Here is a 114229-nt window from a genome sequence, read left to right on the forward strand (position 1 = left end):
TGCCCTTGCCCACCTCATAATCAAGCCAGGCATCGAACACGGTGCGGCCCTGCACCTCGATGGTGTTGGCGGTGTCGGTATAGAAGGAGCTGACATATTGCAGGGAGCCGCTCACCGTCAGCGGAATCCGCTCGAACCGGTAGCTGGTGAGGAACATATAGGTCAGCTCCGGCACGTTCGGCGGCCGGTTGCCGGCCAGATTGGCCGAGGCGCTGTAGAGCTGCGTGAATTCCGCATTGATGTAGGAGACATTGGCCATCACCTTCCAACGGTCGGTGAGCGCCACGGCGATTTCCGCCTCCGCACCGCGCGAGCGCTGCGAGCCACCCTGTACGGTCAGGGCGGGGTTGAGCGGATCGCGGGTCAGGATGTTGTACTGCTCGATCTCATAGATCGACGCCGTCGTGACCACACGATTGTCCCACATGGCGGATTTGATGCCGGCCTCGACCGAGTTTCCATAGGACAATTCGAATTGGGAATTGGCGAGATTGCTCAGCAGCAGGCTGGAGATCGGCACCGTCGCCTGATTATACTGCGCATAGAGCGCCGTCTCGGGCAGGATATTATAGACCGTGCCGACACGCCAGGACACGCTGTCGTACGTATTGTCGAAGGTTGAGAGCCCGTTTGTGTTCAGATTGAAGATCTGGCGATCCAGCTGGATGTTCTCATAGCGGATGCCGCCCACCACCAGCCATTTGTCGGTGATGTTCACCGCATCCTCGGTGAAGACGGCCGCGGTGCCGACCTGGCTGTCATAATCCTGGCGGGTCGGGAAATTCGCCGCCGTATCCGCCGGGAAATAGCCGCGCGCCGGGAAATAGGGGCTGACCGGCGTGGTGTTCCCGAAGCGGCGCTGGGAATAGAAGGTGGTGTCGATATATTCGACCCCCGCCGCGAACCGGTGCCGCATGCCCCAGAGCTGGCCGTCATACAGGGCGGCGACGCGGTCGGACCACACGTTCTGATCGTGCGAGATATACGTGGTGCTGCGGTTCAGGAGGCCGGTCGCGGCATTATAGGTGAAGTCCTCTGAGTTCGCCCACACCCGGCTCGCGGTATAATAATTGAAATCGTTGCGGATGGTCCAGTCGTCGTTCAATTCATAATCGGTGCGGTTGCGCACCCACCAGGCGGTGGAACTCATTTCGCCATTATAGACATTGTAATTCTTGTTGCGCAGCGCCTCGTCAATGACGAGACCGCCGGGCGCCGAGACGATATTGGACGGGGAAAGCGCGGCCGACCGCGCGATCAGCGGCGCCCCCTGATAGGGGGTCTCGTAATCATCGTGGAAATAATCCACCGAGGTTGTGTTGGTGAGGCGGTCCGTGAGCTTCACCGTGGCGCCGAGGGTGAAGGCGCCCTGGGTCGAGCCCGTGTCGTCGATATAGCCGTTCGACTGCGAATAGATCCCGCTCGCGCGCAGCGCCAGGTTCGGGTTGACCACCACATTGTAATCGGCGCCGACCCGGTAGGTGTCGAAACTGCCGATGCTGCCGATGGCCTGGCCGAAATTGCGCTCGAAGGACGGCTGCTTGGTCACGAGATTGATGGAGCCGGCGAGCGCGCCATTGCCGGAAACCACCGAGGCGGGGCCCTTGAGGATCTCCACCCGGTCGAAGCTGAAGCTGTCGTAATTGCGCGAGACCAGCAGCGGATCGGGCACCTGCATCCCGTCCACGGAATAGCCCACGGCGCCGCGCGAGAAGCCGCGCATGGAGGTGACGCCCGGCTCTCCCGGCAAATTGCCGGCCATCACGCCCGGCACCGTATTATAGACCTCGGTGAGGGTGTTGAGGCCGCGTTCCTGCATCTCCTGCTGGGTCACGATGTCGATCGCCGCGGGGGTCTCGAACGGGGTGAGCCCGACCAGGCTGCCGGTCTCGTTCGGGATCTTAAGCTTCTGGATCTGCGGCAGGAGCAGGGAGCCGGCTCCGCCGTCCTGCACCGTGATTTCGGGAAGCTCGACGGCGTTCTGGGCGAGGGCGTTCTGGGCGAGCGCTGGCGTGGTCGCGAGCAGGAGAGCGGCGCAAAGCCGCTTTCCGCCGCGCGGTGCGGGGGGCTGAATCATGGTTGCACTTCAACGAATTGGGTTGCGCGGAGGGCGATCAGCGCATCACGGATCGAAAGACGCGCAGCTCCTCGGCGCCTTCGCAGGAAGACGCGGGGGAAGCGGCGCGCACGGGATCCGCGGGCGGACGATTAGTCCGCGCCGGGCGGCCCTCTGGCCGTTCGTTGATTGCGGGGGTAGCTCGACCTTGCGCCGGGATCGGGGGGCGGCACCGGTCCGGGCGCAACCACGAAGCCGACCGCCGACACCTCAGCGGCGGGCGGCGGCGTGATGAGCAGGCCGCCCAGCATGGGGCAGCTGCGGGTGCAGCAGTCGAAATGACCCGCCTGCGACGGATCGGGGGCCTCGTCAGGAGCGCCGTCGGGCGCACCCGAGGCGGAGCAGAAAATGCCTTGATGATCGGCCGAATCGGGCGCCGCCATCGCGCCCAGCGCGAACCCCGCCAGCACCATCTGCAAGACGAGCAGATAGGCGGCAAGAAGCGCGAAAGGCAGCTTCCAGGCCGGCGCGGAACGGCTCATGAGGCACATGGGGGCGACATCATGCCCCGGTTATAGGGCACGCGGCCCGCGCGTTCTCCCGGGAAGTACCGCTGCGGCAACATGTCCGTGGGCGAAGCCGCCCACGGACATCGAGAGATGCGCCTCAGACGGCTTCGTAAAGACGGCGCTCCAGCAGCATGGAGCCGCGCAGGCGGCTCAGCGCCTTGGCGGCGCCGAGCACCGCAAGGTCGGCCAAAGGCTCGATGATGATGACCAGCATGTAGGCGCCGCCGAAGGTGGAAATCGCCGCGACATTATCCGCCGCGAAGCCCTGGCCATACAGCGCCCAGAAGGCCACCCAGCCGACGATGCCCGCCTGATAGGTGGTGGAGAGCGCGAGCGCCTGGCGGTAGCGCAATTCCACATAAGGCGTGTTGGGCGCGATGATTTTCTGGGCCACGACCTGCAGGGCGAACAGCGGCACCAGCAGCGTCGTGACGTTCATGCCGAATTGCGGCAGGTCGAACGGTGCGAAGAAGATGCCCTGCACCAGCAGGCCGGCGGCAAGGCCGATGGCGGCCGGCGCCATGCCGAAGATCAGGAACAGGGTCGAGCCGAGGATCAGGTGAACCTCCGAGACCCCGACGGGATAATGCGGCAGCACCTCGAAGAAAGAGAACACGAGGGCGCTCGCGATCACGCTGCGCGACAGAAAGGAGAGGATGCCGCGCTCGCGGACAGCCTCATAGGCCAGCTTCACGGCATAGCCGCCGGCACCGGCTGCGGTGACGTAGCTGAGCCAGATTTTCCCACTATCCACGAGACCGGGTTCGATATGCATGACTGCTCCTCCGCCGTCTCACCCGACGGCCTGCGTTAGATCCGTGCGCCTGGCCGGTCTCCTGACTCGCGGGTCGCTGCATGCCTTCCGTCTTCCCGAAGCTCACCTTGAGGGGATCGCTTCAGTGACATCGTGGAAGGCCGCTCGCCGCTCACAGTCGCGGGGGCGGTCGGGGCTCAGGGCGTCATCGGCCCCTCCCCCGTTCCCATTTCACCTCCGGCATGTGCGTCATGCCGGAAGAACCATTCGCGCGTTCAGGAGCGGCCAACCTCCGCTTCATGTCAAGGTGGAGGCGCGGCCGGGCGCACGGATATGACGATTCTTTGTCGTGCGGAGGCGATGCAGGGGGGTACCGGCTGGCATTCAAGGCCCGCAGCCTTGCCCGGTGGGATCGTCCTGCAGTGATTGCGCCTCATGGACTTACGTTAGGGCAATTCATAAGGATCGCTGTTCTGTCGCGACCCGCCGCAGGACCCGCCGTGCGGTTGGGCGCGGCGCGCACGCGAGCGATTATTTGGTGAGGATCAGCTTGTTCTTGGAGGTCAGGGTGAGGGTATAGACCTGATCGCCATGAACGATGCGCACCGTGCGCACCGTGCGAAACAGATCGGCGCTGTCCAAGCCCCCGTCCACCATCGCGACGGTGCGCACCTGCATTTCGGGAGACGGCACGGGTCTCAGCTTGATGATGCCCATGGAAGGCGGCTCCTGTGCCGATATTCGGGCGAAGGGCAGGCGAAAAGCGCCGCGCCGCCCCGAGCGCACGGCCGAGGCCACCAACGCGAACCGCGAACGCGACAACGCCGCGTGCCGCCGGAGAGCTTGGCGCTTTTCACGACCGGCGGCTCACTTGCCGGACGGCATCTTCATATGGTCGTGCCCGCCATCGTCGCTGCCTTGGGCGGCGATGGATTCCACCTTGAACTGAACCGACACCGTGCCGGCCTTCTCGAAGGTCAGCGTGCCATTGACCATGGCGCCCTGCTTCAGGGGCTGCTTCAACCCCATGAGCATGAGGTGATAGGAGCCCGGCTTCAGCGCCACGGAGCCCTGCGCGGGAACGGCGATGCCGCCCGCCACCGGACGCATGGTCATCACCCCGTCCTTCATGGACATCTCGTGAATTTCCACCTTCTGCGCGACCTCGGCGGTGGCCGAGACGAGGCGGTCGGGCGTCGTGCCGCCGTTCTTCAGCACCAGATAGCCGGCACCGACGCTGGCGCCGGCGGGCGTCGCGCGGGTCCAGGGGTGATCGATCTCGATCGCGCCGGCCTTGAACTCGTGCGCCATCAGGGCCTGCGCGGAGAGGGTGAGCAGGAACATGGCGAAGGCCAGGGCCGCCAGGGCCTCTTCGAGATACATGCGGCGGCAGATGCGCGAGAACGCGCCGGGAAAACGGAGGGAATTCAACATGATTTAGCTCCACGATACGGCCTCCTCCAGGGGAGGACCGGATGTCACGATCGGCGGACATTTCCTGCGCGAAGGCAGGCGTCAGGCGATCGTGGGTGGAGCCCTGGCGCGGCTGGGGGACCGACGCTGGCCCGGCGCGGCGGAAACGTCCGCGCCGCGCATGAGGATCGATGCCGCATGGCGGACCGGCACGACAAACCCCTCCGCCGCCGGCGGCGGTGCGGCGGCCGGCCCGAACATGGGACAGCCCATGACGCAGCAGTCCAGCCCGTCATGATGGGAAGGGGTCCCGTCCCCGGTCTGGGACGCGTCCTCGGCCGGGGCACTGGAACAGAGGATGGCGAACGCATCCGGACCCTGGGCTGCCGACACCTGGGCTGCCACTTGGGCCGCCTGGGCGCCCGCGGCAAGCCCCACGGCCAGCATCTGGAGGACGAGCAGATAGGCCGCCGCGATGGCGGCCCAGGCTCTCCAGGATGTGCGCGGCTTGGCCAAGATCAAGATGTCTCGAAGGTTCGTCGGACCACAGTATGACATTGGCACGCCGACAACCGTAGACCAAAGTCGTGCGGCACGTCCTCGCAGGGACGCGCCGCTTAAGTTGGCGAAGACTCAGAAAGACACGGTCACCCGCGTATTGATGGAGCGGCCATAGCCGGCGACCGGATAGCCCCAGGCGGTCGAAGTGCCCATCATGCTGGAGACTTGGTAATTGACCAGGTTCGCGCCGCCGAGCGGCAGGTCGTACTGCGTATCGAGGATGTTATCGATGCCGAAATCGACCTTGAGCTGGCCCGCCGTATAGCTGGTGCGGAAGTTGAGCAGGGCATAGGCCGAGGTCTCCAGCTCGTTGTGCACCTGGCTGACATTGGTTTTCGCGCCCACGAGCTGGACTTCGACGCTCGAACTCCAATTGCCGAGGGTATGGTCCAGCGCCAGCGTCGCGTTGACCGGCATGATATGGTAGAGATTGACCCCGTCGGTGCGCTGTCCGCGCACGAAGTTCAGGCCGCCGCGAAAGGCGCCCTGGCCGTAGCTGCGATCGTCCCACAGCGCCAGCTTGCCATCGATGTTCACGCCGTAGAGCCAGGCGTCGTAATTGGCGAATTGCAGATAGACGAACGTGTTGTCGACGGTGAGATTGTTCGGCAAATTGGCGAGGCATCCCGGCAGGGCGCAGCGCTGCACGTCGATATAGTCCTGCACATAGCTGTAATAAGGCGAAACCCGCACCTGCCAGACCTTCTGCGCCGGATCGTGCCAATCCGCCGTGAAGCTTAAGGTGTGGGCCTTTTCCGGCACCAGATCGAGATTGCCCACATAGCCGTTGCCGTCGCCGAACCAGCCGATCATCTGCATGGCCATGCCGTTGGTGGACCAGGCATAGCGCTCGTACAGGTTCGGCGAGCGGGTCTTGCGGGACAGGCCGAGCTCATAAAGGCTGAAGGCGTTGGCCTCATAGCGCAGGATGGCGGAGCCATCGATGTTGAAGTCGGTGCGCGCGTGGCTCTGGGAATTGAAGGCGGCAGCGTTGGCGCCGTACATCATTTCATTGTAGCCCTGCACGTCGCCGGTGTTCATCCAGACGATATCGTTGCGCAGGCCGATGATGGTGGTCCATTGCGCGTCGAGATGGCGTTCCCATTCGCCGAAATAGCCGAAGCGCAGGCGCTGGCCGTTATTGATGTTCTCGAACGTGTTCGGCCCCATCATCATGGAATCTGCCACCGGCGGCCACCAATCGTCGAGATTGTTGTAATAAAGCTCGTTGCCGGCGCGCACGATATCGATCGGCGACGCGCCGATGGTGCCCTTCACCCGATAGCCGAGGTCGGTGCTGCGGGTGTCCATGGGCATGTCGCCGGTCTTGTCCGGCTGGATGAAGCCCATGGTGTGGCGGACGCGGTTGGCGAAGATCGAGGCTTCGAGCTTGCCCCAGTCGAACAGGCCTTCGTAATTGCCGTTGGCATAGATGCTCTTATTGTCGACCATGTCCATATATTGGTTCACATAGCCTTGGTACGGGATGAACTGCCCACCGATCTGGAAGGTGAACAGGCTTTGATTGACCTGCTTGGCGATGGTCAAGGCGTGGTTCTGGGTCTCATACATGGTCGACTTGATGACCGTGCCGTTGCCGGACGTATAATCGCTCGCCCGCGCCCAGCCGCCGGTATAGGTCACGCTGGTATCTTGGTTTGAAACGGTGCCGTTGAAGTCGGTGCCGTAGGAATTGCCGTTGCTGCGGTAGAAGCCGGACAGGCTGCCGGACACATTGAGCGCCTGGCCGGGCGTGAATTTCGGCGGGGCGAGCGTGACGTCCGCCTTCGCGCCCGTGTAATCGCCGCCGACGCTCACCGGCGCGGTGCCGGTATAGACCTTCACCGAGGAGATCATCGCCGGGTTCACATAGGACAGCGGCGGGTTCATCTCGTTCGGGCAGGCCGGGCTGAAGATCATGTTGTTGATGGCGACCTGCACCCGGTCGGCCCCCATGCCGTTGACGGCCGGCAGGCTGGACACGCCGCCCGCGCCCCAGGCCGCGCCGCCCGGAATGCGGGAGATGAGCGAACCGGAATCGCTGGTCCACAGCGTCGCATTCTGGGCTTCGGGGACGGAAATGAAGGCGGTGTCGGCTGGCGTATAGGGACCAAAGCCTTGCCCGCTGGCGACGGCGGCGGGGGTCGAGGGCCGAACCATGATGGTCGGCAGATCCTCAGCCGCCTGCGCCATCGCCGCGCCGATCGCGAACGGCGTGAGGCAGAGCGCCGCCAGCGAGGGACGAGCCAGGGCCGTCATTCGGCGCAGCGCTCGGGGAAGCGGGGTATTGGTTAGCGGTTTCATGGCGTTTCCAAAAATTCAGGTTGGGGCCGGCCACGGCACGCAGGGCGGCGCAACGCGCAAAGGCGCGCTGCCGCTCCGGGGGCTCGGCTAGATCGGAATGAGGAGATTCAACGCCAGCAGGGCCGGCGGCGCGTCAGGCCGCGATGGGCGGCCCGCGCGGCCGGTGCGCCAGGCGCACGCCGGACGAGGTGAGATCGCTGACCGCGCCGGGCTGGAACCGGAACAGAACCGCAAGCCGGGCGATGACGGGGGTCGCGGGCGGTGTCGGAAGGATCGCCAGATCCACACGGGAGAGGCAAAGCGGGCAGTGCACGAACGCCGTCGTGCGATCGTCCGCAGGTCCGTGCGGCTCCGCGGTGGAGGGATCGTTCTGGCAGATCTGGAACAGGCCGGGCGCGGTGCTCGACGCGCGGCTGGCAAATAAGGCGCTCGTCTGGAAGGCGCTCGTCAGGACGACCTGGAACACCAGCGCGTAGACAATCGCCCACGCCACGATGCGCGCGCCGCGCCACTGCCGCCCCAGCCGCTTGATCATCCCCGACTCCCCAGCCGGAGTATGCTGCCTGCCGAAAGGGAAATACAGGCCCAGGCGGTCGGCCATAATGTCCCAATCCAGGCCGCCTCGCGCGGCCCAACCTCGCCCGCGCAAGCCGGAGCGGGCGTTCGCGTCGAATCCTCTCGACATTTCCATATTTCTCGACATATCATATTAAATCGAGAGCGCGCCCAGCAGCGGAGCGCGAAGGTGGATGCGAACGAGGCCCGCTCGGTCCGGCCGGGACATGCTGACGGGATCGACGCCAGAAAGACGCCCCAGAAAGGCGCCACGGACTTCACCTTGAACCGGCAGGCCACGGCCTGAGGAGGCAATATGAGCGAGGATAAGATTTTCAACGTCCTGTTCCTGTGCACGGGAAATTCGGCACGCTCGATCATGGGCGAGTGCATCTTGAACCGGCTGGGAATAGGCCGGTTCAAGGCCTATTCGGCGGGCAGCCATCCCAGGGAGAGCGTGCACCCCGAGACCTTGAAGCTGCTGCGCGGCATGAATTTCGATGTCAGCGGGCTGCGCTCCAAGAGCTGGACCGAGTTCGCCCAGCCGGGCGCGCCGGAGCTGGATTTCGTCTTCACCGTCTGCGACGACGCCGCGCGGGAAGCCTGCCCGGTTTGGCCGGGCCAGCCGATGACCGCCCATTGGGGCATCCCCGATCCAGCCGCCGCCACGGGTTCACCCGCCGAAATCGCGCTGGCCTTCGCCGACACCTTCCGGATGCTCAACAACCGGATCTCGATCTTCACCGCCTTGCCGTTCCGCTCCCTCGACCGGCTCGCCCTGCAAAAAAAGCTCGACGCCATCGGCAAGTCTGCGAGCGCGGGTGCGTCCGCATCGGCCGCCTGAAACCCCATCCCCTCGCGGGGCGCCTGTGTTCGCAGGCGCCCAATGCCTCGGCGGCGCGGCTGGACAGAGGGCCGGCGGTTCCCGCCGCGCGGGGCCAGGCATGGGGAGGCAAAGGCATGCGTGGGGCGGGCTATGCATCGGTCATTGACGCATCGATGATCAATGTATATCGATCGCCCAATCCGGCCCCTCGTTGACTGGACCTTCGATGCCTGTCGCCGTCGCCAAGCCCGTCCCCGACTTCTTGAGCCGCGCCTATTGGAACGGCACCATCAAGATGAGCTTGTCCAAATTCTTCATCCTGAGCGTGCTGCACCACAAGCCGATGCACGGCTATGACGTCGCCCGCGCGGTGGAGCGCACCACGAACGGCTGCTGCTCGCCCACCGAAGGCACCATCTATCCCGTGCTGCGCGAGTTCGAGGAGGGCGGCTATCTCACCTCGGCGAGCGAAGTGGTCTGCGGCCGCGCGCGCAAGGTCTACACGCTCACCGACAAAGGGCGCGAGGCCTTCAAGGTGGCGGTCGAAGCCTGGATGGACGTCACGCGCTGCCTGATCGATTCCGAGCGGATGGTGAATGCCGACGCGCCGAAATCCGACTGCTGCCCATGAGCGAGCTGGTGGAAGGCGCGCCCGGCTTCACCCCGCTGAGCGGGCGCAGCCTGTTCATTACCGGGCTGGGCGTCGGCCAGATCTGCTCCTGGGGGTCGCTCTATTACAGCTTTCCCCTGATCGCCGAAGCCATGGGGCGGGATCTCGGCTGGACGAAGCCCGAAATCTATGGCGCGGCAACCCTGGGCCTGGTGCTCGCCGGCCTTGCCGCCTATCCGGTCGGCGCCGCGATCGATCGCGGCCATGGCCGCCTCGTCATGGGGCTGGGATCATTCCTGGCCGGATTGTGCCTGCTCGGCTGGTCGCGGGTGGAAACGCTCGGCGCCTTCTATCTCTTCGCCGCCGGGGTCGGCGTGCTGCAAGCGGCGACGCTCTACGAGCCCGCCTTCGCGGTGGTGGCCCGGCGCAGCGGAACGCGCGGGGCGCGGGCCGGCATCACCGCTTTGACATTATGGGGCGGCTTTGCCTCCACGGTGTTCATTCCGCTGGTGCAAATCCTGATGGACGCCTGCGGCTGGCGCGGCACGCTGATGGTGCTCGGCGCCATCAATCTTGTCCTGTGCGCCGGCCTCTATGGGCTGATCATCAATCCGCGGGCGGATTTCCCCCAGCGGGTCTCGACCAAGCGCCTCGCCTTTTCCGGTAGCACCGCCATTCGCGCGGTGGTGCGCCAGCCGACCTTCTGGGCTCTGGCCCTGGCCTTGACCGCTTATTACGGGACGTTCTCCGCCTTCACGTTTCACTTCTACCCGCTGCTGGTGGAGCGCGGCTTCGATACCGCAACCGTGGTCGCGGCGATGGCGATCATCGGCCCCGCGCAGGTGGCCGGGCGGATCGCCATCTGGGTGTTCGCGCCGCGCGCTTCGGTCCGGCTGATCGGCTGCTTTGTGGTGGTGGCCTTTCCGGCGGCGCTGATCGCGCTTCAGGCCCTGCCCCCGAGCTTCGCGCTCGTCGCCTTCGTCGCCGCGCTCTATGGCGGCGCCAACGGCATCATGACCATCGTGCGCGGGCTCGCCGTGCCGGAAATGCTGACGCCGGATTCCTATGGCGCCGTCAATGGCATACTGGCGGCGCCCGGCATGGTGGCGCGGGCGCTGGCGCCGGTGGGCGCGGCCGCGCTCTGGGCGTGGTCGGGCAACTATGATGCGGTCCTGATCGCCACCATCGCCGGCTCCCTGGTGCTGGTCGGCGGCTTCTGGGCCGCCGCCCTCCTCTCGCGGAAATCCCTTCCCGCCAGCCTTTGATCTCTTGGAACCGTGCCATGGCGCATGACTTGGACCTTGTATTTCCCGCGCTCGACGACGCCTATTTCGATGCACCCGACGTCGAAAGACTGGCCCTGCCCGGCGCGTCCACCCACCCGCCGCGCATCCTGCTGCTCTACGGCTCCCTGCGGGAGCGCTCCTACAGCCGGCTGCTCACCGAAGAGGCGGCGCGCCTGCTTACGCGCATGGGCGCGGAGACGCGGATCTTCGACCCCCGCGGCCTGCCGCAGCCCGACACGGTGCCGGTGGATCATCCCAAGGTCCAGGAACTGCGGACGCTCTCCACCTGGTCCGAAGGCCAAGTCTGGTGCAGCCCGGAGCGGCATGGAACCATCACCGGCATCTTCAAGAGCCAGATCGACTGGATTCCCCTGGAACTCGGCGCGGTTCGCCCGACCCAGGGCAAGACGCTGGCGGTGATGCAGGTCAGCGGCGGCTCGCAATCCTTCAACGCCGTGAACGCCCTGCGCGTGCTCGGGCGCTGGATGCGGATGGTGACGATCCCGAACCAATCCTCGGTCGCCAAGGCCTATCTGGAATTCGACGAGGCCGGCCGCATGAAGCCATCGCCTTATTATGACCGGGTGGTGGACGTCATGGAGGAATTGATGAAATTCACCCTGATGGCGCGCGACCGCGCGGACTATCTGGTGGACCGCTATTCCGAGCGCAAGCAACAGGCCGATGCGGCGCACAAGGCGCGCGCGGACGCGGCGACGGCGCCGGAGACCCGGTGAGTTCGGGTAGGCGCAGCGCGCCGTTCGCGGCGCAATAACAGGCGGCGCCGGTGCACGGCGCCGCCCTCGCTCATCGTCTTGCCGCGTTCAGCGGCCCCGCGTCAGGAGCCGGTCCATTGGGGGACCACCTTCGTGCGGGCGAGGAAATCGCGCACGCCGAGGCGGAAGTCGTCGCTGCCATAGACCTCTTCGATCAGGGCATCGACGTTCGGCAGATTGCCGAACATCATCTTGCGCAACGTCGCCTTGGTGGCGCGCGTGGTCAGCGGCGCATTCTCCGCCGCGCGGCGGCAGAGGCTTTCGATTTCCCCCTCCATCGCGTCCGGCTCGACCAGCCGCAGCAGGAAGCCGCTCGCGACCAGTTCCTGGGCGGAAATGATCTCGCCCAGCAGCACCATGCGCTTGGCCACGGCGACGCCGATCGCCCCGCCGATGCGCGCGACGCTCTGAGCGGAGAGGCAATTGCCCAGCGTGCGGCCGATGGGCGAGCCGAAGCGGGCGCTCGGCGTCGCGATGCGGAAATCGCAGCTCGACGCGATGTTGAGCCCGCCGCCCACCGCCCAGCCATCCACCACGGCGATGGTGGTGACGGGGATGGCATCGACGGCGCTCATGCATTCGTCGATGGTGTGCTCATAAGCCTGCCCATCGGCGCCGCTGGTGAATTTGGTGAAGCCGGAGATATCCGTTCCGGAGACGAACGCCTTGCCGCCCGCGCCGCGCAGCACCGCCACCCGGATCGCGGGATCCTCGGCGATCGCGCGCGCCGCATCGCGCAGATCCAGCCACATCTGGCTGGTCAGGGCGTTATGCGCCGACGGATTGTGAAACGTGATGCGGGCGACGTCGCCGGTCTTCTCAAACTTGATGCACGGGCTGCTCATCGCGCTCACTCCTGGTGTCGTTCGGGCCAAGCAGCCCCTTGCTGATGAGTTCTTGCCGGATTTCCTCCCCATGCTCGCCGAGCAGCGGCGGCGGCAGGCGCAATTCCTGGGGCGTTGCGCTGAGCTTCACCGGAAAGCCGAGCGCGCGGAACTCGCCTTCCACCGGGTGCGGCACCATCTGCACCATGTCGCGGGCGACCGCCTGCTCGCTGGCGAGCGCCTCGCCATAATCGAGAATGTCGGCCGTGGGCACGCCGGCGGCCAGCATGGCCTCGATCCATTCCGCGCGGGTGCGGGTGAGGAAGGTGGGCGCCAGCGCCTCGATCAGCACGATGCGGTTGGTGACGCGGGCCGCATTGGTCGAGAACCGCTCGTCCTGCTGCAATTCCTCCCGCCCGATCACCTTCAGGAAGGTGAGCCACAGGCCCTGGTTGGCGGCGCCGATGACGAACCAGCCGTCGGACGCCTGGACCGCCTGGTAGGGCGCGGACATGCGGTTCGCCGAGCCGATCGGGGTGGGCGACTTGCCGGTGCCCCAGAGTTCGGTGGTTTCCCAGATCGACAGGGCCAGCGCGGCCTCGAACAGGGAGGCGTCGATATATTGCCCCTCCCCCGAGGCCTGCCGGCCGATGACGGCGCTGAGGATGGCATAGGCCGAGAACAGGCCGGCACCGAGATCGGCCACCGCGATGGAATTCTTGGCCGGCTCCATGCCGGGGAATCCGTTCGAGCTCAGAACGCCAGTGACCGCCTGGGCGATCAGGTCGAAGCCGGGACGCTGGGACCAGGGGCCGGTCTGGCCGAAGCCGGAAATGCTCGCATAGACCAGCCGCGGATTGAGCGGCCGCAACGTGTCGTAATCCATGCCCAGGCGCGCCGCGACGCCGGGGCGGCCGTTTTCCACCAGCACGTCGGCGGTTTTCACCAGTGCGTACAAGACTTCCCGGTCAGCCGGCGACTTCAGGTCAAGCGTGATGCTGCGCTTGTTGCGGTTGAGCGCGAGAAAGCCAGGGCTGTCGGTGCCCTTCAGGCGAAAGCCCATGGAATGGCGCGTGGAATCGCCGGTGCCCGGCGGTTCGATCTTGATCACGTCCGCGCCCATGTCCGCCAGCAGCATGCAGCAGAACGGACCGGCCATGACCTGCGTAATGTCGAGCACACGTATGCCTGCAAGAGGCAGTGCCATCGTAAGTCCTCCCGTTGGTGTCTTTGTTCTTCGTTGCGCGGCCGGGGGCTGATGCCCCCAGGGCTTGGAACCGTCGATCTGCGTCAGGCGCGGCATTCACGGGCGCCGAGCATCCCGCCCGTGGCGGTCGCCCCTACGTCTGCCGTCGCCCTTAAAGGTAGTTTTCTATATCATATAGGATTTTAAGGGTCAGCAATTTTCCTGTCAAACCCCGGCTCGAAATCTTGCAGACAAGCGGAATTTTGGAGGCAACCGGATTCTTGGAGGAAAGCGGATCACACGGTGCGGCGCCGGCGGGTGCGCGGGGCGCGGGGCGGCTGCCCTTCCCCGCCCTGGGTGTCGCCGGGCGCGGCCCCGCGCTCCTGCTCCGCGAACGCCTGATCCATGCGCCGCCGCGAGGCATGCAAATGCGCGCGCATGGCCGCTTCCGCCGCCACCGGATCGCGGGCGAGCAGCGCCTCGATGATGGTTTCATGCTCCTTCACCGCCTCGGACGGCGCATTGGTCTTGAACAGAAAGCGGAAGATATGAAGGTGCACGTGCAGCCCCTCGATGGTCTCCGCAATGAACCTGTTGCCGCTCGCGGTGGCCACCAGATGGTGAAGCTTCGCGTCGCCCTCGGCGAACTGGGCATAGGCGAGCTCATCGCCGGTCTGCGCCAGCGACATCTCGCCGGAGAGCTTCGCCAGCGCGCGCAACGCGGTCTCGTCGCTCCGCTCGGCCGCGAAGGCCGCCGCCTGCGGCTCGATCAGAAGCCGCAGCTCGAACAGATCGGCGATTTCCTCGCGGGTGAGCAGGCTCGCGGCCCGGAACCCCACATTCGGGATCTTGTGCGCCAGCTTTTGCGCTTCCAGAAGCGTCAGCGCCTCGCGGATCGGGGTCTGCGAAATCTGCAATTTGCGCGCGAGCGCCTCGATCCCGATATGGGCGCCGGGCGCGATCTTCATCGTCACCAGCATCGACAGCAATTGCTCGTAGGCCAGCTCCACCAGCGACTGCGGATAAGCCGGGCGCGCGTCCTCCAGCGCGACGAGGCGCGCGAAGGAAGGCAATTCCTGATTGTTGGTGGTCATTGAGAATCAAACCCAGAACGCGTGATGCTATAAAATATATAATCTCGCCGCCCGAACCAAGCTGGCCACAAGGCGCACCCGCCCTCATGCATGGCCGATGGTCCGCGCGAGATCCGCACTTTCCCCGGCCAGGCCGAGCATGTGCGCCCACACCGCCGGCGCGACCGGAATATCCCGCCCCATCTGTGCGTTGCGGGTCTCGAACGCCCGGTCGCCCGGAATGCGGACCGGATGGTCCGCGTCCGACGGCATGGAGGTGCGCAGATCGTCGAGAAACTGGGAGACGAGCCCTGCCATATGCGCCGCCGGCTCCATCACGATGAAGACGTCGCCCTTGTTGCAGGGATGCGTGGAATCCAGCGTTCCCCGCACGTCGGGCCCGAGCGCGCAGGCCGCAAGGCTCGCCACCAGCACTTCGAAGGCGAGCCCCAGCCCATAGCCTTTCGCCCCGCCGAACGGGGCAATGGCGCCGGCCTTCGCCGCGGTGGCGTCGGTGGTGGGATCGCCGTGCGCATCGAGCGCCCAGCCGAGCGGGATCGGCTCTGCGCGCGCCGCATGATCATGGATCTTGCCCATGGCGACGATGCTGGTCGCCATGTCGAAGACGAACGGGTTCGGCTGCGCGGGCACGCCGATGGCGATGGGATTGGTGCCCAGCATGGCCTTGCGCCCGCCCCAGGGATGGACCAGCGCCTCGCTGATGGTCAGCGCGAGCAGCACCTGACCCTTGCGCGCGATCTTCTCGGCATACCAGGCCAGCATGCCCAGATGGTCGCATCGGCGGATCGCCGCCATGGCGATGCCGGTGTCCTTGGCGCGCGCGGCGATGGTGTCGAGCGCATTCAGCGCGACCACCGGGCCGAGCCCCTGCATGCCGTCCACCTCCAGCAGCGCCGCCCCGCGCCAGCGGCCCTCGCCCGTGGCGCGGGGATCGACCACGCCATTGGCGATGCGCTCCAGGATCCGCGACAGCCGCAGGAGACCGTGCGAGGGATAGCCGCGTAATTCCGCCTCCACCAGCAGGCTGAGCTGCTGTTCGGCATGGTCCGCCGGCACGCCGGCACGCCCGAGCGCCGCCAGTCCGATACGCTCGATCTCGCTTAAGGACGGCATGTGACCTCCCGATCTGTGCGCATCATCGCCATCGCGCCCGGTTCCGCCGGATGCCCACACCTGCGCATTCCCCCGCGCAGGGGCATCCGGCGGGGATGCGCGCTACCAGTTCACCGCGACATATTTGGCCTCGGTGAATTCGAGCAGGCCGTGATGGGCGCCCTCGCGGCCAAGCCCGCTCTGCTTGACGCCGCCGAACGGCGCCGCCGGATCGGAAACCAGCCCGCGATTGAGCGCCACCATGCCGTAATCGAGCCGCTCGGCTAGTTGCAGGCCGCGCTTCATATCGCCGGTATAGACATAGGCGGCGAGGCCATATTCGGTGTCGTTGGCCATGCGCACGGCATCCTCGACATCCTTGAACGGCACCACCGCCGCCACCGGGCCGAACACCTCCTCGCGCAGGATGGCGGCGTTTAGCGGCACATCGGCCAGAACCGAGGGCGGGTAGAAGAAGCCCGGGCCGGCGCCGGCGGCGCAGCCGAGGCGGACGCTCGCGCCCTTGCCGAGCGCGTCGCCGACGAGCATGTCGATCTTCTCGATCGCCGCCGGGTTGATCATCGCCCCGCATTGGGTGGTGGTGTCGGTGCCCGCGCCCAGCTTCAGCGCGGCCATGCGCTCCACCAGCTTGTCGACGAACGCCGGATAGATGCCTTCCTGCACATAGAAGCGGTTGGCGGCCGTGCAGGCCTCGCCGGCATTGCGCATCTTGGCGATCATCGCGCCGTCGAGCGCGGCTTCCAGGTCCGCATCGTCGAGCACCAGGAACGGGGCGTTGCCACCGAGCTCCATGGACGAATTGATGACGTTGTAGGACGCCTCGCGCAGCAGGATGCGGCCAACTTCGGTCGAGCCCGTGAACGAGAGCTTGCGCACGCGCGGATCACGCAGAATGGCGCTGCACAGCGGGCCGGGATCGGAGGTGTTGACGATATTCACCACACCGGCCGGCACACCGGCGCGGCGCAGGATCTCGCCCACGGCCAGCGCGGTCAGTGGGGTTTCCTCGGCCGGCTTGAGAATGCAGGTGCAGCCGGCCGCCAGGGCCGGCGCGATCTTGCGCGTGGCCATCGCGGCGGGGAAATTCCACGGCGTGATCAGCAGCGAAATGCCGATCGGCTGATATTGCACGAGGATGCGATTGCCGCCGGCCGGGGCGATGGAGATGTCGCCATTGATGCGCACCGCTTCCTCGGCGTACCAGCGAAAGAATTCGGCCGCATAGAGCACTTCCGAGCGCGCGTCGGGCAGCGCCTTGCCGTTTTCAAGCGAGATGATCTGGGCGAGGAAGTCCGCCTGCTCGACCATCGCCGCAAAGCAGCGTTGCAGGATCACCGCGCGCGCACGCGGTGGGGTCGCCGCCCAGGCCGCCGCAGCGCCCGCCGCCGCATCGACCGCAGCCATGCCGTCGGCGACGGTGGCATCGGCCACGCTGGCGAGCACGCCGCCGGTCGAGGGATTGAGGACCTCGATCTGCGCGCCGTTGGAACCGGCGACCCAGGCGTCGCCGATCAGCAGGCCGGTGGGAATGGCAAAACCGCCCTTACCTTCAAAGCCGGGCACGACATAGGTCGGCTCGGATGCGATCGGGCTGAGGCTCGCAGTGCTGGATGACATGGCAATAGATCCTGCTGGGTGTCAGAGATTGAGCAGCGCGGCGCGCTCGCCGCTGAACGCCGCTTCGGTGATGTGAAGCATTGCGGCCAGGTCGAGCGGGCGCGGGTTGTTCTTCACCAGCCGCTCGGCCTTCAGGGAGCCCGAGGCGACCTCGTGCTCATGGCCGCTCGCCAGTCCAAGGGCTGCGAGCGAGCGCGGGATGCCGATGGTCGCGAACAATTCGGCAACGGCGTCGATGAACGCCTGCGACAGCGCGTCGGTGCCCATCCCGGCATCGCCGAGGCCGATGGTGCGGGCAAGCTCCGCGAACGCCTCCGGGCAGGCGGAGCGATTATATTGCATGACGAACGGCAGCAGCGCGCCGACCCCGTCGCCATGGGCCGTGTGGGTGAGATTGCCCACCGGATATTGCAGCGCATGCGCGGCCGCCGTGCCGGCGGTGCCGAACGCGCATCCGGCCGCGAGCGAAGCGAGCATCAGGCCCTCGCGGGCCTCCATGTCGCTGCCGTTCGCATGGGCGCGCGCCAGATAGCGGAACACGTTCACCACCGCGAGCTTGGCGAAATGGTCGGACAAGAGGTTCTTGCCGATGAACACATGCCTTTCGGTCAGCTGGGGCTCCGGCGGCCGGGCCATGCTGGTGAACGCCTCCACCGCATGGGCGAGCGCATCGGCGCCGGAACAGGCGGTGAGGCCGGGCGGGCAGGTGAGGGTCAGTTCAGGATCGCACACCGCCATCTGGGGAATGATATAGGGACTGGCGACGCCGATCTTGGAGCCACGCGCCTTGTCGAGCACGACAGCCACCGGCGTCACCTCGGAGCCGGTGCCGGCGGTGGTGGGCAAAGCGATCAGCGGGACCACCGGGCCGGGGACCGCGAACTCGCCGTAATATTTGCTCACCTCTCCGCCGTGGGTGATGAGCACCGACACCACCTTGGCGAGATCCATGCAGCTGCCGCCGCCGATGCCGATCACGAGGTCGGGCCCGAAATCGCTGACCTTGGCCATGCAATCGGCGATGGATTCCAGCGGCAGGTCGGCGATGGTCTGGTCGTATACGCGGGTCTTAACGCCGGCGGCATGAAGATCCGCCAGGAGGCTGGCGAACTCTTCCGTCTGCGCCAGGCGGGCGTCGGTGCACACCAGGGCGCGGCTGCCGATCCGCGCTGCGGCCGTACCCATGACATGACGCTGGCCGCGCCCGAAGAGGATCGTTTGGGGGAGACGCAGGGCTCCGAACATGGCGCAATTCTCTCTCAATATGTGACGGCACCCGGCCGTCTCAAAGGGTGACAGGTCGCCTGGATCCAGGCCGTGAAATCAATGGTCGCAGCCCGCCCCGCCTAGGCGACGCCGCGCTTGCTCCCCGTGTTGAACACGGCGCCGAAGACGCGGGTGATGAGCGGAAGCAGCAGAAGGAAGATCCCGATCGTCATCATCGTGGCGACCAGCGGGGTCTCGAAGAAGACGCGCAGCGTTCCGCCCGAGGACAGCATGGATTGCCGGAACGCGTCTTCCGCCTTGTCGCCCAGCACCACCGCGAGCACGAAGGGCGCCAGCGGATAAGACAGCTTCTTGAAGACATAGCCGACAAGGCCGAACACCAGCGCCAGCCAGATGTCGAAGACATGGTTCGCCACCGTATAGGCGCCGATGACGCAGATGATCGCGATCAGCGGGCCGACCACGGAGAACGGCGCCCGCAGGATGAAGGCGAACAGCGGCACGGTCGCCAGCACCAGCACAACCGCGATCAGATTGCCCGCATACATGGAGGCGATCAGGCCCCAGACGAAATCCGGCTGGCTGGTGAACAGCATGGGCCCGGGGGAAAGACCCCAGATCATCAGCCCGCCCATCATCACCGCAGCGGTCGCGGAACCGGGAACGCCGAGCGCCAGCATGGGCAGCAAGGCGCACGAGCCGGCGGAATGATCGGCGGTTTCGGGCGAGATGATGCCCTCCGGCTCGCCCTTGCCGAAATTCCAGCCGCGCTTGGAAAACCGCCGCCCCAGCGCATAGCTCATGAACGAGGCCGCCGTGGGCCCGCCGGGTGTGATGCCCATCCAGCAGCCGATCAGCGCGCTGCGCAGGATGGTGACCCAATAACGCGGCATTTCGGCCAGCGTGCGGAAGATCTCGCGCAGGCTGAGCTTCGCCTTCACGCCCTCGAACTTGTAGCCCTCGTCGATGGTCACCAGCAATTCGCCGATGCCGAACAGGCCGATCACCACGATCAGGAACGAGATGCCGGCGGTCAGTTCATTGATGCCGAAGGTCAGGCGCCCCTCGCCCGAAATCGTGTCCATGCCGATGGTGCCGGCGGCAAGGCCGAGCATGATCGACACCAGCGTCTTGAACGGCGACCCGCCGGCCATGCCGATGAAGCTCGCGAAGGCGAGGAAATAGACTGCGAAATATTCCGGCGACCCGAACCGAAGCGCGAAATTCGCGACCCAGCCCGACATCAGGGTAATGACCAGGACGCCGATCAGCGCGCCGATGCCGGCGGAGGCGAACGCGAGCGTGAGCGCGCGCACCGCCTGTCCCTGCTTGGCCATGGGATGGCCGTCGAAAGTGGTCGCGACCGAGGACGGCTCGCCCGGAATATTGAACAGGATGGATGTTGTCGAACCGCCGAACAGCGCGCCCCAATACATGGAGGTCAGCAGGATGATCGCGGAAATAGGCTCCATGGTGAAGGTCAGCGGCATCAGCAGCGACACGCCATTGGGCGCGCCGAGGCCCGGCAGCACGCCGACCACCAAGCCGAGCAGCACGCCGAACACCATGATGAGAATATGCTGGGTCGTGAGGGCGATCGCGAACCCATCCATCAATTGGCCAAAATTGCCCATGGCTCGTTTCCTCTCTTCTTTATTTTTTTAATAAATGCCGAAGTATTCGAGGATCGGCCCTTTGAGCAGCGGGACCATGAACAGCTTTTCAAAGACGATGAAATTGACCGCGACCACGATGGCGGCGGTCAGCAGGCTGGTGCTGGTGCGGAACCCCGCAGCCACGCGCATGGCATAGAAAATGTAGAGCGCCATGCCGATATAGAGGCCGAGCCAGACAGAAATCGCGGCCATGGCGACGATCGGCAGAAAGAACGCCGCAACCGTGCGGAAACCGCGCGTATCCATGAACGGCTCGTCGTCGTCGACGATCTCCCCGCCCGTGGCACTCGCCGTCACGGGTGCGGCGGAGCGCTTCATCAGGGCCTGAACCATGGTTCCCACGCTGCCGAGCATGATGAGGCAGCCGATGCCGAAGGGAAAATACCCCGGCTCAGGGCCGCTGGAGTTCCACGCAATGCCGTTTTCGAGCGATCCGTAGCAAACCACCGCGCCGATGAGGCCGGTCGCTGCGGCGGTCACAACTTCCATGGCTTTCCAGGAGATCTTCATGTCAGGCAACTCCACGAGGAGGGGGCGCAAAGCCGGTCGGACGAGGGCTTCGCGCCCCTGCAATCGCTATTGTCCGGTGGCGACGAGCCAGCCGTTGGCCTTGTAGATCTCTGCGTAGGTCTTGATCTGCTGGTCCAGGAAGGTCTTGAAATCCTGTCCGACCAACATCTTGTTGATCTGAACATTACGCTCGACGTAAGCCTTGAACTCGGGCGTCTGGGTCACCTTCTTCATGAGGTCGGTGTAATAGGCGAGCGCCTCGGGCGGCACCTTCGCGCCCATCCACACGGTGCGCGGCTGGAGGAAGTCCTTCACGTCGATCCCCGCCTCGACGCAGGTCGGGATATCCGCCCAGCTCATCCCGTCCGCGACCACCGTCTTGTCGGCGAGGCGCGCGCTGGTGAACACGCAGAGCGGCTTCTGGTTGCCGGCCTTCCACTGTTCCAAGCTCTCGCTCGGATTGTTGGTATTGGCCTCGATATGGCCGCCGGCCACCTGGATCGCCGCTTCGCTGCCGCTCTTGTAGGGAATATAGGCAAGGTCGGTGCCGGTGGCGCGCTCGATGAGGGTTACGACCGTTTCGTCCGCATCCTTGGCCTTGGCGCCGGCGACCCGCACCTTGCCCGGATTGGCCTTGGCCTTGGCGATGAACTCCTGGGCGGTGTTCAGCCCCGAAGCCTTGGGATTGCTCCACAGGATGAAGACGTCGAACACCATCGAGGCGACCGGGGTGAGGTCGTTGAAGCTATAGTTCACCTTCGTGCCGAGCGGCAGAACGTAAGCATCCTGGGTGCCGAAATAAATCTTATAGGGGCTGTCGGGATTGTCTTTGGCGTAGTTGAACGCCTCCGAGCCGCTGCCGCCGCCCTTGTTCAGCACGAGGATCGGCGTGGTGAGCAAGGCATTCTTGGTGAGGGCGGCCTGAACCACGCGGGCGAAAATGTCGGTTCCGCCGCCGGGGCCGGCCGAGACCACGATCTCCACCGGGCGATCGGGCTTCCACTCGGCGCGCGCGGCGCCCGGAGCGGAAACACTTGCCGTCACGGCGATCGCCGCTGCCAAACCTAAGTAAGACGCTGTCTTTGTCATGGTATTCCTCCCATTTTATATTTGTCGGCGCAATTTTCGCAAAACGCTCTCCATCGGGAGGGCGTTTTAAAGTGGAGGGTGTCCCCTCGCTTTCCTCTGCATTCATCGCTGGCGGATGACGGGCTTCAGAGAGAAGATTCTTTCAGAATGACTTGATTGATTCTTGGGCGTTGCGGATCCGCGATCGAAAGCATCGCGAATGAAAGCGCAGGCGATCTCAAAATGTCCTTCTTGAGCGACCATCGGACCTGAGCAACCGGAGCCCGCGAGCGCAGACTTCGCCTGTCACGAAAATCCGGGCGCAGGCGGCGTCGGAATTTCGTAGATCCTATATTATCTATGATCATGCGCTTAAAAAGATCAAGCCCCTTTCGCCGCCCGCGCACCAAAAGGCACGGGACCGCGCGCGCGAAAGGCCGGCGCGGGCGGCTCTGGCGCGGGGAAAGACATCGCTCTCTCGGAAGGGAACCGGGCGGGAATGATCCCCCTTCAGGAGGCGGCCGGGCTTTCTGCGATCACACGCCCGTTGCCGGCGCCGCCTGGGAAAGATCGTGAATGCGCACCCCGGGGCAGACGTTGCGGGCGAGCTCGCACAGATGCCGGTGATGGGTGAGATAGATCACCTGCCCCACCTGCGCCATCTCGGCGAACAGGCGGAAGGCTTCCTCGGCACGGAAATCGTCGAAGGTCTCCATGATGTCGTCGGCCACGAACGGCACCGGGCTGCGCGCCTGTGCGAACTCGTGATAGCCGGCGACCCGCAGCGCGAGATAAAGCTGGAAGCGCGTGCCCTTCGAGAGCGCGTCGGCCGCCTTGGAGGCGCCGCCCGCCGCCTGCGCGATCAGCGTTTCGCCCTCCTTCGCCGGCTGGGTGGCAAGGCCGGCATAGGCGCCGCGGCTGATGGTGCGGAACGCCTCGGAGGCCCGCGCCATCATCGAGCTGCGGTGGCGCTCGCGATAGGCCCGCAGCGCCAGTTCGGTGGCGGTCGTCCCCGCGCGCAGGTGCAGGTATCGCATCGCCCCGTCCTCGATCTCCAGCAGGATGGTGCGCCGCCGGCCCTCGATCTCGGCGACCCGGGAATCGCCGCCGATCGCCTCCACCTGGTCGACGGCGGCGCTGCGGGCGGCAAAGAGCGTGTGGCAGCGCCGGTCGTGATCGTCGAAACGCGCCTTCAGCTCCAGCAATTCCGCGTCGAGGGCGGGCCGGTCTGCGGCGTCGAGCACCCGTTCCGCCTGCGCCATCTCGCCGAGACGCAGGGCATCGAGGACATCGCGCGCGGCCTCGTCCGCCTGCCTGCGCAATTCGGCCCGCCGCGCGATGTCGGACAGCTTTACGGCCACCTGCGCGAGCGTGGCGACGCCGAAGAGAGACGTCATCTGCGCCTTGCGCCGCGCATGGATGGCCTCGGCCTCGCCAAGCGCGCGCCCGCGCTCCCGCGCCTCTTCCAGCTGCACGAGCAATTTCGCGCGGCGGGACTGTTCGGCGGCGGCGTCCTGCACTTTTTCGGCGATCTTCTGGGCGAGGTCGAGCACCGGCAGGGTGCCGGCCTCAAGCGCAAGGGCGCCGCCAAGGGCGACCACGAGGGCACGCACCTCCTCGCGAAACTGCGCCTGGTCCTTCTCCATCTTCGCGATGCGGTCGCGAAAGCCCGCCTGTTTCTCCAGCGCCGGCCCAAGCTCGGCCACGGCGGCGAGGATCTCGCGCACGGACCCGAGCGCAGGCACATCCCCGCGCTCGCCCAGCCAGCAGGACCGACAGGCGGCACCCCAGGCGGCCGTCCAGGCCCGTTCCGCCTCCGCCGCCTGGGCGGCGAGACGCGCGCGCGCCGCCATTTCGCTGCGCCGCTCGTCCACGGCCGCTTGCAGCGCCCGGATGCCGGCGACCCGGTCCACTGCCTCCTGCGCCTGCGCCAGCAAGGTGTCGAGCCCGGCATCGGGCGCGGGAATATGGCCCGCCGCGCCGAGCGCGGCGGCAAGCCGGCGCTCCGCATCGGCGAAATCGGCACGCGCTTCGTCGAAATCCCGCGTGGCAGTGCGCAGGGCGGCATGGGCCTCGAGCGCCGAAGTGCGCCGCGCGAGCCAGAGTTCCAGATCCGGCAGGGTCATGGTTTCGGCAAGCGCAGGCGCCATTGCGCGAACCGCGTCCGAAACCGCGCCATCCTGCGCCTGCAAACGCGCGGCGGCCGCATCCCTGAGCGCGATCGCGCGCTTCAGCTCGGCCTCTGCCATTGCGAGCGCCTGCCGATTTTGATGCAGCTTCGCCAGATCCGACATATGGCCGAGCCGACTGGCGGCGACGATATCCTCGTGCCGCAGCAAGGCCTCGAAGGCATCGGCCGAGGCGGGCGCGAGGTCGCGCCGGTGCGCGGCCCAGGCCTGCTCGCGCGCACTGCGGAGCGCGGCCGCCTCCTGGTCCGTGACCACTCCGGTCAGGCCGGCGACGGCGGCGCACGCGGTCCCCAGCCGCAGGATTTCCCCCGTCAGGCGTTCGATGTCGTCGAGGTGGCGCGCAAGCGCCCGCTCGCTTTCGCCACGCGCCGTTTTCCACGCCTGGAGCGTCTCGGCGGATGGGCATCGCATGGCGATGAGATCGTCCGGGTCGCCGGACCAGGGGCTGAGCGCCCGCACCCGTTCGGACAGCAACGCCTTCGCCGCCTCGCAGGCACGTTCCGCCGGCCGCAGGCGCGCGCGGGGATCATGCGCGCGGACAGCGGCAAGGGCGGCCGCCAGATCCCGCATCGCCCGCTCGTCCCGTTCCCGCCCGGCCGAAGGCGCGGCATGCGCCGCGAAGCCCTGATCGGCCCCGGCCGTCTGGGCTTTCGCCTCCGCTTCCGCGAGGCGGCGTTGCGCCTCGGCCAGTTCGGCGGCGCTCCCGCGCGTCGCGGCATCGATGCCGGAGCGCGCCTCGATCAATTCGCGCAGACGGCCGACGCTCGCGGCCTTCAGGATCAGCCGCTGCGGCTCCCCCTCACCTTCGCGATCCATCCGGGCGAGAAGGAGGGCGACGGTCTGCTCGGCCCCCCGCATCTGCATGCGCCGCTCGGGAATGTCCTTCTCCGCCGTCACATGGCGCGCGCGCAGATCCGCGAGCCGCGCCACCCGGTCGGACAGGCCCAGCGCGACGGCGTCCACGACGATCCGGTCCGCCTCGGTCGCGAGCCGGTCGATCGCCTCGGCGGCGGCCTGAAGCTGGACCGCAAGTTCGATCTCTTCCTTTTGCAGCTCCGGCAGTTCCTCGCTCCAGGCGCGCGGCGCATCGGGCAGAGAGGCGAGCGGCGCGAGGCGGGCGCAACAGTCGCGCCAGGCGGAAAGCCGGGGCAAGGCGGCAAGCTGGCGCTGGATCTCCTCCATCCGGCCCTGGATTTGCGTGCGCTGCGCGATCGCGTCCTCATATTGCGCGAGCGCGCGGTCGCGCACTTCGGTGAGCCGCGCATGCTCGGAGGCCAGGGTGTCGATCTGCTCCCGATCACGCTTCAATTGCGCGAGGCGCGCCTTCAGTTCGGAAAGCGCGCCGCTGTGCGCATGATATTTATAGAAACGTTGCGCCTCGCCCTTAAGATCGAGCAGCCTGCGGCTCAAATCGGCCAGGCCCGCGCTGGCCGAGAACAGCAATTCGCCCAAATCGCCCTTGCTGGCGAGAATGCTTTCGCCGCCTTTTTCCAGCGTCTCGTCATCGAGCGAGAACATGGTCCGATAGGCATCGCGGTCGATGCCGCCGAGTTCGCCGCGAATGGTGCTTTCGGCGATCGGCCGGTCGTCGGCATCGAGCAGGCTGTTCTGCGCCCGCTTGATGCGCGTGAACATGCGCGTCGCGCCGCCAATCTCCAGCAGCCCGCCGATCCGCATGGTGGGGTAAGCATGAAGGAAGTTGAACGGGCTCTGCACACCGATCCCGAACAACAGATCGAGAAAGGCCGCGAGCGTGGTGGATTTTCCCGCCTCGTTCGGACCATAGATGATGTGAAGGTCCACCTGCCCTTCGCTGCGTGTGCCGAAATCAATGCTGCGGCCGGTGAATGTGCCGTAGCGCGTGAGATCGAGGCGTTGGAGGCGCATGGCTAGGCGTCCCCGCCCGCCGCATGGAGCCGCGCGAGCACGTCCTCGGCGCCCGCGTGCGCCAGGCGGGCGAGCACGGCCTTGAATGATGCCTCGTCCGAACCGAACACATCGCGGCATTCCGGCGGCAACTGCACCCGCACTTCCTCCGCGATCGCAAGCAGGTTGGCCTGGAACGCGTCGGAGCCAAGGATCTCGTCCTCGATCAGGCGTTGCAGATCGCGCAGCGGATCGGCGGACGATGCAGATCCCAGTGCCGGCGCCGCGCAGGCCACCTCCAGCTTTTCGACCCAGCACGCGCCGATGCTGGCGGCGCGGGCATCCGCCTCGGTCTTCAGCAGGTCGAGATCGCGCCGCATGCGCCAGGCCAGGGGCGTCGCCCCGGTCACCTCAACGCGAGCGACGAGATGTTCCGCGCCGACCGCGGACCGCTCGTCTTCCAGCGCGCGCGTCACCGCCGCGACCAGATCGCGCCAATCCTCGATCCCGCTGGCATCCACCGGCACGCGGGAAAATTGCGCGATGCTGGTGGCGCGCGCCTCGATGCGGATCGAAAGATCGTCGGCAATGGCGACGAGGGTGACCGATTTTGCCCCAGCTTCGTTGATGTCGCGCCCTTGCGGCATGCCCGGCATCACGATGGCGCACGCCCCCTCGACGACCGCGCGCTTGTGCACATGACCGAGCGCCCAATAGCGAAAGCCGGTGGCCTGGAGGTCCGCGAGGCTGCAGGGCGCGTAAGGATCATGGCCCGGCGCGCCGGCAAGGCTCGTGTGCAGGATGCCGATATTCACCGCGCCCTCCACCGGCGGGCGGTATCTGGCAAGCAGGCTTTCCGGCGCATGCGGCTGGGCGAAGCTGAGGCCATGGATCACCACCGGGAGTCCGGCGGGTGGGCGCCTCGGCGCCACAGCTTCCGCGCGGCCGGTGAAGACCTTCACCGTGTCCGGAAACACCAGCTCCTTGGTGATCCTGGACAGGGCGTCGTGATTTCCTCGAACGATGAACACCTCGATGCCCGCCGCGATCAGCCGCTGGATCTCCCCGCCGAGGAACCGGGCGGTCTTCATGGAGGTCTGGTCGCCGTCATAGAGATCGCCGGCGAGCACCAGCGCGTCCACCTGCTCCTCCAGGCACAGATCAATGATGCGGGTGAAGGCGCGCCGCGTGGCGGTGCCGATCAGCGCCGCAAGCTCGGGGTCGCGCAGGGCGAGCGAACGCAGCGGGGAATCGAGATGAATGTCTGCGGCATGGATGAAACGGAACGGCAACGCACTTCTTCCCGCCGGGCCTGGACCTGAGAGCCGATCTGGCCCTGAGTCTCCGGCGTGCCGCGCACGATCACAAGCGCTAAATCGGCGCCTCTCGCGATGTCCTCAGGAGAATTCGGGCCGCGTGCCGCCTGCCCGCGGGTAGGCGCGGCAAGGGGAGTGAAGACGCGACAGGTGAGGATGACGCCCATACCGCGCCGGGCGCAGTGGACCGCGATGCTGGCCCCGAGGCCGCGGCTGCCGCCGGTGATGATGACGATGCTTCATATGTGGTGCCCCCTCGGCTGGCTGACCAAGTGGTAGTCGCGGAGCCCACGCAGCCGCTCGAACGATCTTCCTCGAATCTTCCTTGTTTCTACCTTTTAGGTGATCGGCGTGCCCTGACTTCCGGCGGCACGCGCGGCGAGCATGGCCTCCGTCAGCGCTTCCAGCGAGACGGACTGAGGCCGGATGGTGGACAGATCCACGAGGCCGGCGCGGTCAGGGCACTGCCCGCGCGCGGCTCGGGAATAAAGCGTTCGACGAGTTCGACTTTTCCACCCAGCCTGTCGAACTGCCAGGCACGCATCACATTGGCCACGATCCGACCTCCCTGTTCGGCACGCAGCGGTGTTTCGCCGCCGACCCAGCTCGGCCCGGCAAGCGGATGTCCCTTCGGGACCTGGCTCGCGGCATTGTAGGTGAGCATCCAGTTCGGATAGCGCGACGCCTCGGCGCGGAAGCAGGCATGTCGCGGTCGTCGTTTGCCGATATCTTCCGGCGGCGGACCGGCCTGACGCCGATGGACTATGTGGCGCGTTGGCGCCTGTTCCGCATCCGCGCCGAGATCATGCAGACGGACCGGCCGATCGCGATCATCGCCGAGGAAAACGGGTGGCGCTGGCGCACCTCCTGCAGCCGGGCGTTCCAGGACCTCTTCGGCGTCTCGCCTCGGAAGGCAGAAGCCGGAGCGACCGGCCGGGCGACATGAGGTGCCCACCCGTGCCTCAGCACCCGGCGCATTCGTTCAGGTCGGCGATCTTACTTGCTCACCAGACCGAGCTGGATCAGGCTTTCGGCGGTGGCGATGATGGCCTCTTCAGGCGCACCCGGTTTCCAGCCGAGCAGGCGTCCGGCCTTTTCGCCCGAGGCGCTCATGTTGTAGCTGAGCATCGGCGCGATCCCCTTCAATGCCGGGTTCCGACGCGCGGCAATGCGCACCAGCCAGTTGGGCACCACCCACGTCGGCACCCTGTTCGCCGCATGGCCCATCCGCTGGCGCAGGATCTTTGCGACCTCGACCATCCAGAGGCTCTCCCCGGACGTCGCCAGGAAGCGCTCGCCATTGGCGGCGGGGTCGGTCATGGCGCGCAGGTGCAGATCCGCCACATCGCGGACGTCGACGAAGCAGGATTTGATCTTCGGGCAGCCGCGCTGCCCGTCCATCAGGTTCTTGATCAAGCGGATGGAGTGGGAAAAATCGGGACCGAGAGCCGGCCCGAGAACGGCGACCGGATTGATCGCCGCAAGTTCGAGCCCCCGCCCTTCCCGCGCCACGAAATCCCACGCCGCGCGTTCCGACAGCGTTTTCGACTTCTGATACGGCGCGACGTTACCCGTCAGGTCGCTCCAATCCGTCTCCTTGAAGGGCCGAGGATAATCTGGCTTGTGCCCGACGCCGATCGCGCCAAAGGCCGAGGTCAGCACCACCCGCTTGACCCCGGCGTCACGGGCGGCGCGCAGGATGCGGAGATTGCCGTCGACGGCGGGTTTGATCCAGTCCTGCTCGCGAGTCTGGTCCCCCGATGGCGTCGGGGAGGCGCCGTGCATGACATAGGTGCAGCCCGCAGCAGCCTCGGCCCAGCCTTCATCGGCGGTGAGATCGGCGGCCACGAACGACAGGCGACCACCGGGCTCGGCGCCGCCGGTCTTCAGGTTGCCACGCACTTCCGCTTCCCGCGACAGCGAGCGGACGGTCGTGCGCACGAAATAGCCGGCGTCCAGCAGGGCCATGATGCAGTACTGGGCGATGAAACCCGTGCCGCCGGTAACGACCACCGATTTGTCGTTCATGTCGATCTCCATCCGGTTCGGTCCGAAGGTCGGCCCATGTCCCGGCTGCCCTTCACGTCAAGCAGATCGATGTGATCACTCTGAAGCCGCCGCAGGCAGCCTTCGACCGCTTTGCGAACGGTATCGGGCCGGCTGTCGGTTTCGGCGCCGATCTGGCGTCCGTTCTCGAAGCGAAAGGCGATGTTGGGGGCGAGGACCACGCTGTCGCCTCGTCCGCCGGACCGTAGGACTGGCTCATACCCATGCACCCAAGCCCGATCGCGCCGACTTCCAGCCCCTGGCGGCCAAGGCGTCGTTTGCCCAATGTCATGAATGATCGTCTCCCGATGATCTGCCGCCTATGCGTGGGGCCGCCCTGCGCGATGAAAGCTCGGCAAGCTCCGCATCGGCGGCGCCGGATCGCTGGCTTGCTGGCTTGCTGGCTTGCTGGCTTGCTGGCTTGCTGGCTTGCTGGCTTGCTGCACCACATCTAGACCTCCGAAACTGGACTGTGAATGCTTGATCGTCCATATGACTTTCGCGATAGTACGAAAATGAGCACAGACCCCTTCTCCGACATCCTGAAGTTCACGAATGCCGAATCCCTGGTGACGGGCAGTTTCACGGCCGGTGGACCATGGGCGATCCGCTTCCCCGCGCCGGACAAGATCAAGTTCTTCGCGGTCGTGAAGGGGCATTGCTGGGTCAGCATCGAGGGAGAGGCCACGCCTGTTCATTTCGAAACCGGAGATGTGGGGCTTCTGGCGGCACGACGGTCTTTCGTTCTGGCCAGCGCTCCGGATGTCGAACCGATCGACGCGATGGAACTGTTTTCAGGGGCTGGCCGGTCGACCACGCAACTCGGTGATGGCCGGGACTTTGCGCATATCGGTGGGCATGTTCTGCTTGATCCGGTCAGCGGCCGGCTGCTGGCGGATGTCCTGCCGGCTTGGATTCATGTGCCGGCCGCATCCCGACAAGCAACAGCGTTTCGGTGGCTGCTCGATCAGCTTGTCGAGGAACGGGACGCCGCTTTGCCCGGCGCGCAGCTCGCATCGGCGCAGCTTGCGCAGCTGCTTTTCATCCAGATCTTGCGCGCCCATCTGCAAACGTCTGGTCTCATGCCGCCCAGTTGGCTGCGCGCCCTGGCGGACCCGCGCATCGCTCCGGCACTACGCCTGATGCACGGGGAGCCCGATCGTCCCTGGCATCTGGAAGAGCTTGCCAGAGCATGCGCCATGTCTCGAGCGAGCTTTGCCTTCCATTTCAGGACAGTCGCGGGCGTGGCCCCACTGACCTACCTCACCGAATGGCGCATGCGGCTTGCGGAGCGCGCGCTGCGGGATGAGGAAACTCCCGTGTCGGCGATCGCCAGATCGCTCGGCTATACGTCCGAAAGCGCGTTCAGCAATGCCTTCAAGCGCGTCACCGGTCAGTCACCCAGAACATTCCGAAGGGGCGCAGCAACAGCCTTCACCCGCGGGTGTTGATCGAAACGACCACCATTTCATCTGGTCGGATGACCAGCCAACCGGATGCGATCTTCGCGGTCGGTTTCCGTCGCTTTTGAAGCGGTGGCGAAGATTCGAGGGCAATCAGGCAACGCAATGTTCACGGCTCCTTCGGTCCCGGAGCGTGTGACCCGGCTCGAACGAGCCGCGTCGGATTCCTTCAAGAAGATGGTGCGGGTGGTCGGAATCGAACCGACACTCCTTTCGGAACCGGATTTTGAGTCCGGCGCGTCTACCAGTTCCACCACACCCGCATCAGGCGCTATCTATATCGGCTTGCGAGGCGCGCCAACAAAAAAAGCGCGGTTCTCCCGCCCGCAAGCGGCGTCACGGCCGTCAGCATCCAGAACGGTCGACTTTGGTCTCGCGAGAAGGCCGGCCCGCCGCGTCACAAGCCCTGCGGCCGGTGCACGCCGTGCCAGCCGGTGCCGAAGCTCAGGCTCTGGAGCGGCGAGCGGCTGACGAAATGGCTGGCGGCAACGCGCGGCTTCTCGTTGAGCGCTTCCAGGAAGGATTGCGCCCAGCTGTCGATGTCATTGCGCTTCAGCACCGCCATCATGCGGGCATGGCGTTCGAGCCGTTCGTCGAGCGGCATTTCCAGGGCGCGCCGCAGGGCGAGCGCCATGCCCTCGGTCTCATGCGGGTTCACCATCAGCGCGCCGCCGGACAGCTCCGCCGCCGCGCCTGCGAATTGCGAGAGCACCAGCACGCCGGGATCGTCCGGCTTCTGCGCGGCGACGAACTCCTTGGCGACCAGGTTCATGCCGTCGCGCAGCGGGGTGACGAGCGCGACGTCGGCCAGCCGGTAGAACCCCGCGAGCGCCGAGCGTGAATAGGTCTTGTTCACATAGCGCAGCGGCGTCCAGGAGACATCGCCATACAGCCCGTTGATCTGCCCGGCCTTGTGGGAGATGAAGCGATCCATCTCGATATATTCGGGCACCTCGGTGCGGCTCTTGGGCGTGATCTGCACCAGGGTCATCTTCTGATGCAGCTCGGGCGCGGTGCGCAGCAGATGTTCGTAGGCTTCCAGGCGATTGGGAATGCCCTTGGAATAATCGAGCCGATCCACCCCGAGGATCAGCTTCTTGCCGGTGAGGCTTTCGCCGAAACTCTTCACATAGGCGGTACGGCCAGCATGGCGGGCACGGCGGGCGAAAGCGTCGGTCTCGATGGCGACGGGAAAGGCGCCGATCTTCACGCGCCGGCCGGCGATATCATAGGCCGTGCCGTCGGATGTCGCCTGCCCGCCGCGGGTCTCCAGATAGCGGCCGAAATTGTCGCGGTCGCTTTCGGTCTGGAAGCCCACGAGATCATAATGCGCGAGCGAGCCGATGATCTCGCCGTGGCGTGGCAGCGTGGCCAGAAGTTCCGGCGGCGGCATGGGAATGTGCAGGAAGAAGCCGATGCGGTTCTTGTGACCGCGCTCGCGCAGATATTTCGCCAGCGGCATCATGTGGTAGTCGTGGATCCACACCACGTCGTCTTCCTGCAAGATCTTCGAGACGTGCTCGGCGAAATTGCGGTTGACACGAATGTAGCCGGAAAGATCTGCTCGCTGGAATTCGGCGAGATCGACGCGATAATGCAGGATCGGCCACAGCACCCGATTGGCGAAGCCGTTGTAATATTCCTGATAATCGTCGTCCTTCAGGTCCACCACTGCATATTTGATCTTGCCGCGGGTCGACACCACCGGACGATCGGACGGCGTGTCGGTGATGCGGCCGGACCAGCCAAACCAGATGCCGGAGCGATCTTTCAGCGCGGCATTGACGGCGACGGTGAGGCCTCCGGCGGCGGTCTTTCCGCCCTGCTGGGGAACGGCAACCCGATTCGATACGACGATGAGACGCGACACGGTCAATTCCTCCGTTCGATGGGGTTCGCCGCCAGGGTGGCGATGAGCGCACGCACGTCTGCCGGTTCCGACAGGACGGCATGGACACCGGGAAACCGGCGGCCGACGGAAACAGCGACACCGCCGAGGGCGGAAACGGCGGCGAATCCCGCCTGATCGGTCACGTCATCGCCCAGGAATACCGGGGTGCGGCCGGCAAACGCTGGCACCTTCATGAAGGCGCGAATGGCGAGCCCTTTGTCGTGGCCCGCCTGCTTCACCTCGAACACCATGCGCCCCGGCAGCACCACAAGGCGGCCGAAGCTTTGATCCACCAGGGTATGGAGCATGCCCTCCAGCACCGGGCCGATGGAGGGCGCCCCACGATAATGCATGGCGACGCTCGCACCCTTATCCTCGGCCATCACGCCGTCCAGGTCATCGGCGATCGTGCGCAATTGCTCCCGCAAATCATCCGGCAGCGGCTGTGCCGCCGAGGTAATCCCGGCATTTGGGGCGGGGCGCATCTGGGCCCCGTGAATTCCAGAGCAGGGCAGACGGAGCGGATCGAACACCCGGTCGAGCCCCTCGACGGATCGGCCACTTACGAGCGCCAGCGCGCCGGCCGCCCGATCCTGAAGCGCCGAAAGATTGTCCCGCAGCTCAGCCGGAACAATGATCGCATCAGGGTGGTCAGCAATGTCGACTAACGTCCCGTCAACATCGAAGAAAAAGGCACAAGTCAGAGGGTCTAGCCGCTCGATGAGCGCTTGCCCGAGCCCCACGTTGACGCCGCTGTTCGCGGCGCCAACCTTACCCACCTCTATCTCTTTTCCCTTGGAGGCTGGGCGCCGAGGCGGAGATGACGGAGAAAAACCCGATTCCAGGGTCGACATTGAAGCGTCCGTTCAGTGATTATCGCCATTGAAACGTCTCCGCTTGGCCTCAGGTTCCCCTAACATGCGACCAAAAAAGCGCCATGGTCAATTCTGAAGCGTGGCTGAAGCCCGATTTTGTAGATCAACCGCGACCTCGGCCGGAACCGTCCGCACTCGTGCGCGTTTTCTCCGTGAACTCATGGAGACTGTCTAATGTTCGGATATGGATCCCACTCATCCACCGCTGACATTTCCAAGCGGCTAGAGGCTCTGCGCAACGATATTACCCTGTTGGGCGAGGCCCTTGCGGGTGCTGCCGAAGAGAATACGCGGACACCGCGACACGAAGCCGGGCGCTATATTGGCAGCGCCGTCAAATCACTGGAGCGGGAGGCCGCCAGCCTCGCCGCTGACGGCCTCTCCCTGGCCCGCAAGGGGCGCCACGAGGCAGGGCGTCACATTGATGACGTCGTCGACCATGCTCATGATCTGGTGGCCCGCAAGCCCGGATCAATCCTGCTGGGCGCGGTGGTCGTGGGGTTGACCGTCGGGTACGTGCTGTATGCTATGACGGGTACGCCGTCGCGGCGGCGCTGAGGATTCCCTCGTTCGGCGGGTTGTCCGCCGGCCGCCGACGAGGGCAAAAAGAGTCAATCGGCCGGACGCATCCCGGCGCCCGCCGGCGACAAGGATATGTGGAGATGAAAATGAGGGCGGCTATCATCGTGTTCGCGGCGGCTTTGGCGCTCGGCGGCTGCAGTCAGTATTCGCAATCCGACCGCGCTGTCGGCGGTGGTCTGCTCGGCGCGGGCGCGGGCGCCCTGATCGGCGGCGCGGCCACCGGCACGGCCGGCGGCGCCGTGGTGGGCGGCGTGCTCGGGGGCGCCACCGGCGCCATCGTCGGCGCGGCCACCACCCCCAAGGCCTGCTGGGCGCGCGACGCCTATGGCAATTCCTATCGCGTCACCTGCCCCTGAGGCGTCCCGGACGCATCATTTGCCCCTGATCTTGGGGTAGCAAGCAATCAGGGCGCCCCTCACCGGGCGCCCTTTTATTTTTACCTTTTATTTTCCGCGAGGCCCGGCTTCGCATGGAACCTGAGCCGGGGTAGGATGTTGATGTCGTGTCGGCTTGGTGCCGACGCCTCCAAGTCATCTTCATTGGCGGGCCGATCTGCGGTCCGCCATTTTTTTAACTTCCGCGTACACGAAAACCCCGGCCGAAGCCGGGGTTCGCAAATCCAAGCCGGGCCGTCGGCCCGGCAAGCAGAGCCTGTCAGGGCACGCTCGGTCCGCCGCCACGCCGCATGAAGCCAACGACCGCGGAGATGAGAAACAGAACGATCGCCACATAGAAGATGATCTTCGCGATCTCGATGGCGGTGCCGGCGATGGCGCCGAAGCCGAGGACCGCGGCGACCAAGGCGACCACAAGAAACGTAATGGCCCAGCTGATCATGGCATTGCCTTTCGTGTTGCGCCCCGGCGGCGACGCGTCCTGTCGCGGTACGCTGCGGGGCAAATGAAGCCTTGCCCTGTCAACCGTCTCGCGCGGCCGCAGTTCCCGCCTCACGCCGGGCTTTGTAACGGAACGGAATATTTTGCACCGCCGCCCGATCCGCCGGAACAAACCCCTCGGCGCCGCGTTTGTTTGCGAATAGTGCATAGGCGGAGGAGAGCAGAATGCCCGGACCGCGACACGACCCGGCCGAAAAGACCATGCCTCAGGGCCTTTTGACGCCGCATGGATATGACCAGTGCGAATTCACGCCCGCCCAGGCGCCGCGTGATTATGCCCGCCCGCGCAAATCCCACGGCCCGGACGAGGAGCGCCGGCATCTGCGCGCGGTCTCGGCCGCCATCGGCGACGGAGAGACCCCCGGCAAAGCCCAGCGTCCGCTGGCCCCGCCGCTCTCCCCGGCGCCCAGCCCGCGCTGGGACAATGACAATGACAGCGGACCGGCAGACGGCGCCTCGCGGTTATATCGCGAATGACGCCCTCCATGGCCCGCCCGCATCCCTTTCCATACCGGCCCCTTGCAGGTACGGATACTGACATGGCAAAGCTTGGCTTGCTCTTGTGCAGTGCCCACCTGCCATTTGGCGAACCCACGTCATGCGCACTCTGCGTCCAGACCAAACCGTGACCATGCAGGACCAAAGAGAGGGAGGCGGTATGCGAGCCCCTCATCGCAGGGACATTTCCGCACGCCAGGATCTTCTGGGTAAGGAACTGCGCCAGCTGTTCGATGAATTCACCCAGGAAGACGTGCCCGACGATCTGCTGCGCCTCGCGCAGCAATTGCAGGGCGCGGTTCAGGCCCGATCCGACGGCGACGCGAACACCGACGCGACGCCGGCGGCTCCCGACGCGCCGAAGGAAAAAGACGAGGCGTAAACCCGCCCCGTCCCATTCGCACGCGACATCCCTTCCCCAAAGGAAGAGATGCCGCGTTTTTTGCTTTTCCGATCCGGTGTGATTTCCCCGCGTGCAAGCTGGGCCACCCCAGTTTTTGGAAGATTCAACCAGAGGCTTGGCAGCGGCGTGAGACACCGGGCCTGCGATCCGATCTGCGCAAATTGCGATCGACCCGAGACCCCGCCAGCCCCGATCCGGGGCTCTTTTTTTGCCCGATCCGCATCATTTTAGACATGCGCGCACCTTGCACGCGCGCACACGACCCGCGACACCCCACACACATGGCGGGCGCGCAGCACTGCGCCAGCCGGCACGGCGGAATGGCTGTGGCGGAAGAGGTAAGGAAGCTGGGCCGGCACGGGCGCGGGACGCCCGAGCGGCGGGCGGCGCGGTCCAGTCCGCCGGAAGACTCAGGTGTTGCTGCTGCTGGTGATGCGGGCGGCCGACATGGCGAGGGCGTCGCCTTCCACCACATCGGCGGTGTCTTCGGCGCCCATGAGGGTCAGCAGCTTGGCCCGGGCACGATTAACCCGGCTCTTGATGGTGCCGAGCGCACAGCCGCAGACATCGGCGGCCTCCTCATAGGACAGGCCCGCCGCGCCGACCAGCACCAGCGCTTCGCGCTGGTCCGCCGGCAGCAATTCCAGCGCTTCCTTGAGGCTGGTGAGCGTGACCGCCCATTCCTGGCCTGGACCCATGTTGGAATCCTGCTGGGCCAAGGTCGCCATGCCGTCATTCTCGCGCCGGCGCTTGCGAATCTCGGTGTAATAGGTGTTGCGCAGGATGGTGAAGAGCCAGGCCCGCAGATTGGTGCCCGGGTCGAACTTGTCGATGTTCGACAGCGCCTTTAGCAAGGTCTCCTGCACCAGATCGTCCGCCTCTGTGCGGTTCCGCGTCAAGGAGCGGGCGAAGGCGCGCAGGGCCGGAAGAAGTTCCAGGACCTGTGTTCGCAGGTCGAAAGCCACGGGGGCGGAAGTCTCGGTGTCAGCATCCATGGGGCTTCTGGTTTCCGCTTCCTTCGGATGACACATCGATGCGTCCACAATCATCCTCCCACCCGGACGACGCGCGCCCCGGTGAAAAGCGGCACGGCCGATCTCGGCGCCTTTCGGCGCAATTTCGAAACCGTGGCGATCGCGAAGCGTATCATCCCTTCCACCTCGACCTAACGCACGGAGCCGGCCGAAGTTCCCGAGATGCCGGCAAAATGCGCCGCAATCACAAAAAGAAACGGGGAAGCCAAGGCGGCTCCCCCGCGCAGGCAAACGAATTCCGCCGGTTCTCAGGACCGTCCGGAATGGGAGGCCTGGCCGCCTTTTTGGCCCGCCTGCGAAGCCAACGAACGATCGCGCGAGAAGCTACGATCCTCGTCCGCCACGCTCTGGCCGCCCTTACGCCCCGCGGCGGAGGCCAAAGCGCGATCCTGGGAAAAGCTGCGCTTTTCCGCAGGCACGCTTTCGCCGCCTTTCCGGGCGATGGCACGCTGCTTTTCGGCGTCCATCGCCGCAAAGCCACGGTTGGACGAGCCCTTTCCTTGAGCCTTCGTCATCTCCTCGCTCCTTAGCGTTGGGGGAATGAGCCCTTCCGAGACTCCTCTACACAACGAGCGGGAGCGGCAGAGGTTCCGACTAAAGACAAGGAACCCGTCCTTATCGGAGTGCCATGCGCGAAAAGGGTATCGTGCTACGTCGCCCGATGGATCTGGCGCGGCGGAAAGCGCACAACCACCCGCGCCCCGGTCAGGCTCTCCTCCGTCACGATGGAGCCGCCCATCTGCCGGGCGAAACCATAGGCAAGGTCCGCATTGCCCTCGGCCAGGCGATCGCCGAGCGGCTCGCCGATTTCGATGCGCAGTGCGATCAGCTCCGCTTCCTGCACGCAATGCAGCGCGATGCGCACCGGACCGCGCGCCTTGCTGACCGCCAGCGCCATGACGATTTCCGAAAGCATCAAGGCCAGCGGCACCGCAAGATCGGTGGACAAGGTGACGTCCTCGGCATCGACGATCACCATCACATTGCGGTCGGAGGAGCCCTCCAGCAGCGCGCTCAGCTCGCGCAGCAGCTCGCGCAGGCGCACTTCCGATCCCTCATTGGCCTCGAACAGAATGCGGTGCACGACGGCGAGCGTGTTCACACGCGTGCGCAATTGCTCGAACCGCCGCCGGTCCGGCCCCTGCGGGATGCCCGAGCCGTAGAGGCTGAGCAGGCTCACCACCACCTGGAGCGAATTTTTGATGCGATGATGGATCTCGCGCACCAGCGCGGTCTTTTCCGCCAGCGCCTCGCGCAGCTTGCCGTCGCGCTCGCGCACCGCCAGCGCCATGTCCTCGATGGCATTGCCGAGCACCCGGAATTCACTCGGCGCGTCCCCCATGCGCGAGGGACGGAACCCATAATGGCCTTGCGCGTACACCGCCGTCACCCGGCGCAGATACAGCAGCCATTGCAGCACGATGCGGTCGGTCGCGAGCCAGATGGCAACGATCGTGAACAGCACCATCACCACCGGCAGCACGAAGCTCACCGCCACATGCAAGGTGGTCCAGGCGAACAATTGGTCGGTGGGCTTGGCGAACGCGACCCTTAGCCCCTGACGGTCAAGCGGGGCGGTGGCGAAGGTCCAGGAGCGGCCGGCTTCGTCGGTTGCTTCCTCGAGCGAGCCGGAGGTCTGCACGGCGGCATTGTCGGCGAACAGGCGGCGCGAAATGTCCGGGGCGTTCGACACCAGTTCGGTGCCGTCGTCGTCCAACACCGCCGCGACACCGTCGCTAAGCGGCGTTTCGCGCTTCAGCAGATTGTCCAGCCAGCCCGCATCGATGGCGATCGAGATCGCGCCCTCGAACAGGCCAGTATCGCCATAAAGGGGAAGCGTGGCGGCAAGGATCTGCTGTCGGGTGATGGGGCTCAGCATCCGATGGCTGATCACGAACACCTTGGAGGCGAGCACCTCGCGCCACCATTCGAATTTCGACATATCCTGCCCGGGCGCCGCCAGGGCGGAGCACGCGACGCGCCCGTCCTTGCTGATCAGCGCGATGTTGGAGGCAAACGGCAAGCTCAAGGTGGCGCCGTACAAGGTGGGCGCGCATTCGCCGCCGGCGGCGCGCACGGCCTGCACATTCTTCAGCGCCTGAAGCACATTCTCGGCGGAAGCGAAGACATTTTGCTGGCTGCCGGCGCCCGCGATGGCGCCCTGGAGCAGCCGATGCTGCGCCTCTTCCCCCGCGCGGCGCAATTGCAGGACGCCCTGCAACATGCTCGCGGAGGCGATCGGCGTGATCGCCAGCAGGATCACCACCAGCAGCCCGCGCCGCACGCTGTCCAGCAAATGACGCGGCTGACCGACCGCAGAAGCGAAGATGGCCGCCCGTTCGCGATGACGCGCCCGAGCCGCCTCGCCTCTCACCCACCACATGCCTCGCTCCGCGGTTCGGTCTGTTCTGACCACCCCACCCGGCCGCTGCGCCAGGCCTGACCCTATTATTTTCACGGAACCGTTCGAGTTCGCCGGCACTGAAGCTCAAGGAGGCTGCATTGCCGACCAACCGCGTCTATAATGCGCACGAGCGCTAGAAAGTTCCTATCGCGCGGAACTTTTCCCGCACGGCCGCGTTATGAGGGACCTGTCCCGAGGCGAGAGAGCATGCCACAGCAACAGCTCATCAAGCAGCTTCCCTATCTGCGCCGCTATGCCCGCGCACTACTTGGCTCTCAGAAAGCCGGCGACGGCATCGTGCAGGCGACCCTGCAAGGTATTCTCAATTCGAGCGTACCGCTGGATCTTTCCGTCTCCCCCCGAGTCGCACTCTACCAGGCGTTCCACCATGTGTGGGCCCAGCGTCCGGCGGCCCAGGCGGCGGTATCGAGCCGCGCCGACCAGCGTTTGCAATTGCTGGATTCCTCCTCCCGCGTGGCGCTCCTGCTGACGGCGATGGAGGGATTTTCCTTCGCCGAGGCGGCCTCCATTCTCCAGATCTCGCTGGACGAGGTGGAGGCCCAGGTGGTCGCCGCGCAGCAGGAGATCGACGAGCAATTGGCCACCCGCGTCCTCATCATCGAGGACGAATGGGTGATCGCGCTCGACCTGAAGACCCTGGTGACCGAACTCGGGCATGAAGTGGTCGGCGTCGCGCCCACCCATTCCAAGGCGGTGGAACTGGCGCAGCAGAGCGATTTTGGGCTCGTGCTCGCCGACATCCAGCTGGCGGACGGCTCCTCCGGCATCGACGCGGTGACGGACATCCTCCAGACCTTCAATGTCCCGGTGATCTTCATCACCGCCTTCCCCGATCGCCTTCTGACCGGCGAGCGGCCGGAGCCGACCTATCTCATCACCAAGCCGTTCCTGAGCGAGACAGTGAAGGCGACCATCGCCCAGGCGCTGTTCTTCCACGAGGCGCGCAGCCTCGGGGCGGAAGCGCGCTCCGCCTGATGCGCTCCGCTTGGAGCCGAATCCGTCCATATGGAATCGCCTTGGGCGTTTCAATATGGGCGGATCGCGCTGTAGTGCTCTTGGTCCGGTGCGCGGAAGGGGATCACCCTCGCCCGCCGCCGGGATATCTGGAACTGGACAGCGGTCCCCGCGTTGTGTGCGCGAGCGGGTGAAGACCCGCCCGAAAGCTTCCACACAGCGGAGAAAAGAGCATGGTCGATCAGCCGGACGCAAACCCCGGAAAGCCCTTCGACGCCGGCGTGGAGCCGAGCCTCGCGGACCTGCGGCAGGATTTGGAGAAGCTGCGGGCTGATTTCGCGCAATTGGTGGACACCCTCGGCAAGACAGCCCGCCACAGCGTGCGCGGCGCGGCCGGGGAAGCGGAGGCTGCGGCCGACGAGGTGACCGATTGGGCGGAGGGGCAGATGAACACCCTGCGCGAGCGCATCGTCGCCCAGCCGCTCGCCGCCTGCGCCATCGCAGCGGGCGCCGGTGCCCTGCTCGGCCAGTTGCTGGTTCGGCGGTGAAGTCCATGGCGGCCCGCGCGCTGCTGATCTTCCTCGCCGTCGGCTTCCTGTGGATCGGCGCGGCATTCCTGGCCATCTGCCTCTATCAGGCGCTGAGTCAGCATTATGATCCGACGCTGGCGGCCCTCTTCACCGCCTTGGCGGGGTTCGTGGTGGCGGGCCTGTTCGCGGCCATCGCCACCGCCGGGCGCCGCAACCAGGGGATTGCGCCCCTGTCGCTGGGCGCGTTCGCCTCGGTGACACGCGTGGCGGAGCGCCATCCCATCGCCACCGTGGCGGTGGCGGCGCTGATCGGCGTGGGCCAGGCGGTGCTGTTCGGCCGACGCCGCTAAAGCATTTTCGAGCGAAGTGGACACCGGTTCGCCTGAAGAAAAAGCGCAAAGACAATAAGATAGAGCCTTTTGCAGCGAAGCGCGCCACAGGTTCGCGTGCGATTCACAATTTCGGCTTCGGCCTCGCGCGAATCAGGCCCCGGTCAATCCGGGGTCTTTTTTTGCCCGAAGCTCCGGCCGCGCGTCCGGCCCGCCGGCCCCTCTCCTGCCGGAGTCGTACCGGATGCAGCGGGTGCAATGCAAAAAAGGCCGCCAAGGCATCGGGCGGCGGAACCGGCGCTGCGTGCCGGCGTTTGAAAGGCTGAGCGGCGGACGTGGCGGAGGTTTTCACCCCTTCCCCTCCCCCCAGCTTCCGACATGGCCGCTGCTCGCCTCCCCATCGCCCGGCAAGACAGGCTCTTCAGGATGAAGGCGGCGCGCGCACCGGCGCTTAGTCGGTCCCCACAGAAAATCCCAGGGTTTCCAGGGCGCGACGCAAGGTGGAGGTGTCATAGGGCTTGCTCACCAGCGCGACCCCCGCGAAGGTGGTGAAAATGTCCCTCAATTCCCCAAGGCCGTACCCGCTTGCGACGATGATCGGCAGGTCCCCGACGCGGCCGCGCAGTTCCAGCACCAGCGCCTCACCCCGCATGTCGGGCAAGCCGAGGTCCACCACCGCCAGGGCATAGCCGCCCGGCCGGCCGTCGAGATGCGACAGCGCGGCGGCGGCCGAGGCAGCCTCGACCACCTCGAATCCCTCGTCGGCCAGGATCTGCCCGGCCACCATCGCGACGAACGGTTCGTCTTCCACCAGGAGGGCACAGCCCCGCGGCTGAGGCGTATGGGACACGTCTTACCCTTTCATCATTCGGGGCCGATTCCTCGCCCCGCCGCGCGGCCGCTTCGTGACGCGCGGCGGAACGATAGCACCTTCGTCGAAACGAAGGGATAGAGCCCGCCGGCGACGGCGCGCAGCCGCGAAAATTCCAAAAGAAAGGGGGTAGGTGCCGGTCGGCACCTACCCCCAATGTATCAGTCGCGGTCCGCGGATCAGCGCGCGGGCGGCGTCGTGGTCGCCGGAGCGCCGACCGTGCCGCCGCTGGAGGCCGAGGTCGGGGCGGTATATTCCTTGAACTCCGGCGCCGCCTTCAGCTCGTCCTTGGACTTGCGCAGCACCAGCGTGTCGCCATTGGTATTGCGCACCAGTTCAAGCGCATTGAACGGCACCGCGACATCCTTCTCGCCGACGCCGAGGAAGCCGCCGACGCCAATCACCGCGCCGACCACGGCGCCATTGCGATCCAGCAGCACGTCATTCACTTCGCCCAGGCTCTCGTCGCCCGAGCCGCGCACCTTGGTGCCGATCAGATTGCTCGCGAGCCATTGTTCCTGCTTCTGGCTCTCGATGAAGGCCGCGGAGCCGGCCGGCGCCGACGGCGTCGCGCTGGACGAAGACGAGGGCATGGTCGAAGTGGAGGGCGTGGTGGTCGACGGCGTGGTGGTGGAGGGCGTGGACGGCGCGGCGCTCGGCGGCGTCGCGGTCTGGGCGAAGGCCGGACCGGCAAGAAGCGCGGCCAGGGCGGTGACAGTGAGCATCTTCGTGTTCATGGCAAACTCCGTTCTCTAGCGCCGCGTTCAGCGCGGGATTACAGAGAAAGCAACGTCACCATGGCCGCTATGTTCCCCAGCAAACGCAAGTCAGCTTGCATCTGATATTCGCACCCGTCCGAAATATCATCTGATGATAGTTCAATCAGCCGCAGAACAACGGCAAAGCTTGAGACATCCAGGGCAACGATCACGCTTTATGCATTTTTCTACGAAAATTCCTCTAGGGAATAGGCTTACCGGGAATCGCCGCAGCACCAGATGGCATCGTCACGCGGCTGCCCACAGGCGGCAGCACGCGACAGCACCACGGGAACGTGTAGGAACAGCACGCCCTCGCCGCCTGTTGGTGTTTTGAAATCACAAGCGCGTAAGAACGGTGGACGTGGCGAGACATCGCTACGATATGCAACGCAGAACGAGGTCCACATGCGTTTCTTCATGATTGCGATCGCCGCCGTGCTGATGACCGCCCCCGCGGCGGCGCAGGTGCAGCGCGTGCAGCCCTACCAGACCCCGACCTTTCCCTATCCCGGCGTGCCGGGGCAGAACACGTCTCCCCCGGCGCCGCGCCAGCAGATGATCGCGCCTCCGCCCACCCCGCCGCGCCCCTCCACCGGCGATGCCGCAAACCGCATCCAGGGCACCACGCGCAAGCCCCTGCCGAACGTCAACGGCGAGTGACCGGAATGTCACAGCCGGGACTTTTTCCTTTTAGGACAACTCCTTCCGCCCCAGCGACTTGCACGGGCGCCTGACCCCGTGGCAACTGGATCAGAGCCACGGTCTGGGGGTCATATGTTCCGCGCGCTGTCCGACTTCATCTCCGAAATCACCGGCGGCCACCGCGACGCCAGCACCTTCGTCGAGAATGACTACCGCCTCGCCGCGGCGGTGCTGCTGGTGCATGTGATGTCGATCGACGGCGCCGTGACCGAGCAGGAACGCAACGTGCTCAAGACCGTTCTGGCGACACGATTCGACCTCGCCGACACCGAGACCGACGCACTCGTGGATCTCGCCATTGCGCGCGATGCGGAAGCGGTTGATCTTTATTCCTTTACCAGCATCCTGAACCGCGCCCTGGACGACCAAGGCCGCGAACGGGTGGTGGAGATGATGTTCGAAGTCGCTTATGCCGATGGTGCATTGTCCGAATTCGAGGATAATCTGGTCTGGCGCGCGGCCGAACTTCTGAATGTCAGCTCCCGCGAGCGGGTACGCATTCGCCGGGAAGTCCGAGACGACACGGAAACCGAAGGTGGACAAAGCACTTAACGAGGACAGCCCGGAGATCGACACCGGCCCGCAAGCCCTGGAATCAGGGCGGATGCTGGTTATTCTCCATCAGGCCCATTCGCGGCCCGGACGCATCGGCGAGCGGCTGGAGCAGCGCGGCTATGCGCTCGATATCCGCCGCCCCGCCCTCGGCGAGGCCCTGCCCGCGCATCTCGACGACCATGCCGGCGTGGTGGTGTTCGGCGGTCCCATGAGCGTCAACGATCCCCTGCCCTGGATGCGCGACGAAATCGATTTCGTCGGCAAGGCCATGGCCGCCGACACGCCGCTGCTCGGCATTTGTCTCGGGGCGCAGATCATGGCGGTGCAACTGGGCGCCAAGGTCTCGCACCATGCCGAAGGCATGAGCGAGATCGGCTATTATCCCCTCGTGCCCACCGCGCTCGGACGCGACCTGCTGCCCTGGCCGAGCCATGTCTATCACTGGCACTCGGAAGGGTTCGACCTGCCGCGCGGCAGCGAGCTGCTGGCCCAGGGCGAGACGTTTCCGAACCAGGCCTTTCGCCATGGACACAATGCCTTCGGCTTGCAGTTTCACCCGGAGGTCACGCAGGACATGATGTGCCGCTGGGCGACGCGCGGCGCGCATCACCTCACCAAGCCGGGCGCCCAGCCGGGCGAGGCGCATCTCGCCGGCTGGAGCCGCTATGATCCTGCCGTGTGCCACTGGCTGGACTGCTTCCTCGACAGCTGGCTCGGCCTGACCATGCCGGAGAAGAACCGGTAGCGCCCCCTGCGGCGGTAGCCCCACGCCCGGAATGCGCAAGGCTGCCGAGACCGCAATATGTCCCTAGGACCCTAAGTCTCTTGAACCCCCAAATTTCTACCCCTGCGCCCTTGCGTCCGGCGGAGCGATGGACAACGCTTCGCGCCACGTCGGCACGCGCCGCGGGAGATGGGGCTCGGGATGCAGGTTCGCGCCAGGCACGCGCCGGCGAAGGCGGCTGAAGGCGGCGCATGCGTGTCGGTCCGCGCCCGATCGGCCGAAGCACCCCCGGGACCAAGGCACGGCGGATCGCGCTCATGAGCGACAAAGGCAGCGCCTATCGACGCTCCATCCGCTCCGTGACCATTATCGGGCTGATCGGCGCCCTGCTCTCGGTCGCCATCGTCATGGCGGTGGGCATCGCAAGCTTCCGCGAATTCGCCACCGGCAACCATATGCGGGAGGATCTGCTCTATTCCACCGCCCTGCGCGCCCAATTGCAGCGCATCTATGAGAAATTGCTGACCGCGGAAGCCGGCGGCCTCGGCTATGTGGTCACCGGCCGCGATGAATTCCTCGCGCCCCTGGACCAGGTGCGCGCCGACATCCGCAAAGAGATCGACGCGCTCGCCCAATTGTCGGCCGAACGCCCGCAGCACGCCATCTCGCTCGGCGAACTGGCGCGTTATTCCGATCAGGAAATGCGGCTGCTCGCCGACATGGTGGAAACCCGCAATGCCGCCGGCGCCCTCGCCGCCTCCAATGTCATGGAGACCCGACGTGGCAAGGCGCTCATGGACCGGATCCGGGTGGTGGTGGAACAGGTGCGTAACGCCGAGGTGGAGGCGATCGAGCGCAAGACCTATGAAGTGCGCATCGCCGGGCAGCGCACCAAGCGCACGCTGCTCCTGCTGCTGGCGGCCGCCATCACCGTGGTGGGCGGGTCCAGCCTGGTGATGATCGCCCATCTGGTCGGGCGCCGCCGCGCCGAGCTGGCCCTGGCCGATACGCTGGCGCGCCACCGCGCCATCCTCGCCAGCGCCATGGATGCGATCGTGGTGATCACCAGCAAGGGCATCATCGAGACCGCGAATCCGGTGACGATCCGGATGTTCGGCTGGTCGCCGGAGGAATTGACGGGGCGCCATCTCGGGCTGCTGTTCGTGCTCGGCGAAGGGCGCAGCGAAGCCGACCTTCTCCACCGGCTGGAGAATTTCGCGCTCGAAGGGGGCCATGCCCAGGAACTGACCGGCCGGCGCAAGAACGGCACGACCTTTCCCATCGACGTGGCCGTGGGCCAGATGCGCGAGAGCGACGGCAATCGGCTGGTCGCGATCCTGCACGACGTCAGCGAGCGCAAGCGCGCGGAAATCATGAAGAATGATTTCGTCTCCACCGTCAGCCACGAATTGCGCACGCCCCTCACCTCCATCGCCGGCTCCCTCGGCCTGCTGGATGCGGGCGCGGCCGGGCCGCTCCCCGACGCTGCCAAGCGGCTGGTCGGCATCGCCCACCAGAACAGCCGCCGGCTGGTGCGGCTGATCAACGACATTCTCGATATCGAGAAGATGCAGTCCGCCTCAGTCGCCTTCGCCCGCGCGCCGGTTTCGGTGGCGCAGGTGGCGCGCGAGGCCATCGAGCAGAACACCGCCTATGCCGACGAGCACCGCGTGCGCCTCGCCCTCGACATCGAAGAGGGGGATTCCACGGTGGTCGGCGACCACGACCGCCTGATCCAGGTGCTGACCAATCTGATATCCAACGCGGTCAAATTCTCGCCCGTGGACGGCGTGGTCCGCCTCACGGTCAAGCGGCGCGGCGAGATCGTGCGCGCCTGCGTGCAGGACCATGGCGCCGGCATTCCCAAGGCGTTCCGCGCCAATATGTTCACCCGCTTCGCCCAGGCCGACAATTCGGACTCGCGCCAGCGCGGCGGCACCGGGCTCGGGCTCGCCATCGTGAAGGATATCGTCGAACGCCATGCGGGCCGCGTCTCGTTCGAGACCCATGAGGGGCTCGGGACGACCTTCATGGTCGACCTGCCCGCCCGGCTCCCGGTGCCGCCGCCCGAGGGCGGCCCCTCCGCCGCCCATGTCCTGCTGGTCAGCGGCGATGCCGAGCAGACGGACGCCATCACGGCCATGCTCAACGGCCACGGCATCGTGGTGGAATGCGCCGACACCGCCGCGAAAGCGGAGGGGCATGCCGCGCTGCAGCCCTATACGGTGATCCTGCTGGCGCTGCGGCTGCGCGATTCCGATGGCATCGCCCTGATCCGCTCCCTGCGCCGCTCCGAGCGCACGCGGACCACGCCCTTGATTCTGCTCTCGCGCAGCGGCACCGGCCCGGTGGTTGAGATCGCAGACTGGTTCGACATTCCCCCCGAGCGCGACCGCCTGATCGCCCTGGTTTCCCGTAGTGCCGTGCTGGCGCGCGCCGGCTGCGTGCTGCATCTCTCCCAGGGCAATGAATCACGCCGCGCCGTCGCCCATGCTCTGCGCGATCTGGTGGAAGTCATTCCCGCCGCCAGCCTGGACGATGCCAACGCCATCCTGGCGCAGCGCGATTGCCGCCTGGTGATTGTCGACATGTGGCCGTTCGATTTGTCGCTGGACCATCTGTCCTCGCTGTGCCGCTTCTGCTCCGAAAACCATCTGCCGCTTGCGATGCTCTCGCCGCGCACCCACGATCCGCTGATGGCGCGGCGACTGGACCAGATGTTCCAGGGCGAGACGGGCGCGCTGCCGGCCATGTTCGATGTCGTGATCGACCACGTCTCCGGCACCCCGGCCGGCAAAGGGGGACAAAGCGCGTGAGGCTGCATATCCTCTATGTGGACGATGAGCCCGACATCCGGGAAATCGTGACGCTCGCGCTCAGCCTGGACCCGCAGATCGGCGTCGATACGGCGCCTTCCGGGGCCGCCGCGCTCGCCCTCGCGGGCGAGAAATCCTTCGATCTCATCCTGCTGGACGTGATGATGCCGTCCATGGACGGGCCCACCACCCTAAGGCAGCTCCAGCAGCGACGGCTGGCGCCCCCCGCCGCCGTCGCCTTCGTGACCGCGCGCACCCAAGCCCATGAGATCGCCCATTTCATGACCCTGGGCGCCATCGGTGTGATCGCCAAGCCGTTTGACGCCATCCACCTGGCCCGGGACGTGCGCGCCCTCGTGCAGACGACCGCTGGCTGAAGCAATTTCAGCCCCGGCGCGCGGCGATTTTGCGTCTGAAATTGCAATGAGCCAAAGACTTGGCGTATGTACGGCGAACCGGGACCCGATGAACAAGCTCTGAGCCGCACCGCAGCGTCATCACAGGCAGCACGCTCCGGCACATTGATGCGTTGCAAAAAACAAGATGCGGTCGGGCGCATCCGGTTCTATTGTGCGCCCGTCGGCCGAGGCCAAGGTGGTTTACGTTACGGGCACCCAGCAACACTTACGGGGATGGACAGATGAACACACGCGCGCTTCCTCCCGGCGTCCGAGGCATTGGCTATTCCATCCGCGCCACGTCGCCCGACTTTGACGACCTTGGCCCGAAGCTTGACGAAGCTGAGCGGCTCGGTGTCGATTTCGTCGAACTGCCGATTTTCGCCTGGACCCTGATGGCCGACTGCCAGGTCCTTGAGGACCGGCTTGCCCGGCTGGTGGACGCCACCGCTGGACGGCCGTTCGGCTACACTGTCCATGGCCCGCTGGCGGTCAATCTGATGGAGAAGGGGCCGCGCCTTGCCCGCCACCAGGCCTTGTTGGATGCGGCGATTTCCGTCGCCGGGGCTCTGAAGGCGGTCAATCTGGTGCTGCATGCGGGCTGCGTTCGCGATCCCGAGGATCACATCCGCGTCGCCTATTCCCGCCAGCGCGAGGCGCTCGCGCAGGCCGGCGACCGGGCGGGCGAAGCCAATGTCACCTTGTGCGTGGAAAACGTCTTCCGCTTCGAGGCCATGCGGGAAACCGCGGTTCCCTCTCGCCTGGCCGAGGAAATCGACGCCATCGGCCATCCCTTCGTGCGGGCCACGCTGGACGTGAGCCATGCCTTCCTGCGCTGCACCGACGCCGGGCTCGACCTGCTCACCGAAGTCGCGATCCTCGCGCCCTTTGCCCGGCACGTGCATGTGCACGACAGCTACGGCCGGCCGCTGGAAAGCTGGACCATCGACGAGGCCGAGCGCCTCGCGCTCGGGGAAGGCGACCTGCATCTGCCGGTGGGCTGGGGCGCCATTCCCTGGGACGAGCTGGCCGCACGGTGCACCTTCGACGCCGGCGCCATCGTCAATCTGGAGCTGCATCGGCGCTATTGGAGCGAATTGCCGGCGCAGATCGACACCGTCCGCGCCTTGTCCCAGCGGTTCATCGCCACGGCGCCCACCGTCCTGGTCTGAGGCGGGCCAGGAAGCTTCATTGTGCCGCGCGCCGCAACGGCTTAGGTTCCCCCCAACAAGATGATCGGGGGAGACTCATGCCGGGCGCCATCGAACCAAGCACCATGATGCTCATGCGCCGCTACAGCCTGTTCGGGCTGATTTCCGGCCTCGCTCTGCTGAGCCTGATTTTATCCTTCACCTCGCATCCCGCGTGGCTGTTCGTCTTCTGCGTGCTGTTTCCGCTGGTGCTGGTGGGCGTATTCGACGTGATGCAGCCGCATCATTCGCTGCTGCGCAATTATCCCGTCATCGGCAGCGTGCGCTGGATCTTCGAGGCGCTGCGGCCCTATCTGCGGCAATATATCGTCGAGGACGATCTGGAGGGGCATCCCTACAATCGCAACGTACGCAGCCTCGTCTATGCCCGCGCCAAGGGCGAGGAGGATCGCCAGCCCTTCGGCACCGAGATCGACACTCAGGCCCCGCAATATGAATGGATGACCCATTCGCTGGCGCCGACTCCGGTGGCAAAAGAGCCGTTCCGCGTGCAGGTGGGCGGCAAGGAGTGCACCAAGCCTTATGCCGCCGCGACGCTGAACATCTCCGCCATGAGCTTCGGCTCGCTCGGCCACAATGCCATCGAGGCGCTCAATCTCGGCGCCAAGCGGGGCGGCTTCTATCACGACACCGGCGAGGGCGGGCTCTCGCCCTATCACCGCATCCACGGCGGCGACATCGTGTGGGAACTGGGCTCGGGTTATTTCGGCTGCCGCAACCGCGATGGCTCCTTCTGCCCCGAGCGATTCGCGGAGAAGGCCGCCGACCCGCAGGTGAAGATGGTGGAGATCAAGCTCTCCCAAGGCGCGAAGCCCGGCCATGGCGGCGTGCTGCCGGCCGCCAAGGTGACGCCGGAGATCGCCGAGATTCGCGGCATCCCGCTCGGCGAGGACTGCATCTCGCCCTCGCGCCATCCGGCTTTCTCCACCCCGGCGCAGATGATGGAATTCGTCGCCCAGCTGCGCGAGCTCTCCGGCGGCAAGCCGGTGGGCATCAAGCTGTGCGTCGGCCATCCGAGCGAGACCTTCGCCATCGTCAAGGCCATGCTGAAGACCGGCATCGCGCCCGATTTCGTGGTGGTGGACGGCTCGGAGGGCGGCACCGGCGCGGCGCCGCAGGAACTTGCGGACCATATGGGCATGCCGTTGCGCGAAGGGCTCATCCTCATGCGCAACGCTTTGGTGGGCACCGGATTGCGCGAGCATGTGCGGCTCGCCGCCGCCGGCAAGGTCACCTCCGGCTTCGGCATGGCGGCCAACATGGCGGTGGGCGCCGACTGGTGCAACGCCGCCCGCGCCTTCATGTTCTCGCTCGGCTGCGTCATGTCCATGCGCTGCCACACCGGCCAATGCCCCACCGGCATCACCACCAACGATCCCCACCTCCAGCGCGGCCTCGTGGTGGAGGAGAAGGCGCAACGCGTCGCGCGCTTCCAGCATCACACAGTGGAAGCGCTCGCCGATCTGGTCGCCGCCGCCGGGCTCCATCACCCGAACGAACTGCTGCCGCACCATATCTGGCACCGGGTCACCCCGGTCCAGGTGCAGCCGCTCGACCGGCTCTATCCCTTCCTCTCCACCGGCGTGCTCAACGAGGCCCCGGAAGACACGCCCTATGCCGCCGAATGGCGTGCGGCCGATGCTGACAGCTTCGCGCCCCGCGCCACCGTCGGACCGCGCCGCGCGGCCTGAGCGCCTTATCTCCCCGGCTTCGAAACGGATCGCGGCCGGAGACGCTGTCTCAGCGCGGATTTTCCTCCAGCGCCGGCAGGAGCGCGTCCTCCTCCTGGCGCTCCTTGGCGCCAGGATGCTCCTCGATGATCGGCCCCGGCGTACGGGCTTCCTCCAGGGCGGCACGACGCTTGGCGGCGGGCGCCGGGCGGCTCGGCTCCATCTCCCCTTGCGCCACGTGCAGCGCCGGCGCATTGCCCTTCTTGTCGACGCCCATATAGAGCGTGGTGTGTGGGAACGGGATTTCGATCCCGCGCGCGTCGAACGCCCCCTTGATGCGACGGTAGAATTCGCGCCGGACGTTCCATTGGCCGAGCGGGCGGGTCTTGAACCGGCCGCGCAGCCATACGCCCGAATCCTCCAGCGCCTCCACCCCGACCACCTCGAAGGGCGCGACGATGCTTTCCGCCAGCGGCCCCTTGGTCGCCATGTCCTCGGCGACCTCGGCCATCACGCCGAGCGCCTCGTCTATGCTCTCGCGATAGGCCACGCGCACGTCCACAACTGCATAGGCGAATTGCTTGGACATGTTTTTCACCGTCTGCACTTCGCTGAACGGCATGGAATGCACATTGCCGTCGAAGTCGCGCAGATGCAGCGTGCGGATGGTGATTTTCTCCACCAGCCCGCCATGCGTGCCGAGTTCCACCACATCCCCCACCGAGATGGTGTCTTCCATCAGGATGAACACGCCGGTGATCACGTCCTTCACCAGGGTCTGCGCGCCGAAACCGACGGCCAGGCCCAGCACGCCGGCGCCCGCCAGGAGCGGCGCGATGTTCACCCCGATCTCCGACAGGATGATCAGGCCGACGAGGGTCAGCAGGACGATCCGCAAGGCATTCTGCAAAAACGGCAGCAAGGTTTTCAGCCGGGTCGAGGCGGGGCGGCGGTTCGCCAGCCGCTCGGCGAACACGCTGCCCAATTCCCACACCACGAGGCCGGCCAGCATCACGATGGAGATGGACACCAGCCGTCCAAGCACCGCCTGCCCGCGCAGCGAACCTAGCCATTCGAACGGCTGGCCGCCCCAGATTTCCACCAGGACAAGCCCGACGAGCAGCGCCAGCAGAATTTGCCCCACCCGGCGCAGGAAGGGGAGATAGCGATTGGCGCGCGCCTCCAGCAAGGGAAACTGGACGCGGGTCTCCACCGAAAGCTTGAATATGGTGCCAAGCACCCGGCCGAGACCGAGATACACGAGCCGTGCCGCCACGACCACCAGGATGGAAAGCAGGCTGGCGCGGGCGAGATAAGCAAAGCCGCCGGGAATCTCCAGCACCCACACAGCATAGATCGCCGCCACATAAGCGATCGCCAGGAGGTGCCAGAAATCCGCCAGATGCCGGCGCAGGCGTCGGAAATTCGTGGGCTCCTCGCGCGTGCCCCGCAGGACCCGTGCCACCGGGACGCGCACCTGAAGCACGAACACGATGGCCATTCCGGCGATCAGCAGGCCCAACAGGTCGCTGAAGAACACGAAGGCGCTCTGCGAGAGGCCGAGAATCCACCCCGTCCGCACCAGGAAATACCCATAGACCGCCACCGTGGTGAACCGCCGCCACCAAAGATAGACATAAGTGGCGCCTTCATCATCCAAAGCGACAAGCCGCAGGGCGGGCGTCCTCGGCGCCAGCATCGCACGTCCGGCGGCATTGATGAGCCGCGCCATCACATTGGCATGCAGCACGCTCACCACCGCCAAGCGAACCACGAAGCCGACCTCCGCGAAACCAAGGATGCCAAAGGCCACCAAGGCGAACGCCGCAATCGGCAGCACATCGAGAATGGTCCGCACGACCAGCAGCAGCGCGCGCACCAGCCAGGAGCGGGATTGCCGTGCTTCCACCGCCCGTCGCGGCGCCGCGAGCAGGCGGATGGTGATCCATTCCGCCAGCAGGGCGCCAGCGAGGACACCGAGTACGGTCACTACCGTCCAGGCCAGGCGCTGCAGCGTGAAGGGATCGGTGAGCGTCTCGGCCACATAGTTCAATTGCTCGGGAATCTGCTCCATCTCGCCGATAACGGACAACACGCCGGTGGACAGGGAGGCGAGGGACTGGGTTGCCTGAGAAAGCCAGTCGGAGCGCACCGAGGCCTCCTCTCCGCCGGTCGGCGCGGACGGGACCGCACGCAGCAGGCCCCGCAGATTGGACAGGAATTGGTCGCGCTGCGTGGGATCGGACAAGGTGCGAAGCAGCGTTTCGGCATCCTGCCGCTCGCTTTCGGTGAGCATGGCACCGGGGGCAGCGGGAGCGCTCGCGGCAGAGGCGGAAGCAGCTCCAGGAGTCGAGGGGAGAAGTTGAGCGACAGCGGGAAGCGATGTCCCAGCCATGGCGCATAAGAACAAAAAAACAACCAGCGGAACGCAGCGCATCGCGCCCTTGCGCGCAAAAATCATCGGCAGTTCCTGTGCTTAGCGTGAAGCGGGCGAACGGCACCGCGCGCGCAGGCATCCGCTGCAAAACGGAAACAGGCTGAGCAGCAAACGCAGCGCCGGGCGCAAGGTTCCGCGCGACCTCGAAAAAGCAGGCGCGAACCCGGCCGTTCAGACGGGAGCGTCGCGGTGGCCGGAGGTGCGCGGCGCATGGTGCGGCACGACATCTTGCGGCATCCCTGGAATGCCACCATATGGAATGGCGTCGGGGTGCCTCATGGGGTCCCGATGGATGCGGCCCGGATAGGGCAACATCCGAACCGCAAAGTCGCTTGATGAGGACTTTGGCTTATGTCGCGGATCTCTTCATTGTCGAACCCCTTCCTTCTGGGTTTCGACGAGGTCGAGCGGGTGCTCGACCGGGTGACCAAGGGGGCCGAGGGTTATCCTCCCTACAATGTCGAGAGGATCGATTCGTCCACCGGCGCGCCGCTCCGGCTGCGTATCACGCTCGCCGTCGCGGGGTTTACCGTCGAACAGCTCGACGTCACCCTCGAGGAGAAGGAGCTGACCATTCGCGGCCGCCAGGTCGAGGATGGGGAAGACCGGATCTACCTGCACAGGGGGATCGCGGCCCGTCAGTTCCAGCGCACGTTCGTTCTGGCCGAGGGCATGAATGTGCTCGGCGCCGAATTGCGCAACGGACTTCTGTCCATCGATCTCGTCCGCCCGGAACCGACCCGGCAGGCCAAGCGCATCGACATCGTCGCCCGACCGTGAAGGAACGGAAGGGAAAGGTCGGCGTTGCGGAATGGAGAGGTTGAGAAAATGATTGAGAAGAGCATCACAGACACCAGCGCCATGCCCCTCAGCCCGGAAGCCCTTGCGGGCCTGGGCGGCGGCGAGATCGCCTATTTGCGCACCATCCGGTCGGAAGACGTGCCGCGCCTGTTCCCCCAGGCGCCGCAGATCGCGCCGGGGCTGACCCTGTTCACCCTGCACGCCGCCGATGGCACGCCCATCATGCTGACCGACAGCCGGGAAGCCGCGCTCGCCAATGCCAGCGAGCATGAACTGATCACGGTTTCGGTGCATTGAGCGAACAGAGCACGCCGCGCCTGCGGGCGCGGCGGCTCGCGAACTGGGCTCCGGTTCGCACCAGAACATGCTCGCGTGCCGGCTTCGGCGCTCCACGATCACAGCTTTGAGTGCACCCATAGCGCCGGGCGTGCCGCAGGTTCCAGTCGGTCTGCTGCATTTGGCGTGCGCGCGATGACCTGACGCGAAAACGCGCGAGGCGCCCGTTTCCGGCCGCCTCATCTTTTCCATACAACGAAAAGCGAACGCTTCAGGCCGCGTCGGACGCCGATGCGGCGGTGAGCAGCGTGTGAATCGAGCGGGCATCGCGCGAGGCCCGCAGCTTTTCGGCGATATCCGGGTCCCGCAGCATGCGCGCGACCCGGGCCAGCGCTTTCAGATGGTCCGCCCCCGCCGCCTCAGGCGCCAGGAGCAGGAACACCAGATCCACCGGCTCACCATCCAGGGCCTCGAAGTCGATCGGCTTTTCCAGGCGCGCGAAGGCGCCGAACAGCTTGTCGAGCTTCGGCAACTTTCCGTGCGGAATGGCGATGCCGCTGCCGACGCCGGTCGATCCGAGGCGCTCGCGTTGAAGCAGCGTCTCGAATATCTCCCGGGCATCGCGGTTGATGAGCACCGCGGCATGCTGAGCAAGCTCCTGGAGAGCCTGCTTCTTGCTGCTCGCCCTCAAGGACGGGAAAACCGCATCGGGGGCGAGAAGATCGGCGAGAGGCATAGGTTGAAAATCCCTGGCGACTGGCGGCCGGGGTGGGCTCCGAGAACGCGGGGGACGCTATTCCCAAGCCCAGCTGCCGGTCAATGGGTTTCCTCAAGGGCGAAGGCCGAGGGATCGATCCAGCCGACATGCCCGTCCGGCCTGCGGTAGACCACGCTCATCCGCCCGTGGTTGACATGGCGGAAGACAACCACGGATGCCCCGGTGATCTCAAGCTCAACCACCGCATCGCGCACCGAAAGGCTGCGCAGCTTGGTGACCTGCTCGGCGACGACGGTGGGGCTCCAGCCCTCGATTTCCTCGTCGGTCTCAATGTCGGGAGTGGACAGCACATAGCTCTGGGCGCTCAGATCGTCGCCCTTGAGATCGCCATTGCCATGCCCGTGCTTATCCTTGAGGCGCTGCTTGTAGCGGCGCAGCCGCTTCTCCACCTTGTCGACGGCGGCATCGGCGCAGGAATTCGCGTCATGCGCGTTTCCGTGGGCCTGAAGATTGACGCCGGAATCGAGGTGCAGCATGCACTCGGAGCGATATCCGGACCCATCGCGGGCAACGGTGACATGGCCAGACCAGCCGCCGTCGAAATATTTCCCGATCACCTCGGAAATCCGGTCCGACAAGCGGGTCCGGAGGGCCTCTCCGATGTCGATATTCTTACCCGAGACACGTAGAGCCATGCGATTTGATCCTCTTTGAGACCAGAGGCGAAGCGTTTCTCCACCCCTTGTCTCTGTTCTTGCAAACCGGCCGGCTTAACAGTGGTAGGAGCGCTTTAGCCAACTGTCAACGCTGCGCATAGCCTTGCCGGTTCCCCAGAGAAACGCGGATTCCGCTCCCGCCTCACGAACGGCCGACGCAAACCCTCGCCCGCCAACCTGTTTCGGCGCTTGCACCGCATCCACCAAACCCACAGCTATTTGCCGCCTCAGAGTCGAGAGCGACGGAGCGATAGCGGCAGGGCGGCGGGAAAGCCGAGTCGCAGCCCGGAAAACGAAACACCCCCGGCAGGGACTGCCGAGGGTGTGAAAGCGACGCGGTAGATAGAGGGCGGCGATCAGGCGATCGCGGTCTCGGACTTGCGCTCGTTGCGCTTGCGCTCGTTCGGATCGAGCCAGCGCTTGCGCAGGCGGATCGACTTCGGGGTGACTTCCACCAGTTCGTCGTCCTGGATCCAGGCCAGCGAACGCTCCAGCGTCATGCGGATCGGCGGGGTCAGGCGCACCGCCTCGTCCTTGGAGGTGGTGCGGATGTTGGTGAGCTTCTTGCCCTTCAGCACGTTCACTTCCAGGTCGTTATCCCGGTTGTGGATGCCCACCAGCATGCCCTGATACACCTTCCAGCCCGGCTCGATGATCATCGGGCCGCGATCTTCCAGGTTCCACAGGGCATAGGCCACCGCCTCGCCCGCTTCGTTGGAGATCAGAACGCCGTTGATGCGGCTCGGGATTTCGCCCTTGTGGGGCTCATAGGCCTTGAACAGGCGGTTCATGATGGCCGTGCCGCGCGTGTCGGTGAGCAGTTCCGACTGATAGCCGATGAGGCCGCGCGTGGGCGCATGGAACACCAGGCGCTGGCGATTGCCGCCCGAGGGCCGCATCTCGATCATCTCGGCGCGGCGCTCGGACATCTTCTGCACGACCGTGCCGGAATATTCCTCGTCCACGTCGATGACGACTTCTTCCACCGGCTCCAGCGTCTCGCCGTTCGGTCCCTGGTGGAACACGACGCGCGGACGCGACACGGCCAGCTCGAAGCCCTCGCGGCGCATGGTCTCGATCAGAATGGCGAGCTGCAATTCGCCACGGCCGGAGACGAAGAACGAATCCTTGTCGGCGGATTCCTCTATCTTCAGCGTGACGTTGCCCTCGGCCTCCTTGAACAGGCGGTCGCGGATCATGCGGCTCGTCACCTTGTCGCCTTCGGTGCCCGCCAGCGGCGAATCATTGACGATGAAGGACATGGTGACGGTGGGGGGATCGATCGGCTGCGCCTGGATCGGGGTTTCCACCGAGGGATCGCAGAAGGTGTCGGCCACCGAGCCCTTCACCAAGCCGGCGATGGAGACGATGTCGCCCGCCTCGCCCTGCTCGATCGGCTGGCGCTCGATGCCGCGGAAGGCGAGAATCTTGGAGACGCGGCCGGTTTCCACCAGATTGCCTTCGCGGTCGATGACCTTGATGGACTGGTTGGGCTTCACCGTGCCGGAGGAGATGCGCCCCGTGATGATGCGGCCGAGGAACGGGTTGGCTTCCAGCAGTGTGCCCAGCATGCGAAAAGGCGCGTCGTCCACATGGGCCGGCGGCACATGCTTCACGACCAGGTCGAACAACGGCCCGAGGCCCTCGTCCTTCGGGCCTTCCGGGGAATGGGCCATCCAGCCGTCGCGGCCGGAGCCGTAGAGGATCGGGAAGTCGAGCTGGTCGTCATTGGCGTCGAGCGCCGCGAACAGGTCGAACACCTCGTTGATGACTTCCTGCGGGCGACCGTCCGGCCGGTCCACCTTATTGATGGCGACGATCGGGCGAAGGCCGATCTTCAGCGCCTTGCCGACCACGAACTTGGTCTGCGGCATGGGCCCTTCGGCCGCGTCTACCAGCACGATGGCACCGTCCACCATCGAGAGGATGCGCTCCACCTCGCCGCCGAAATCGGCGTGGCCCGGGGTGTCCACGATATTGATGCGGATATCCTTCCAGACCACCGAGGTGGCCTTGGCGAGGATGGTGATGCCGCGCTCTTTTTCCAGATCGTTGGAATCCATGACGCGTTCGGCGACGCGCTGGTTGTCGCGGAATGAACCGGACTGCTGGAGCAGCTTGTCCACCAGCGTCGTCTTGCCGTGGTCGACGTGGGCGATGATGGCGATGTTGCGCAGCTTCATAAGATTCTCAAACACCAAAACGCGGGCCCGATACCTCGGACCCGCTCCCGCGAATTTCGCGGTGCAAAATACACATGCTCCCGGCTAAAGCAATCCGGGGCGGCGCGAAGAGCGTCCGGCGCTGCGTCAGCCGGCGCGCATCTGGAACGCGCGCAGGATCTGTTCCGGGGTCATCACCGTGCCGTCGGGCTTGCGCAGCCAGGCCAATTCCCGGTTCGCCGGCGCCTGCGTGGCCGCGAACGCGACCGCGTCCTCCACGGTTTCGAAGCCATAGGGTTCGGGCCAGCGGTCGGGTGCGTTCACCGAATGGGAGCTGGACCAATATTGAAGTTTCACGGGCTTTTCCGTGGCGTGCGTCGATGCGCTCATTGTCTGCCTCCAAAGCTCGCCCACAAGCGCGGCGCGCCTGCGGCCATCCTTTCGGCCCCACCTGCCTCTTCTCCCCATGGGGAGAAACGCTCCGCCGGCATCCGGGTTCCACCCCTTTGCACCCCCTTCGCGCGCCCCTTGCGCCCGGTTGCGGTTACGGCCAATGAGAAAGCGAAACGGGCCGGCGCGGCCCGGGGGCAGCGGGCGCGGCAAATGCCAGGCGAACTTTTGATCGGATTGTTCATCAGCCTGGTGAATGTCGCGCTTCAAGCGCTCGCGAGCGTGGCGCTGATCACCGCCATGCGGCGCCTGGCGCATGGGCGCAGCCTGAAGCGCCGCTATGTGATCCTACAGATAGGCATGGTGCTCACCGGCACCATGCTCACCGCCACCCATCTCGTCCAGGTCGGCGTCTGGGCGATCGCCTACGACCTGCTGGGCGCGGTCAAGGACGGCCGCGACGCCTATTATCTGGCATTCGTGAACTTCACCACGCTCGGCTATGGCGACATCCTGCCGACGCCGGAATGGCGGCTTCTCGGCCCGGTGACGGCGGCCAACGGCATGCTGATGTTCGGCTGGTCCACGGCGATCCTGTTCGCCGTGCTCACCCGCATCACCGACATGCTGGGTTTCCTGAAGGATCCGGTCAGCAAACACGCGCCAGCAAAGCCTGCGCCGCCGCCGGCGCACGGACCTTCGCCCCATTGATCATGTAGACGAACACATCGCGCGGGCCCTTGGCGGGTGCTTTGGCGGCGAGGGGCTTCAGATCCTTCGGCACCTTCCCTTCCGCCCAGCTCGCCGCCCGAGCCGCCCATTGGTCGAGGGCCTTGGGCTCATAGCCGGTCTCCACTTCCTCCCGCGCGTCCTGAAGGCGGGCATAGACGAAATCGGCCGTGATATCGGCAATGGCGGGATAGCCGGGCTTGTCGGCATAGATGATCGCCACCTTGTGCTTCGCCGCCAGCGCGACGAAATCCGCCGTGCAGAAGCTCTCGTGGCGCACCTCGACCGCATGGCGCAGCTTCACCCCGTCGACGCTCTCTGGAAGGAGGGCGAGGAAAGCGGCGAAATCCTCCGGGTCGAAGGCTTTTGTGGGCGCGAACTGCCAGTTGATGGGGCCGAGCTTCTCGCCCATCTCGGCGATGCCCCCGTCCACGAAGCGCGCGACGCTCTCGCCCGCCTCCGCCAGCACCCGGCGATGGGTACAGAAGCGCGTCGCCTTGAGCGCGAACACGAACCCCTCCGGCACCTGGTCCGCCCAGCTTTTATAGGTCTTGGGCGTCTGCCCGCGATAGAAGGTGCCATTGATCTCGATGGAGGTCACCGCCCGGCTGGCGAATTCCAATTCCTTGGCGTGCTTGAGCCCCTCGGGAAAAAACGTGCCCCGCCAAGGTTCGAAGGTCCATCCCCCGATGCCGACGCGAATGGCCATGGCGCGCTCCTTTCATTCAGATCAAGGGCAGGACGTTGGAATATTTCACCTGCTCCAGGGCGAAGGACGATTCGATGGAGGCGATGCCTTCGACCCGGGTCAGCTTCTGCTTCAGGAAGCGTTCATAGGATTCCAGATCGGCCACCACCACCCGCAAAAGGTAATCGCGCTGGCCGGTCATGAGGTAGCATTCCAGCACCTCGGGCCAATGGCGGATGGCGGCGGCGAAGGCATCGAGCGCGTCTTCGCGCTGGCGCTCCAGCTTGATCGAGACGAACACGCTCACCGGCAGGCCCACCGCCCGCTGGTCCAGCACCGCCACATAGCGCGTGATCAGCCCTTCTTCCTCCAGATGCCGCACGCGGCGCAGGCAGGGCGAGGAGGACAGCCCCACCCGCGCCGCGAGCTCGGCGATGGTGATGCGCCCATCCTCCTGGAGGGCGGACAGGATCTTGCGGTCGAGCAGGTCCATGAGGCGCATGTTTCGTGCGTAGGAGGAGAACGAAACGGCAGGATACGCTAAACATTGCTCCGCGCGAGCCTCAAATAGGCGATTTTCACCCCCCATCGAAGCGTAATCTTCACTCCTGGCACCGCCGGTGCGGCGGCCGAGGAGATGAGACCATGACCCAGGCCCGCGACGCGACAGACCTCGCCATCCTGGCCGAGCTGGAGCGCAAGGTGCTCTGGCTCGCCAGCTGGACCATCCATAACGCCAACCATCTGCGCCCGAGCGACGACGGGCTGAAGGTGGGCGGCCACCAGGCCTCCTCCGCCTCGCTCGCGACCATCCTCACGGCGCTCTATTTCCGCGTGCTGCGGCCGCAGGACCGCGTCGCGGTGAAGCCGCACGCGAGCCCGGTGTTCCACGCCATCCAATATCTGCTGGGCCACCAGACCCGCGAGAAGCTGGAGGCCTTCCGGGCATTCAAGGGCGCGCAATCCTATCCCTCGCGCACCAAGGACACGGACGACGTGGATTTCTCCACCGGCTCGGTCGGCCTCGGCGTCGCGCAGACGCTGTTCGCCTCGATCGCCCAGGATTACGTGCGCGCCCACGGTTTTGCCCCGGAGCGGCCGGAAGGCCGCATGATCGCTTTGGTCGGCGATGCCGAGCTGGACGAGGGCAATGTCTTCGAAGCCCTGCTGGAGGGCTGGAAGCACGATGTGCGCAACACCTGGTGGGTGGTGGATTACAACCGCCAGAGCCTGGACGCCGTGGTGCGCGAAGGGCTGTACGAGCGCTTCGTCGGCATTTTCGAAGCCATGGGCTGGCAGGTGGTGATCCTGAAATACGGCTCGCTCCAGCAGGCTGCCTTCGCCGAGGCCGGCGGCGCGGCGCTGAAGGCCTGGATCGACACCTGCCCGAACTCGGAATATTCCGCCCTCACCTTCCAGGGCGGCGCCTCCTGGCGCAAGCGCCTGATGGACGATCTCGGCGACCAGGGCGAGGTCTCTGCCCTCATCGCCCGCCGTTCGGATGCCGAGCTTTCAGCGCTGATGACTAATCTCGGCGGCCACGACCTGCCGAGCATCATCGCGGCCTTCGAGAGCATCGACCACGACAAGCCGGTCTGCTTCCTCTGCTATACGGTGAAGGGGTTCGGCCTGCCGCTCGCGGGGCACAAGGACAATCACGCCGGCCTCATGACCACCGCGCAGATGGACGTGCTGCGCGGCGCCATGAAGATCCGCGCCGGGCATGAATGGGACCTGTTCGAGGGGCTGGGGACGCCGCCGGCGACGCTCGATGCGTTCCTGAAGAAAGTCCCGTTCGCGCAGGAAGGCACCCGCCGCTTCACCGCGCCGGCCCTGCCGGTGCCGGCGCTCACCACGCCGCCCAATCCCACCCTCTCCACCCAGGCGGGCTTCGGGCTGATCCTGCAGGAGCTGGCGCGCGGCGACAGCGATCTGGCCGCGCGCATCGTCACCACTTCGCCGGATGTGACGGTCTCCACCAATCTTGGCCCGTGGGTGAACCGGCGCGGCCTGTTCGCCGAGCGCGAACTGTCCGACGTGTTCAAGCGCGAGCGCATTCCCTCCACCTTCAATTGGGAGTTCTCGCCCAAAGGCCAGCATCTGGAACTGGGCATCGCCGAGATGAACCTGTTCCTGGCGCTCTCCGCGCTCGGCCTCTCGCATTCCCTGTTCGGGGCGCGGCTGATCCCGATCGGGACTTTGTACGATCCCTTCATCTGCCGCGGGCTCGATGCGCTGAATTATGCCTGCTACCAGGACGCCCGCTTCATTCTGGTCGCCACCCCGTCGGGCGTGACGCTGGCGCCGGAAGGTGGGGCGCATCAATCCATCTCCACGCCGCTGATCGGCATGGCGCAGGACGGGCTGGTGGCGTTCGAGCCGTGCTTCGTGGACGAGCTGGCGGTCCTGATGGGCTTTGCCTTCGACTATGTGCAGCGCGACGGCACGGGCGGGGACGACGCGCGCAACGGGCTGAGCGACGAGGCCGGCGGCTCGGTCTATTTCCGCCTCTCCACCCGCCCGCTGGAGCAGCCCAAGCGCACCCTCACCGAAACCCAGAAGCGCCATATGGTCGACGGCGCCTATTGGCTGCGCGAGCCCGGCCCCAATTGCGACGTGGTGATCGCCGTGCAGGGCGCCGTGACACCGGAAGCCATCGAGGCCGTCGGCCTGATCGCCGAGGACCGGCGCGATGTGGGCCTGCTCGCCGTCACCTCCGCCGACCGGCTGAACGCGGGCTGGACGGCCGCCGCGCGGGCGCGGGAACGGGGCCTCGTGCACGCGCAGAGCCATGTGGAACGCCTGCTCGCCCCGCTGCCGCGCCATTGTGGGCTGGTGAGCGTGATCGACGGCCATCCCGCCACGCTCGGCTGGCTCGGCTCGGTGCACGGCCACCGCCAGCGGGCGCTGGGCGTGGAGCATTTCGGCCAGACCGGCACCATCGCCGATCTCTATCGCGCCCATGGCATCGACAGCGCGGCCATCGCGGCGGCGGCGCAGGCCGTCGCGCCCGGCCGGCCGCTGCGCCACCTCAAGGCGCTCGGCTGAAGGGCGTTCGGCTGAGCCGTGCTTCGTTCGAGATGCGCTGCCCGGCGTTGAAGGGGCGCGCTCAGGTCCGGGCGGCGTCCGGGCCTTCATAACGATCCAGCGCGGCCCGCAGGGAGACGATCTCGGCCTGAAGCCGGATCAGCTCCTCGATGCTCTTGCCGGTCGCCGCGAAGATGCAGCTCGGCACGTCCCTGGCCTCCGCCTGGAGCGCGCGGCCCTTTTCGGTGAGATGGATCCGCACCTGCCGTTCGTCCCGGGTATCGCGTTCCCGCCGCACATGGCCGGCGGCTTCCAGGCGCTTCAGGAGCGGCGTCAGGGTGCTCGATTCCAGGAACAGGCTTTCGCCGATCTGGCCCACCGTCTGGCCGTCCCGCTCCCAGAGCGCGACCATCACCAGATATTGCGGATAGGTGATTCCCAGCCGATCCAGGATCGGCTTGTAGACACGGTTGAACGCGTGCCCCGTGGAATAGACGGCGAAGCACAGGAAGTCGCCGAGCTTCAATTGTTCTTGGTCCATGACCGGTCCTCGCGGGCGCAATGCCCTTAAGGCATCGTCCACATCCATATTAAATCGCACGCGATATAATGGCAAGCGATGCTGAGCCGGCTGGATTTCGCGCCGCTTGACAGGGTTTTCCGATACTTGTACCAATCAGTACATTAAAGACCATTCGGTACAGGAACAGATCATGTCCGAGGCGCCCGAACCCCGTCCCCCCTTCCCGCCCTTCACTTTCGAGACCGCCGCCAAGAAGGCGCGCGGCGCCGAGGATGCCTGGAATTCCCAGGATCCGGTCCGCGTCTCGCTCGCCTATACGCCCGACAGCGTGTGGCGTAACCGGTCCGACTTCTTCGCCGGCCGTCCCGCGATCGTCGAATTCCTCACCCGCAAGTGGCAGAAGGAGCAGGACTACCGGCTCATCAAGGAATTGTGGGCGTTCCACGAGAACCGCATCGCCGTGCGCTTCCAGTACGAATGGCGCGATGCGGAAGACCAGTGGTATCGCGCCTACGGCAATGAGAATTGGGAGTTCGACGCGAACGGCCTCATGCGCTGGCGCCAGGCCAGCATCAATGATGTGAAGATCGCCGCCTCCGAGCGCAAATTCCTGTGGCCGCAGGGCCCCCGCCCGGCGGATTATCCCGGCCTCACCGAACTTGGATTGTAATGGCGAAGATCGTCCACGAGCGTGAGGATGTGTTGCCCGCCCTCGGAGAAGTGTTCCGCGAACACGGCTTCGAGGGCGCGAGCCTGGCCATCATCCAGGCCCGCACCGGGCTCGGCAAAGGCAGCCTCTATCACTTCTTCCCCGGCGGGAAGGAGGAGATGGCCAATGCCGTCCTCGCCCATGTCGACCGCTGGTTCGAGGACGAGGTCTATCGCCCCCTGCGCGAGGATGAGGACGCCGCCGCCGCCATCGCGCGGATGATCGCCGCCACCGATGCCTATTTCCGGTCCGGCCAGCGCGTGTGCGTGGTGGGCGCGTTCGCGCTCGGCGAGACCCGCGAGCGGTTCGCCTTCGCGGTGGGGGATTATTTCGCCCGCTGGCGCGAGGCGCTGCGCGACGCGCTGGTGCGCGCCGGACGCGCGCCGGACGCGGCCGCGGACCTTTCGGAAGATGCGGTGCTCTCCATCCAGGGGGCGCTGGTGCTGTCGCGCGCGGTGAACGATACCGCCGTCTTCACCCGCGCCCTCGCCCGGTTGAAGGCCCGCCTCGGCGTCTAAACATTTATGAGAGAACGCGTTATCCGACCGGCTTGCGACGCAAGCTGATCGGCGCGGGCGCTAGATCTGCCCCAGCGCAAGCGGCCGCGACGCTCTTGCCCGGAACGCGCGCCTGTTCCAGTGTGCCGCGATGTCGAGCATCGCGCCCCCCCTCCGCCATCTCCCCGCCACCACCGTCGCCGGCGTCCTGGAGCGGATCGCCGACCGCATCGGCGCGCGCTATGTGGTGCCCCCCGGCCCCGAGGCGGCGCCCTATCTGGTGGAGACGCGCGGCCTGTTCCAGGGCGAGGCGCCCGCCGTTCTGCGGCCCGGAACGGCGGAAGAGGTCGCCTTCTGCGTCGCCCAATGCGCCGAGGCCGGCCTACCTTTGGTTGCCCAGGGCGGTAATACCGGCGTGGTGGGCGGGCAGACGCCATTCGGCGAAATGCTGCTCTCGCTGAACCGCCTCGACCGCATCCGCGACATCGACCCGACCGATCAGACCGCCACGGTGGAAGCCGGCTGCACGCTCCACGCGGTGCAGGAAGCCGCGCGCGCAGCGGACTGCCTGTTCCCCCTCTCCATCGCCTCCGAAGGCACCTGCCGCATCGGCGGGAATCTTGCCACCAATGCCGGCGGGGTCGCGGTTCTGCGTTATGGGAACATGCGCGAATTGACGCTCGGCCTGGAAGTGGTGCTGCCGGACGGGCGGCTCTGGAACGGCCTCTCGCGCCTGCGCAAGGACAATACCGGCTACGATTTGCGCGATCTGTTCATCGGCTCGGAAGGCACGCTCGGCATCATCACCGCCGCGACGCTGCGCCTGTTCCCGCGCCCGCGCCAGCGCTCCACCGCCTTCATCGGCCTGCCGAGCGTGGAAGCCGCGCTCGCCCTGTTCCGCCGCATGCGCGCGCTCGCCAGCGACAGCCTGACGGGCTTCGAGCTTCTGTCCGATTATTGCATCGAGACCGTGCTGAAGCACATTCCCGGCACGGTGCGCCCGCTCGGCCTGCGCCATGCCTATTACGTGCTGGCAGAACTGACCTCTACCCGCCTGGTGGACGATCTCGCCGCGCTCGCCGAAGGGGTGCTCGAACAGGCGATGGAGGTCGGCGAGATCGAGGACGCCGTGATCGCCGCGAGCGAGGCGCAGGCGCAAGCGCTGTGGAAGCTGCGCGAAACCCTGCCCGAGGCGCAGAAATTCGAGGGCGGCTCCATCAAGCACGATGTCTCCGTGCCGGTGTCGCGGGTGCCGGATTTCTACACCGAGGCGAGCCGCCTGTGCGAAGCGCATATGCCGGGGGTGCGGGTGTGCGGCTTCGGCCACATGGGCGACGGGAACATCCATTTCAACCTGAGCCAGCCGGTGGGCATGGACAAGGCGGACTTCATCGCCGAATGGGAGGCGTTCAACCGCCTCGTCCACGATCTCGTCGCCGCGCTCGGCGGCTCGATCTCGGCCGAGCACGGCATCGGCCTGCTCAAGCGCGAGGAATTGCGCCTCTACAAGGATCCGGTGGCGCTGGAGATGATGGCCGCGGTAAAGCGCGCGCTCGATCCGGCCGGGCTGCTGAACCCCGGCAAGGTGCTCTTGCCCGGCGCCAACTGACGGCGCCGGCCCTCGACCGGCGCCTGGGAGACCCTCAGGCGGCGTGCGGGGCGCCCTTACCCTTCACGCCGACCACGGTGACGACGGCGAGCGCCAGCGGGATCGCGGCGGCCATGAACACCACATGGGTCAGATGGTGATCCAGCAGCAGGCCATAGACCAGCGGGCCGATCAGCGAGCCGATGTCATAGCCCGAATAGACCACGCCGAACACCTTGCCGGTCGAGCCGGACGCGGCGGCGCGGCGCACCAGCACGTCGCGCGAAGGCATGGTGACGCCCACCGACGCCCCGATCAGCGTCAGCAGCCCCACGGCGGCCGCCGGCCCATAGGCGAGGAAGCCGAGCAGCACGCACATCAGCGCCGCGACCGAGAGGCCGATCATCGCCACCACATGATGGCGCGTGATGCGGTCGGCGAGCCAGCCGCCGGCGGCGACACCCACCGCCTGGCCGATCTGATAGGCCGTGACGGCGAACGCGGCGATGGCGGCGGAGACGCCGAAGCCTTCCTGCAAGGCGGCGATGGAGAAGTTCTGCACCCCCACCAGCGACATGGCGGACAAGACGAAATAGAGGAAGGCAAGCAGCACCACCGGCGTCATCAATATGTGCATGAAGCTTGGGGCGGGGCCTCCGGCAGGGTCCGCGCGGCGCTCGGCATGGGAGGGGGTGCGCAGCACGGAACGGGTGCACATCAGGCCCACGGCGACGCACAGGCACGCCACCCCGAGGATGATCAGCGCGGCGCGCCAGCCATAGGCGATCGCCAGCCCGCCCGAGACGATGGGCGAAAGGGCAAAGCCGATATTGCCGAAGATCACATGGGCGGCGAACGCGCGTCCGAGCCGCTTGCCGCCCACCCGATGGCTGAGAATCGACAGGTCGGCCGGGTGATAGACGCTGTTGCCGAGCCCGGCCAGCATGGCGAGCGGCAGCATGGCGGCATAGCTCGGCGCGGCGCCGAGCGCGGCGATGGAGGCCGATTGCAGCACGATGCCGCACAGCAGCAGCCGGTCGGCGCCGAACCGGTCCACCAGCACGCCGGCGAGCACCTGGCCGGCACCGGAGAACAGATAGAAAATGGAGAGGATGAGCCCGAGCTCGGTGAACGACACGCCGAGATCGTCCCGCATCACCAGGAACAGCGGGGCAAGGGCGAGTTGAAGGATGTGGCTGACGAAATGCGCGGCGCCCACGGCGCCGATGGTCGCAACTTCGCCCCGGCTGATCCGGCCGGGTTCCAGGGTCGTATGCACGGCGTCTCTCCTCGGCCCGCTCTTGAAGGGCGGGCTCTTCTTCTTCCGGGCGCGAACGTCCGGTCAGTACACCGCGTGTGATCCGCTGCCGCCGAAATAGCGCAGCGTCAGGCAGGTGATGTCGTCGGCCTGCGGGGCGCCGCGCTCGAACGCATGGATCGAGGCGAGCACGCGCTCGGCCACCTCCGGCACGTGGCCGGTATTGACCCCCTGGGACAGCAGGCTTTCCAACCGGCCCTCGCCATAGGGCTCGTCGTCGACGTCGAACGCTTCCGTGACGCCGTCGGTGAACAGGAACAGGGTGTCGCCCGGCGCGAGCTGCATCTCGTGCTGAACATAGACGAAGCCCTCCAGCACCGCGACCGCCATGCCGGCCGTGCTCGGCAAGGTGGACAGCGCCCCGTCGCGGCTGATGCGGTAGGGCAAATTGTGCCCGGCGTTCACGAAGCTCAGCCGGCCGGTTTCCAGGTCCAGCACGCCGTAGAACAGGGTCACGAACAGCATCTGCTCGTTTTCCACCGCCAGCAGATCGTTGAGGCGGCGCACGCAGCCGGCCGGCGAGCGCTCGAACAGGGCGGTGGAGCGCAGCAGGGTGCGGGAAATGGCCATGAACAGCGCCGCCGGCACGCCCTTGCCGGAGACGTCCGCCACCACGAAGCCGAGGGTGGATTTGTCGATCAGGAAATAATCGTAGAAGTCGCCGCCCACCTCGCGCGCCGGGGTCATGCTGCCGTCCACGGTCACGCGCGGATCGGGCGAGAATTCCTTTGGCAGGATCGCGAGCTGGACCTGGCGGGCGATCTCCAGCTCCTGCTGGAGGCCGGCGAGCTTGGTCTTGGTGATCAGGGCTTCGCGCAATTCCACCACCATGGCGGAGAGGCGGGTGTATTGCTCCACGATGCGGCGGGAGAGATCGTGCAGCACGCGCGCCACACGGCGCAGCTCGTCGTCATTCTCCTGCTGCTCGCCGGATTGGAGCAGCGCCAACACCTCCTCGCGGTCGCTGGCGTCCAGCGCGTCGGCGAGGGCCTTCAACTCGCGCGAGATGACGGTTTCCTGGCGGCGGCGGACCCGGTCGCGCTGGCGCCGGCTTTCGGCGAGCGCCTGCACGTTTCCGCGCAGGCCGACCACTGCCTCGGCGATGCGGCCGATCTCGTCCTTGCCGGTGCGCTCCAGCGTCACCGAGGTATCGCCCCGCGATAGCGCCTGAAGCACGTCGATGGCATCCTCCAGCGGCCGGAAGGAATACCACAGGAAGCCGTTCACCCCGATCACGCCGATCAACAGAAGGAGAATTCCAAGCCCTATCGCCCAGCTGCGCAGCATGCTCGCAGCTGCCCAGGCGGCGGTGGTGTCCTTCAGCGAGACGAGGCCGCCGATCACACCGCCATTGATGTCTTCCACGGGCACGTTGACCACGGAATAGGTCAAGGGCGCGAGCTCGATCCGCTCGTACAGCGCCTGGCGCGGCGCGACCACGGGTGCCGCCCGCGCCCACAGCGCGGCATCTGTGGTGGCGGCGATCCGGTCGCGCAGGGTCAGCAGTGTCGCGGCCGATTGGGTGCTGGCGGAGAAGCGCTGCACCGCGGAGGAGACGTCGCGCCCGAGCACGACCACCGCCCGCCCTGCGTTCTGGAGGGTGATGACGCGCGTCGCCACCACCATCACCTGGTCGGCGGCGGTGGACCGCAGGCCGCCGATGCGTTCGCCGGCCTGGGCGCGGTCGAGGCTGCCGGCGTCGAGGATGTTGCGCCCGGCGGCGAGGCCGGCGGAAAACAGGATTTCGCGGTCGGCGGCCACCACTTCGAAACTGAGCGCCGAATCGGTACCGACGCCGAGATCCGACAGGGCCGCCAGGATGCCCGAGCGATCGTTCAGCGCCAATGCAAGCCGCACCGGGCTGGAATCGACGATGCGTCCGAGCCGCTGGTCGAGTTCGGCCACCTGCACCGTGACAATCTCGCGCCACAGGGCGGATTGGCCGGAAATGGCGATGTCCGAGGTGCGGGCTTCCTCCAGCCGGTCGCGCACGATGCTCGCGCCCCAGAAGGTGGCGATCAGGGTCAGGAAGCCCAGAGCGACGATCAGCGTGATTCGGGTGCGCAGAAGCATCAGGAGCCGCGCCCCACCTTGGCCGACGGCGTCGGCTTGCGCGGCATCGCCTCGCGGCGGATGCGCTCTACATCGGCCCGCAGCGCGCCTTCAAAATCCACCGCCAGCAACTCCTCGGCATAGGCCTGCAACGCAAGCCATTTGTCCGCCACCCGGTGGACGCCGGCGCTGGTAGCCCGATAGGCGCGGGCGATCGCGCCCTGCCCCAGGCGCGCCGCGCCGGGCCCGCTGTCGAGCTCGCCCTCGGCGTTGCGGGCGAGCGCATCGGCGAGCCGAATGCGGCTCGTGGCTAAGGCCGAGCCGGCGAAAAAGGCGCCGCACAGGCCGGCGACGATGCTGCACGCAACCACCGCGAGCGCGAGCGGCAGATACGACGCAGACAGGGCGGTGGAGAGGGTGGCGGGGGCGGTGGTCACGTCCACCTGCCCGACCTGGATGCTATCCACCTGGATCGGCACGGAAACCGTTTCGCCGCCGGGGCTGGGACCGATGGCGAAGCGCGCCTCGCGCCCGTCGGGGCCGCGCAGGACGATGCGCGAGATGCCCGGCGTCTGTGCCATGGTGGCCGAAAGATAGGCCTCGACGCCCGGAAGCAGTTTCAGCGGGATGCCGAAGCGGGCCGCCTTTTCGAATTGCAGCGCGAGGGCGCGGGCGACGGACAGGCCGATCACATTGGCATCGCGCCGCGCGGTCTCTTCCACCTTCTGGGTGAAGCCGTTGAACATCATCACCCCGGCGCCGCCGCCGAGGGCGAGGGTGAGCAGGAACACGAACAGGCCCACAATGAAGCGGTCGCGCACCTTGGATAGGCGTGGCGATTTAATGGGCATCGTCGAGCGCCCCCAATTGCGCCAATCCCCGCTCGATCCGCTGCTCGCTCTTGGTCCAGGTTTCCTTGGCCTGGGCCGCCAGCAGCTCCAGCCCCTGGCCGGAGGCGTCCACGCCGGCTTCGCCGCGCAGCACCCGCGCGGCGCGGTCGAAGCTGCGGGTGACGGCATAGACGAAGGCGAGGGTGGAAAGCACGGCCAGCACCACCGCCCCGGAGGCGAGGCTGGCGGAGCGTTTCAGCAAATCGAAATGCAGCGCGTCGCCGCGCGCCTGGCGGGATTTGTCCGAGACGATCACGGCGATGCCGCCGGCGAGGCCGAGGTCGTTCTCGAAGCGGGTTCCGAACACCGTCTCGCCGCGCGTGTCGGTCTGCCAGATGCCGTCGTCCTTAAGCTTCTCCGCCCAGATCTCGGTCACGCTCTCCCCCACCGACCCGCGGTCGGTGCTGTAGACTGATTTGCCGGCGGCATTGAAGATGTCGATGGCGAGCACGGACGAATCACTCGCCTTCTCGCGCTCAATCCGAGACTGGAGCGGCGAAATCTGGTCCAGCGCGAGTCCGATGGAAAGATTTGCCTCGGTCGTGCTGCGCAACGCACCGAGCAGGCGCGAAACACGGGCTTCCTCGATTTCCGCATTCACCCGTTCGCCGGCAAGGAAAGCTCCGGCGGCCACCGCCGCGATGGTCAGCAGCACCGAGAAAATCACAACCAATACAAGGCGGCTCACGAATGGCATGAAAAAATGCTTATACGCTGGAGACGGCGGACGTTAGCCGCCCCGGCCGCTTCAAACCAGACCTAAACTGCATCGGCGCTGAAAAAGCTTTGCGGCGAAGCCTCTTCCCTTCACCCGCCTGCCCTGACAGAGTGCAAGCGCTTCGCGGGATTGTACAAATGATCCGAACCACCCTGGGCCTTATCGCATTGTTCGCGATGATCGCCGCGGCCTGCGTCGCGTTCGGCGCGTATTTCTCCTACGTCACCCTGCAAAATGCGCATAGGAACGCCATCGAGGCGCGATTCAGCATCACCGCGGAGCGCATCGCCGCCACCGCGCAGTTCGCCGCCAGCCTCGGCATCGCTTTGCCGGCTCAAACCACCCTGTCCGAGCTGGTGGCGCGCGAAGCCCGGCTCGATCCGGCGGTGGAGTCCATCGACATCCTGGATGAGCGCGGGACGGTGCTGTTCAGCAGCCTGTCCACGCGCGTCGGCGCCCCGGCCGGCGCGCTACCGCACGCGGTCGGTCGGCGCATCGAGAACGATCTGGCGGCGGCCATCGGGCGGGTCGTGGTGCGCTATGATCCCGCGTCCATGGAGGCCGGGGCGCGGGCGCTGGCGGACGATCTTCGCACCATCGCCATTCCCACCCTGATCGGCGCCGCGCTGGCCACCATCGCCATCGGCATCCTGCTCGCGGCGGACCTGAAGCGCGCGGCGCGCCGCGCCGCCGAGCCGGAAAAATGGCCTCCCGCCGCCCGCACCGCGCTGGCCGCCGCCCAGGCCGCGCATGCGAGCGTCATCCAGGCCGGGATGACCGAAACCGGCCGCACCGCAACCGAAGCCGGCGCGACCGGCTCAACCACGGAGCCCGCCCGCTCATGATCGGCTTGCGTGCAGGCATCTCGCTCGCCATCGCGGTGATTCTCTGCGCCGCCCTGGCGGTGATCGGCTGGGCCGCCGGACGGGCCGCCGAGCGGACCATCGTGCCGGCGATTTCCGCCAAGGCGGACTCGGTCGGGCGCTCCGCCGCGGCACTGGTGGAAAACGCCGTGCAAGCGGGCATCCCGCTCGACCAGTTGGTGGGCGTGCGCGACTATTTCGACAGCCTGCGGGCGGCCAATGCGGAGCTGGCGCAGATCCGCATGATGACCACCTTCGGTGCGGTGCTCACCGAATCGGGCGCGCCGAACCTGCCGGCCGACACCCCCAAGGTCTATTCCGCCGTCACCGCGCGCAGTGGGGCGCCGCTCGCCACCATCGCCATCGCCATCGACACCAGCGTCATTTCCGCCCAGGTCAGCGCGGTGCTGGTGGATGTGGCCTTCATCGGCATCGTGTCGCTACTGGTGGCGCTCGAACTGGTGGCGCTGGTGGTCGGCACCAGCGGCGTCGAGGCGCTCGCCGCCCTGGAAGCGCGCATCCGGGCCCTCGCCGGTGGGCGCCTGTCCCAGCACGCCGGCGTGGACGTCGCCACACTGCCGCTCATCGCCCCCATCGATGCCCGCGTGGAGCAGGTGAACGCGGCCCACCGGCAGGTGCGCGCCACCGCCGAGGAGCAAGGCGACCCGCGCGCCCTCGCCGCCCTCGCCGAAGTGGAGACCCGCACCGGCCTCGGCTCCCTGCATCCGGGCGAAAATCACGCCGCAACCATCGTGCGGCCGGCGCTGTTCCTGTTCATGGTGGCGGAGGAGCTCACCCGGCCGTTCCTGCCGCGCCTGGTGCAGGGGCTGGTACCGACGAAGCTGCCGTTCAGCCTCGACTTCGCCATGAGCCTGCCCATCGTCGTGTTCATGGCCGGCGTCGCGCTATGCCAATTGCCGTTCGCCGTGGCCTCCGAACGCATGGGGCGGCGCTCCTCCTTCATGCTGGGCGCGCTGATTGCCGCGGTCGGCTATTGCGCCTCCGGCCTCACGGAAGATTATTGGCTGTTCCTCGGCACCCGCTTCCTGTCGGCCATCGGCTATGCCCTGGTGTTCGTATCCGCGCAGGGGCACGTGATCGACCATTCCCGGCCGAGCGAGCGCACCGCGGGCCTCGCGGTGTTCGTGAAAGCGATCATGGTGGCGGGCCTGTGCGGTCCACCCATCGGCGGCGTCATCGCCGACCGGCTGGGCGGGCAGACCGCCTTCCTGGTCTCGGCCGGCCTTGCGGTGGTCGCCCTGGTGGTCGCCTTCTTCTCCCTGCCGCGATCCGAGCCGCGCCGCGGCGGCGCCGGGGTCAGCGTGTCGGACCTGGCCGCCGCCCTCAAGGCGCCGCGCCTCGCGGCCCTGCTGTTCGGCTGCGCGCTACCGGCGAAATTCCTGCTGGTGGCGGTGTGCTTCTATCTGGTCCCGGTGGAATTGCAGCGCGAGGGCTATAGTGCCGCCGCGATCGGCCGGCTTCAGATGATCTATCCCATCCTGATGGTGGTGGCGGTGCCGGTGTTCGCCGCGCTAGCGGAGCGGATGAACGCGCGCTCCGGCTTCGTGATCGCCGGCGGGCTGGTGGCTGGCGGCGGCGCGCTGCTGCTGACGCTCGGCACCTCGCCGGCGCTGATCGCGCTGGTGCTGGCGCTGCTGGGCATTGGACAATCCATGTCCATCGCGCCGCAATCCGCCTTGGTGGCGGACAGCGCCCGCCACGTGTCCGGTGGAAGCTCCGCCGGCGTGCTCGGCCTGTTCCGCCTGATCGAGCGCTCGGGCAATGCGACGGGACCGGCGGCGGCGGGCCTGCTGCTGGCCGCCATCGGTTTTGCCGCGGCCACCGCCTCGATCGGCATAATGGTGGTGGCGGGAGCCCTCGCCTTCGCGCTATCTGGTCGCAACGCATCCGCCACCCCGACCGAGGCCGCCAGCCGGCCCGAGGTCTCACCGGAAGGAACCCCTCTGTGATGGACCGGCGCTCCGTTCTCTCCCTGGGCCTGGGTGCCGGCGCACTCGGCGTCATGGGCACGCCCGCGCCGGCCTTCGCGCAGGACCGCCCGTTCCGCATCCTGATGCTGACCTTTCGCGGCGATACCGACGTGGAACGCGGCTTCCGCTATTTCTTCGAGGCCGCCGGGGTGAAGGCGCAATTCCTCACCCGCGACGTGGAGCGCGACGCCACCAGGGTCAAGCCGATCCTCGCGGAGGTGCTGCCCACTTTCAAGCCGGACCTGATCTATACCTACGGCACGCCCAACACTTTGGCGGTCGCCGGCCCCTATGACGCGCCCGCCGCCGCGCCGTTCGTGCGCGACATTCCGGTGGTGTTCGCCCTGGTCGCCGCGCCGGTGCAGGTGAAGATCGCGCCCTCGGTCGCCTCCTCCGGCCGCAACGTGACCGGCGCCGTCCACGTGGTACCAACCGACGTGCAGATGCGCGCGATGCAGACCTACAAGTCGTTCTCCAAGGTGGGCGTGATCTATTCGCCGAACGAGAGCAATTCGCTCGTCATCGTGCGCGAGATGAAGGCGTTCTGCGACAGCGTGGGCGCGACCCTGGTGACCCAGCCGCTGACCATGAAAGGCACCCGCCCCACCGGCGACGGCGTGGAGGATTTCGTGCGCAACATGCGCGCCCAGGGCGTGGACTGGCTCTATCTGCCGCCCGACACCTTCCTCGCCACCATCTTCAACCGCATCGCCCCGGTGGCGATCGACGTGGGCCTGCCCACCTTCGGCTCCACGGAATTCTTCCTGCGCGAGGGCGAGGGGCTGGTCGGCTTGGTCAGCCGCTATTATTCGGTGGGACAGCTGGCGGCGTCGAAAGCGGTCGAAATCCTGGTGCAAAAGAAGGCGCCCAAGGATATTCCGATCGAAACGTTGAAGCGCTTCGCCTTGATCATCAATATGAATGTGGCGAAGAAGCTTGGCGTGTTCCCGCCCATTGTCATGCTGAACTATGCGGAAGTCCTCACATGATGGCCGGTGCATCGGCAATGGTGCCGCTGGACGACAGCCTGACCTGGCGCGAGCTGGGCCCGGGGGATCTCGACGAATTGGAGACGCTGCATCGCCTCGCGGTAGGCCCGGTGGTGCGGCCCGATATCGTCAAGCCGGAATCGCGGTCCTATTTCGCCAGCATCCTCGATGGGCGTGGCCGGGTGATCGGCGCCTACGACGGGCGGCTGATCGCCTATGGCATCCTCCAGCACGATCATTCCCCGGCGGACGACCCGCGGCGCGAACTGGGCCTGGTGCCAGGGGCGCCGGTGGGCCGGCTCGCCGGCGCATCCGTGGCGCCGGCGTTCCGGGGCCGTGGGCTCCAGCGCCTCACCATCAGCGCCCGCGTCGCAATCGCGCCGCCGGACATGGCGCTGTTCTCCACCGCTGCGCCGGTCAATACGCCGAGCTGGGCAAGCCTTCTGGCGGAAGGCTTTCCGATCCATGGCATCGTGCAGCGCTACGGTGGCTATCTGCGCTACATGATGGTCCGCGACGGCGCCACCTACGACCCGGCGCACGCCATGACGGTGGACCCGCTGAACCTGCCCCTTCAGGACGAATTATTCGCGAAGGGGTGGCGTGGGTTTGCCCGTTCGCGCCTCCCGTCGGGCGCCCCCGGCATCCTGTTCGCCCCGCCGCAGCCGAGACTTGCGTGATGTTCTGGCCCGCTCAGCTGGCGCCACCCGCCCCCCCTTTCCGGGAGCCGCCTGCCGGCGAACCATGAGCACGTCCCTCACCCCCCAGGCGCCGATTCGCGCATCGCTCACCATCGACGCAACCGTCGATGCGATCGCCGACGCCACGGAGTGGCTCGGGACCCTCGCGGAGGCCGAGGACTGGCCGATGGCGCTGAAGTTCGGCCTCGAGCTCAGCGTCGAGGAAGCACTGGCAAACGTGGTTTCCTATGCCTTCGAGGGCGTGGACGCCGCGCCCATGATCCGCCTGGACCTGCTGGAGCTGGACGGCGATCGCATCGGCGTGCGGATCGTCGACAATGGCATTCCCTTCGACCCCACCAATGTGGCCGAACCCGAGGTGCCAGAGAGCGTCGAGGACGCCAAGATCGGCGGCCACGGTGTGCAATTGATGCGGCACTTCCTGGAAAGCCTCACCTACCAGCGCCTCGGGAACGAGAACCATCTCATCCTGGTGACAAAGCCGAAGACAACCTGATCCATGCCTGAAATTCGTTTGGTCCCCTCATGCTGATCCTGGCCGGGCTTCTGGCTGGGCTGGGCCTCTTGTTCATCGGCCTCAAGCTGATGAGCGTTCATTTGCAGCAGGCCATGGGCCGGCGCGTGCGCACCATGCTGAAGGCGGCGACGCGCTCCTCCTTCTCCGGCTTCTTCTGCGGCGCCTTCGCGGGCGCGGCGGCGCAATCCAGCAATGCGGTCACGCTGATCGCCGGCAATCTGGTGCGCGGCGGCGTGTTCACCACGCGCGACGCTATCCCGGTGGTGGCGGGCGCGAATGTGGGCACCTCCGCCTTGGTGTTCATCGCCTCCATCGACATGCGCCTGGCGGTGCTGATGCTGATCGCGCTGGTGGGCATGACCTACCAGTTGCGCCTGGACCGGCGCCCGAACTGGCGCGACTGGATGGGCGTGACGCTCGGCCTCGCGCTGCTGTTCCTGGGATTGGATTTCATCAAGTCGGCGCCGAAGGGCATCGACATCACCCAGGCGGCCGACGCGCTGTCGAGCGGTATGACCCCGCTGCTCGGCCTGGCCATCGGCTTCGTCGCGGCGGTGATCACCCAGTCCGCTTCCACCGCCACCATCCTCGCGGTGGCGGCGACCAAGGCCCGGCTTCTGGGGCTGGAGGATTCCTTCTACCTGATCCTCGGCGCCAATTTCGGCTCGGGCATCGCCACCCTGGTGTCGGCCGGCGGCCTCGCGGGCATCGGCAAGCAATTGTGCTTCGTCCACATATTGGTGAAGGCGGTCGGCTGCGTGATCGTGTTCGCCGTCTGGCAAGGCGCAAATCTCGCCGGCTGGAACAGCGCGGCGCTCCTCTCCGATCTCGGCGGCGGCGAGCCCACCTTGTCGATCTCCCTGCTGTTCCTCGCGCTTCAGCTGAGCGGCGGCCTGGTCATCACCGGGCTGCGCGGGCTGACGGAGAAAATCTCCGTGGCGCTCAGCCCGGCCTCGGTGGAGGATCAGGTGTCCCGGCCGCACTTCATCCACGACGCGGCCATGGGCGATCCGTCCACCGCGCTCGATCTCGCGAGCCGGGAGACCGACCGGCTGGTGAGCCTGCTGCCGGACCTGCTGCCCGATCTCGACCAGAGTTCTGCCGGCGCCGCCAAGCAGCGCACGGTGCTCTGGCACGGTTCGAGCCTCATCGTCACGGCGACCAGCCAGTTCGTGGTGCGGGTGATCGAGCGGCGCGTGGGCCGGGAGGACCTGGACCTCGCGCTGCACCTTCAGGAACAGCTCGATCTCGTCAAATTCCTCCAGGACACGCTGCACGATTTCTCGTTGGTCGTGGAAGAGTTCAAGGAAGTGCCGCCGCTCGCCTTCAACCTGTCGGAAGCGCTGCGCACCATCGTGCTGTCGCTCGTGGATGCCCGCAGCGGCACGAACGAGGATTTCGACATCCTGATCGCCCTGACCTCCGACCGCAGCGACCTGCTGGATCGCATCCGCCGGGCGCTCGCCGGCTCCGCGCTCAATTCCGGGGAAGAGGCCCGCAAGCTGCTGCTCGCCACCAGTATGTTTGAACGCGCGGTCTGGCTGGTGCGGCGGCTCGCGGTGGCGTTGCGCCCGGATGCGAATGACGATAAGCCGGCAGTTGCACGTAACAAGGTGAACCTGGAAGAGGCTCATGCAGATTGAGCGCGAACAAGCCGGCGAAGACGTTCTGCTGAAGGTGGCCGGCCGTCTCGACACGCCGAACGCCAAGCCGTTCGAAGCAAGCCTGTTGGAGGTGGTGAACACCACCGGCGGCGGCATCGTGGTGGACCTCGCGGGGGTGGTCTATGTCTCGTCCTCGGGCCTGCGCGCCCTTCTGGTGGCGGGCAAGGCCATGCGCACCGCGAAGCGCAAGCTGTCGCTCAAGTCGCTTCAGCCGCAGATCCGCGAAGTGTTCGACATCTCCGGCTTCTCGACCCTGTTCGAGATCAGCTGAGTTCGAGATCCTCTGACCCACCGGCGGCCTCGGGTCGCCGGAAGTAACCCGCCGCCGCGCGGGCGACCGGAGCGGCCCCCGGGGGGGGGCCAGCACTCTCCTCCGTGGGTGTCTCCTCAGTGCGCGTCCTCGGTGTGGTTGCTGAGCCTGTCGGACAAGGCGAGCACCAGGCTGGAAAGCACGAACACCGCGTGGATGATGACCAGCCACATCAGCCAGGTGGTATCGGCGTTCTTGTCGAGGTTCATGAACGCCTTGAGCAGCGCGATGGCGGAAATCGCGACGATCGAGGCCAGCAGCTTCTGCTTGAGCCCGCTGAAATCCACCCGCGTCATCCATTCCGGCCAGTCCGGATGGCCGTTGGGATCAATCTTCGAGACGAAATTCTCATAGCCCGAGAAGATCACGATCAGCACCAGATTGCCGGTGAAGGTGAGATCCACCAGGGTCAGGATGCCGAGAATGGTGTCGGATTCGGTGGCCTCCATGGCGTGCATGATGAAATGCAGCAGCTCATGGCCGAACTTGAACAGCAGCACCAGCAGCGCGATCACGAGGCCGATGTAGAAGGGCGCCATCAGCCAGCGGCTGCGGAAGAGTATGCCCTCGATGCCCCGTTCCAGCATGGCCGCCCCCGTCCGGTCTGTGCGTTGCAGCATGCCTCGCATGCAACGGCGCCGAGGGCAAGCCTGCCGGACGGCGACGCCGCGTAACGGTGCGGGCGCTTGACGGTGCGCCCCCTGACGTAGCGACAGGGGGCCCCGCTCAGCCGCGGCGTGACGTCATGGCGCGGTAGGCTTCGATCACCTGGCTGTCGTCGGCCCGACCGAGGCCCTGGGCGGAGGCGGCGAGGAACAATTGCTGGGCGAGCGCGGCCAGCGGGGTGGGCGCCTTCGCGCCCCGCCCGGCCTCCAGCACGATGCCGAGATCCTTCACGAAAATATCCACGGCGCTGGTCACCTTGCCGTCGTCGGCCGCCATGCGGGGGCCGCGATTGTTGAGCATCCAGCTCGCCGCCGCGCTCTCGCCGAAGATTTCCAGCAATTGCGGCAAATCGAGCCCCGCCCGTTCGGCGAGCGAGAGCGCCTCGGCGGCGGTGGCGATATGCACGCCGCACAGAAGCTGGTTGATGGTCTTCACCATCGCCCCCTGCCCCGGCGTATCGCCGACCCGGAACAGCCGGCTGCCCATGGTGCGCAACACGCCTTCGGTGCGGGCATAGAGCGGGTCGGGCGCGCTGGCCATGACGGTCAGGCCCGCATTCTGTGCACCGACCACGCCGCCGGAAACCGGCGCATCCACCAGCCCGCGCTGGGAGAGGGCAAGGCGCGCCGCCATGGCTTCCACGCGCGGCGGAGAACAGGTGGAACACAGGATCACCGCCCCGTCGGCCGCCAGCGCATCCGCCGCGCCGGCCTCGAACAGCACCTGCTCGGCCTGGTCGGCATTCACCACCATGAGCACCAGCAGGTCGGCACCCTGCGCCGCATCGGCCGGAGAACTGGCCGCGCAGCCACCCGCGCCGGCAAAGGTGGAAAGCGAAGCCGCGTTCAGATCGAAGCCGGCCACCTCATGCCCGGCCGCCACCAGATGCTGGGCCATGGGCAAGCCCATGGCGCCCAGCCCGACAAAACCGATCCGCATGGTCTTATTCCTTCACCGCGCCGGTCATGGACGAGACGTAATAGTCCACGAAGAACGAATAGAGGATCACCACCGGCAGCGAGCCGATGAGCGCGCCGGCCATCAGCGCCCCCCATTCATAGACATCCGAACGCACAAGCTCCGTCAGCACGCCCACCGGCACCGTCTTGTTCTCGGACGATTGGATGAAGGTGAGCGCATAGATGAATTCGTTCCACGACAAGGTGAAGGAGAATATTCCGGCGGAAATCAGCCCCGGCACCGAGAGCGGCAGCAGCACCTTGGTCAGGATCTGCCAGCGCGAGGCGCCGTCCATCAGCGCACATTCCTCCAGCTCGTACGGGATGGAGCGGAAATAGCCCATCAGCAGCCAGGTGGAGAACGGGATCAGGAAGGTCGGATAGGTGAGGATCAGCGCCAGCTTGCTGTCATAGATGCCGAGATGGAACACCATCAGCGCCAGCGGGATGAACAGGATCGACGGCGGCACCAGATAGGCCATGAAGATGCCGAGCCCGACCCAGCGCGAGCCATGGAAGCGCATGCGCTCGATGGCATAGGCGGCGAACACCGAGGCCACCAGCGAGATCGCCGTCGCACACACCGACACCAGGATCGTGTTCCAGAGCCAGCCCGGATAGGAGGTCTCGAACAGCAGGTATTTGATGTGCTCGAGCGTCGGCTCCCACACCCAGAGCGGGGAGTAGTTGGTGTAGTCGGTGAGCTGCCAGTTCGGCTTGATGGCGGTCAGCGCCATCCAATAGAACGGGAACAGCAGCACGAACACGAACACCAGCAGCGGCAGAAACACGGTGATGAGGCGCTTCGGCAGGCTGTCGAGATAGCTCATGCCAGTGGAATTGTCGGTGACGCCCTGGTCGGTCATTGGGCTGCCCTTGAAACGTGAGGGGTCCGCAAAGCCCTCTCCCGCTGGCGGGGGAGGGTTGGGAGGGGGAATTCGCACGGGACGCCGTCGATGAGCCGGCCCGTGGCCGACCCCCTCCCCGACCCTCCCCCGCAGGCGGGAGAGGGGGTGCGCCGCGCTTGATGGGAGACGATCATCAATCCCCCCCGCCCTGCTGCCATTTGCGGCGCTGCAATCCGAAGAAGCTGAACAGGATGGCCGACAGCAGGAACGGGATCATCGCCACCGCGATCGCCGCGCCCTCGCCCAATTGCCCGCCGGGAATCGCCCGCTGGAAGGACAGCGTCGCCATGAGGTGGGTGGCGTTCAGCGGCCCGCCGCGCGTGAGCACATAGATCAGCTGGAAGTCGGTGAAGGTGAACAGCACCGAAAACGTCATCACCACGGCGATGATCGGCGAGAGCATGGGCAGCGTGATGTAGCGGAAGCGCTGCCAGCCGCTCGCCCCGTCCAGGGTCGCCGCCTCGTGCAGGGAGGCGGGGATGGTCTGGAGCCCGGCCAGCAGCGAGATGGCGACGAAGGGAATGCCGCGCCAGACATTGGCGGCGATCACCGACATGCGGGCATTGGTGGAATCGCCGAGGAAATTGATGTTGGTGGATATCAGCCCCATCTTCATCAGCGCCCAGGAGATGACCGAGAATTGCGCATCGAAGATCCACCAGAAGGCGATCGCCGAAAGCACGGTCGGCACCACCCAGGGCAGCAGCACGATGGCGCGGAAGAAGCTCTTGAACGGCAGGTTCTCGTTCAAAAGCAGCGCGAGCCACAGGCCGAGCGCGAACTTCAGGATCGAGGCGCCGACGGTGTAGATCAGCGTATTGAAGACCGAGAGCCAGAAGATGCTGTCGCCCCAGAGCGATTCATAATTCTCCAGGCCGATGAACACGCCGTCCCGGCCGATGCGGGTATCGGTGAAGCCAAGCCACACGCCAAGGCCCAGCGGGTAGGTCAGGAAGAAGATCAGAAACACCGCCGCCGGCAGCAGGAAGATCAGGCCGAGCACGTGCCGGCCCTGCCCGATGCCTGCCCACCAGGTCCGCAGATTGAAACCGGGCGCTGCGCGCGCCGTTGCCTCAGACATGAACTCGCTCTCCCTGAACCCGCTGATGCACCTGAGGTCGGCCCCGGAACCCGCCGCCCCGCAGGGCAGCCCTCGCCCACGGGGAAAGCCATCGCTCGCCGACGGCGCCGCTGCGCCCGGCCGGCCGAACCGGTCCTGCCGGCGGCTCAGCGCCGGCAGGACATGTTGAAGCGCAGATCACACGCGAGAGATCACCTGCTCGGAGATCGCCCGCAGGAGATCATCTGCGATAGATGCGGTTGGCGCGGGTTTCCGCGCGCTTGGCGGCTTCTTCCGGGGTGCGCTGGCCGGTGGCGGCTTCCGCCACCATGTCGACCACGATCCAGTCCGCCATGGCGGCGGCCGAGTGCGGGCCGAGCGGGCCGGCATAGCCATTCGGACGCAGCAGTTCGGAGGCCTTCGCATAGGGCGCGTGGTTGGGATCGGAGGTCCACACCGGATTGCTCGCGAACGCCTTGAGCGTCTGGCAGCAATAGGCGCTGGCGCCCTGGATCCAGGCGTTCATCTGCGGCGCGTCGAACATGAAGGCCATGTAGGCCTGGGCCGCCTGAGGGAACTTGGAATATTTGAAGATGCAGGCCGAGGTGGTCTGCGTCAGCTCCGCCACGCCGCCGGGACCGACCGGCATGTTGGTGGTCTTGATGTCCTTCGCCATGTCGGCGAGCTTGGGATCGTTCTTCGCCGCGTAATAGAGCGACACGCCGTTGGCGGTCACCGAAATCTCGCCCGCTATGAACGCGCGGTTGTTGTTGACGTCGAGCCAGCTCTCGGTGCCGGGAATGAAGGTCTTGTAGAGCTCGGCGACATATTTCAGCGCGGCGACGGTTTCGGGGCTGTTGATCACAACCTTGGACTGCTCGTCCACCATCTTGCCGCCGTGGCTCCACAGCACCCAATGGCAGAAATTATTGCCGTCGCCCACGCCGTGGCCGAGCGTGAAGCCCATCGGGTGGTTCTTCGCCTTCAAGGCCTTGGCGAGTTCAAGGAAGCCCTTGGTCTCATTGGGAAACTGTGAAAATCCGGCGTCCTTCACCCAGCTTTCGCGATAGCACACCGCATTGCCGATGGTGGCGAGCGGCAGGGCGATGAACTTTCCGTCCGCCTTCGCATAGGCCTCGTTGCCCGGATACCAGCCACCGAATTTCGCGCCGAGGGCGTTGGCGAGCGGGGTCACGTCGAGCAGCTTGTCGGGATATTGCTGGGCATCGTCGAACCAGACCCAGACGATGTCGGGGCCGGAGCCCACGTTCGCCGCCACCGCCGCCTTGGGCCGGATGTCCTCCCAGCTCTCCTTGTCGATGCGCACTTCGATGCCGGTCGCCTCGGTGAACTTCTTGGTATTGGCGAGCCAGGCTTCTTCCTCGCCCTTCACGAACGGCGACCAGCGCAGCACGCGCAAGGACGCGCCCGGCTCGGGCTTGAACTGGGGCATCGCGGCGCCCTGCGCGAAGGCGGGCACCGCGCCGAGGCCCGGCAGGGCCGCCGCGCCGGCAAGCCCGGCGCCGCCGAGCAAAACGTTACGTCTGGAAATGGTCATGGCGTTCCTCCATGGTGACTTATTTGGCGTTGTCACGTCCTGCCGGTCGCCTGGGTCTTGACCCTCTCGGTCTCGCCCTTTGGTTCTTGGCCCTTTGGTTCTTGGCCCTTTGGGCTTTAGCCCTTCGGTCTTTCGGCAGAATTCAGTCTGGCACGTCGCCGGCTCCGGCGCGCGCCTTTCGGGCCGTCGCGCTCACGCCTCCAGGCGTGCGCCGGTGGCTTCGTCGAACAGGTGCTGGAGGCCGGGCATCGGCGCGACATGGATGATTTCGCCTGGCGCGAACATCATCCGCTCGCGGAACAGCAGGGTCACTTCCTGCTCGCTCGCCTTATCGCTGCCGAGGCGGGCCACCACCAGCAATTCCGAGCCGGTGGGCTCCACCACCACCACCCGCACCGGCACACCCTGAGGATCGATGCGCACATGCTCGGGCCGCAGGCCATAGACCGCGCGGCGCCCGCTGGCCGAGCCGGGCACCCGCTCCAGGGGCAGAGCCACGCCGCTGTCGCTCACGAAGCGGGCGGTGCCGTTCACCTGGACCGTGCCCTTGATGAAATTCATCGCAGGCGAGCCGATGAAGCCGGCGACGAACTGGTTGGCGGGCTTGTCGTAAAGGTCGAGCGGCGCGCCGATCTGCTCCACCACGCCGTCATGCATCACCACGATCTTGTCGGCCATGGTCATGGCCTCGATCTGGTCGTGGGTGACATAGACCGTGGTGGTCTTCAGGCGCTGGTGCAATTCCTTGATCTCGGTGCGCATCTGCACGCGCAATTTGGCATCGAGATTGGACAGCGGCTCGTCGAACAGGAACACCTGCGGATCGCGCACGATGGCGCGGCCCATGGCGACGCGCTGGCGCTGGCCGCCGGACAATTGGCGCGGGAACCGGTCCAGCAGCTGGGAGAGGCCGAGAATCTCGGCGGCGCGGGCGACGCGGGTTTCAATTTCCGCCTTGGGCGCGCTCCGCAGCTTCAGCGAAAAGCCCATGTTCGCACCCACCGTCATGTGGGGATAGAGCGCGTAATTCTGGAACACCATGGCGATGTCGCGCTCCTTCGGCGGAACGTCGTTCACCACGCGATTGCCGATCAGGATTTCGCCGCCGGTGATGTTCTCCAGCCCCGCGATCATGCGCAGCAGCGTGGACTTCCCGCAGCCGGACGGTCCCACGAGAACGACGAATTCCCCGTCGCGAATATCCACATCGACCCCATGGATGACCGCCGTCGATCCATAGGCCTTCTTCACACCGCGAATATCGACGGTCGCCATCCCGTTCCGCTCCTTGAACATCCACCCGATGCGCGCTCTTCGTGGCTCCGCTGTGCGGAGACTGGCGCTTCAATTGGGCCGCCGTGCGGCAGCCGTGCCCCAGCTTCGGCCGGGTGCGCGGCGATCATGGTGCGGCGCTCATTTTCGATCAAGTGCTTTTTAAAACGATTGAACCAAAGCATAAGGCGGCTTATCCAGAAGCTTCCGATCCTTCGCCGCGCCCCGGTCGAGGCGCAGCCCGCCACCCGAACGCCGAGCACTCTCAATGACGGAAGATTCACGCCCCAAGCTGCTGCTGACCGGCCCCATCATGGATAATGTGGTGGAACGACAGCTGGCCGAGCACGCCGTCCTGCTGGGCCTGGATGATTTCGAGGGCGCCATCGCGGCGCACGGCGCGGAGATCCGCGGCATCGCCACCCGCGGCAAGCGCAAGGTGGATGACGCGCTCATGGCGCGCCTGCCGAAGCTGGAAATCATCGCCAATTTCGGCGTCGGCTACGATACGGTGGATGCCGCCGCCGCCGCCGCGCGCGGCATCGTGGTGAGCAATACGCCCGACGTTCTGAACGAGGAGGTCGCCGACCTCGCCCTCGGCCTGTTGCTGGCCACGGTGCGCGAAATTCCCCAGGCCGACCGCTTCACTCGCACCGGCGCCTGGAAAAACGGCGCGTTCCCGCTCGGCGCCACCTTGCGCGACCGCACGGTCGGCATCGTCGGCATGGGCCGCATCGGCAAGGCGATCGCCAAGCGGCTCGACGCCTTTGGCGTGCCGGTGGTCTATCACACCCGCCGCGCCCAGCCGGACGTCGGCTACACGCATTATCCCGAGCTGATCGCCATGGCGCGGGATGTGGACACCATGATCCTGATCCTGCCCGGCGGCCCCGCCACGCGCGGCCTCATCAATGCCGAGGTGCTGGCGGCGCTCGGGCCGAACGGCATCCTGATCAATGTGGCGCGCGGCACTGTGGTGGACGAGCCGGCCCTGGTGGAGGCGCTGGCCAGCAAGACCATCCTGGCTGCCGGCCTCGACGTGTTCGTCGACGAACCCCATGTGCCGGAAGCGCTGTTCGCGCTGGAGAATGTGGTGCTGCTGCCGCACGTCGGCTCCGCCACCCATTTCACCCGCACCGCCATGGGGCAATTGGTGGTGGATAATCTGCTGTCCTGGCTCGACGGCAAGGGCCCCGTGACGCCGGTCGCCGAGACCCCCTGGCCGCGCGCCTGAAACGCATCGCCACCTGATCGACCCGCGCTGTCAGGGCGCGGGTCGTCACATTCTGTTTTCGCCCCATATGCTTTAGCGTGACGCTTTCGTGGTGAGACGGAATCGGATCATGCGTCGCCTTCGCCTTGTCTGCGCCGTTGCGCTGATCGCCCCTGCCCTTGCGCATGCCCCTGCCCTTGCGCAAGCCCCTGCCCTTGCGCAAGCCCCCGCCTTCGCGCAGACGCCCGCCGCTGCCGCCGCGCAGGCACAGTCGCCGGCCCAGTTCGATAAGCTCGCCCAGGCCGGTGGCACAGGTTCGGCGTCGCAGAAGCCGGCCGCCAGACCCCAGGCGCCCACCAAGCCGGCGGCGGGTGGGAAATCCGATCCCGCCAAGGTCGACCCCGCGAAGGCCGATGCCGGCAAGGTCGATCCCGTATTACGCGCGCAGGCGGAACAGGCGGCCGGCGCGTTCGTGCTCAGCAGCGCTGACGACCAGCGCAAATGCCCGCTCACCCTGAAAACCGAATCCGCGGCCAACGGCTTCGCCCTGGTCTTCGATGCCGGCGCCTGCACCGGCATCGGCTTCATGCAGCAGGTGGTGGCCTGGACGCCCGATTCGTCCGGGGCGATCCGCCTGATGAACGCGCAGGGCCGGCTGGTGGTGGAGTTCGGCCAAGCGACAGCGGGCAATTACGAGGCGCTGCGGGAGGGCGACGGCGTCTATTTCCTCGCCAGCCCGGCGGCGAGCGCCGATGCGACGGCGGTGCGCGTGGAAGAAATGCTCGGCGATTGGGACCTGGCGCGTGTCGCCGGCACGCCGATCTGCCATGTGGTACTGCTGGAAGAGGCGGCCGCGAACGGCGGGCGCAAGCTGCTACTCGGCACGCCATGCGATCCCGCCATCACCCAGTTCGGTCCGGTGTCCTGGAGCATCGAGGGTGGCAATGTGCTGATGGCGTCCGGCTCCGGCGGCACGCCGCTGCGATTCGCACGGCAGGAAGATGGCGGCTGGGCCAAGGTGCCGGAGCGGGGCAGGCCCCTCTTCCTGTTGCGTCAGTAACACATCAAGACGCCATAAAATATTCACCGACGTGGTGTCGCCACAGTTCCGCCCAAGCGTGGCGCGAAGCGGTTTCATCTTTGCGTTGCACTTTTGCAACATCGAAATCCAGCATCCATGCGGCTTTGCCTAAAGCACAGGCAGGTTGTGCCTTAAATTTCTCATTGGAACGCCTGCAAAAATTTGGTCTCAATCTGTGCAGATATCCATTGGGGGTCACTTGATGAAGAAGATCGTTATTGCCGCAGCTGCCAGCATGCTGCTTTCGGGCGCCGCTTCCGCCGCCGACCTGAGCACCATGCCGGTGAAGGCCGTGGCCCCCGCGCCCGTCGCCCCCATGTGGGATCTGGCCTTCGGCGTGACCGGAACCTCCGATTATCTGTTCCGTGGTATCAGCCAGACGAACAACAACCCGGCGATCCAGGGCTTCGTCGAGCTGCAGATGTTCGACTGGGTCTATTTCAACGTGTGGGCGTCCAACCAGAACTGGGTTGAGAACTTCCTCTGGGACGGCAACAGCTCGCTTGAAGTCGACTTCGCCGGTGGCCTGCGCCACACCTGGGGCAACTTCAGCCTCGACGTCGGCGGCGCCTACTACACCTATCCCGGCAGCGGCAACAGCATCGACCCGACCACGCTGCTGAAGACCGGCCCCGGTTCGACCGACTATAATTATTGGGAAATCTACGCGAAGCCCACCTATGTGGTGGCGCCCTGGCTGACCGTCGGCCTGAACCTCTTCTGGTCCAGCGACTTCGCCTCCACCGGCACGGACGGCACCGCCCTGTCCGGCACCGTCAAGGTTCCCCTGCCGGCCTTCGGCCCGGGTGGCGACTTCGGCTGGTACCTGTCGGGTGAGTTCGGCCATCAGTGGCTCGACACCGCCGCCTACAGCTATTCGGTGACCAACTTCGCTGGCATCACCTACGACACCTCGATCCCCGGCTACAACTGGTGGAATGCCGGCATCGGCTTCACCTATAAGGCCGCCACGATTGACGTGCGCTATTCCGGCACCGACCTCAGCGGCAACGATTGCGCCTTCATCATCGGCAACAACAATGCCTGCGGTGATAAGATCGTCGCCAGCCTCTCCTTCGCGACCTCCTTCAACGCTCTGAAGTGATCGCAGGTCCCCCGTCCTCCGGACGGGGACCTCTTAAAGCGCCGCGCTCCACGCGGCGCTTTTTTTATGCCCGCCGCCATCCAGGCCGGCCCACTGCTGCATCGCACGCGAAACGCAAACCGTCGCAAGCGCAAACCCAGGCGTAAACCTGGGCGCAAGCCCGATTGCGGCGAAGGGGCGGCAATCGGCGGCCCCGCAGCAACGCCATTGCGCGAAACGCCGCCGCGCCGTACCGTTCTTGCGTCGGGTGGCAGCGATGCGCAATTTCCTCTGCTGGGCTTCGCCAAATGCAGGGGCGTTGATCTTGTGAGTTTGCCGCTTTTCTGTCATGTTCAGCGAGATAGGGCAGGGCTACTGCCCTATCAATAGCGTCTCAGCTGTCGGTCATCGCGAGCGTCTGTCCAGGACGCGCGCTTTTACGCGCGGAAGCGCGCCGATCAGCGAGGGTTGCAGTCTGCCGGCACGGCTCCGGCATCAGGGAGAGGGCAAAATCATGGATGCGACCGATCGCAGGGAAGGTTTGACCGGACGGGTGGCTCAGCGCGCCGCCGCCGTGAATGCCGGCGCGATTGTCGGTCGGCCCAAAGCTTTCGGCCTGTTCGATCCCGCCCAGGAGCGGGATGCCTGTGGCGTCGGCTTCATCGCCGATATCAAGGGCCGCAAGTCCCATCGCATCATCGAGGACGGCATCCAGATCCTGCTCAACCTGGAGCATCGCGGCGCCGTGGGCGCGGATCCGCGCGCGGGCGACGGCGCCGGCATGCTGGTGCAGATTCCCCATCGCTTCTTCGCCAAGGAAGCCGCGCGCCTCGGCTTCTCTTTGCCCGAGCCCGGCCATTATGCCGTCGGCCACATCTTCCTGCCCCGTGACGCGGAGGGCGAAGCGATCGTGCGCGCCGCGTTCGAGCGGCTGGTCGCCGAGGAGGGCCTGAGCCTGCTCGGCTGGCGCGACGTGCCCACCGACAATTCCTCGCTCGGCGAAAGCGTGCTGCCCACCGAGCCGCGCCATGTGCATATCTTCCTCGGCCGCGGCGAGAGCATCGCCGACGAGGACGCCTTCGAGCGCCGCCTGTTCGTGCTGCGCAAGATGATCTCCAACGTCATCTATGACGCCAAGGACCCGCGCACTGCCGGCTATTATCCGGTGTCCCTGTCGTGCCGCACCCTGGTCTACAAGGGCATGTTCCTGGCCGACCAGCTGGGCGCCTATTATCCCGACTTGCACGATCCCGATTTCGAGAGCGCGCTGGCGCTGGTGCATCAGCGCTTCTCCACCAACACCTTCCCGGCCTGGCCGCTGGCCCATCCCTATCGGATGGTCGCCCATAACGGCGAGATCAACACGCTGCGCGGCAATGTGAACTGGATGGCGGCGCGGCAGGCGTCGGTGGACACCGAATTGTTCGGCGCCGACATCTCCAAGCTGTGGCCGATCTCCTATGAAGGGCAGTCGGACACCGCCTGCTTCGACAATGCGCTCGAATTCCTGACCCAGGGCGGCTATTCGCTGCCCCACGCGGCCATGATGCTGGTGCCCGAGGCCTGGGCGGGCAATCCGCTCATGGATGAGGAGCGGCGCGCCTTCTACGAATATCACGCCGCCCTCATGGAGCCGTGGGACGGGCCGGCGGCCATCGTCGCCACCGACGGGCGCCAGATCATCGCCACCCTCGATCGCAACGGCCTGCGCCCGGCGCGCTACATGGTGACGAGCGACGATACCATCGTGCTCGCCTCGGAAATGGGCGTGCTCACCCTGCCGGAGGAGAAGATCGTCACCAAGTGGCGCCTCCAACCCGGCAAGATGCTGCTGGTGGACCTGGTGGAAGGCAGGCTCGTGCCCGACGAGGAGATCAAGACCTCGCTCGCCCGCGCCCATCCCTACAAGGAATGGCTGAAGCGCACCCAATTGGTGCTGGAGGACCTGCGCAAGGTCGAAGCGCGCGAGGTGCGCACCGACGTGTCGCTGCTCGATCGCCAGCAGGCGTTCGGCTACACCCAGGAAGACCTGAAGCTGCTCATGGCTCCCATGGCCGTGACCGGCCAGGAAGCGGTCGGCTCCATGGGCACGGATACGCCCATCTCGGTGCTCTCCAACAAGTCGAAGCTGCTGTATTCCTACTTCCAGCAGAATTTCGCCCAGGTGACCAACCCGCCCATCGACCCGATCCGCGAGGAACTGGTCATGAGCCTGGTCTCGTTCATCGGCCCGCGGCCGAACATCTTCGATCTCGAAGGCAATGCCCGCCGCAAGCGCCTGGAAGTGCGCCAGCCCATCCTCACCAATGAGGATCTGGAGAAGATCCGCTCCATCGGCTTCATGGAGGAGCGGTTCGACACCCGCACGCTCGACATCACTTATGCGACCGACAAGGGCGCGGCGGGCATGGAAGGCGCGCTGGAGCGCCTGTGCGAACGCGCCGAGGCGGCTGTCCACGGCGGTTACAATATCATCATCCTATCCGACCGCATGATCGGGCCGGACCGCATCCCGATCCCGTCCTTGCTGGCGACGGCGGCGGTGCATCATCATCTCATCCGCACCGGCCTGCGTACCTCGGTGGGGCTCGTGGTGGAGACCGGCGAAGCGCGCGAAGTGCACCATTTCGCCTGCCTCGCCGGCTATGGCGCGGAAGCGATCAACCCCTACCTCGCCTTCGAGACCCTGCTGGGCATGAAGGAAGACATTCCCGAGGAAGTGGACGAGACCGAGATCGTCAAGCGCTTCATCAAGTCGGTGGACAAGGGATTGCTGAAGGTGATGTCCAAGATGGGCATCTCCACCTATCAATCCTATTGCGGCGCGCAGATCTTCGACGCCGTCGGCCTCTCATCCGAGCTGGTGGCGAAGTATTTCTTCGGCACCGCCACCACCATCGAGGGCGTGGGCCTCTCCGAGGTGGCGGAAGAGACCGTGCGCCGGCACAAGCTCGCCTTCTCCGACGCGCCGGTCTACCGGCTCGCGCTCGACGTGGGCGGGGAATATGCCTATCGCATCCGCGGCGAGGAGCATGCTTGGTCGCCCGACAGCGTCGCCACCCTCCAGCATGCCGTGCGCGGCAATGCGCAGGATCATTACCGCGCCTTCGCCAAGATGATGAACGCGCCGGCGGACGGCCAGCCGCTTACCATCCGCTCGCTGTTCCGCCTGCGCGATGCGGGCGAGATCGGTAATGCGCCGGTGGACCTGGCCGATGTCGAGCCGGCGGCCGAGATCGTCAAGCGCTTCTCCACGGGCGCCATGTCGTTCGGCTCCATCTCGCGCGAGGCGCACACCACGCTCGCCATCGCCATGAACCGGATCGGCGGCAAGTCGAATACCGGCGAGGGCGGCGAGGAGGCGGAGCGCTACAAGCCTCTGCCCAACGGCGATTCCATGCGCTCGGCCATTAAGCAGGTGGCCTCGGGCCGGTTCGGCGTGACCACGGAATATCTGGTCAATTCCGACGTCATGCAGATCAAGGTCGCGCAGGGTGCCAAGCCCGGCGAGGGCGGCCAATTGCCCGGCCACAAGGTCGATGCGGTGATCGCCAAGGTGCGCCACTCCACCCCCGGCGTCGGCCTCATCTCGCCGCCGCCGCACCACGATATCTATTCCATCGAGGATCTGGCGCAGCTCATCTATGACCTGAAGAACGTCAATCCGGCGGCGGACGTCTCGGTGAAGTTGGTGTCGGAAGTGGGCGTGGGCACAGTCGCGGCGGGCGTCGCCAAGGCGCGCGCCGACCACATCACCATTTCCGGCTTCGAGGGCGGCACGGGCGCGTCCCCGCTCACCGCCATCAAGCACGCCGGCTCGCCGTGGGAGATCGGCCTTGCCGAGACCCAGCAGACCCTGGTGGCGAACCGGCTGCGCGGCCGCATCGTGTTGCAGGTGGACGGCGGGCTGCGCACCGGCCGCGATGCCGTCATCGGCGCGCTGCTGGGAGCCGACGAGTTCGGCTTCTCCACCGCGCCCCTGATCGCGGCGGGCTGCATCATGATGCGCAAGTGCCATCTGAACACCTGCCCGGTGGGCGTGGCGACCCAGGACCCGGTGCTGCGCAAGCGCTTCAAGGGCACGCCCGAGCACGTGATCAATTATTTCTTCTTCATCGCGGAGGAGATGCGCGAGATCATGGCGCAGCTCGGCTTCCGCTCGGTGGAAGAGATGGTGGGCCGGGTGGACGCCTTGGACCGCCAGCCGGCCATCGACCATTGGAAGGCGAACGGGCTCGACTTCTCCCGCATCTTCGCCCAGCCGAACATGCCGGCGGACGTCTCCATCCGCCACAACGAGCGCCAACACCACCCGATCGAGAAGGTGCTCGACCGCACCCTGATCGCCAAGGCCATGCCCGCGCTGGAGCGCGGCGAAAAGGTGGTGATCGACAGCCCGATCCGCAGCGTGGACCGCTCGGTGGGCGCCATGCTCTCGGGCGAGGTGGCCAAGCGCCATGGCGGCGCCGGCCTGCCGGACGACACCATCACGGTGAACCTCTCCGGCACCGCGGGCCAGGCGTTCGGCGCCTTCCTCATGACCGGCGTGACGGTGAACCTCGTGGGCGAAGCGAACGATTACGTAGGCAAGGGCCTCTCGGGCGGCCGCATCGTCGTGCGCCCGCCGGCCAATTCCATCATCGTCGCGGAGGAATCCATCATCGTCGGCAATACGGTGATGTACGGCGCCACCGATGGGGAATGCTATTTCCGCGGGGTCGCGGGCGAGCGCTTCGCGGTGCGCAATTCGGGGGCAGTCGCCGTCGTTGAAGGCACCGGCGACCATGGCTGCGAATATATGACCGGCGGCATCGTGGTGGTGATCGGCCAGACCGGGCGGAATTTCGCGGCCGGCATGTCCGGCGGCGTCGCCTATGTGCTGGACGAGGACAAGAGCTTCGCCAAGCGCTGCAACCTCTCCATGGTGGATATCGAGCCGGTGGAAGAAGAGGAAGACCTTCTGGAACGCCTGCACCATCATGGCGGCGATCTGGAGTTCAAGGGCCGCATCGACGTGCAGGGCGACATGTCCCGGCATGACGAGGAGCGCTTGCACCAGTTGATCGCCAAGCATCTGCACTATACCGGCTCCACCCGCGCCCAGACGATCCTGGATAATTGGGCCGATTACCGCAGCAAATTCGTGAAAGTCATGCCGGTGGAATATCGCCGTGCCTTGCGCGAGATGGAAAAGCGGCGCGGTCTTCAGGCGGCGGAATAAAGTTTCCGCACGTCCCGCCCCCCTTTCCCGCGTGCGGGGCAGGGGGGCGAGGGGGCGCGGAAGCAAGAAAGCTTCCGGCGGCCCTCAGCACGACATCCGCCGCAGCGCGGCGCCCCCACCCAACCCTCCCCCGCACGCGGGAGAGGGCTTTGGGGTCGCATGCCGCAAAAGCGGAGTCCTCAAGCTGGAACAATTCTTGTAATGGAGCTATCGGCGCCGGGCGCGCGACGCGGCTCCTGGAGGGGATCGAATGGGTAAGGTTACGGGGTTCCTGGAAATTGATCGGCGCGAGCAGAAGTATCAGCCCGCGTCCGACCGCATTCGCCATTTTCGCGAATTCACCTTGCCCCTGCCCGACCCCGAGGTGGCGAATCAGGCCGCCCGCTGCATGGATTGCGGCATTCCCTTCTGCCACGGTCCCACCGGCTGCCCGGTGCACAACCAAATCCCGGACTGGAACGACCTCGTCTATCAGGGCGATTGGGAGGAGGCGTCGCGCAACCTCCATTCCACCAATAATTTCCCCGAGTTCACCGGCCGCATCTGCCCCGCCCCGTGCGAGGAAGCCTGCACGCTGAACCTGGAAGACGTGCCGGTCACCATCAAGACGGTGGAACAGGCGATCGCCGACAAGGCGTGGAAGAACGGCTGGATCAGGCCCGAGCCGGCGCAGGCGAAGACCGGACGCTCGGTGGCCGTGGTCGGCTCCGGCCCGGCCGGCCTTGCCGCCGCCCAGCAGCTCGCCCGCGCGGGCCACGACGTGCATGTGTTCGAGCGCGAGCCCAAGGCCGGCGGCCTGCTGCGCTACGGCATCCCCGACTTCAAGATGGAGAAGGTGCACATCGACCGCCGCGTCGCCCAGATGGAGGCGGAAGGCGTCACATTCCATTATGGCGTCAATGTCGGCGTGACGAAGCCGGTTCAGGAATTGCTCGACAATTACGACGCAGTGCTGCTGGCCGGCGGTTCGGAAGCCCCGCGCGACCCGCGCCTGCCGGGCCAGGAATTCGAGGGCGTGCATTTCGCCATGCCCTATCTGGTGCAGCAGAATCGCCGCGTCGGTGGCGAGGATGTGGGCCGCGAGCATCCCCTGCTGGCTTCCGGCCGCCATGTGGTGGTGGTGGGCGGCGGCGATACCGCATCCGACTGCGTGGGCACGGCGTTCCGCCAGGGCGCGCTTTCGGTGTCCCAGCTGGACATCCGCCAGGTACCGCCCATGAAGGAGGACAAGCTGGCGGTGTGGCCCTATTGGCCCACCAAGTTCCGCACCTCCTCTTCCCAAGCGGAAGGCGCCGAGCGCGAGTTCGCCTGCGCAACGCTCGGCATCGAGGGCCGCAACGGCCGCGTCACCGGCGTGAAGTGCGTGCGCGTGGACGAGCGGCGCCAGCCCATCCCCGGCACGGAATTCGTGCTGCGCGCCGATCTGGTGTTCCTCGCCATCGGCTTCGCCGCGCCGCTGCACGAGGGCATGCTGGACCAGTCCGGCGTCACCTATGATAAGCGCGGCAATGTGGAAGCCGACGAGACCGCCTATCTCACCTCCGTGCCCAAGCTCTATGCGGCGGGCGACATGCGGCGTGGCCAGTCGCTGGTGGTGTGGGCGATCCGCGAGGGCCGTCAGGCTGCGCACGCCATCGACAAGGACCTGATGGGCGAAACCACCCTGCCCCGCTGAAACGCCACCACGCTGCGACAGCCCGACACGATCCAGGCGCCCGCCCACACCACTGTGGGCGCCCGGAACGGCTCGGATTGAGACATGGCGCGAGAGAGGCCGCGTTTGATCGCGCCGCAGGCGGCGGCCAATTGCGGCATCGCCGGCGAGCGCTTCAATCCCGGCAAGATTTGGAACAAATTACGAAAATGTGGCCGCGGAACCGATCAAATAGTTGACAGCATTCGACAGATCGCGCACCCTCTCACATCTTCGAGATCTTAAGTTAAACTAACGTATCTATTTACGATACGTAAGTCTTACGGCTCGAACCTAAAGCATGAGTGATTGTCATCGCCCGTGGCGGTTAAATCTCGGCATCCAAACCCATTGGAGATGCCGACATGCGCACCGTTTCGAAAAGCCTTCTTTCGCTGACACTCCTGGCTTCCCTCACCGTTGCGGCAACGCCATCCGCGTTTGCTGCCACCAAGCACAAGCCGGCTCAGACTCATGAGCGGTTGCTTCCTGCTGCGGCGCAGCCCGTAGCTCTGGCCAGCGCCCCGACCGCCTTCCCCTTCAATTGGACCGCGCCGACCCATGAGGATCCGGCCAAGGATCCCCATTGGGGTCCGGCCCACAATGCCAGCCCTGCTCTGTGGTGACCGGCGCCTGATAGCGCCCGTGCGAGCGGCCCACAACGCCGCTCGCACGGCCGGCACCGAACGAACGAGGGACCATTGCGGCCCCTCTTCACACGAGATAGGCGGCGACCACCAGGCCGATGACCACCACGGCGAGCAGCCCGAGGGTGACAAGGCCGAGGCGCTTCTCGATGAATTCACGGGCGGCCGGGCCGAAATAGCGCAGGAGCGCCGCCAGCAGAAAGAAGCGCGCGCCGCGGGTGATCAGCGACAACACCATGAACCAGAATAGATTATAATTGGCAAAGCCCGAGGTGATGGTGACGAGCTTGTAGGGGATGGGCGTGATCCCCTTCAGCAGGATCACCCAATGACCGTAATGAGCATAGGCTTCGCGAAAGCCCTCCACCTTCTGGCCGTAGCCATAGAGATTGATGAGGAATTGCCCCACGCTGTCATAGAGCAGCGCGCCGATGGCATAGCCCACCAGCCCGCCGGCGACCGATGACAGTGTGGCGATGAGCGCATAGGTCCAGGCCTTGTCCGGCCGGGCCAGGGTCATGGGCACCTGAAGCACATCCGGCGGAATGGGAAAGATGGAGCTTTCCGCGAACGAGACCACGCCCAAGGCCCAGGGCGCGGACGGGCGCGCGGAATAGGCGATCACCCAATCATAGAGTTTGCGAAGCATCGGGATTCTTTGCGGTGCGGGAGGCTCGGCCGGGTCTAGACGCGGCGGGCGCGCCTGTCCAGACGGGTGTGGACGGCAGACGTTGGTAGAGTTGCGTGCTGCGTTGCAGAAAGGTAGGAACCAGTCGCACGTCTGCGACATTAACCACCTTGAAATGCGGACGGTGGGCGCAGCCCTCCGGTGAGCCGGGTTTAACCAAATGGGAACCAGTGTGGCGGCACCGTGTCGCCAGCCGCGGTCCCTTTTGGGGACCAGAATTTAGTTATGAGATCCGTCATGCTGAAGCGCATTGCCGTCTTTGCCGTCCTCGTCCTCGGCTACGCCCTCACCGGTGTCGCGCTCAATGCCGGCGATTTCAGTCACACCGGCGCGCCGGTGGCCATGGCCGCCGAGTGAGCTTTTCCGCCGGGCCGATGCCCGGTGGACCACGCCCGTTCGCGGCAGGTGCGCGACCCCTGATTTCCCACCTATCCGCTTGAAACGTCTCGCGCTTCGATCAGAGATCGGCGTCGCTGAAGCCCTCCCCCCATCGCCGCATAAAAGAGAGGCCGGCCCGAAACCCGGACCGGCCCAAGATGCTCTGGAGGGAGGCGTATTCCGCCCGCGCGGGCGGGAAATGAATTGACGGGCCTCGGCGCCGGTGCCCCGCCCGGCCCTGGCCGCGACGAGGCCCGTCTTGCCCCAGGTGCGGGTTTGGGCGCGCGGTCCCAGGGCAATCCTTAAAGAATGCGAGCCGCCCCGCGAGCGGCCCGATTTGCGCCAAGGCTCAGTGCGCCACCGCCTTTGCGGAGGCGAGGTCGGCAGCGGTCAGGGGCGGGCAGGACAGATGCCCGCCGAGACCGGCGACGGCGGCGCGCTGGCGCACCAGGGCCAGCACCACGTCGAGGGTGGGGGTCGGCACATCCACCAGGCGCCCCATTTCCTGCACCACGGTCACCAGGGGGTCGATTTCCATCGGCCGGTCCCGCTCCAGATCCTGGAGCATGGAGGTCTTGTGCGCCCCCACGGCGCCGGCGCCATTGATGCGGCGCTCCACATCCACGCGGAAATTCACGCCGAGCCGATTGGCGATGGTCTGCGCCTCGATCATCATCGACCGGGCGACGGCGCGGGTATCGGGATCGGAGGCGATCACGTCCAGCGTCGCATGGGTCAGGGCGCTGATGGGATTGAAGCAGAGATTGCCCCACAGCTTGAGCCATAATTCGTCGCGGATATTGTCCAGCACCGGCGCGCGCAGGCCGGCCTTGCCCATCATCTCGCTGAGGCGCTCGACGCGGGCGCTCTTCTCGCCCGAAGGCTCGCCGATCGGGAATTTGTCGCCATAGACGTGCTGGATGACGCCAGGAGCGACCACCTCGGTCGCCGGATAGACGATACAGCCGATGGCCCGCTCGGGGCGCAGCACGTCCCACTGCTTTCCACCCGGATCGATGCTTTCCAGCGTGCGGCCTTCCAAGGCGCCGCCGGACTTGTAGAAATACCAATAGGGCACGCCGTTCACGGCGGTGACGACGCTGGTATCATTGCCCAGCAGCGGGCGCATGCGATCCACCACGCTCGGCACCGAATGGGCCTTGAGGGCGATGAAGACATAATCCTGCGGGCCGAGTTCGGCGGGATCGTCGGTGGCGCGCACCTTGGCGACACGCTCCTCGCCGTTGATGAGCAGCTTGACCCCGTTCTGCTGCATCGCCTCCAGATGCCCGCCCCGCGCCACGAGGCTGACATCGGCGCCGGCCAGCGACAGCTGCACGCCCAGATACCCGCCGATGGCCCCCGCCCCGTAAATGCAAACCTTCATGGCGTTGCCTCCCATGCCCCGAGCTTCCCGCTCGAATGCCGTATAATGTATACCAGAAAACCAGACGACCGGTGCCGTCGTCAAATCCTATTTCATGATATTCGTGAGAAATCTTTCCAGAATGTGGAAAATTGTCACAGCGGCTCGCCGCACCCCCGTTTCGCTGTAAGGTGCGCCCCGCTGGCTTCCGTCACGGAGCCATGAATTGGGCGAAACCACCCATGCCAGATACCGAGATCCTGCCCCGCCGCCGCGGCCGCCCCGCCTCCACCGCCCCGGACGCGGGCGGAGAAGTGCAGTCGCTGGATCGCGCGGTGGCCCTGCTGCGCGTGCTTGCGGACGCTGACGGGATGAGCCTGTCGGATATCGCCAAGAAGGCGGACCTGCCGGCTTCCACCGTGCATCGCCTGCTGGCGACCTTGCAGAAGCGCCAGCTGGTGAACCATGACCATGAGAACGGCCTATGGACGGTGGGCCTCGGCCTGTTCCGCATCGGCGCGGCGTACCTGCGCATCCGCAAGCTGCCGGATATCGGCCGCCCGGTGATCCGGCGCCTGCTGCACGAGACCGACGAGACGGTGAATCTCGCCATGTTCGACGGCAACGAACTGGTGGTGGTGGCCCAGGCCGAGGGTCATTCGGCGGTGCGCGCCTTCTTCCGGCTCGGCGCGCGCCTGCCGCTGCACGCCACGGCCGCGGGAAAATGCATCCTGGCGGTGGCGAGCCCGGCGTTCCGCGGCGCCTGCCTCGCCCAGATGCGCTATGAAGCCTTCACGGTGCGCACCCACCGCACCGAGCGTTCGCTGATGGACGATGTGGGTGCGATCGAGGCGCGCGGCTTCGCCATCGATGACGAGGAACATACCCTCGGCATGCGGGCGGTGGCGGCGCCCATCTTCAACGAATGGCGCGAACCCATTGGCGCTGTGTCGGTATCCGGCCCGGCTGTGCGCATGAGCGACGACCGCATCGCGCGCCTCGGCCCGCGCATCGCCTCCGCCGCCGAACAGATGACACGCCTGTATTCCGGCGCCGACGAAGTGCTGCCGCCGGAATTCGTCGCTTATCGCTGATGGCGGCGGCGCGCGACGTCTTTGAGCACATTCCGTTCGGACGGCATCGCCATTTGAACGGTAGAACGTTCTCTATTAGCGTTGTTGAGCCGCCATGCGGTCAAACGCTTCATCATGCCCGCGCCGACGAAACATTCGGCCGCCCACAGGCCCCGGCCCACACGCCCGTTTCGCTGCATTGCACACCGTTCAATTCAGGAAGATGCGGCGGAGAGCGGGCATTGCGCACCGCGCCTTCTGGCATATTGTATTATTTATTTTGATTTGAAGTATTCGGCGCACGATATGCCGGAGCGTCAATTTCATTTGCACGCCTTTGACATACAATATACTCTTCTCTCATCCGCTCCTAGCCAGAGCGGCAATAAAAGCAGCTACGTCAATACGTTAGGGAAGGTGATCCGCTTACTTAAGAAAGCGGACGATCGGGAGGAAAAACGAATGCGTTTGGCCCTAGCCAATTCCGTGAAGCAGTTTGCGGCCGTTCTGGCCGCTGCGGCAGCCTTGTCGCCCTTGCCCGCGCTTGCGTGGGAGCCCACGAAGAATGTGGAATTCATCGTTCCCGCCGGCACCGGCGGCGGCGCCGACCAGATGGCCCGCGTCATTCAGGGCATCATCCAGAAGAACAATCTGATGACCCAGTCGATGGTGGTCATCAACAAGTCCGGCGGCGCCGGCGCCGAAGGCTTCCTCGACATGAAGGGATCCGCCGGCAATCCGCATAAGATCATCATTTCTCTGTCCAACATCTTTACGACGCCGCTCGCCACCGGCGTGCCGTTCAAATGGGACGACCTGACGCCGGTTTCCATGCTGGCGCTCGACGAATTCGTCCTGTGGGTGAACGCCAAGGCGCCCTATTCCGACGTGAAGGGCTATCTCGAAGCCCTGAAGACCGCGGCCCCCGGCAGCGAATTCAAGATGGGCGGCACCGGCTCCAAGCAGGAAGACCAGATCATCACCGCCGCCATCGAGCAGAAGACCGGCGCCAAGTTCATCTACGTCCCGTACAAGGGCGGCGGAGACGTGGCGGCGCAGCTGGTCGGTGGGCACGTGACCTCTTCCGTCAACAATCCCATCGAGGCCGTCTCGCAATGGCGCGCCGGCGAGCTGAAGCCGATCTGCGTGTTCGATGACGTGCGCCTCGCCTATAAGACTCCGGTCACTGCCGACAAGTCCTGGGGCGATATCCCGACCTGCAAGGAAGGCGGGCTCGACATCGAATATTTGATGCTGCGCGGCATCTTCATGGCGCCCAAGGTCACCAAGGAACAGACCGATTATTATATCGATCTGTTCAAGCGCGTGCGCGCAACCAAGGACTGGGCCGACTTCATGGAGAAGGGCGCGTTCAACACCTCGGCCCTGACCGGTGAAGAGTATAAGGCCTGGCTCGGCAAGGCCGCCGATACACATCGCACGCTCATGGAGAAGGCGGGCTTCATCGCCAAGTGATGGACCGCCGGGGCGGCTGCGCCGTCCCGGCACCCATCTGCGGCGGTGATCTCCAAAGGGAGGTTGCAAGCATGTCATCGGATGTCGAAAAGACCCAGAAAACAGTCTCAAACCGCACGATGGAAATCGTCGTCGCGCTGATGTTCATGGCGCTGGCGGTGGTGGTGATGGCCGATAGCTGGCGCGTCGGCGCGCGCTGGGCGGCAGATGGCCCGCAGGCTGGCTATTTTCCCTTCTATATCGGCCTCATCATGTTCATCGCCAGCGTGGGCACGATGGTGCAGAACATCATCACGAAGACTCCCGACCTGACCAATTTCGTCGATCGCGAGCCCTTCATGCAGGTGCTGAAGGTTCTGGTGCCGACCATCGTCTATGCCGTCCTGATTACGCTCATCGGCATCTATGTTGCCTCGGTGATCTTCATCGCCTTCTTCATGTGGTGGCTCGGCAAGTACAAGCTGCCCATCATCCTCCCGGTCGCCATTGGCGTGCCGCTGGCCTTGTTCGTGATGTTCGAGGTCTGGTTCCTGGTGCCCCTGCCCAAGGGCCCGCTGGAAACAGCATTCGGCTATTGATCGCGGCCGCCCGCGCGCCGGGCGCCCGCCAATCCGCAGGTCCCGCGCCGTCCCGGCTCAGCCGCGACGCCGACCCGACCGCATCCGCCGCCAAAAACACAACACCCGCATGTCCAGGCAAGGGTTGCCGGGGCCGAGGGGAGGAATTCCGTGGAAGCGCTCACATCACTCATCGGAGGTTTTTCCGTCCTCGCCGATCCGATGAACATTGTCTACATGTTCGTCGGCATCGCGCTGGGCGTGCTGATCGGCGTGCTGCCGGGCCTCGGGGGCGCCAATGGCGTCGCCATCCTGCTGCCGCTGACATTCTCGATGACGCCGGTCTCGGCGATCATCATGCTCTCGTCGATTTATTGGGGGGCGCTGTTCGGCGGCGCCATCACGTCGATCCTGTTCAACATTCCAGGCGAACCCTGGTCCGTTGCGACAACCTTCGATGGCCATCCCATGGCCCAGAAGGGCAAGGCGGGCGAAGCGCTGACCGGGGCCTTCACCGGCTCCTTCATCGGCGCCTTCTTCGCCGTGCTGCTCATCACCTTCCTGGCCCCGGTGATCGCCAAGTTCGCGCTGCAATTCGGCCCGGCTGAATTCTTCGCGGTCTATCTGCTCACCTTCTGCTCGTTCGTGGGCATGGGGCGCGAATCACCGTTCAAGGTGCTCGCGGCCATGACGCTGGGCTTCGCCCTGGCGGCGGTGGGCATCGACACCGTGACCGGGCAATTGCGCATGACCTTCGGGTCGGTGGAACTGCTGCGCGGCTTCGACTTCCTGGTGGCGGTCATCGGCCTGTTTGGGGTGGGCGAAATCCTCCTGACCATGGAAGAGGGCCTCGCCTTCAAGGGCAAGAGCGCCAAGATCAATCCGAAGGTCGTGTTCCAGACCTGGGCGCGTCTGCCCGCTTACTGGGCCGGCATGCTGCGCTCGGCCATCGTCGGCTGCTGGATGGGCATCACCCCCGGCGGCGCGACCCCCGCCTCCTTCATGAGCTACGGCCTTGCCAAGAAGTTCTCCAAGAACGGAGCCAATTTCGGCAAGGGCGAGCTGGAAGGCGTCGTGATGCCGGAAGTGGCGGCCCATGCGGCCGGCACCTCGGCCTTGCTGCCGATGCTCACGCTCGGCATCCCCGGCTCGCCCACGGCGGCGGTGCTGCTTGGTGGCCTGCTGATCTGGGGCCTGCAGCCGGGTCCGCTGCTGTTCGTCGAGCAGAAGGACTTCGTGTGGGGCCTGATCGCCTCGATCTATCTCGGCAATATCGCCGGCCTGATCGTGGTGCTCACCACCGTGCCGCTGTTCGCGGCGATCCTGCGCATCCCGTTCAGCGTGATCGCGCCGATCATCCTGGTGATCTGCGCGGTGGGCGCCTACACGGTGCACAATGCCGGCCTGGACATCGCCGTGATGCTGGTGTTCGGCGTCGTCGGCTATGTGTTCAAGAAGCTCGACTATCCCCTGGCGCCCCTGGTGCTCGCCCTGGTGCTCGGAGACATGGCGGAAAGCTCGTTCCGCCAAGCCATGCTGGTGTCGCAAGGCCATCTCTCCATCTTCTGGTCGAACCCGCTGGTGGGCTCCATCGTGACCCTCGCTTTGGTCATGCTGTTCTGGCCGGCCATCAGCGCCATCAAGGCGCGGATGACCAAGGGCACCCGGCACGCCGCGGCGGAGTGAGCCCGGCACCATGAACGAAGCCGGCGGCGGCGCCGCCGGCTTTCCCCCGCTGAACGCACGCGAGGAGAGGACGGGCCCGCCCGCTCGGAAGGCCGTGCCTCACTGCGGCCGCAGCTTGCGGCAATGCTGCTTAGCGGCATCGCGCACCGGCCTCGGCCGCCTTCACCGACCCGGCATTGCGGCGGCTTCACGCAGGCCCATCCGCCGCACCCATGCCCCTGAAGTCGTTGCACCGCAGCATGTTTCGCCGTCTCGGGGGTATTGCACCCCAGGCTAGCATACAGTACACAGTATTTCACCGACGGCGCGCGCCCGCCAGAAGGCGCAGGCCACAGGGAAGGGAACAACAGTCGTGCATCAGGTCGCCGACACACCAAAGCTCAACGTGGAGCCGCTTGGCGCCTCCTCGAGCTTGCGCATGCTGGCCTATGACGCACTGAAGCGGGCCATTACCGAGATGGACATCTATGGTTCAACCGCGGAATTCAGGCTCGACGAGCGCCAGCTCTCGGAAGACCTTGGCGTAAGCCGCACCCCCATCCGCGAAGCCATGACGGTGCTGGAGCAGGAAGGCTTCGTGCGCTCCGTGCCGCGGCGCGGCATCTTCGTGGTGCGCAAGACCAAGCGCGAAATTCTCGAAATGATCACCGTGTGGGCCGCGCTGGAAGGCATGGCCGCCCATCTCGCAGCGACCCGCGCGAGCGCCGCCGACCTCAAGAGCCTGCGCCGCCTGTTCAACGATTTCGAGCAGGAGCCGCCGCACGCCCACACCAACGAATATTCCCAGGCCAATATTGCCTTCCACCAGGCCATCATCCGCATGGGCGGGTGCAACCTGATCGTGGACATGACGCAGAACCTGCTGCTTCACATGCGCGCCATCCGCGCGGTCTCGATCCGCCAGGAAAACCGGCTGGAAACATCGATCCGCGAGCACACGGGGATCATCGACGCGCTCGAAAGCCGCGACCCGGAGCGCGCCGAGCGCCTGGTGCGCGAGCACACGCTGGGCCTTGCGGCTCATGTCGAGAAACACGGAGTTTTTCCCGCATAGGCCGCGCGTGGCCGGGCGGGAAATTGGACATCGCAAGGAGACGCGATATGTCAACGACGGGCATCATGAAGAGCGAGGCCATCGGGCGCGAGCCGCCCCGGGGTCCGCTCGGCGCCGGCCGTTTCGTCACACGGGACGAGGGCCGTCGCATCTTGAACGCTCGTCCTGAGCGGGGCGCGGACAGCGCGCTCTAGGACTCCATCACCGAATCGGTACAGCCAAAGATTTTCCGGGAGGAAGCGGAATGTCCGCAATAGCACAGGTCATCGACGCGAATACCGCCGAAGCCGGCACGGAGCGGGAACTGACGGATGGCTTCCATCTCGTCATCGACGCGCTGAAGCTCAATGGCATCGACACCATCTACGGCGTGCCCGGCATTCCGATCACGGATCTCGGCCGCATGGCGCAGGCCGAAGGCATCCGCGTGGTCTCGTTCCGTCACGAGCAGAACGCCGGCAACGCCGCCGCCATCGCCGGCTTCCTCACCAAGAAACCCGGCATCTGCCTCACGGTTTCCGCGCCCGGCTTCCTCAACGGCCTGACCGCGCTGGCGAACGCCACCACCAATTGCTTCCCGATGATCCTGATCTCGGGTTCGTCCGAGCGCGAGATCGTCGATCTCCAGCAGGGCGATTATGAGGAGATGGACCAGCTGGCCATCGCCAAGCCGCTTTGCAAGGCCGCGTTCCGCGTTCTGCATGCGGCCGACATCGGCATCGGCGTTGCCCGCGCGATCCGCGCCGCGGTGTCCGGCCGTCCGGGCGGCGTCTATCTCGACCTGCCCGCCAAGCTGTTCTCGCAGGTGATGGACGCCGAAGCCGGCACGAAGTCGCTGGTGAAGGTGATCGACCCCGCCCCGGCCCAGATCCCCGGCGCCGACGCCGTGAAGCGCGCGCTGGACGTGCTGAAGGGCGCCAAGCGCCCGCTGATCATCCTCGGCAAGGGCGCCGCCTATGCCCAGGCCGACGAGGAGATCCGCGCCCTCATCGAGAAGAGCGGCATTCCCTTCCTGCCCATGAGCATGGCCAAGGGCCTGCTGCCCGACACCCATCCCCAGTCGGCCGGCGCCGCGCGCTCGACCGTGCTGAAGGATGCCGACGTGGTGGTGCTGATCGGCGCGCGCCTCAACTGGCTGCTGTCGCACGGCAAGGGCAAGACCTGGGGCGATGCGCCCAAGCAGTTCATCCAGATCGACATCGAGCCGAAGGAAATGGATTCCAACGTCGAGATCGTCGCGCCGCTGGTGGGCGACATCGGCTCCGTGGTTTCCGCCCTGCTGGCCGGCATCGACGGCACGTGGCCGGCCCCCCCGGCCGACTGGATCAACGCCATCGTCACCAAGCGCGACGACAATATCGCCAAGATGGCGCCGCGCCTGATGAAGAATTCCTCCCCCATGGACTTCCACGGGGCGCTGGGCGCGCTGCGGACGGTCATCAAGGAGCGGCCCGACGCGATCCTGGTGAACGAGGGCGCCAATACGCTCGACCTCGCGCGCGGCATCATCGACATGTACCAGCCGCGCAAGCGCCTGGACGTCGGTACCTGGGGCGTGATGGGCATCGGCATGGGCTTCGCCATCGCCGCCGCCATCGAGACCGGCAAGCCGGTGCTCGCGGTGGAAGGCGACAGCGCGTTCGGCTTCTCCGGCATGGAGGTGGAGACCATCTGCCGCTACAATTTGCCGGTCTGCATCGTGATCTTCAACAATAACGGCATCTATCGTGGCCTCGACACCGACCCGACGGGTCGCGATCCCGGCACCACAGTGTTCGTGAAGGACAGCCGCTACGACAAGATGATGGAGGCCTTCGGCGGCGTCGGCGTCAATGTGACGACCCCGGACGAGCTGAAGCGCGCCGTGGACGAAGCCATGGACAGCGGCAAGCCCACCCTCATCAATGCGGTGATCGACCCCGCCGCCGGCACCGAAAGCGGACGCATCGGCAATCTGAACCCGCAAAGCGTGGTCAAGAAGAAATAGTCCGGTCCTGCGAGAACCGGGCGGGGCCGAAGGTCCCGCCCATCCCCTTCACCCGCGTCGATAACCAACGAACAAGACCAAGCGTTGCTTAAGGCGCGCGCGGAGAGGAAAAGAGGAAGAGATGGCCAAGGCTCTGGACGGTGTCCGCATTCTCGATTTCACCCATGTCCAGTCCGGACCGACCTGCACACAGCTGCTCGCCTGGTTCGGCGCGGATGTGATCAAGGTTGAGCGTCCCGGCGAGGGCGACGTGACGCGCACCCAGCTGCGCGACGTGCCCAATGCCGACAGCCTTTATTTCACGATGCTGAATTCCAACAAAAGGTCCATCACGCTCGACACCAAGAACAAAGAGGGCAAGTCCGTCCTCGAGGAATTGGTGAAGGTGTGCGACGTGCTGGTGGAGAATTTCGCTCCCGGCGCGCTGGATCGCATGGGCTTCACCTGGGAGCGCCTCCAGGAGCTCAATCCGCGCCTTATCGTGGCGTCCGTGAAGGGCTTCGGCCCCGGCCCGTTCGAGGATTGCAAGGTCTATGAGAACGTCGCCCAGTGCACCGGCGGATCGGCCTCCACCACTGGCTTTCGCGACGGCCTGCCCCTGGTGACCGGCGCGCAGATCGGCGACAGCGGCACCGGCCTGCATCTCGCGCTCGGCATCGTCACCGCGCTGTTCCAGCGCGAGCACACCGGGCGCGGCCAGAAGGTGCTGTGCGCCATGCAGGACAGCGTGCTGAACCTGTGCCGCGTGAAGATGCGCGACCAGCAGCGCCTCGCGCGCGGCCCGCTGCGCGAATACAGCCAGTTCGGCGAGGACATCCCGTTCGGTGACACCGTGCCCCGCGCCGGCAATGATTCCGGCGGCGGGCAGCCCGGGCGCATCCTGCGCTGCAAGGGCTGGGAGCACGACGACAACGCCTATCTCTATTTCATCACCCAGGCTCCGGTCTGGGACAAGATCTGCGACGTGATCGGCGAGCCCACCTGGAAGACCAATCCGGACTATGCGACCGCCGCCGCGCGCCTGCCCCATCTCAACGAGATCTTCACCCGCATCGAAGCCTGGACCATGGCCCACACCAAGTTCGAGGCCATGGACACGCTCAACAAATACGACATCCCCTGCGGCCCGATCCTCTCCATGAAGGAGATCGCCGAGGACAAGTCGCTCTACGCCACCGGCACACTGGTGGAGGTGGAACACCCGGTGCGCGGGACCTATCTGACCGTCGGCAACCCCATCAAGCTGTCGGACAATGACGTGCCGGTGGAACGCTCGCCCCTGCTCGGCGAGCATACCGACGACGTGCTGGCCAATGTGCTGGGCTTCGATGCCGACCGGATCGCGGCGGTGAAGCAGTCCGGCGCGGTGGGCGAGCCGTACCGCCAGGCGGCGGAATAGATTTCAACCGGGCGACGTGGTCCGCAGGGCCGCGCCGCCTTTGGCCTTCGCCCGCTCCGGTTCGCCGGAACGGGCATCTGGCGGCAGATGAACGGCCGGCACCCCCGTGGCGGCCTTGGAACAGGTGGCGATTATCGCCGAGAGAGTGAGACGATGCATCCGCATGTGATCCCCGCCGCACTCGCGGCACCCTGCGCCGGCGCGATCATCGCACCGGCCCCGCGCATGGTTCCCGCCGGGCAACCTCCGGCCCGGGCGCATCGTGCGGCGGCTGCGGCACCCCCTCGCCTCTCCCGTTCCGGCCGGGTCTCCCTTGCGCTGAATCCTGCGCATCGAGCCCGGTCCTGCGCGCGCCGGACCTTGAAGAATTCCAGCTCCCCCTTGCCGCGAGGCGCGGCTCGGGCACAGCAACGGGATAAAATAAGCTAGTACAAAACTAGCGCCCCTTTCTCGCGCAAGGTCGAACGGCCGAAGCGGGAAAGGTTTTCACTTCCTGGCTGGAGCCGGTTGGGCGCAGAAGGTCAGGAATAAAGTCAAACGCTCGAAAGGGAATTCGACGATCATGAGCAAGCCACTCGAAGGCATTAAGATTATCGACTTCACGCACGTCCAGGCCGGCCCGGCTTGCACGCAACTGCTCGCCTGGTTCGGCGCGGACGTGATCAAGGTCGAGCGCCCCGGCTCGGGCGACGTCACCCGCTCCCAGCTGCGCGACATCAGCAATGCGGACGCGCTGTATTTCACCATGCTGAACAGCAACAAGCGCTCGCTGACGCTGGACACCAAGACCGCCGAAGGCAAGGAAGTCCTCACCAAGCTCATCAAGGAATCCGATGTGCTGGTGGAAAACTTCGGCCCCGGCGCGCTCGATCGCATGGGCTTCACCTGGGAGCACATCAAGGAGCTGAACCCCGGCATGATCGTCGCGTCCGTCAAGGGCTTCAGCGATGGCCATCATTACGAAGACCTCAAGGTCTATGAGAACGTCGCGCAGTGCGCGGGCGGCGCCGCCTCCACCACCGGCTTCTGGGACGGCCCCCCGACCGTGTCCGCCGCCGCGCTTGGCGACAGCAACACCGGCATGCACCTCGCCATCGGCATCCTCACCGCCCTGCACGGCCGCAACAAGACCGGCAAGGGCCAGAAGGTCGCCGTCTCCATGCAGGATGCGGTCATCAATCTGTGCCGCGTCAAGCTGCGCGACCAGCAGCGCCTCGACCGCGTCGGCTATCTGGAGGAATATCCCCAGTATCCGCACGGCACCTTCTCGGACGTGGTTCCCCGCGGCGGCAATGCCGGCGGCGGCGGACAGCCCGGCTGGGTCCTGAAGTGCAAAGGCTGGGAGACCGATCCCAACGCCTACATCTACTTCACCATCCAGGGCCATGCCTGGGCGCCGATCTGCAAGGCGCTGGGCAAGGAAGAGTGGATCACCGATCCCGCCTACAACACCGCCGAAGCCCGCCAGGACAAGATCTTCGACATCTTCGCCTTCATCGAGAACTGGCTGTCGGACAAGACCAAGTTCGAAGCGGTGGATATCCTGCGCAAGTTCGATATCCCCTGCGCGCCCGTGCTCACCATGAAGGAAATCGCCGAGGATCCGTCCCTGCGCGAGAGCGGCACGATCGTGGAAGTCGATCACAAGGAGCGCGGCAAGTATCTCACCGTCGGCAGCCCGATCAAGTTCTCGGACACCTCGGTTGAGATCACCGGCTCCCCGCTGCTCGGCGAGCACACCGACGAAGTCCTCGCGGACCTCGGCTACAGCGAAGAGCAGATCAAGGCGCTCCACGCCGCCCGCGCGGTCTGAGCCTTCTTTCCGAACCGAAGGCTTTCCGCCTTCCCGGACGGCGCGCCCCGCGTGCGCCGTCCTTCCCACGGCACCCGGGAAAGGCCGCGATGCGCCGCCCGCACCCGCCGTCCGCGCCATGATGCATTCCTGATCCGCGCACTGCCAGGGAGCGCTACCAGGCCGCGCTGCCGGGTCTTTTTTCTCTCGCATGCCGGCCAGCCACTCGCACCTGTGGCCGGAACGCACGGCACGCGCGATTTCAGCAGAAACGCACCGCGGTTCTGCGGTCGAAATCGCGGATAGACAAAGACTTGGAGCAAGCTTCGCGAACCCGTGTTCGCCGAAGCGGATCCAAGCTCGGGCGTCCTTCGCGTGGGATGGCTCGATGTACGGCACTTCCCCTGCGCCCCAGGCGCGGAGGAAATGGGACGAGATCGGCGCGTCGCCGGACCTGCGGGCTGAGCCTGCGGCCCGGCCCTCTCCCTCGCGAGAGGCTCGGTTTGGTGAGGCCGCGCGCACGCCCAGTATGACCCTCGTCCGCCGGGCGCGTCACGCCGCCGGCATCCATCCCGGCCCGCCGCGCACCGCGCCGAAGCCGGAGCCGCGGCCAACGCGGCCCATTCACGCAAGGGGGAACACCCTCATGAACATCCATGAATATCAGGCGAAGGCGATCCTTCGCGATTATGGCGCGCCGGTCTCGCGCGGCATCCCCGCCTTCACCCCGGAAGAGGCCGAAACGGCCGCGCGCGATCTCGGCGCGAAAGAGGTCGGTGGCCTCGTCGTGGTGGTGAAGTCGCAGATCCATGCCGGCGGGCGCGGCAAGGGCACGTTCAAGGAATTGCCGGCCGGCGCCAAGGGCGGCGTGCGCGTGGTGCGCACCCCCGACGAGGTGAAGGCCGCCGCGCGCGAGATGCTGGGCAACACGCTGGTCACCATCCAGACCGGCCCCACCGGCAAGCAGGTGAACCGCCTTTACATCGAGGAAGGCGCGGCGATCGAGAAGGAGTTCTACATCTCCCTCCTGGTGGATCGGGACTCCTCCCGCGTCTCATTCGTGGTGTCCACCGAAGGCGGCATGGACATCGAGGACGTGGCGCACAATACCCCTGAGAAAATCGTGACCTTCTCGGTGGATACCGCCACCGGCATCCAGGCCCATCACGGCCGCCGCGTCGCCGACGCGCTGGCGCTCACCGGCGATCTCGCCAAGCAGGCCCAGGCCCTCACCGCGATGCTCTACAAGGCGTTCGTGGAGAAGGACATGGAGATGCTGGAGATCAATCCGCTGGTGGTCACCAAGGACGGCAAGCTGAAGGTGCTCGACGCCAAGATGTCGTTCGACGGCAACGCGCTCTATCGCCATCCCGACGTCGCCTCCCTGCGCGACGAGAGCGAGGAAGATGCCAAGGAGATCGAGGCCTCGAAATTCGACCTCAACTACATCACCCTCGACGGCACCATCGGCTGCATGGTGAACGGCGCGGGCCTCGCCATGGCGACCATGGACATCATCAAGCTCTACGGCCTTGCGCCCGCGAACTTCCTGGATGTCGGCGGCGGCGCCACCAAGGAGAAGGTGACGGCGGCGTTCAAGATCATCACCGCCGATCCGGCCGTGAAGGGCATTTTGGTGAACATCTTCGGCGGCATCATGCGCTGCGACGTGATCGCGGAAGGCGTGCTGGCGGCGGTCAAGGAGGTCGGACTTGCGGTCCCGCTGGTCGTGCGGCTCGAAGGCACGAACGTGGATCTTGGGAAAAAGATCATCCGCGAGAGCGGTTTGAATGTGATCCCCGCCGATGATCTCGACGACGCCGCGCAGAAGATCGTGGGCGCGGTGAAGAAGGAAGCTGCGTGATGTCCGTGCTTATCGACGCCAATACCAAGGTCATCACCCAAGGCTTCACCGGGAAGAACGGCACCTTCCATTCCGAGCAGGCGATCGCCTACGGAACGAAAATGGTCGGCGGCACCTCGCCCGGCAAGGGCGGCACGACGCACCTCGGCCTGCCGGTGTTCGACACCGTGATCGAGGCGCGCGAAGCCACCGGCGCCGACGCCTCCGTGATCTATGTGCCGCCTCCGGGCGCCGCCGATGCGATCCTGGAAGCCATCGACGCGGAAATCCCGCTGATCGTGTGCATCACCGAGGGCATCCCGGTGCTCGACATGGTGAAGGTGAAGCGCGCGCTCTCCGGCTCCAAGTCGCGCCTGATCGGGCCCAATTGCCCGGGCGTGATGACCGCCGGCGAATGCAAGATCGGCATCATGCCGGGCAACATCTTCAAGCAGGGCTCGGTGGGCGTGGTGTCGCGCTCGGGCACGCTGACCTATGAGGCGGTGTTCCAGACCACGCAGGAGGGCCTTGGCCAGACCAGCGCGGTGGGCATCGGCGGCGATCCGGTGAAGGGCACCGAATTCATCGACATCCTGGAGCTGTTCCTGGCGGACCCGAAGACCTTGTCGATCGTGATGATCGGCGAGATCGGCGGCTCGGCGGAAGAGGATGCGGCGCAGTTCATCGCGGACGAGGCCAAGCGCGGGCGCAAGAAGCCGATGGTTGGCTTCATCGCCGGCCGCACGGCGCCTCCGGGCCGCCGGATGGGCCATGCGGGCGCGATCATCTCGGGCGGCAAGGGCGGTGCGGAAGACAAGATCGCGGCCATGGAAGCGGCTGGCATCCGCGTCTCCCCCTCGCCCGCGCGCCTCGGAAAGACCCTGGTCGAAGTCCTCAAGGGCTGATGTTCCGCGTCGCGGCCCGCAGCCGCGACGCTACCCCCTTCCGGCGCCCGGCGGGTGCGCGCGACAGCCGCGCGACCGACCGCGCGCCCCCTCTCATCTCAGGAGCCGCCACATGGCGAAATGGGTCCGTTTCACGAAAGACGGAAGCACCGGGTTCGGCACGCTGGAGGGCGAGGCCATCGCCGTGCACCAGGGCGACATGTTCGCCGGCGCGACGCCGACCGGCGAGAGCCTGGCGCTCTCCGCCGTGATGCTCGAAGCCCCGAGCGTGCCGAGCAAGATCATCGCCCTGTGGAATAATTTCCACAGCCTTGCCGCCAAGCTCAATGTCGCCGAGCCGGCCGAGCCGCTCTATCTGCTCAAGGCCACCACCTCGGTCGCCGCGCCGGGCAGCATCGTGCACCGCCCGCCGTCCTATTCCGGCAAGACGGTCTATGAAGGCGAGCTCGGCATCGTCATCGGCAAAAAAGCGAGCAATATTTCCGAAGACGAGGCGGCCGCCCACATCTTCGGCTATACCATCGTCAACGACATCACGGCGGCGGATATCCTGAACAAGGATCCCACCTTCCCGCAATGGGCGCGCGCCAAGGGGTTCGACCAATACGGCCCGTTCGGCCCCTGGATCGAGACGGAGTTCGACGCCGCCAGCGCCAGCGTGCGCACCATCCTCAACGGCGCCGAGCGGCAGAACTACCCGCTCGCCGACATGATCTTCCCGCCGCACCGGCTCGTGGCCCTGCTCTCCCAGGACATGACGCTGAACCCCGGCGATCTCATCGCCTGCGGCACCTCAGTGGGCGTCGGCTCCATGAAGGACCCGTCGAACGAAATCGATATCGTGATCGACGGCATCGGCACCTTGAAGAACATCTTCGTGCAATGACCTCCGGCCGGGGGCGTGCGCCCGGCAGCGAATGATGTAAGAGGGTCTCGGAACAGACTTCCGGGACCCTTTGCATGACCGCCCCTTCCGTCCCCGACCCCGCTGCCCCAGCGCCCGCCTTCGTCCCGCCCGATCCCGATTTCGCGCAGCGCGTGCGCGACAGCTTTTCCCGCCAGCCCTTCATGGCGACGCTCGGGGCGCAGCTCGCGCGCGTGGAGGCGGGCCGGGTGGAAGTCATCCTGCCCTTCGCCGAAGGCCTCACCCAGCAGCACGGCTATTTCCACGGCGGTTCCATCGGCGCGATCGCCGACACCGCCGGCGGCTATGCGGCCTTCACCTTGTTTCCCGCCGATTCCAGCGTGGTGACCGTGGAATACAAGGTCAACATCATGTCGCCGGGCCGAGGCGAGCGCCTGATCGCCATCGGCGAAGTTCTGAAATCCGGCCGCACCCTCAGCATCGTGCGGGTGGACGTGTTCGCGGAAGCGGGCGGGGTGCGCTCCCATTGCGCCACCGGCACGCAGACCCTGTTCTGCCTCGCCGGCCGCAGCGACACCCGCGCCTGATGCGCTTTCAAACCGCCCTCCAGCCCGCGACCCTGATCCGCCGCTACAAGCGCTTCCTCGCCGACGTGGTGCTGGCGGACGGCAGCGAGACGACCGTCCATGTGGCGAATTCCGGCGCCATGAGCGGGCTCGCGACGCCGGGCGCCCGAATCTGGCTGTCGCGCTCCCCCGTCCTCACCCGCAAGCTGCCGCTGAGCTGGGAGATGGTGGAGGCGGATTTTGGCACCGGGCTGGAATTGGTGGGCGTCAACACCATGCATCCCAACGCCCTGGTCGCCGAGGCGATCGCGGCCGGGGCCATTCCAGAACTCGCCGGCTATGCCAGCCTGCGGCGCGAGGTGAAATACGGCCTCAACAGCCGCATCGACCTGCTGCTGGAGGGCGAGGGGCGCCCGCTTTGCTTCGTCGAGGTGAAGAATGTGCACCTCATGCGCCGGCCGCAGCTGTCCGAATTTCCCGATTGCGTCACCGCGCGCGGCACCAAGCATCTGGTGGAACTGGCCGCCCAGGCGCGCACAGGGGCACGGGCGGTGATGGTCTATCTGTGCCAGATCGGCTCGGCGCGCAGCGTTTCCATCGCCCGCGACATCGACCCCGCCTACGGCGCGGCGTTTGATCTCGCCCGCGCGGCGGGGGTGGAAGCACTCGCCTTCGCCTGCAGCCTGGATGCCGGCGGAATTGCGCTGGATCGCCCCATCGCCATGCTCGGGTGAAGCTTGCGTCGAGGGCGCGGGCGGCATGCAAGAGCGCGCGGACACTTGCTTTGCGCGCCGCATGGCCTAAATCTGATGCAAATGCAATTCACGCTGGCGACGCCGCCGGCCCAGGACCAATGCGATGACTTATGTGGAGGCGGCCCAGGCGCCGCTCAGGAAGACCGGCCATATCAAGCTTTATGGCCCCGCCG

At 66.1% G+C, this 114229-nt stretch carries 104 protein-coding genes, 1 tRNA gene, 1 pseudogene and 1 riboswitch (2 of these 107 only partly in view); of the genes and pseudogenes, 54 read left to right on the forward strand and 52 right to left on the reverse strand.

Features of this window, described 5'->3' with window-relative positions; translation table 11 throughout:
* The 8 genes from V5G24_RS21405 to V5G24_RS21440 form a co-directional block, all read right to left on the reverse strand.
* A protein-coding gene (locus V5G24_RS21405) for a TonB-dependent receptor (RefSeq protein ID WP_394083461.1) crosses the window boundary here: on the reverse strand, nt 1-2077 show its 5' portion. 125 nt of this gene lie to the left of the window's left edge; the window shows 2077 of its 2202 coding nt (coding positions 1-2077); its start codon is at nt 2075-2077; its stop codon lies off the left edge, out of view.
* Nucleotides 2078-2208: 131 nt separating this feature from the next.
* Entirely contained in the window at nt 2209-2607 is a 399-nt protein-coding gene (locus V5G24_RS21410; protein WP_394083459.1) for a DUF2946 family protein, read from the reverse strand.
* A gap of 115 nt (nt 2608-2722) precedes the next feature.
* Nucleotides 2723-3400, reverse strand: coding sequence for an energy-coupling factor ABC transporter permease (locus V5G24_RS21415; RefSeq protein WP_394083457.1), 678 nt, complete (start codon nt 3398-3400; stop codon nt 2723-2725).
* 34 nt (nt 3401-3434) lie between these two features.
* Nucleotides 3435-3662: riboswitch (cobalamin riboswitch) on the reverse strand.
* A 248-nt stretch (nt 3663-3910) separates the two neighbouring features.
* Nucleotides 3911-4096, reverse strand: coding sequence for a hemin uptake protein HemP (locus V5G24_RS21420; protein WP_394083455.1), 186 nt, complete (start codon nt 4094-4096; stop codon nt 3911-3913).
* A gap of 150 nt (nt 4097-4246) precedes the next feature.
* Nucleotides 4247-4813, reverse strand: a complete 567-nt coding sequence (locus tag V5G24_RS21425) for a copper chaperone PCu(A)C (protein ID WP_394083453.1) — start codon at nt 4811-4813, stop codon at nt 4247-4249.
* Between the two features lie 81 nt (nt 4814-4894).
* On the reverse strand, nt 4895-5314 hold the full coding sequence (locus V5G24_RS21430; protein ID WP_394083451.1) for a hypothetical protein: 420 nt from the start codon (nt 5312-5314) through the stop codon (nt 4895-4897).
* Nucleotides 5315-5425: 111 nt separating this feature from the next.
* Nucleotides 5426-7612 (reverse strand): TonB-dependent receptor, encoded by a 2187-nt coding sequence (locus V5G24_RS21435; protein ID WP_394083449.1) that lies wholly within the window; start codon nt 7610-7612, stop codon nt 5426-5428.
* A 178-nt stretch (nt 7613-7790) separates the two neighbouring features.
* Nucleotides 7791-8258 carry a DUF2946 family protein gene (locus V5G24_RS21440; RefSeq protein WP_394083447.1) on the reverse strand — a complete coding sequence of 156 codons (468 nt, stop codon included), beginning with the start codon at nt 8256-8258 and terminating at the stop codon, nt 7791-7793.
* 270 nt (nt 8259-8528) lie between these two features.
* Between V5G24_RS21440 and V5G24_RS21445 the strand changes: the two genes are divergently transcribed.
* The 4 genes from V5G24_RS21445 (at nt 8529) to arsH (ending at nt 11671) form a co-directional block, all read left to right on the forward strand.
* On the forward strand, nt 8529-9056 hold the full coding sequence (locus V5G24_RS21445) for an arsenate reductase ArsC (RefSeq protein WP_394083445.1): 528 nt from the start codon (nt 8529-8531) through the stop codon (nt 9054-9056).
* Between the two features lie 208 nt (nt 9057-9264).
* On the forward strand, nt 9265-9669 hold the full coding sequence (locus V5G24_RS21450; RefSeq protein ID WP_394083443.1) for a PadR family transcriptional regulator: 405 nt from the start codon (nt 9265-9267) through the stop codon (nt 9667-9669).
* On the forward strand, nt 9666-10913 hold the full coding sequence (locus V5G24_RS21455; protein WP_394083441.1) for an MFS transporter: 1248 nt from the start codon (nt 9666-9668) through the stop codon (nt 10911-10913). Before V5G24_RS21450 ends, V5G24_RS21455 begins: the two co-directional genes overlap by 4 nt.
* 17 nt (nt 10914-10930) lie before the next feature.
* Nucleotides 10931-11671 carry an arsenical resistance protein ArsH gene (gene arsH / locus V5G24_RS21460; protein ID WP_394083439.1) on the forward strand — a complete coding sequence of 247 codons (741 nt, stop codon included), beginning with the start codon at nt 10931-10933 and terminating at the stop codon, nt 11669-11671.
* A gap of 101 nt (nt 11672-11772) precedes the next feature.
* Here arsH and V5G24_RS21465 read toward each other — a convergent pair whose 3' ends face one another.
* From V5G24_RS21465 to V5G24_RS21520, 12 genes are all read right to left on the reverse strand, one after another.
* A complete protein-coding gene (locus tag V5G24_RS21465) occupies nt 11773-12555 on the reverse strand; it encodes an enoyl-CoA hydratase (protein WP_394083437.1) in 783 nt (260 codons plus the stop codon).
* Nucleotides 12530-13741 carry a CaiB/BaiF CoA transferase family protein gene (locus V5G24_RS21470; RefSeq protein WP_394083435.1) on the reverse strand — a complete coding sequence of 404 codons (1212 nt, stop codon included), beginning with the start codon at nt 13739-13741 and terminating at the stop codon, nt 12530-12532. Before V5G24_RS21470 ends, V5G24_RS21465 begins: the two co-directional genes overlap by 26 nt.
* A 275-nt stretch (nt 13742-14016) precedes the next feature.
* Complete coding sequence (locus V5G24_RS21475; RefSeq protein WP_394083433.1) at nt 14017-14814, reverse strand: GntR family transcriptional regulator; 798 nt, start codon at nt 14812-14814, stop codon at nt 14017-14019.
* Between the two features lie 84 nt (nt 14815-14898).
* A complete protein-coding gene (locus V5G24_RS21480) occupies nt 14899-15927 on the reverse strand; it encodes an Ldh family oxidoreductase (RefSeq protein WP_394083431.1) in 1029 nt (342 codons plus the stop codon).
* A gap of 102 nt (nt 15928-16029) precedes the next feature.
* Nucleotides 16030-17544 carry an NAD-dependent succinate-semialdehyde dehydrogenase gene (locus tag V5G24_RS21485; protein ID WP_394083429.1) on the reverse strand — a complete coding sequence of 505 codons (1515 nt, stop codon included), beginning with the start codon at nt 17542-17544 and terminating at the stop codon, nt 16030-16032.
* Between the two features lie 21 nt (nt 17545-17565).
* Entirely contained in the window at nt 17566-18789 is a 1224-nt protein-coding gene (locus V5G24_RS21490) for an iron-containing alcohol dehydrogenase (RefSeq protein ID WP_394083427.1), read from the reverse strand.
* 101 nt (nt 18790-18890) lie between these two features.
* Nucleotides 18891-20405 carry a tripartite tricarboxylate transporter permease gene (locus V5G24_RS21495; RefSeq protein ID WP_394083425.1) on the reverse strand — a complete coding sequence of 505 codons (1515 nt, stop codon included), beginning with the start codon at nt 20403-20405 and terminating at the stop codon, nt 18891-18893.
* 27 nt (nt 20406-20432) lie between these two features.
* Entirely contained in the window at nt 20433-20957 is a 525-nt protein-coding gene (locus tag V5G24_RS21500) for a tripartite tricarboxylate transporter TctB family protein (protein ID WP_394083423.1), read from the reverse strand.
* A gap of 66 nt (nt 20958-21023) precedes the next feature.
* Nucleotides 21024-22046, reverse strand: a complete 1023-nt coding sequence (locus V5G24_RS21505) for a Bug family tripartite tricarboxylate transporter substrate binding protein (RefSeq protein ID WP_394083421.1) — start codon at nt 22044-22046, stop codon at nt 21024-21026.
* 515 nt (nt 22047-22561) lie between these two features.
* The gene (locus V5G24_RS21510) at nt 22562-26101 is read right to left on the reverse strand and encodes an ATP-binding protein (RefSeq protein ID WP_394083419.1); all 3540 of its coding nucleotides are present in this window, start codon (nt 26099-26101) and stop codon (nt 22562-22564) included.
* A 2-nt stretch (nt 26102-26103) separates the two neighbouring features.
* On the reverse strand, nt 26104-27372 hold the full coding sequence (locus V5G24_RS21515) for a metallophosphoesterase family protein (protein ID WP_394083417.1): 1269 nt from the start codon (nt 27370-27372) through the stop codon (nt 26104-26106).
* Nucleotides 27373-27790: 418 nt separating this feature from the next.
* Nucleotides 27791-28060 (reverse strand): hypothetical protein, encoded by a 270-nt coding sequence (locus V5G24_RS21520; protein ID WP_394083415.1) that lies wholly within the window; start codon nt 28058-28060, stop codon nt 27791-27793.
* A 39-nt stretch (nt 28061-28099) separates the two neighbouring features.
* Here V5G24_RS21520 and V5G24_RS21525 point away from each other — a divergent pair, with 39 nt between their 5' ends.
* Nucleotides 28100-28342, forward strand: coding sequence for a helix-turn-helix domain-containing protein (locus V5G24_RS21525; RefSeq protein WP_394083413.1), 243 nt, complete (start codon nt 28100-28102; stop codon nt 28340-28342).
* A gap of 50 nt (nt 28343-28392) precedes the next feature.
* Here the strand turns inward: V5G24_RS21525 and V5G24_RS21530 are convergent, their stop codons facing one another.
* Nucleotides 28393-29424: an SDR family oxidoreductase gene (locus V5G24_RS21530; RefSeq protein ID WP_394083411.1), complete on the reverse strand. Its 1032-nt coding sequence runs from the start codon at nt 29422-29424 to the stop codon at nt 28393-28395.
* Nucleotides 29425-29483: 59 nt separating this feature from the next.
* Nucleotides 29484-29734 (reverse strand): annotated as a pseudogene (locus V5G24_RS21535) (aldo/keto reductase); the annotation flags it as partial.
* Nucleotides 29735-29957: 223 nt separating this feature from the next.
* Between V5G24_RS21535 and V5G24_RS21540 the strand changes: the two are divergent.
* On the forward strand, nt 29958-30893 hold the full coding sequence (locus V5G24_RS21540) for an AraC family transcriptional regulator (RefSeq protein WP_394083409.1): 936 nt from the start codon (nt 29958-29960) through the stop codon (nt 30891-30893).
* Between the two features lie 190 nt (nt 30894-31083).
* Here the strand turns inward: V5G24_RS21540 and V5G24_RS21545 are convergent.
* The 3 genes from V5G24_RS21545 to otsB all read right to left on the reverse strand — a co-directional run bounded on the left by V5G24_RS21545 (nt 31084) and on the right by otsB (nt 33575).
* A tRNA-Leu gene (locus V5G24_RS21545) sits at nt 31084-31168 on the reverse strand.
* 134 nt (nt 31169-31302) lie between these two features.
* Nucleotides 31303-32775 carry an alpha,alpha-trehalose-phosphate synthase (UDP-forming) gene (otsA, locus tag V5G24_RS21550; RefSeq protein WP_394083407.1) on the reverse strand — a complete coding sequence of 491 codons (1473 nt, stop codon included), beginning with the start codon at nt 32773-32775 and terminating at the stop codon, nt 31303-31305.
* A 2-nt stretch (nt 32776-32777) separates the two neighbouring features.
* Nucleotides 32778-33575 (reverse strand): trehalose-phosphatase, encoded by a 798-nt coding sequence (gene otsB, locus V5G24_RS21555; protein ID WP_394083405.1) that lies wholly within the window; start codon nt 33573-33575, stop codon nt 32778-32780.
* Nucleotides 33576-33845: 270 nt separating this feature from the next.
* On the opposite strand from otsB, the gene V5G24_RS21560 reads away from it, so the two are divergent.
* Both V5G24_RS21560 and V5G24_RS21565 read left to right on the forward strand, forming a co-directional pair.
* Nucleotides 33846-34229, forward strand: a complete 384-nt coding sequence (locus V5G24_RS21560) for a hypothetical protein (RefSeq protein ID WP_394083403.1) — start codon at nt 33846-33848, stop codon at nt 34227-34229.
* 110 nt (nt 34230-34339) lie between these two features.
* Nucleotides 34340-34609 (forward strand): YMGG-like glycine zipper-containing protein, encoded by a 270-nt coding sequence (locus V5G24_RS21565; protein ID WP_394083401.1) that lies wholly within the window; start codon nt 34340-34342, stop codon nt 34607-34609.
* Between the two features lie 298 nt (nt 34610-34907).
* Here V5G24_RS21565 and V5G24_RS21570 read toward each other — a convergent pair whose 3' ends face one another.
* Entirely contained in the window at nt 34908-35090 is a 183-nt protein-coding gene (locus V5G24_RS21570) for a DUF1328 domain-containing protein (protein WP_394069865.1), read from the reverse strand.
* A gap of 224 nt (nt 35091-35314) precedes the next feature.
* Between V5G24_RS21570 and V5G24_RS21575 the strand changes: the two genes are divergently transcribed.
* Nucleotides 35315-35626, forward strand: coding sequence for a hypothetical protein (locus tag V5G24_RS21575; protein ID WP_394083399.1), 312 nt, complete (start codon nt 35315-35317; stop codon nt 35624-35626).
* 181 nt (nt 35627-35807) lie between these two features.
* Complete coding sequence (locus tag V5G24_RS21580; RefSeq protein WP_394083397.1) at nt 35808-36029, forward strand: hypothetical protein; 222 nt, start codon at nt 35808-35810, stop codon at nt 36027-36029.
* 431 nt (nt 36030-36460) lie between these two features.
* On the opposite strand, the gene V5G24_RS21585 is transcribed toward V5G24_RS21580, so the two are convergent.
* The 3 genes from V5G24_RS21585 to V5G24_RS21595 form a co-directional block, all read right to left on the reverse strand.
* Nucleotides 36461-37045, reverse strand: coding sequence for a sigma-70 family RNA polymerase sigma factor (locus tag V5G24_RS21585; RefSeq protein ID WP_394083395.1), 585 nt, complete (start codon nt 37043-37045; stop codon nt 36461-36463).
* Between the two features lie 287 nt (nt 37046-37332).
* Nucleotides 37333-37599: a con-10 family general stress protein gene (locus tag V5G24_RS21590; protein ID WP_348845434.1), complete on the reverse strand. Its 267-nt coding sequence runs from the start codon at nt 37597-37599 to the stop codon at nt 37333-37335.
* Between the two features lie 134 nt (nt 37600-37733).
* On the reverse strand, nt 37734-39467 hold the full coding sequence (locus V5G24_RS21595) for a sensor histidine kinase (protein WP_394083393.1): 1734 nt from the start codon (nt 39465-39467) through the stop codon (nt 37734-37736).
* A 228-nt stretch (nt 39468-39695) separates the two neighbouring features.
* On the opposite strand from V5G24_RS21595, the gene V5G24_RS21600 reads away from it, so the two are divergent.
* From V5G24_RS21600 to V5G24_RS21610, 3 genes are all read left to right on the forward strand, one after another.
* On the forward strand, nt 39696-40484 hold the full coding sequence (locus tag V5G24_RS21600) for a response regulator (protein WP_394083391.1): 789 nt from the start codon (nt 39696-39698) through the stop codon (nt 40482-40484).
* Nucleotides 40485-40696: 212 nt separating this feature from the next.
* Nucleotides 40697-41011: a hypothetical protein gene (locus V5G24_RS21605; RefSeq protein WP_394083389.1), complete on the forward strand. Its 315-nt coding sequence runs from the start codon at nt 40697-40699 to the stop codon at nt 41009-41011.
* Between the two features lie 5 nt (nt 41012-41016).
* Nucleotides 41017-41343, forward strand: a complete 327-nt coding sequence (locus tag V5G24_RS21610) for a hypothetical protein (protein WP_394083387.1) — start codon at nt 41017-41019, stop codon at nt 41341-41343.
* 430 nt (nt 41344-41773) lie between these two features.
* Here the strand turns inward: V5G24_RS21610 and V5G24_RS21615 are convergent, their stop codons facing one another.
* Complete coding sequence (locus V5G24_RS21615) at nt 41774-42172, reverse strand: response regulator (protein WP_394083385.1); 399 nt, start codon at nt 42170-42172, stop codon at nt 41774-41776.
* 200 nt (nt 42173-42372) lie between these two features.
* Nucleotides 42373-42930: a PRC-barrel domain-containing protein gene (locus tag V5G24_RS21620; RefSeq protein ID WP_394083383.1), complete on the reverse strand. Its 558-nt coding sequence runs from the start codon at nt 42928-42930 to the stop codon at nt 42373-42375.
* 429 nt (nt 42931-43359) lie between these two features.
* Between V5G24_RS21620 and V5G24_RS21625 the strand changes: the two genes are divergently transcribed.
* From V5G24_RS21625 to V5G24_RS21655, 7 genes are all read left to right on the forward strand, one after another.
* Nucleotides 43360-43614, forward strand: coding sequence for a hypothetical protein (locus V5G24_RS21625; protein ID WP_394083381.1), 255 nt, complete (start codon nt 43360-43362; stop codon nt 43612-43614).
* Nucleotides 43615-43728: 114 nt separating this feature from the next.
* Nucleotides 43729-44208 (forward strand): tellurite resistance TerB family protein, encoded by a 480-nt coding sequence (locus V5G24_RS21630; RefSeq protein ID WP_394083379.1) that lies wholly within the window; start codon nt 43729-43731, stop codon nt 44206-44208.
* Entirely contained in the window at nt 44192-44956 is a 765-nt protein-coding gene (locus V5G24_RS21635) for a glutamine amidotransferase (RefSeq protein ID WP_394083377.1), read from the forward strand. Before V5G24_RS21630 ends, V5G24_RS21635 begins: the two co-directional genes overlap by 17 nt.
* A 296-nt stretch (nt 44957-45252) precedes the next feature.
* Nucleotides 45253-47751, forward strand: coding sequence for an ATP-binding protein (locus V5G24_RS21640; RefSeq protein ID WP_394083375.1), 2499 nt, complete (start codon nt 45253-45255; stop codon nt 47749-47751).
* Nucleotides 47748-48128: a response regulator gene (locus V5G24_RS21645; RefSeq protein ID WP_394083373.1), complete on the forward strand. Its 381-nt coding sequence runs from the start codon at nt 47748-47750 to the stop codon at nt 48126-48128. The genes V5G24_RS21640 and V5G24_RS21645 overlap by 4 nt, the downstream gene beginning before the upstream one ends.
* A gap of 263 nt (nt 48129-48391) precedes the next feature.
* Nucleotides 48392-49321 carry a sugar phosphate isomerase/epimerase family protein gene (locus tag V5G24_RS21650; RefSeq protein WP_394083371.1) on the forward strand — a complete coding sequence of 310 codons (930 nt, stop codon included), beginning with the start codon at nt 48392-48394 and terminating at the stop codon, nt 49319-49321.
* A gap of 77 nt (nt 49322-49398) precedes the next feature.
* On the forward strand, nt 49399-51051 hold the full coding sequence (locus V5G24_RS21655; RefSeq protein WP_394083369.1) for an FMN-binding glutamate synthase family protein: 1653 nt from the start codon (nt 49399-49401) through the stop codon (nt 51049-51051).
* Between the two features lie 49 nt (nt 51052-51100).
* Here the strand turns inward: V5G24_RS21655 and V5G24_RS21660 are convergent, their stop codons facing one another.
* On the reverse strand, nt 51101-53326 hold the full coding sequence (locus V5G24_RS21660) for a mechanosensitive ion channel domain-containing protein (RefSeq protein WP_394083367.1): 2226 nt from the start codon (nt 53324-53326) through the stop codon (nt 51101-51103).
* Between the two features lie 492 nt (nt 53327-53818).
* Here V5G24_RS21660 and V5G24_RS21665 point away from each other — a divergent pair, with 492 nt between their 5' ends.
* Nucleotides 53819-54247 carry an Hsp20 family protein gene (locus V5G24_RS21665; RefSeq protein WP_348845448.1) on the forward strand — a complete coding sequence of 143 codons (429 nt, stop codon included), beginning with the start codon at nt 53819-53821 and terminating at the stop codon, nt 54245-54247.
* A 48-nt stretch (nt 54248-54295) separates the two neighbouring features.
* On the forward strand, nt 54296-54565 hold the full coding sequence (locus tag V5G24_RS21670; RefSeq protein WP_394083365.1) for a BQ00720 family protein: 270 nt from the start codon (nt 54296-54298) through the stop codon (nt 54563-54565).
* A gap of 250 nt (nt 54566-54815) precedes the next feature.
* Here the strand turns inward: V5G24_RS21670 and ptsN are convergent, their stop codons facing one another.
* The 4 genes from ptsN to V5G24_RS21690 form a co-directional block, all read right to left on the reverse strand.
* Nucleotides 54816-55280 carry a PTS IIA-like nitrogen regulatory protein PtsN gene (gene ptsN / locus V5G24_RS21675; RefSeq protein WP_394083363.1) on the reverse strand — a complete coding sequence of 155 codons (465 nt, stop codon included), beginning with the start codon at nt 55278-55280 and terminating at the stop codon, nt 54816-54818.
* Nucleotides 55281-55360: 80 nt separating this feature from the next.
* Nucleotides 55361-55957 (reverse strand): ribosome hibernation-promoting factor, HPF/YfiA family, encoded by a 597-nt coding sequence (hpf, locus tag V5G24_RS21680; RefSeq protein WP_394083361.1) that lies wholly within the window; start codon nt 55955-55957, stop codon nt 55361-55363.
* Between the two features lie 377 nt (nt 55958-56334).
* On the reverse strand, nt 56335-58161 hold the full coding sequence (gene typA, locus V5G24_RS21685) for a translational GTPase TypA (RefSeq protein ID WP_394083359.1): 1827 nt from the start codon (nt 58159-58161) through the stop codon (nt 56335-56337).
* Between the two features lie 126 nt (nt 58162-58287).
* Nucleotides 58288-58530, reverse strand: coding sequence for a hypothetical protein (locus tag V5G24_RS21690; RefSeq protein ID WP_394083357.1), 243 nt, complete (start codon nt 58528-58530; stop codon nt 58288-58290).
* Nucleotides 58531-58743: 213 nt separating this feature from the next.
* On the opposite strand from V5G24_RS21690, the gene V5G24_RS21695 reads away from it, so the two are divergent.
* Entirely contained in the window at nt 58744-59241 is a 498-nt protein-coding gene (locus V5G24_RS21695) for a potassium channel family protein (protein ID WP_394083355.1), read from the forward strand.
* Here V5G24_RS21695 and V5G24_RS21700 read toward each other — a convergent pair.
* Complete coding sequence (locus V5G24_RS21700; RefSeq protein ID WP_394083353.1) at nt 59180-59968, reverse strand: DUF72 domain-containing protein; 789 nt, start codon at nt 59966-59968, stop codon at nt 59180-59182. The genes V5G24_RS21695 and V5G24_RS21700 overlap by 62 nt on opposite strands.
* Before the next feature lie 16 nt (nt 59969-59984).
* Nucleotides 59985-60449, reverse strand: a complete 465-nt coding sequence (locus tag V5G24_RS21705; protein WP_394083352.1) for an Lrp/AsnC family transcriptional regulator — start codon at nt 60447-60449, stop codon at nt 59985-59987.
* A gap of 143 nt (nt 60450-60592) precedes the next feature.
* On the opposite strand from V5G24_RS21705, the gene V5G24_RS21710 reads away from it, so the two are divergent.
* The gene (locus V5G24_RS21710; RefSeq protein ID WP_394083351.1) at nt 60593-62995 is read left to right on the forward strand and encodes a thiamine pyrophosphate-binding protein; all 2403 of its coding nucleotides are present in this window, start codon (nt 60593-60595) and stop codon (nt 62993-62995) included.
* A gap of 61 nt (nt 62996-63056) precedes the next feature.
* On the opposite strand, the gene V5G24_RS21715 is transcribed toward V5G24_RS21710, so the two are convergent.
* Nucleotides 63057-63515, reverse strand: a complete 459-nt coding sequence (locus V5G24_RS21715; protein WP_394083349.1) for a MarR family winged helix-turn-helix transcriptional regulator — start codon at nt 63513-63515, stop codon at nt 63057-63059.
* A gap of 172 nt (nt 63516-63687) precedes the next feature.
* Between V5G24_RS21715 and V5G24_RS21720 the strand changes: the two genes are divergently transcribed.
* The 3 genes from V5G24_RS21720 (at nt 63688) to V5G24_RS21730 (ending at nt 66312) form a co-directional block, all read left to right on the forward strand.
* Complete coding sequence (locus V5G24_RS21720) at nt 63688-64167, forward strand: nuclear transport factor 2 family protein (protein ID WP_394083348.1); 480 nt, start codon at nt 63688-63690, stop codon at nt 64165-64167.
* Nucleotides 64167-64724, forward strand: a complete 558-nt coding sequence (locus V5G24_RS21725; RefSeq protein ID WP_394083346.1) for a TetR/AcrR family transcriptional regulator — start codon at nt 64167-64169, stop codon at nt 64722-64724. Before V5G24_RS21720 ends, V5G24_RS21725 begins: the two co-directional genes overlap by 1 nt.
* 130 nt (nt 64725-64854) lie before the next feature.
* Nucleotides 64855-66312: an FAD-binding oxidoreductase gene (locus tag V5G24_RS21730; protein ID WP_394083344.1), complete on the forward strand. Its 1458-nt coding sequence runs from the start codon at nt 64855-64857 to the stop codon at nt 66310-66312.
* A gap of 34 nt (nt 66313-66346) precedes the next feature.
* Here the strand turns inward: V5G24_RS21730 and V5G24_RS21735 are convergent, their stop codons facing one another.
* From V5G24_RS21735 to V5G24_RS21750, 4 genes are all read right to left on the reverse strand, one after another.
* Entirely contained in the window at nt 66347-67570 is a 1224-nt protein-coding gene (locus V5G24_RS21735) for an MFS transporter (protein ID WP_394083342.1), read from the reverse strand.
* A gap of 63 nt (nt 67571-67633) precedes the next feature.
* Nucleotides 67634-69682, reverse strand: a complete 2049-nt coding sequence (locus V5G24_RS21740) for a SpoIIE family protein phosphatase (RefSeq protein ID WP_394083340.1) — start codon at nt 69680-69682, stop codon at nt 67634-67636.
* Nucleotides 69682-70512 (reverse strand): hypothetical protein, encoded by an 831-nt coding sequence (locus tag V5G24_RS21745; RefSeq protein ID WP_394083338.1) that lies wholly within the window; start codon nt 70510-70512, stop codon nt 69682-69684. The genes V5G24_RS21740 and V5G24_RS21745 overlap by 1 nt, the downstream gene beginning before the upstream one ends.
* Complete coding sequence (locus tag V5G24_RS21750; protein WP_394083336.1) at nt 70502-71248, reverse strand: hypothetical protein; 747 nt, start codon at nt 71246-71248, stop codon at nt 70502-70504. Before V5G24_RS21750 ends, V5G24_RS21745 begins: the two co-directional genes overlap by 11 nt.
* 158 nt (nt 71249-71406) lie before the next feature.
* Between V5G24_RS21750 and V5G24_RS21755 the strand changes: the two genes are divergently transcribed.
* The 7 genes from V5G24_RS21755 to V5G24_RS21785 all read left to right on the forward strand — a co-directional run bounded on the left by V5G24_RS21755 (nt 71407) and on the right by V5G24_RS21785 (nt 78265).
* A complete protein-coding gene (locus V5G24_RS21755; RefSeq protein ID WP_394083334.1) occupies nt 71407-72114 on the forward strand; it encodes a hypothetical protein in 708 nt (235 codons plus the stop codon).
* Entirely contained in the window at nt 72111-74102 is a 1992-nt protein-coding gene (locus tag V5G24_RS21760) for an MFS transporter (protein ID WP_394083332.1), read from the forward strand. Before V5G24_RS21755 ends, V5G24_RS21760 begins: the two co-directional genes overlap by 4 nt.
* Nucleotides 74102-75112, forward strand: coding sequence for an ABC transporter substrate-binding protein (locus V5G24_RS21765; protein WP_394083330.1), 1011 nt, complete (start codon nt 74102-74104; stop codon nt 75110-75112). Before V5G24_RS21760 ends, V5G24_RS21765 begins: the two co-directional genes overlap by 1 nt.
* On the forward strand, nt 75109-75792 hold the full coding sequence (locus tag V5G24_RS21770; protein ID WP_394083328.1) for a GNAT family N-acetyltransferase: 684 nt from the start codon (nt 75109-75111) through the stop codon (nt 75790-75792). Before V5G24_RS21765 ends, V5G24_RS21770 begins: the two co-directional genes overlap by 4 nt.
* Before the next feature lie 64 nt (nt 75793-75856).
* On the forward strand, nt 75857-76309 hold the full coding sequence (locus V5G24_RS21775) for an ATP-binding protein (RefSeq protein WP_394083326.1): 453 nt from the start codon (nt 75857-75859) through the stop codon (nt 76307-76309).
* A 29-nt stretch (nt 76310-76338) separates the two neighbouring features.
* Nucleotides 76339-77973 (forward strand): Na/Pi symporter, encoded by a 1635-nt coding sequence (locus tag V5G24_RS21780; RefSeq protein WP_394083324.1) that lies wholly within the window; start codon nt 76339-76341, stop codon nt 77971-77973.
* On the forward strand, nt 77963-78265 hold the full coding sequence (locus V5G24_RS21785) for an STAS domain-containing protein (RefSeq protein ID WP_394069937.1): 303 nt from the start codon (nt 77963-77965) through the stop codon (nt 78263-78265). Before V5G24_RS21780 ends, V5G24_RS21785 begins: the two co-directional genes overlap by 11 nt.
* A 116-nt stretch (nt 78266-78381) precedes the next feature.
* On the opposite strand, the gene V5G24_RS21790 is transcribed toward V5G24_RS21785, so the two are convergent.
* From V5G24_RS21790 to V5G24_RS21815, 6 genes are all read right to left on the reverse strand, one after another.
* Nucleotides 78382-78924 carry a TIGR00645 family protein gene (locus V5G24_RS21790; protein ID WP_394083322.1) on the reverse strand — a complete coding sequence of 181 codons (543 nt, stop codon included), beginning with the start codon at nt 78922-78924 and terminating at the stop codon, nt 78382-78384.
* Between the two features lie 106 nt (nt 78925-79030).
* Entirely contained in the window at nt 79031-79909 is an 879-nt protein-coding gene (locus V5G24_RS21795) for an NAD(P)-dependent oxidoreductase (protein ID WP_394083320.1), read from the reverse strand.
* A 4-nt stretch (nt 79910-79913) separates the two neighbouring features.
* Nucleotides 79914-80795, reverse strand: coding sequence for a carbohydrate ABC transporter permease (locus V5G24_RS21800; protein ID WP_394083318.1), 882 nt, complete (start codon nt 80793-80795; stop codon nt 79914-79916).
* A 175-nt stretch (nt 80796-80970) separates the two neighbouring features.
* Nucleotides 80971-81918 (reverse strand): carbohydrate ABC transporter permease, encoded by a 948-nt coding sequence (locus V5G24_RS21805; RefSeq protein WP_394083316.1) that lies wholly within the window; start codon nt 81916-81918, stop codon nt 80971-80973.
* 220 nt (nt 81919-82138) lie between these two features.
* Nucleotides 82139-83455 (reverse strand): ABC transporter substrate-binding protein, encoded by a 1317-nt coding sequence (locus tag V5G24_RS21810; RefSeq protein WP_394083314.1) that lies wholly within the window; start codon nt 83453-83455, stop codon nt 82139-82141.
* Between the two features lie 192 nt (nt 83456-83647).
* Nucleotides 83648-84730, reverse strand: a complete 1083-nt coding sequence (locus V5G24_RS21815; protein WP_394083312.1) for an ABC transporter ATP-binding protein — start codon at nt 84728-84730, stop codon at nt 83648-83650.
* Nucleotides 84731-84995: 265 nt separating this feature from the next.
* On the opposite strand from V5G24_RS21815, the gene V5G24_RS21820 reads away from it, so the two are divergent.
* The 6 genes from V5G24_RS21820 to V5G24_RS21845 all read left to right on the forward strand — a co-directional run bounded on the left by V5G24_RS21820 (nt 84996) and on the right by V5G24_RS21845 (nt 95645).
* Nucleotides 84996-85961, forward strand: coding sequence for a 2-hydroxyacid dehydrogenase (locus V5G24_RS21820; protein WP_394083310.1), 966 nt, complete (start codon nt 84996-84998; stop codon nt 85959-85961).
* 109 nt (nt 85962-86070) lie between these two features.
* Nucleotides 86071-87000 (forward strand): protease inhibitor Inh/omp19 family protein, encoded by a 930-nt coding sequence (locus V5G24_RS21825; RefSeq protein WP_394083308.1) that lies wholly within the window; start codon nt 86071-86073, stop codon nt 86998-87000.
* 223 nt (nt 87001-87223) lie between these two features.
* Nucleotides 87224-88126 (forward strand): TorF family putative porin, encoded by a 903-nt coding sequence (locus V5G24_RS21830; protein ID WP_394083306.1) that lies wholly within the window; start codon nt 87224-87226, stop codon nt 88124-88126.
* A 493-nt stretch (nt 88127-88619) separates the two neighbouring features.
* Nucleotides 88620-93326, forward strand: a complete 4707-nt coding sequence (gltB, locus tag V5G24_RS21835; RefSeq protein ID WP_394083304.1) for a glutamate synthase large subunit — start codon at nt 88620-88622, stop codon at nt 93324-93326.
* A 250-nt stretch (nt 93327-93576) separates the two neighbouring features.
* Nucleotides 93577-95001, forward strand: a complete 1425-nt coding sequence (locus V5G24_RS21840) for a glutamate synthase subunit beta (RefSeq protein ID WP_394083302.1) — start codon at nt 93577-93579, stop codon at nt 94999-95001.
* Nucleotides 95002-95384: 383 nt separating this feature from the next.
* Nucleotides 95385-95645: a hypothetical protein gene (locus V5G24_RS21845; protein ID WP_509292267.1), complete on the forward strand. Its 261-nt coding sequence runs from the start codon at nt 95385-95387 to the stop codon at nt 95643-95645.
* An 88-nt stretch (nt 95646-95733) separates the two neighbouring features.
* Here V5G24_RS21845 and V5G24_RS21850 read toward each other — a convergent pair whose 3' ends face one another.
* Nucleotides 95734-96315: a YqaA family protein gene (locus tag V5G24_RS21850; protein WP_394083300.1), complete on the reverse strand. Its 582-nt coding sequence runs from the start codon at nt 96313-96315 to the stop codon at nt 95734-95736.
* A gap of 766 nt (nt 96316-97081) precedes the next feature.
* The gene (locus V5G24_RS21855) at nt 97082-98119 is read right to left on the reverse strand and encodes a 2-dehydropantoate 2-reductase (protein WP_394083298.1); all 1038 of its coding nucleotides are present in this window, start codon (nt 98117-98119) and stop codon (nt 97082-97084) included.
* A 221-nt stretch (nt 98120-98340) separates the two neighbouring features.
* Between V5G24_RS21855 and V5G24_RS21860 the strand changes: the two genes are divergently transcribed.
* From V5G24_RS21860 to frc (V5G24_RS21890), 7 genes are all read left to right on the forward strand, one after another.
* On the forward strand, nt 98341-99192 hold the full coding sequence (locus V5G24_RS21860; RefSeq protein WP_394083296.1) for an IclR family transcriptional regulator: 852 nt from the start codon (nt 98341-98343) through the stop codon (nt 99190-99192).
* A gap of 441 nt (nt 99193-99633) precedes the next feature.
* The gene (locus tag V5G24_RS21865; RefSeq protein WP_394083294.1) at nt 99634-100647 is read left to right on the forward strand and encodes a Bug family tripartite tricarboxylate transporter substrate binding protein; all 1014 of its coding nucleotides are present in this window, start codon (nt 99634-99636) and stop codon (nt 100645-100647) included.
* Between the two features lie 71 nt (nt 100648-100718).
* Entirely contained in the window at nt 100719-101225 is a 507-nt protein-coding gene (locus V5G24_RS21870; protein ID WP_394083292.1) for a tripartite tricarboxylate transporter TctB family protein, read from the forward strand.
* A gap of 150 nt (nt 101226-101375) precedes the next feature.
* Nucleotides 101376-102890, forward strand: coding sequence for a tripartite tricarboxylate transporter permease (locus tag V5G24_RS21875; RefSeq protein ID WP_394083290.1), 1515 nt, complete (start codon nt 101376-101378; stop codon nt 102888-102890).
* A gap of 418 nt (nt 102891-103308) precedes the next feature.
* A complete protein-coding gene (locus tag V5G24_RS21880) occupies nt 103309-103944 on the forward strand; it encodes a GntR family transcriptional regulator (protein ID WP_394083861.1) in 636 nt (211 codons plus the stop codon).
* 244 nt (nt 103945-104188) lie between these two features.
* Nucleotides 104189-105931 (forward strand): oxalyl-CoA decarboxylase, encoded by a 1743-nt coding sequence (gene oxc / locus V5G24_RS21885; RefSeq protein ID WP_394083288.1) that lies wholly within the window; start codon nt 104189-104191, stop codon nt 105929-105931.
* 121 nt (nt 105932-106052) lie between these two features.
* The gene (frc, locus tag V5G24_RS21890; protein WP_394083286.1) at nt 106053-107330 is read left to right on the forward strand and encodes a formyl-CoA transferase; all 1278 of its coding nucleotides are present in this window, start codon (nt 106053-106055) and stop codon (nt 107328-107330) included.
* 3 nt (nt 107331-107333) lie between these two features.
* On the opposite strand, the gene V5G24_RS21895 is transcribed toward frc (V5G24_RS21890), so the two are convergent.
* Nucleotides 107334-107489, reverse strand: coding sequence for a hypothetical protein (locus tag V5G24_RS21895; RefSeq protein WP_394083284.1), 156 nt, complete (start codon nt 107487-107489; stop codon nt 107334-107336).
* 403 nt (nt 107490-107892) lie between these two features.
* Between V5G24_RS21895 and frc (V5G24_RS21900) the strand changes: the two genes are divergently transcribed.
* The 7 genes from frc (V5G24_RS21900) to map all read left to right on the forward strand — a co-directional run.
* Nucleotides 107893-109143 (forward strand): formyl-CoA transferase, encoded by a 1251-nt coding sequence (gene frc / locus V5G24_RS21900; RefSeq protein ID WP_394083282.1) that lies wholly within the window; start codon nt 107893-107895, stop codon nt 109141-109143.
* Nucleotides 109144-109768: 625 nt separating this feature from the next.
* Nucleotides 109769-110986 carry an ADP-forming succinate--CoA ligase subunit beta gene (gene sucC, locus V5G24_RS21905; protein WP_394083280.1) on the forward strand — a complete coding sequence of 406 codons (1218 nt, stop codon included), beginning with the start codon at nt 109769-109771 and terminating at the stop codon, nt 110984-110986.
* Nucleotides 110986-111870 carry a succinate--CoA ligase subunit alpha gene (sucD, locus tag V5G24_RS21910; RefSeq protein WP_394080012.1) on the forward strand — a complete coding sequence of 295 codons (885 nt, stop codon included), beginning with the start codon at nt 110986-110988 and terminating at the stop codon, nt 111868-111870. Before sucC ends, sucD begins: the two co-directional genes overlap by 1 nt.
* A 112-nt stretch (nt 111871-111982) precedes the next feature.
* A complete protein-coding gene (locus V5G24_RS21915; protein WP_394083278.1) occupies nt 111983-112756 on the forward strand; it encodes a fumarylacetoacetate hydrolase family protein in 774 nt (257 codons plus the stop codon).
* A 74-nt stretch (nt 112757-112830) separates the two neighbouring features.
* Nucleotides 112831-113322: a PaaI family thioesterase gene (locus V5G24_RS21920; protein ID WP_394083276.1), complete on the forward strand. Its 492-nt coding sequence runs from the start codon at nt 112831-112833 to the stop codon at nt 113320-113322.
* Nucleotides 113322-114035 carry a DNA/RNA nuclease SfsA gene (gene sfsA / locus V5G24_RS21925; protein WP_394083274.1) on the forward strand — a complete coding sequence of 238 codons (714 nt, stop codon included), beginning with the start codon at nt 113322-113324 and terminating at the stop codon, nt 114033-114035. Before V5G24_RS21920 ends, sfsA begins: the two co-directional genes overlap by 1 nt.
* A 124-nt stretch (nt 114036-114159) precedes the next feature.
* A protein-coding gene (gene map / locus V5G24_RS21930) for a type I methionyl aminopeptidase (protein ID WP_394046884.1) crosses the window boundary here: on the forward strand, nt 114160-114229 show its start. Its footprint extends 758 nt past the window's final position; 70 of the gene's 828 nt are visible here — the first part of the coding sequence; its start codon is at nt 114160-114162; the stop codon falls past the right edge of the window.

This window comes from Roseixanthobacter finlandensis, assembly GCF_043195105.2.
Classification (GTDB): Bacteria; Pseudomonadota; Alphaproteobacteria; order Rhizobiales; family Xanthobacteraceae; genus NCEH01.

Coding starts and splice junctions, on each gene's coding strand:
- V5G24_RS21410 (WP_394083459.1), bottom strand. CDS start 2,607: ATGTGCCTCATGAGCCGTTCCGCGCCGGCCTGGAAGCTGCCTTTCGCG.
- V5G24_RS21415 (WP_394083457.1), bottom strand. CDS start 3,400: ATGCATATCGAACCCGGTCTCGTGGATAGTGGGAAAATCTGGCTCAGC.
- V5G24_RS21420 (WP_394083455.1), bottom strand. CDS start 4,096: ATGGGCATCATCAAGCTGAGACCCGTGCCGTCTCCCGAAATGCAGGTG.
- V5G24_RS21425 (WP_394083453.1), bottom strand. CDS start 4,813: ATGTTGAATTCCCTCCGTTTTCCCGGCGCGTTCTCGCGCATCTGCCGC.
- V5G24_RS21435 (WP_394083449.1), bottom strand. CDS start 7,612: ATGACGGCCCTGGCTCGTCCCTCGCTGGCGGCGCTCTGCCTCACGCCG.
- V5G24_RS21440 (WP_394083447.1), bottom strand. CDS start 8,258: ATGGCCGACCGCCTGGGCCTGTATTTCCCTTTCGGCAGGCAGCATACT.
- V5G24_RS21445 (WP_394083445.1), top strand. CDS start 8,529: ATGAGCGAGGATAAGATTTTCAACGTCCTGTTCCTGTGCACGGGAAAT.
- V5G24_RS21450 (WP_394083443.1), top strand. CDS start 9,265: ATGCCTGTCGCCGTCGCCAAGCCCGTCCCCGACTTCTTGAGCCGCGCC.
- V5G24_RS21455 (WP_394083441.1), top strand. CDS start 9,666: ATGAGCGAGCTGGTGGAAGGCGCGCCCGGCTTCACCCCGCTGAGCGGG.
- arsH (WP_394083439.1), top strand. CDS start 10,931: ATGGCGCATGACTTGGACCTTGTATTTCCCGCGCTCGACGACGCCTAT.
- V5G24_RS21465 (WP_394083437.1), bottom strand. CDS start 12,555: ATGAGCAGCCCGTGCATCAAGTTTGAGAAGACCGGCGACGTCGCCCGC.
- V5G24_RS21470 (WP_394083435.1), bottom strand. CDS start 13,741: ATGGCACTGCCTCTTGCAGGCATACGTGTGCTCGACATTACGCAGGTC.
- V5G24_RS21475 (WP_394083433.1), bottom strand. CDS start 14,814: ATGACCACCAACAATCAGGAATTGCCTTCCTTCGCGCGCCTCGTCGCG.
- V5G24_RS21480 (WP_394083431.1), bottom strand. CDS start 15,927: ATGCCGTCCTTAAGCGAGATCGAGCGTATCGGACTGGCGGCGCTCGGG.
- V5G24_RS21485 (WP_394083429.1), bottom strand. CDS start 17,544: ATGTCATCCAGCACTGCGAGCCTCAGCCCGATCGCATCCGAGCCGACC.
- V5G24_RS21490 (WP_394083427.1), bottom strand. CDS start 18,789: ATGTTCGGAGCCCTGCGTCTCCCCCAAACGATCCTCTTCGGGCGCGGC.
- V5G24_RS21495 (WP_394083425.1), bottom strand. CDS start 20,405: ATGGGCAATTTTGGCCAATTGATGGATGGGTTCGCGATCGCCCTCACG.
- V5G24_RS21500 (WP_394083423.1), bottom strand. CDS start 20,957: ATGAAGATCTCCTGGAAAGCCATGGAAGTTGTGACCGCCGCAGCGACC.
- V5G24_RS21505 (WP_394083421.1), bottom strand. CDS start 22,046: ATGACAAAGACAGCGTCTTACTTAGGTTTGGCAGCGGCGATCGCCGTG.
- V5G24_RS21510 (WP_394083419.1), bottom strand. CDS start 26,101: ATGCGCCTCCAACGCCTCGATCTCACGCGCTACGGCACATTCACCGGC.
- V5G24_RS21520 (WP_394083415.1), bottom strand. CDS start 28,060: ATGCTCACCTACAATGCCGCGAGCCAGGTCCCGAAGGGACATCCGCTT.
- V5G24_RS21525 (WP_394083413.1), top strand. CDS start 28,100: ATGTCGCGGTCGTCGTTTGCCGATATCTTCCGGCGGCGGACCGGCCTG.
- V5G24_RS21530 (WP_394083411.1), bottom strand. CDS start 29,424: ATGAACGACAAATCGGTGGTCGTTACCGGCGGCACGGGTTTCATCGCC.
- V5G24_RS21540 (WP_394083409.1), top strand. CDS start 29,958: ATGAGCACAGACCCCTTCTCCGACATCCTGAAGTTCACGAATGCCGAA.
- V5G24_RS21560 (WP_394083403.1), top strand. CDS start 33,846: ATGTTCGGATATGGATCCCACTCATCCACCGCTGACATTTCCAAGCGG.
- V5G24_RS21565 (WP_394083401.1), top strand. CDS start 34,340: ATGAGGGCGGCTATCATCGTGTTCGCGGCGGCTTTGGCGCTCGGCGGC.
- V5G24_RS21570 (WP_394069865.1), bottom strand. CDS start 35,090: ATGATCAGCTGGGCCATTACGTTTCTTGTGGTCGCCTTGGTCGCCGCG.
- V5G24_RS21575 (WP_394083399.1), top strand. CDS start 35,315: ATGCCCGGACCGCGACACGACCCGGCCGAAAAGACCATGCCTCAGGGC.
- V5G24_RS21580 (WP_394083397.1), top strand. CDS start 35,808: ATGCGAGCCCCTCATCGCAGGGACATTTCCGCACGCCAGGATCTTCTG.
- V5G24_RS21585 (WP_394083395.1), bottom strand. CDS start 37,045: ATGGATGCTGACACCGAGACTTCCGCCCCCGTGGCTTTCGACCTGCGA.
- V5G24_RS21590 (WP_348845434.1), bottom strand. CDS start 37,599: ATGACGAAGGCTCAAGGAAAGGGCTCGTCCAACCGTGGCTTTGCGGCG.
- V5G24_RS21595 (WP_394083393.1), bottom strand. CDS start 39,467: ATGTGGTGGGTGAGAGGCGAGGCGGCTCGGGCGCGTCATCGCGAACGG.
- V5G24_RS21600 (WP_394083391.1), top strand. CDS start 39,696: ATGCCACAGCAACAGCTCATCAAGCAGCTTCCCTATCTGCGCCGCTAT.
- V5G24_RS21605 (WP_394083389.1), top strand. CDS start 40,697: ATGGTCGATCAGCCGGACGCAAACCCCGGAAAGCCCTTCGACGCCGGC.
- V5G24_RS21610 (WP_394083387.1), top strand. CDS start 41,017: ATGGCGGCCCGCGCGCTGCTGATCTTCCTCGCCGTCGGCTTCCTGTGG.
- V5G24_RS21620 (WP_394083383.1), bottom strand. CDS start 42,930: ATGAACACGAAGATGCTCACTGTCACCGCCCTGGCCGCGCTTCTTGCC.
- V5G24_RS21625 (WP_394083381.1), top strand. CDS start 43,360: ATGCGTTTCTTCATGATTGCGATCGCCGCCGTGCTGATGACCGCCCCC.
- V5G24_RS21630 (WP_394083379.1), top strand. CDS start 43,729: ATGTTCCGCGCGCTGTCCGACTTCATCTCCGAAATCACCGGCGGCCAC.
- V5G24_RS21640 (WP_394083375.1), top strand. CDS start 45,253: ATGAGCGACAAAGGCAGCGCCTATCGACGCTCCATCCGCTCCGTGACC.
- V5G24_RS21650 (WP_394083371.1), top strand. CDS start 48,392: ATGAACACACGCGCGCTTCCTCCCGGCGTCCGAGGCATTGGCTATTCC.
- V5G24_RS21655 (WP_394083369.1), top strand. CDS start 49,399: ATGCCGGGCGCCATCGAACCAAGCACCATGATGCTCATGCGCCGCTAC.
- V5G24_RS21660 (WP_394083367.1), bottom strand. CDS start 53,326: ATGCTCACCGAAAGCGAGCGGCAGGATGCCGAAACGCTGCTTCGCACC.
- V5G24_RS21665 (WP_348845448.1), top strand. CDS start 53,819: ATGTCGCGGATCTCTTCATTGTCGAACCCCTTCCTTCTGGGTTTCGAC.
- V5G24_RS21670 (WP_394083365.1), top strand. CDS start 54,296: ATGATTGAGAAGAGCATCACAGACACCAGCGCCATGCCCCTCAGCCCG.
- ptsN (WP_394083363.1), bottom strand. CDS start 55,280: ATGCCTCTCGCCGATCTTCTCGCCCCCGATGCGGTTTTCCCGTCCTTG.
- hpf (WP_394083361.1), bottom strand. CDS start 55,957: ATGGCTCTACGTGTCTCGGGTAAGAATATCGACATCGGAGAGGCCCTC.
- typA (WP_394083359.1), bottom strand. CDS start 58,161: ATGAAGCTGCGCAACATCGCCATCATCGCCCACGTCGACCACGGCAAG.
- V5G24_RS21690 (WP_394083357.1), bottom strand. CDS start 58,530: ATGAGCGCATCGACGCACGCCACGGAAAAGCCCGTGAAACTTCAATAT.
- V5G24_RS21695 (WP_394083355.1), top strand. CDS start 58,744: ATGCCAGGCGAACTTTTGATCGGATTGTTCATCAGCCTGGTGAATGTC.
- V5G24_RS21700 (WP_394083353.1), bottom strand. CDS start 59,968: ATGGCCATTCGCGTCGGCATCGGGGGATGGACCTTCGAACCTTGGCGG.
- V5G24_RS21705 (WP_394083352.1), bottom strand. CDS start 60,449: ATGCGCCTCATGGACCTGCTCGACCGCAAGATCCTGTCCGCCCTCCAG.
- V5G24_RS21710 (WP_394083351.1), top strand. CDS start 60,593: ATGACCCAGGCCCGCGACGCGACAGACCTCGCCATCCTGGCCGAGCTG.
- V5G24_RS21715 (WP_394083349.1), bottom strand. CDS start 63,515: ATGGACCAAGAACAATTGAAGCTCGGCGACTTCCTGTGCTTCGCCGTC.
- V5G24_RS21720 (WP_394083348.1), top strand. CDS start 63,688: ATGTCCGAGGCGCCCGAACCCCGTCCCCCCTTCCCGCCCTTCACTTTC.
- V5G24_RS21725 (WP_394083346.1), top strand. CDS start 64,167: ATGGCGAAGATCGTCCACGAGCGTGAGGATGTGTTGCCCGCCCTCGGA.
- V5G24_RS21730 (WP_394083344.1), top strand. CDS start 64,855: ATGTCGAGCATCGCGCCCCCCCTCCGCCATCTCCCCGCCACCACCGTC.
- V5G24_RS21740 (WP_394083340.1), bottom strand. CDS start 69,682: ATGCTTCTGCGCACCCGAATCACGCTGATCGTCGCTCTGGGCTTCCTG.
- V5G24_RS21745 (WP_394083338.1), bottom strand. CDS start 70,512: ATGCCCATTAAATCGCCACGCCTATCCAAGGTGCGCGACCGCTTCATT.
- V5G24_RS21750 (WP_394083336.1), bottom strand. CDS start 71,248: ATGCCATTCGTGAGCCGCCTTGTATTGGTTGTGATTTTCTCGGTGCTG.
- V5G24_RS21755 (WP_394083334.1), top strand. CDS start 71,407: ATGATCCGAACCACCCTGGGCCTTATCGCATTGTTCGCGATGATCGCC.
- V5G24_RS21760 (WP_394083332.1), top strand. CDS start 72,111: ATGATCGGCTTGCGTGCAGGCATCTCGCTCGCCATCGCGGTGATTCTC.
- V5G24_RS21765 (WP_394083330.1), top strand. CDS start 74,102: ATGGACCGGCGCTCCGTTCTCTCCCTGGGCCTGGGTGCCGGCGCACTC.
- V5G24_RS21770 (WP_394083328.1), top strand. CDS start 75,109: ATGATGGCCGGTGCATCGGCAATGGTGCCGCTGGACGACAGCCTGACC.
- V5G24_RS21775 (WP_394083326.1), top strand. CDS start 75,857: ATGAGCACGTCCCTCACCCCCCAGGCGCCGATTCGCGCATCGCTCACC.
- V5G24_RS21780 (WP_394083324.1), top strand. CDS start 76,339: ATGCTGATCCTGGCCGGGCTTCTGGCTGGGCTGGGCCTCTTGTTCATC.
- V5G24_RS21785 (WP_394069937.1), top strand. CDS start 77,963: ATGCAGATTGAGCGCGAACAAGCCGGCGAAGACGTTCTGCTGAAGGTG.
- V5G24_RS21790 (WP_394083322.1), bottom strand. CDS start 78,924: ATGCTGCAACGCACAGACCGGACGGGGGCGGCCATGCTGGAACGGGGC.
- V5G24_RS21795 (WP_394083320.1), bottom strand. CDS start 79,909: ATGCGGATCGGTTTTGTCGGGCTGGGCGCCATGGGCTTGCCCATGGCC.
- V5G24_RS21800 (WP_394083318.1), bottom strand. CDS start 80,795: ATGACCGACCAGGGCGTCACCGACAATTCCACTGGCATGAGCTATCTC.
- V5G24_RS21805 (WP_394083316.1), bottom strand. CDS start 81,918: ATGTCTGAGGCAACGGCGCGCGCAGCGCCCGGTTTCAATCTGCGGACC.
- V5G24_RS21810 (WP_394083314.1), bottom strand. CDS start 83,455: ATGACCATTTCCAGACGTAACGTTTTGCTCGGCGGCGCCGGGCTTGCC.
- V5G24_RS21815 (WP_394083312.1), bottom strand. CDS start 84,730: ATGGCGACCGTCGATATTCGCGGTGTGAAGAAGGCCTATGGATCGACG.
- V5G24_RS21820 (WP_394083310.1), top strand. CDS start 84,996: ATGACGGAAGATTCACGCCCCAAGCTGCTGCTGACCGGCCCCATCATG.
- V5G24_RS21825 (WP_394083308.1), top strand. CDS start 86,071: ATGCGTCGCCTTCGCCTTGTCTGCGCCGTTGCGCTGATCGCCCCTGCC.
- V5G24_RS21830 (WP_394083306.1), top strand. CDS start 87,224: ATGAAGAAGATCGTTATTGCCGCAGCTGCCAGCATGCTGCTTTCGGGC.
- gltB (WP_394083304.1), top strand. CDS start 88,620: ATGGATGCGACCGATCGCAGGGAAGGTTTGACCGGACGGGTGGCTCAG.
- V5G24_RS21840 (WP_394083302.1), top strand. CDS start 93,577: ATGGGTAAGGTTACGGGGTTCCTGGAAATTGATCGGCGCGAGCAGAAG.
- V5G24_RS21845 (WP_509292267.1), top strand. CDS start 95,385: ATGCGCACCGTTTCGAAAAGCCTTCTTTCGCTGACACTCCTGGCTTCC.
- V5G24_RS21850 (WP_394083300.1), bottom strand. CDS start 96,315: ATGCTTCGCAAACTCTATGATTGGGTGATCGCCTATTCCGCGCGCCCG.
- V5G24_RS21855 (WP_394083298.1), bottom strand. CDS start 98,119: ATGAAGGTTTGCATTTACGGGGCGGGGGCCATCGGCGGGTATCTGGGC.
- V5G24_RS21860 (WP_394083296.1), top strand. CDS start 98,341: ATGCCAGATACCGAGATCCTGCCCCGCCGCCGCGGCCGCCCCGCCTCC.
- V5G24_RS21865 (WP_394083294.1), top strand. CDS start 99,634: ATGCGTTTGGCCCTAGCCAATTCCGTGAAGCAGTTTGCGGCCGTTCTG.
- V5G24_RS21870 (WP_394083292.1), top strand. CDS start 100,719: ATGTCATCGGATGTCGAAAAGACCCAGAAAACAGTCTCAAACCGCACG.
- V5G24_RS21880 (WP_394083861.1), top strand. CDS start 103,309: ATGCTGGCCTATGACGCACTGAAGCGGGCCATTACCGAGATGGACATC.
- oxc (WP_394083288.1), top strand. CDS start 104,189: ATGTCCGCAATAGCACAGGTCATCGACGCGAATACCGCCGAAGCCGGC.
- frc (WP_394083286.1), top strand. CDS start 106,053: ATGGCCAAGGCTCTGGACGGTGTCCGCATTCTCGATTTCACCCATGTC.
- V5G24_RS21895 (WP_394083284.1), bottom strand. CDS start 107,489: ATGCATCGTCTCACTCTCTCGGCGATAATCGCCACCTGTTCCAAGGCC.
- frc (WP_394083282.1), top strand. CDS start 107,893: ATGAGCAAGCCACTCGAAGGCATTAAGATTATCGACTTCACGCACGTC.
- sucC (WP_394083280.1), top strand. CDS start 109,769: ATGAACATCCATGAATATCAGGCGAAGGCGATCCTTCGCGATTATGGC.
- sucD (WP_394080012.1), top strand. CDS start 110,986: ATGTCCGTGCTTATCGACGCCAATACCAAGGTCATCACCCAAGGCTTC.
- V5G24_RS21915 (WP_394083278.1), top strand. CDS start 111,983: ATGGCGAAATGGGTCCGTTTCACGAAAGACGGAAGCACCGGGTTCGGC.
- V5G24_RS21920 (WP_394083276.1), top strand. CDS start 112,831: ATGACCGCCCCTTCCGTCCCCGACCCCGCTGCCCCAGCGCCCGCCTTC.
- sfsA (WP_394083274.1), top strand. CDS start 113,322: ATGCGCTTTCAAACCGCCCTCCAGCCCGCGACCCTGATCCGCCGCTAC.